Origin of the sequence: Streptomyces sp. NPDC020845 (genome assembly GCF_044334165.1) — a bacterium.
Taxonomy (GTDB): Bacteria; Actinomycetota; Actinomycetes; order Streptomycetales; family Streptomycetaceae; genus Streptomyces.
This window is the reverse complement of sequence record NZ_JBIRSJ010000010.1, coordinates 114,376-225,580: the sequence shown is the minus strand read 5'-3', so window position 1 is coordinate 225,580 and position 111,205 is coordinate 114,376. Positions and strand designations below refer to the sequence as shown.

Here is a 111,205-nt window from a genome sequence, read left to right as displayed (position 1 = left end):
GGTCGGCAGCTCCCAACTCGACTTCATACGAGGCAAGGTGCAGGCGGGCGCGGCGCCGTGGAAAGGCGCGCACGACCAGATGATGGCGAGCAAGTACGGCTCGCTGTCGTACACGCCTAAGCCGCGGGCAGTGGTGGAGTGCGGCCCGTATTCCGACCCCAACTACGGCTGCACCGATGAGCGGCAGGACGCCATCGCCGCGTACACCCACGCGCTCGCCTGGTACGTCACCCGCGACGATCGCTACGCGAAGAAGGCGATCGAGATCATGGACGCCTGGTCGGCCACGATCAAAGACCACACCAACAGCAACGCACCCCTGCAGACCGGCTGGGCCGGATCCGTGTGGCCGCGCGCCGCGGAGATCATCCGCTACAGCTACACCAGCTGGCCCAACGTCAACCGCTTCGCGACGATGCTGCGCGACGTCTACCTCCCCAAGGTCATCAACGGCTCCAACAGCAACGGCAACTGGGAGCTGTCCATGATGGAGGCCGCCGTCGGCATCTCCGTCTTCCTCGACGACCGCACCAGCTACGACAAGGCGGTCGCCCGCTATCTGAACCGCACCCAGGCGTACGTCTACCTCGAATCCGACGGCGCGCTGCCCAAGACCGTGCCGGGCAGCGGCCTGGACACCAAGGACAAGATCGTCAAGTACTGGCAGGGCCAGTCCACGTTCGTGACCGGGCTGACCCAGGAGACCTGCCGGGACTTCACCCACACCGGATACGGCATCTCCGCCATCTCGCATATCGCGGAGACCTCGCGCATCCAGGGTGAGGATCTTTACCCCCAGGTCGGCGAACGTCTCCGCCAGGCGCTGGGCTTCCAGTCCAAGTACGAGCTGGGCACGGCCCCGCCCTCCTGGCTGTGCGGCGGGACGGTCAAGCGCGGCCTGGGCCCGATCACCGAGGTCGGGTTCAACGCCCTGCACAACCGCCTCGGCTACCCCATGGACAACACCCAGAAGCTCACCGAACAACAGCGCCCCGCCGGCACCAACAACCTCTTCGTGGCCTGGGAGACCCTGACCCACGCCAACAACACCAACTGAGCCGACCGCGGCCCGCCGCCCCCACAGGGCCCCTGCTCCCGGACCATCCGCAGATCCCGGGGGCGGGGGCCTTTGTCCGTGGACAAATGGCGTTGTCCACTCTTCACCACCCCCCTGACCTGCGACGTCGCCGCTGCCGTCGGGTGGCCAATTCCTCCGGTTCGCACGGTGGTCTCCACGTTCCATGACTCACCGGAGGAGACACCGTTGTCCCGTTTCCCCTTCCGCACAGTGGCGCTGCGCGGCGCGTACGGCCTGATCGGGGCCGCGCTCGCCGCCACCGCCGTGGCATCCGTCCCGGTCCAGGCCGACAGCGCCCGGGCCACCTCTCAGACGGTCACCGAAACCGGGCGTCTCGGGGGTCACGCCGCCCCGGGCGCCAAGGTGACCCGCCAGCAGATCATCCAGCGCGCCCAGGCCTGGGTGAACCGCAAGGTGCCCTACAGCGCCAACGGCACCAGCGCGCCGTTCAGCTGGTGGCCGGACGAGGCCACCGGAATGTCCTACCGGCAGGACTGCTCCGGGTATGTGTCGATGGCCTGGCAGCTCAGGAGCAGCCTGTCGACCCACTCCCTGCCCAGTGTGTCGACGGCGATCCGCATCAGCGACCTGAAGCCCGGCGACATCCTCAACTCCCCCCAGCATGTGGTGATCTTCGGCGGCTGGATCGACCAGCAGCGCGGCACCTTCAGCTACTACCAGCAGAGCAGCCGCTCCCGGCCCACCAGCAAGGACATCGGGAACCTCAGGTCCGGGCGGCTCGCCGGGCATCCGCTCAGCAGCTACACCGCCCGCCGCTACCTCCATGTCGTCGACTCCCCCACCCCGCCGACCCCGGCCCCGCCGACCCCGGAGGCCTCACGGACTCCGACGGCCCCCTCCCGTACGCCCGCCCCGACCGCCACGGCCCGGCCGCCCAAGACCGCCCCGCCCAAGACCGCCCCGTCCAAGACCGCCCCGTCCAAGACCGCCCCGCCGAAGGCCACTCCGCCCAACCGCAAGGCGGTTCCGGCCAAGCCCCGGACCGCTGCCACGACCGCCCTCGTCTCCCTCGCCGGCCACAGCCGGCTCTACGCCCTCGCCGCGGACCACAGCGCGGTGTACGAGTGGCGCGGCGGCCAGGGCGGCTGGCGGCGCATCGGCGGTCCGGCCGGGGAGATCTACGCGGGCGAGCTGGGGCTGTTCGCCACCAACCCGGACAACGGGCGGATCTACAAGTACAACGGCCGCCCCGACTCCTGGACCCGGATCGGCGGCCCCGGCGCCACCTTCGCCGTCACCAGCAACCGCCTCTACGGTCTGTCCCCCGACCACAGCGCGGTCTATCAGTGGACCGGCCGGGGCACCGCCTGGACGCGTATCGGCGGGCCCGCCGAGGACATCTACGCGGGCAAGCTCGGCCTGTTCGCCGCCGACCCCGACACCGGTGACCTCTACCGGTACGGCGCCAGGCCCGGCCGGTGGAGCCGTATCGGCGGGCCGGGAGGCTCCTTCGCGATCGCCGGGAACCGGCTGTACGGCCTGTCCCCGGATCGCGGCGCGGTCTATCAGTGGGCCGGTAGTGGCACCACCTGGAAGCGCGTCGGCGGACCGGCCGGGGAGATCTACGGGGGTGGCGCCGGGCTGTTCGCCACCAATCCCGACACCGGCCGGATCTACGCGTACGAGAACCGCCCCCAGTCCTGGACCAAGGTCGGCGGCCCCGGAACCACCTTCGCCGTCGTGGGCAACCGCCTCTACGGCCTCTCCCCGGACCGCACCGCGGTCCACCAGTGGACCGGCCACGGCACGGCCTGGGCCCGTATCGGCGCCCCCGCCGCCCGCTGACGCCCTCGTCCTCTCTTCACCGTCTCCAACTCCTTTTGGGAGGTCACATGTCTTTTCTCCCGCACCGGGGCCGCGGTCGGCCGACCGCGCTGCGGCGCATCGGCGCCTTACTGGCCGGGGCCGTCGTCGCGAGCCTGCTCACCGCGGCGCCCGCCCGCGCCGACGAATCGCCCCAACCCGTGCCCCTGACCTCGGTCGTGGCGGACGCGGACCGCGTCTACGCGCTGGCCGCCGACCACTCCGCGGTCTACGAACGACAGGGTGACGCCGCAGCCTGGAACCGGATCGGCGGCCGCACCAAGGACATCTACGTGGGCGGTGCCGGTCTGTTCGCGACCAATCCGGACACCGGGAACCTGTTCCGGTACGACGGCACACCGGACCAGTGGACCGAGATCGGCGGGCCGGGTGCCTCGTTCGCCGTCGGGGCGGACCGTGTCTACGGCATCACCCCGGACGGCGCCGCCGTGAGCGAATGGTCGCCGGACAACCGCACGTGGTCCAAGATCGGCGGCGCCGCCAAGGACATCTACGTGGGCGGTGCCGGCCTGTTCGCCACCAATCCCGACACGGGGAAGCTGTTCCGGTACGACGGCACACCGGACCAGTGGACCGAGATCGGCGGGCCGGGTGCCTCGTTCGCCGTCGGGGCGGACCGCGTCTACGGCATCACCCCGGACGGCGCCGCCGTGAACGAATGGTCGCCGGACAACCGCACGTGGATCAAGATCGGCGGCGCCGCCAAGGACATCTACGTCGGCGGTGCCGGTCTCTTCGCCACTAATCCCGACACGGGGAAGCTGTTCCGGTACGACGGCACACCGGACCAGTGGACCGAGACCGGCGGGCCGGGCGCCTCGTTCGCCGTCGGCGACCGCGGCGTCTACGGCCTGGCCCCCGACGGCAGCGGCGTCCACCGATGGAGCGGTGAGGGCACCGGCTGGACCGCGCTGGGCGCCCCGGTGAAGGCCGCGGCCGAGCCGTCCCCCGCCCAGCCGACGCCCGCGGATTCCACCGCGCCCCCGGCGCCGGAGGAGGCCGCGCCACCGGAGGAGGGCCCACCGCAGGCGGATGCCGCGAATGCCACCGGCAGTGCGTACGGGCGCGAGCTGGCCGTCACGGCCAAGGACGGCGTGTACGCCCTCGCCCCCGATCACGGCAGTGTGTGGAAGCGGGACGGGGACACCGAGTGGGTGAGGATCGGCGGGCCCGCCGAGACCATCCGGGCGGGACGTGCGGGCGTCTTCACCCTCCACCCCGACACCGGCCGCGTCCACAAGTACGACGAGGACTCGGGCCAGTGGACCGAGATCGGCGAGCCGTCAGCCGGCCTGGAGGTGACGGGCGACCACGTCTACCGCGTCGCCGCCGACCACAGCGCCGTCTACGAGTGGTCACACAAGGGAACGGCCTGGGATCGGATCGGCGGTCCCGCCAAGGACGTCTACGCGGGCGCAGCCGGGCTCTTCGCCACACGCCCGGACAACGGAAACATCTACAAGTACGACGGTGACCCCGACCAGTGGACCGAGGCTGGTGGCCCCGGCGCGGCCTTCGCCGTCAGCGACGATCACCTCTACGGCCTGACCCCCGACCGCTCCGCGGTGACCGAGTACGACGGCAAGGGCAAGCCCTGGAAGCGCATCGGTGGCCCCGCCCAGGATCTGTACGCGGCGGGCGCGGGGCTGTTCGCCACCAGCCCCGCCGACGGCCACATCTTCCAGTACGACGGCAAGGACAGGCCGTGGAAGCACGTCGGCAGCCCCGGCGCGGCCTTCGCCGCCAGTGACGATCACCTCTACGGTCTGACCCCCGACCGGTCCGCGGTCTTCCGGCGCGGCGGCGACGGGGAGTGGTCGTACGCCGGCGGGCCCGCGCAGATGCTCCAGGAGCAGCGGGACGAGGAGACGCTCCGGCAGGAGTGCGGGAGCTGTGTGGAGGAGTACCGCGAGGCCAGGACGCTGACCGAGACCGACGTCACCGACTGGCTGAAGGACAACGGCGGGAAGATCCTCCTAGATCTCCTCGGGGCCGAGGACGCCGTGGAGTGCCTGTCCATCGGCACCGAGCTGAGCGTCGACGTCGGAAAGGTCGCGAGCTGTCTGTCGACCGCGGCCAACCTCAGCGGCATCATCACCGCGATCCGCAAGTCGGGTCAGGTCGCCAAGGCCGTCACCAAGGTCAGCCGTGAGCTGCCCAAGTACACCACCAAGGTCTCGAACGCCCGGAACTCCCTCACCAAGTACCGGGAGCTGCTGGAGAAGATCAAGAAGAACCCGTTCGAGCGGCAGTACAAGCCGCAGGTGCCGGACTGCCGAGTCGACGGCAGGGGCTGGCGGAAGTACGGCGACCTCGACACCGCCAACGGGGACCGGGCGACCCCGATGGTGGCCTGCCTGGACAAGGCGTTCGTCAACGACCCGGCAAACGCGGGGACAGCGACGAAAACCAAAGAGGTCAAGCCTCCCGCCTACCAATGGGCGGTGGCGAAAACGTACGAACTCGGGAACACGTCTCACCAGTACTGGCGCAACGCCTGCCATCTGCTGGCCAAGCAACTGACCGGCGACGGCCTGGACCTCCGGAACATCTCCACGTGTTCCCGCGCCGCCAACGCGAACCCCAACACCCCCGACGACCCGGGCCTCCCGGAGCCCATGACGACCTTCGAGGACAAGGTCAAGAAGGCAATAGACGGTGACCAGATCGTCCGTTACCAGGTGACGCCGCAGTACTCCGGCCCGCGGACCGTACCCGTCTCCTACGAGATGACGGCACTGGGCATCACGGCCGACGGCAAGCCGGGGCTGGTGCTCGACGAGGTCGTGCCCAACATGATCTACAGCAACAAGTACAAGTACTACGTCAACCTGGGCCTCTTCACAGAAGACGGGAAGCCCGTACCCGTGGCGGGCGAAAAGTGACCGAACGCTCCGGGAGGAGGCGTATGGACGACAACGCGCGGACCGAATGGGCGCTGCGCCGGCTGGGCGAGCTGATGGATCCGCAAGCGGACGCGGGAGACACCGTGGACTGGACAGCGGTCGAGGAGCGTCTGGGCACCACCCTGCCCGAGGACTTCCGCCGGTTCCTGGCCCGCTACGGGGCCGGGACGATCGACGGGATGCTCATCGTGCTGAGCCCGGACCCGGAGGTGCCGGCGGTGATGCCCGTGTCACGGCTGTCGCCCCGCGTCCTGGAAGCCCCGGAGTGGCGGCAGTGGAACCCTTCCCATCTGGGTCGGCGGCACCGAGCCGAGGACATGCTCGTATGGGGGCTGACCGCGGCCGCGGACACCCTGTGCTGGCTGACCGAGGACTCGGACCCCCAGCGGTGGCCGGTCGCGGTGTGGGCCCGGCACGGTGGCGGTTGGAACCTCTACGACTGCGGCATGGCCGAGTTCCTGCTCGGCCTCTTCCACGCGGAGTTCGACGACTGCCCGATCAGTGACACCGGCCTGTGGGGCAATGCCTCGCCCCGTTTCCTCGGCGTGAGAGAGGAAGCCCGTCTCATGGCGGCCGGGGTGGACCCTTGGGACGAGTCCGGCTGATCCGGAAAGCCGACCCGGAAAGAAATCCGGAAATGAATGGAGAGAAGCGCGGCGGGCGAATGCGCCCGCCGCGCCGTCTCTGTCGGGCGCGTGACGAGGCCGCAGCGCCCGGGGCTTGACGCCCGCCGGGCCGGGAGCCTTTAGTGATCGCGACCACCCTGGAACGATCACTCGTGCAGTGATGTGCGACCACCCTTGGGGGAATTGATGCGCACTCTCATATCCGCCGGAGCCACCCTCGCCGCCGCCGGCCTCACCTTCGGTCTGATGTCCGCCCCGGCGTTCGCGGCGGCCGCCCCGACCCCATCGGCGGCACAGGCCGCCCCGCCGAAGTCGGGGAAGGACAGCATCAAGTGCAATGAGTCCAATGCGCGGGTCAACTTCTCGTGGAAGACCGGCTGGACGACCACCACGGTGTACTACAACAACCACTGCCTGGGAGGCACGCGCATCACCGCTGCCTTCGTGTTTTACAACGACGGGTCGACGCCCATGTACAAGTGCGTCACCTTCCAGGGAATGACCCAAGGAAAGTACAAATTCGGGCACATCAACGAGATCATCGACATCAACAAGGACACCAAGAAGTGCGAGAACAACTAGAAGTTCCACGAAGGTCTCGGGTTCGGTCCCGCTGTGTGAGCAGCGGGGCCCGGCTCCCCGACCTGCCGGATCAGGGGGCCCTCGGGACCCTCAGAGCATCGCGCCCCGGCTCTTGGCCGTTGGGCGCGGGCCGTGAGACCGTCCGCAGGTGATCGACGCTGCTGGGGATACGATTTCGACGCGACCCGACGACCGCACCGCGTCCGTTCTGCGCTTCGCGGTGGAACTCGTCGCCTGGGTGGCGACTCCCTGGGCGCTGCTCGGCCACTCGTGGCTGCTTGCCGCCCTGTCCGTGGTGCTCCTGATCGGTCTTCCCACGTGCTTCTCCACCCCGGGTGACAAGGCGAAGGTGATCATCGCGGTACCGGGCTGGGTCACGATCCTTCTGGTGCTTCTCCAGCTCGCCGCGGCCGTGGCTTCCTCGTGGCTGGCCTGGCCCGCGTGGGCGGCGGGCCCGGTGACCCTGATGGCCGTCATCACACTCGTCACGGAGCGCCGACGCTGGCGGTGGCTGCTCTCCGGCGCATCAGCGTGACTGGTCGGGAGCCGCGTCCCGCCTCGCCCTCACACCTCCACGGTGAACGCCCACAGGGTGATCCCCGGTACCGGCTCCCAGTCCCGCTCCGGGGCCCGTACGAAACCCAGCCGCCCGTACAGCCGGTGCGCGGCGGCCATCTTCTGCTGGCTGGAGATCACGATCCGCTCCAGGCCCAGCTCCCGCGCCCGGTCCAGACACGCCCGCACCAGCGCCTCCGCCGCCCCGCGCCGCCGCGCCTCGGGCCGTACGGCCAGCATCCGGAACTCCCCCTCGCCCGGACGCGCCAGATCCACGTAAGCCCCGCCGTACACCGCGAAGGCCACCGTGCCCAGTACCTCATCGCTCTCCGCGTCCGCCGCGACCAGCAGCTCCGCCAGCTCGGCGCGCCGTCGCGCGTCGCGCAGCTGGGCCAGATACCCGTCGCTCTCGCCGAACTCCAGCAGCCCGTCCCCGAGGTACGCCTGCGCGGTGAGCTCGCCGACCTCGTCCAGCTCCTCGTCCCGCGCCCGCCTGATCGTGATGTCCATACCGGCAGTCTCCCGCATGTCAGCTGAAGGTACGGCGGTGGGTGTGCGGGCTGACGCCGGTGGTGCCGTGGATCACTGAGCATTCCTCTTGGGTTCGTCGACGGGGCCGGTCCGCTGTTTCGACGGCTCGTCGCGCGGCGAGATCGGTGTCGCCGACGGTACGTGGGTGGATTCGGCGGGCCCGGGCCGCTGGGTGGGGCGGGGCCTGACGCGCCCGGGTGACTCCGACGGGGTGGCGGTGGCCGTCGGGGTCGGCGGCTTCGGCGTCGGGGTCGGGTGTGCGGTACGACCGCTCGTGGCCGGCGGGACGAGGGGGACCGTCGGGGGCGCGGGTGACTCGTGTGTCTCGCGTGTCACCAGGTTGAGCGGCAGCGCGACGAGAGCCGCGGCGGCGCAGGCCAGGCCGACTCCGGCCGCGGTACGGAGCAGTCGGCGGCGGGCGGCGGTGCGGCGGATGGTCTCGTATCGGCCGGGGGGCGGGCTCAGGTGGTCGGTGGTGGGGCGCAGGATCACCGTGAGGGGGTCGTCGGGTTCGTACTCCGAGCCGTCGTCAAGGCGTGTGGTCAAGGCTTCTCCTCAAGTGGGCGCGGAGCAGTTCGCGGGCTGCGTGGAGGTCGGCCTTGACGGTTCCTTCCTTGCGCCCGGTCAGTACGGACACCTCCCGGACCGGCATGTCAGCGTAGTAGTGCAGCAGGATCGGGACGCGCAGCCGTTCCGGCAGGGACTGCACGAGCAGGCGCACCGACGGGTCGGCCTGTTCGGCGTGGGGGCGGGTGGCGGCTTCCGCGGTGGCGCGGCGCAGGGCCTTGCGCTCGCGCTCCAGCTTGCGCCAGTGGTCCCGGACGAGGTTGGCCACGGTGACGTAGAGGAAGCCACGGGGTTCCTCCACGGAGGTCCAGCGGGCCCAGAGCCGGGTGAACGCCTCCGAGGCGATCTCGTGGGCCGTCTCGTCGTCGTCGACGAGCCGGCGGCACCAGCCGGCGAGGCGCGGATAGAGGGCGGCGAACAGCTCGGACGCCGCCTTGTCACGGGACCGTTTCAACACTCTCCATTGCCGTGGCGGCACGTGTCGGGAGGGATCCCGGGCCGTGGGCGTACGTTTCCGTCGGCATACGTTCCGTCGGGCGTACGCTCCATCGGCCCGGGATCCAGTGGGGGGTGGGTGCGTCAGGGGTGGCGGGTCAGGGGCTGGTGGAGCTCAGCGCGGCGAAGACGATCACGTTGTCGCGGTACGCGTCGCCGCTGCGGGGGCCGCCACATGTGATCAGCCGCAGCTCCGGCCGGTCCACGTTCCCGTAGACGTCGTCCGCCGGGAAGTCCGCCTTGGCGACCGTCCGTACGGAGCTGACGGTGAACACCGCCGTCTTGCCGTTCTCCAGGCGCGCCTCGATCCTGTCTCCCCGGTTCAGCCGCGAGAGGTGACGGAAAACCCCGTCCCCGTAGGCGCCGACCGTGACATGGCCGAGGATGACCGACGGGCCGACCTGCCCCGGGGTCGGCGAGTGCCGGTACCAACCCGCCCGGTCGTGCGCCGCGATCGGGGGCACCTGCACAGTCCCGTCCGCCGCCAACCCCAGCCGCATGACCGAGGTGTCCACCCCGATGGCCGGGATCAGCAGCCTGACCGGGACCGAACGCCCAAGGGCACGCGCCGCCTTCACGGGGTTCGAAGAAGGCGGCGGCGTGCTCCCGGAGTGTCCGCCGGTCCGTGCGTCCTGCGCGGCCTGGTTGGCCTGTTTGGCCTGGTGGCCGCCGCCGCACCCCACGAGCAGCGAGGCCATCGCCGCAGTGGCGAACGCGCGCCTGGAGACCAGGGTCATGCCCCGGTCGCCCGCCGGCGACGTACGACGAACACCGCCGCGCCACCCGCGACGAGCACGCCGGCAGCGCCGCCGCCGATCAGCCCGGCGCCGACCCCGGAATCCGAGGACTCCTCCGCCACCCCGGTGTTCGGCGCGCCCTTCGGCACCGCGCGGACCTGGGGGTCGGCCGGCTTCTGGCGCGATTCGTCGCGGGGAGTCGGGACGGCGGTGGCGGGCGCGGGGGTTTCCCGGGCCTTGGTCGGCTCCTCGCGGGGGGACGGGACGCTGGTGGCCGGGGTCTTGCTCGGGACCGGGGTCGCCTCGTCGGCGAACGCGGGCACCGTGCTCGCCAGCACGGCGGTGCACGCGAGTGCCACGGCACTGAGGACGGTTCGGCGCATGGGATCGCTCTCTCTCGTCGGTCCGCCCGGCCGGTACGTGTACGGGTACGCGGCGGGCTGAGTTACGGATCGAGCGGAGAGACGAGGGGGCGGTGGAGCGGGTTGTAAAGAGAAGGCAAAGTGTGTTTTTGGCTCACACCTTGCCGATGTGGTCGAGGTGGCCGGCCTTGGCGCTGCGTATGAGGGAGCGCAGGGCGGTGGGGGTGGTGGTGAGGATGGTGTCGGGGGCGTCGCTCTCGCGGAGCCGGATGGTGGCGTCGGCGGTGGAGGAGACGTAGAGGCAGTTGGCTCCTTGGGAGCTGTACGAGGACTTCCGCCAGCGGAGTGTGGGCATGCGTTCCCTCTCAGATGTCCTGTGAGATGCCGTGAATCAGATCGCGCGACTTCGCGGGCTCCAAGGCACAGCTTTCCATCCGCTCCAGCACGGAGCGGTACATCACCAACTTGGCCTCCGCGTCGATGAACTCGCACCCGTGATCCGTGTCCAACTGCACGGTATCGAGCTGCGGTACCGGGCCGTGAGCGTAGACGATGGGCTGCCCGGAGCCGGGGAAGGTGCCGCCCCCGAAAGGGATCACCAGGATGCTGATGTGCTCGTGTTCGCTCATCTCGACGAGGTGTACAAGCTGTTCCCGGGTCGTCTCCGGTCCGCCGAAACCCATGCGCAGGGCGGCTTCGTGGAGGATCGCGGTCAGCGGGGTCGGCCGGTCCCCGTAGAGGACCGCCTGCCGCTTGATACGGAACGAGACCCGGTGCTCCACCTCGTAGCCGGCGAGGGGCGGAATGGCCTCGCTGAAGATGGTGCGCGCGTGTTGTGTCGTCTGCAGCACGCCGGGCATATGGACCACCGACGCGATGCGCAGCGCCGTGGCGTGATGCTCCAGTTCAGCGAGGTCGAGCAAGCCGGGGACGAGTATGTCCCGGTACTCCTCCCACCAGCCTCGGGTGCGACCTCCGGTCATGCCGGCCAACACCTCGACAAGCCGCCCATCAGCGCAGGTGTAGTTGCGGGCCATGGCGCGGACGCGATCGGCGCCCACGGCGTACCGTCCGGCCTCGATATTGCTGATGCGGGACTGATTGACGCCAAGAAGTGAGGCGGCCGCAGTGGTCGACAGCCCTGCGCGCTCCCGTAGTTTGCGCAGCTCAGCGCCGAGTCGCTGCTGACGCAGTGTCGGGGTGTTGCTCGACGGCATGGTTCTTCCTCCAGGTCGGCACACAGTGTGCACCTGTCACCCACACAGGGCAACTTGGCCCTTATTTCCTCGGCCAGGTGGAATATAGGCCATCGAGCGCCGTACCGTTGGGGGTGCCAACTCCACCTCCAGACAGGAGACTTCCGTGCCGACCGTATCCCCGGAGGATCTGGAAAACCCCTGGTCGTACTCCCTCCGCCTGCCCCATGACCCACGCGCCGCAGCCATCGCCCGGACCACCCTGCGGGCCGTCCTCGCCAGGCACGACATGGGTGAACTCACCGACTCAGCCACGCTCGTGACCAGCGAAATGGTCACCAACGCCTATCGCCACACCACCGGCCCGGCGGAGATGCGCATTCGGGCCGTCGAAGAGGGCCGTCTCCGCGTCAGCATTTGGGACACCAACCCCGATATCCCACCGCCGTTCGACAAGCCACCGGCCCTCTTCGACCGCTCGGCCGCCCTCGCCGAAGCCGCTGCGAACACCCAGGCCACGTACGGGCGCGGGCTGCTCATCGTACGGATCTGCGCGGACAACTGGGGTGGCTACGTCCTCGCCGACGAGCTCTTCGGGACCAGCGGCAAGCTGCTCTGGTTCGAACTCGCGCCGACGCCCCGCGATGCCTTCGGCATCGCGGCTTGAGCGCTCCGCATCGCAGCGTTGCGCGTTGGCTGCGCTTCGCTTCGCCTGCGCCTGTGCGCCGTCTCGCGGCATTCGGCTCAGGCGGGTGTGGGTTTCGTCTCGGACCCTCCGGGTCCAAAGCGCCGGCGAGAAGGGGGAAGGGGGCGGCTGGCCCGTTGTCGCGCTTCCTCGGCCCGGTGGGTGGCTGAGCTCAAAGAGGCTCCGCTGCGCTCCGCCGCAGCTGCTGCCGCGCGGTGGCCGGGCAAGGGGACCAGCGGTGCGCTGGACCGGGGGCGCGGGAGCGCGACGGATGGGCGGGCACCGGGGGACGGGATCGCCTCTCCCCCCACCTGCTCTTAGAAAAACGTTTGATGCAGTACTTGATGCAGAGCAAGCATTTTTTTAAGAGCAGGTGGGGGGAGGGCCTGAACCGGACCGGCGCCCACCGCTTCGGGCGACCATCCGCCGTCTCCCCGCCCACCAGCCGGTGACCACCCCTTGGGCTGGACGGCGACGATGCCCCGGCGCTCCCTCTCTCCTTCCCCGCTGCTGGCCGCTGTGCGCCGAAGGCGCGAGACGATGCCCGCACGCGGCGTCCGGACCATGCCGTTCAGTGGTCGCCGGCCCGTTCGTCGCGCTCGCGCGCCCCCAGCCGAGCGCACCGCTGGGCTGACGGGCTTGGCCACTGCGCGGCAGCAGCTGCGGCGGAGCGCAGCGGAGCCTCTTTGAGCTCAGCAGCCCGCCGGGCCGAGGAATCGGGACAACGGGCCAGCCGCCCCCTTTCCCCCTTCTCGCTGGCGCTTTGGACCCGGAGGGTCCGAGACGAAACCCGCGCTCGCCCGAGCCGAATGCCGCGAGACGGTGTATAGGCGCAGGCGAAGCGAAGCGGAGCGCGCCCACTCGCAACGCGCAGCGAAGCTGCGGTCCGCGGCGCGGGCGAGTCAGCCGACCACAAACGTGGCGCCGGGTGCGGCGTAGTCGACGGGACCGGTGAAACGGGCCGAGGCCCGGGCCACCGCCTGCTGCGGGGTGAGGAAGCGGCCGACATGAGTGACGATCAACCGTCCCGCCCCGGCCGCGCGGGCGGTGTCGCCCGTGTCTTCGGGCGTGTGGTGGACCTGTTCCCCCGAGCTCGGCCGCTCCGCGCTCTCGGCCTCGCACAGCAGCACATCGCAGCCCTCGGCCAGGCTGGTGAGGCTGGGGCACGGAGCGGTGTCCCCGGAGTAGACCAGCGACCTGCCGTCGGCCTCGGCACGCAGGGCGAAGGCCGGGATGCCGTGCGCCACCGCGCGGCTGGTGAGGGTGAGCGCGCCGACGCGCACCTGGTGTCCGTCGTGCAGTTCGTCGATGGCGAAGGCGGACTCGACCGGGCTGCGCTCTGAGGTGTTGGTGAGGAAGTGTGCGAGCCGGTCGGCGATACCGGGTGGGCCGTACAGGGGGATGGGCGCGGCGAGCCGGATGTCCGCGAAGAGCGCGCCGTAGTAGGCGGTGAGCAGGTCCGCGCTGTGGTCAGCGTGCAGATGCGAGATCCAGATCGCGTCCAGTTCGCCGAGCCGGACATGACGTTGCAGCGGGGCCAGTGTCCCCGTGCCCGCGTCCACCCATATGCGGGTGTCGCCACTGGATACGAGGTAGCCGGAGCAGGGGTTGTCGACGGTGGGGTACGGCGTGGCGCAACCCAGGACGGTGAGACGCAGTTCTGTGGACATGGTTACGCCTTGTCGAGGTGGTGGCTGAACGGTTGGGCGGCTGCACGATGCAAGCCCCTCCCCCAACCCCCTTATAAAAAAATCGCTTGCTCTACATCAAACGTTTTTTTACAAGGAGGCGGGGGAGAGGACGGTCAGGTCGAGCTGGTGAAGCCGGGCCGGATCAGCGATCAGCTCGTACGCGGTGATCCGCTCGCCGACAACGGTGACCGCGAGGACGAGCCGCAGCCGGCCCCACGGCGCGACCACGATTCCCACGGCGCCGTTGACAAGCGCCGGCTCCGCGAAACGGGAGTTCCGGCCGAAGGCGGCGATCTCCTCCGCCACGGCCCGCGCACCACGGACCTCGGTCGGCCTGCCTGCGGGAAGGGCGGCGCGGTCGGCCCGCCGTATGACATCGGGGGCCAGGACCGTGAGCACCCCGTCGATGTCGCCGGCCCTCGAAGCGGCCAGGAACGCCTCCACCACACGCCGCTGCCGGACGAGCTCCACGTTGGGAAGCGCGGGAGCCCCCCGCACTTTGCCGCGCGCGCGGCTGGCGAGCTTCTTGGCGGTGGCCGGGGAGCGATCGACGATGGGCGCGATCTCGTCGAACGGCACGGCGAACATGTCGTGCAGCACAAAGGCGACCCGCTCCGCGGGGCCCAGCCTGTCCAGCACGATCAGCAGCGCGCGGCCGACCGAGTCGACCAGCAACGCCTCTTGCTCGGGGTCGCCGCTCTGATCGGGGTCAGGGCGCTCGTCGGGCAGCTGGTGGCCCGCGAGTTCTTCTCGCCGTGACTCACGGGAGCGCAGCATGTCGAGGCAGATCCGGGACACGACCGTCGTCAGCCAGCCACCCAGGTTGTCCACGTTGTCGGTGTTGCCGCGGACCAGCCGCAGCCACGCTTCCTGAACAGCGTCGTCCGCCTCGCTGAGTGAGCCGAGCATGCGGTAGGCAACCATGCGCAGACGGTCGCGATGCGTCTCGAAACTGTCGGCGAGCCCGTCCTGTGCGTGCACCGGTCACCTTTCCCCGTACCTGATCGTCAACACCGTAGAGGAGTCCGACGACATGGGAGGTCATGGCACTTGGACTTCTACGAGGCGGTTGCGAGCCGACGGGCGGTCCGCGGGTTCACGGACGAGCCCGTCCCGAGGGAGGTGCTGGAGCGTGTGCTGTCCACCGCTGCCCGGTCGCCGTCCGGGGGGAACCTCCAGCCGTGGAACGCGTATGTGCTGACCGGGGCGCCGCTGGCCGAGCTCAAAAAGCGCGTCGCCGAGCGCGTGGCCTCGGGCGATCCCGGGGACGAGCGCGAATACGCCATGTATCCGGCCGAGCTCGGGAGTCCGTACCGCGAGCGCCGGGCCGCAGCCGCCGAGCAGCGCTACGCCGCGCTCGGCGTGCCCCGGGAGGACGAGCGGGCACGCCAGAGGGCCATTGCCGCGAACTGGGACTGCTTCGGCGCACCGGCTCTTCTGCTCTGTTACATCGACCGCGACATGGGCACGGCCCAGTGGGCCGATGTCGGCATGTATCTGCAGACCATCATGCTGCTGCTCCGTGCCGAGGGGCTGCACAGCTGTGCGCAGATGGCGTGGTCGGTGTACCGCGGGACGGTCGCGGAGGTCGTGTCACCCCCGGAAGGGCTCATCCTGTTCTGCGGTGTGTCGATCGGAGCCGAGGACACCACCACGCGTTGTGCCCGAACGGACCGAGCCCCACTTGCCGAGACGGTCACCTTCCTCACCTGACAGAGCCCGGTTACCGCATGTCGTGGTCGGGGTGCGTCCGGTCGTACTCGCTTCGGGCTTCGGCGATGACGGGTCGGTGGGCCAGGGACCATTCGGCGAGAGCCCTGATCAGGTGGGTGAGGCTCGCGCCGGTTTCGGTGAGGCGGTAGTCGACCTGGGCGGGGACCGTGGGGTACACGGTGCGGAGGACGAGCCCGTCGCGCTCCAGTCTGCGCACCGTGAGGGTCAGCATGCGCTGGGAGATGCCGTCGATCGCGCGTTGCAGTTCTCGGAAGCGCCGTGGCCCGCCGGCGAGCTCGACGATGACGAGGACCGACCACTTGTCGCCGACCCGGTCCAGTACGTCCCGGATGCCGCAGTCGGGGTGGTCCTTCTGGCCGCAGGGGCTGAGTTCGGCGGGCTCAGCGGTTACACCGGTGTGCGTGAGTGACATCGAAGTGCCTTCTTGTGGCCGATTTGCGGGCGGGTCAGGATCCGATCGTAGTTACTGACGAGAACCACGAAGGAGGCTTCGGCCCCATGATCTTGGTGACCGGCGCGAACGGAAACCTCGGCTCACTCACCCTCGCGGCGCTGCGTGCCCGCGGTGTGGAGGCGATCGGCGGCAGCCGTACGCCGGGCGAAGGAGTACGGCTCCTCGACTTCGACCAGCCGTCCGGCATCGGCCTGACCGGCGTCTCGACGCTCGTGCTGGTCTCCGCGGGCTACGCGGAGGACGATCAGGTCATCCGTCGGCATGCGGCGGTGCTGGACGCCGCCGCCCGCGACGGCGTCAAGCACGTCATCTACACGAGCCTGACCGGCGCCGGCGACCACCTCGGCTTCGCGCCGGCGCATCGCGCGACGGAGCGACTGGTCAGGGGCAGTGGCTTGAGCTGGACGATCCTGCGCAACGGCCTGTACGCCGAACTCTTCGGCGCCCTCTTGATGTGGAACGGCGATGCGGTGGAGTCCGCGTTCGGTGAGGGCGCGCTGTCCGCCGTGGCGCGTGAGGACCTGGCCGACGTGGCGGCGATCGTCGCGGGCGATCCGGAGCGACACGGTGAGCGCGTCTACGACCTCGTCGGCGTGCCGATCACGGCGCCCGCTGTCGCCGATGGCCTTGGAGTGGCGCACCGCACCATCGGATTGGGCGAATACCGGCGCAGGCTCCTGGACGCCCCTGGACTGTTGCCGTTCCAGCCGCCGATGCTCTCCTCGATCGCCACCAGCATCCGCCACGGCTTCCTGGGCAACACCGGTACGGATCTTCAAGACCTGCTCGACCGCCCTTCACACGACCCACTCGCCGTTGCTGTCGCCGCCGCGGCCGCCACGCGCCCGGGTCCGAGCTGAACGGCGCGGCTCACGGCCGCGGCCCGTGACGCAGCGCGCCGTCTAATCGCGTTCGAGAGCGGTGCAGATACAGACGTTATTGCCCTCTGGATCGGCGAGCACGGTGAACGACGGGGCCTGGGAGTCGTCGACCAAGGTGCCACCTGCGGCGACGGCGGCCGCGATGCGCTCGCCCGCCACCTCGGGGGCCAGCCACAGATCCATGTGCCAGCGTTGGCGTGGGGTCGGGTGCCTGTCGGTCTGCTGAAACCACACACTGGGGACACGGTTCGTCGGGTCGAAGACCGAGTCGAACACCGTGTGGGTGGCGTCTCCTGTCAGCAACGCCGCCCAGAAGGGGCCCGCTGCCGAATCGTCAGCGGTGTCGAGGGCAAGCTCAAGCTGTGCCACCTCGCCGGGGACGGCAGTCAGGTCGAACTCGCGGGCAAGCCCGGTGATGACGCCGGCCAGTTCGAGGTCCTTGGCGGTAACCCTCCGGGCACCGGCCTCGTCGACGCTGAACAGGGTCACGTCGATGACTCCGTGCCCCAGCCTGATCTCCGGTACGTCGTAGCGGGCGGCGGCTGCCGCCCGCGCAACCGCTGCCACAAACGCGACGCCGACCACGGCGTCTGTGGCGCGGTAGCGAGCAGCGAGAGGCTGAGCGAGCTTGCGCCAGTCGTCGAGGCCGCCAGCGATCTCTGCGAGGATCTCAGCGTTGCTGATCGTATCCATGATTCTCATGCTGCCAGCCGTGGCGGCACACAGCACCGGAAACGCCATGTGCCGCCAAGCGGCTACGCCTTGTCGCCGCTGTGACAACTACGCGCGCGCCGCGACAGCAGCACCACCGCCGAGACCGCGCCCAGGACGACGACCGCGATGCCGCCGAGCAGCGCGTTGGCCATGCCGCTGTTGAACGCCTCGCGGGCCGCGTCGGCCAGCCGGGCTCCGGTCCGGCCGTCCAGTTCGGCGGCGGTGCGTAGCGCGCCGGCCAGGGAGTCGCGGGTCGCGTCCGCCGCCTCGGTCGGCAGGCCGTGGGTCGGATCGGCGACGTCGGAGCGGTAGGTGCTGTTGAAGACGCTGCCGAGGACGGCGATGCCGAGGACTCCGCCCAGTTCGCGGGTGAGGTCGTTGAGCGCGGAGGCGACGCCCTGCTTCTCGGGTGGCAGTGCGGCGACGATGGCCTCGGTGGCGGGGGTCGCGGCGAAGGCGATGCCCGCGCCGAGGAGGGTGGTGCTGGCGAGGAAGGGCCAGAGGCCGCCGCCGTCGACCGTGGCGGCCAGGACGCCGAGGCCGGCCGCGATCAGGGCCATGCCCACCCCCATCACGGCGCGCATGCCGTACCGCTTGGCGAATCCGGGGGCGACGGGGGAGAACAGGATCGCGCCGAGGGCCATGGAGACGAGGGCGAGCCCGGAGCGTATGGGGGAGTAGCCGAGGATCTGCTGCAGATACTGCAGGCCGAGGAAGAAGAAGCCGAACATGGCGATCGACTCGGCCGTGATGATGAGCGAGCCCGCCGAGACGCCCGGCAGCCGGAAGACCCGTACGTCCAGCAGCGGGTGCGCGGTCCGCAGCTCCCAGCCGACGAAGGCCGCGAGCCCGAGGGCGCCCAGGGCGAAGCCCGTGATCACCGCGCCGTCGGACCAGCCGAGCTCCGGGCCCTCCACGATGCCGAAGACCAGCGCCCCGATGCCGACCACCGACAGCAGGGCGCCCACGACATCGAGCCGCGACGGCTCCGACTGCTTCGAGGCCGGGGCGATCGCGGCGGCGACGACGAGTGCGAGGGCGGCGAGCAGGGCGTTGGTCAGGAACACCGAGCGCCAGGAGTACGCCTCCAGGAGGCCCCCGGCCAGCAGTACGGCGAGCAGGCCGGATCCGAAGCTGACGCCGGACCAGATGCCGACGGCGCGGCCGCGCTCCTCGGGCGGGAAGACATGGGTGATGATCGACAGGGTCATCGGCATGACCAAGGCCGCGCCCACGCCCGCCAGGCCGCGCAGGCCGATCACCAGGCTCACATCGTCGGTCCAGACGACGGCGCCCGAGGACAGCGCGAAGAGGCCGAGGCCCGCGAGCAGGACGCCCTTGCGGCCGTAGCGGTCGCCGAGGGCGCCGCCCAGGAGCAGCAGACCGGCGAAGGCCACACCGTACGCGTTCATGATCCATTGCAGCTCGGACTCGGTGGCCCGCAGGTCGCGGGCCATGTCGGGTACGGCCACCAGGAGCGAGGCGAGCATCCCGACCACGACGGCGAGGGCCAGGCACATCACCGTCAGGACGGCCGTCCGTTGGGCGGCGCCGGGGCGTGGCGGTGCGACTGGCGGGGCCGTGGACTGGTGCATGGCGATCACTCCGTTTAAGCGAGCGTTTCAATTGGACGTTTCAAACGATCGTTTCAAGTGGAGCATGGACCGCTTGCTTGAATCAAGCGCTCGTTTTACTTTGGTGCCGATGAATGAGCCTCAGCCCGTCCCGACCCGGGACCGTCTCCTCGACGCCGCCGAGCGGCTTTTCGGCGAGCACGGCTTCGCCGCCACCTCGCTGCGGACGGTGACGGTCGCGGCCGAGGCCAATGTGGCCGCGGTCAACTACCACTTCGGGTCCAAGGAGGGGCTGCTGCGCGCGGTCGTCGAGCGCGCCATGGCCGCGGTCAACGGCGAGCGTCTGCGTCTGTTGGAGGAGTTGCGCGCCCCCGGCGACCGGCAGCCCACCGTGGAGGAGTTGGTGGGCGCCTTCGTCACGACGGGCGCCCGGCTCGTGGCTCGCAGCGGGGAGCGCGGTGCGGCCGTCGCCAGGTTCCTGGGCCAGGTGATCTCCGAGCCCGACCCCGCGATCCGGCGCCTCTTCGCCGCGGAGGTCGGCCCGGCGGAGGGGCAGTACCTCGACGCGCTGCGGGCCGCGCTGCCTCAACTACCCGCGACGGAGGTCGCGTTCCGCTTCCGTGCCATGGTCGGACTGCTGGGCCTGTATCAGTCGAGCGCCCTCGGCGATCTCCACCCGGGCGGCGCCGCCGAGATCGTGGCGCCGGCGGGCGACGACGCCGGGCGGCTGGTCACCTTCCTGACCGCGGCCTTCCACGCGCCGCCCACCACCGACGGGCACAATGCCTCACCCGGCTGACGGCTGCACAGCCGGTCTGCACGCATACGAACGGGCCGCCCCCTCCCCCGTGGTGGGGAGGGGGCGGCCCGTCGAAAGAAGCCGAGGCGTGAAGAAGCCGAGGCGTCAGTGGCCGCCGGGCGCGCCCGCCGTGGCCGGGGGGAGCTCGGTCTGGACGCCCGGGTCGCCCGAGTCCGCCTGGTAGTCGGCGGGGGAGGTCTCGTCGATGCCGTCCGGGGCCTTGAGGGCGCGCAGGACGAAGGTGAGGACGACCACCACGGCGACGTTGAGCACAAAGGCGGTGAAGCCGATGTAGCCGATCTCGCCGATGCCGGGGATCTCGGCGACGTTGCCGAAGTGCTTCTGGGTGGCGGCCGGGGTGTCGTACGCCTTCCAGGTGCCGTAGATCATGCCGACCGCCCAGCCGCCGAGCAGCGCCCAGCGGTGGAACCAGCGAGTGAACAGGCCGCCGACCAGGGCCGGGAAGGTCTGGAGGATCCAGACGCCGCCCAGCAGCTGGAAGTTGATCGCGACCGTCTTGTCCATGCCGAGGACGAAGATCAGCGCACCGACCTTGACCAGCAGCGAGACCAGCTTGGAGACCTTGGTCTCCTGCTCGGGCGTGGCGTTGGGCCGGATGAAGTCCTTATAGATATTGCGGGTGAACAGGTTCGCCGCGGCGATGGACATGATGGCCGCCGGGACCAGGGCGCCGATGCCGATGGCGGCGAAGGCGACGCCGGTGAACCAGTCCGGGAACATGTCCTCGAACAGCTGCGGGATGGCGAGCTGGTTGTTGTCCACCTCCACGCCCGCCGCGATCGCCATGAAGCCGAGCAGCGCCAGCAGGCCCAGCATCAGGGAGTAGAGCGGCAGGATCGTGGTGTTGCGGCGGATCACCTCGCGGCTGCGGCTGGAGAGCGTCGCGGTGATCGAGTGCGGATACATGAACAGCGCGAGCGCCGAGCCGATGGCGAGCGTGGCGTAGGCCCACTGCGCCTTCTCGCCGCTGGCCAGGGCGCCGCGTGGAGCCCCGGTCTTCGGGTTGGTCCCGCCCAGCCAGTCGCCCGCCTTGGCGAAGATGTCGTCGAAGCCGCCCAGCTTGATCGGGATGTAGATGATCGCCACCGCGATGACGATGTAGATCAGCGTGTCCTTGACGAACGCGATGAGCGCGGGGGCGCGCAGACCCGAGGAGTAGGTGTACGCGGCGAGCACGCCGAAGGCGATCAGCAGCGGCAGGTCCTTGATGAACCAGTTGGTGTTCTCGCCGCCGCCGACGCCCATCACGTCCAGCACCGCCTGGATGCCGACGAGTTGGAGGGCGATGTACGGCATGGTGGCGAGGATGCCGGTGATCGCGACGGCCAGCGACAGTCCCTTTGAGCCGAAGCGGCCGCGGACGAAGTCCGAGGTGGTGACGTACCCGTGCTTATGGGATACCGACCAGAGCTTGGGCAGGAAGAGGAAGATCAGCGGGTAGACCAGGATGGTGTACGGCACGGCGAAGAAGCCGGACGCGCCCGCCGCGTAGATGGCCGCCGGGACGGCGACGAAGGTGTACGCGGTGTAGAGGTCGCCGCCGAGCAGGAACCAGGTGATCCAGGTGCCGAAGCTGCGGCCGCCCAGACCCCATTCGTCGAGGTTGTTGGCGTTCTCGGCCCGCCGCCAGCGCGCGGCCAGGAAGCCCATGACCGTGACGGCCACGAAGAAGAATATGAAGACGGCGAGTGCGACGCCGTTGACGTCCTTCATTCCGCCGCACCTCCCTTCTGCGCCTGCTCCGCCGCGCGCAGCGCCCGCTTCTCACGGCGGACCAGGATGTACGCGACCGTCGTCAGCGCGGCCGAGACGGGCACCCAGAGCATCTGGTACCAGTAGAAGAACGGGATGCCGATCAAGGTGGGCTCGATCTTGGCGTACGAGCCGACCCACAGCATCGCCACGAAGGGGGCGATCAGGCACAGGCCGGCCACGACGCGCGAGGGCGTGACGACCGGTCTCCTGCCTTGCGTACCGGATGTTCCTGACATTGGCGGCTGCTCCGTCCCGCGGCTGAGCACCTGCGTAAGCTGCGTAAGTGACTGATCATTTGCTTAATGCGCAGGAAATCTAAGCCAGAGGTCAGGCGGACGTCACTACCCGTCCGTATATCGGTATGGGAAAGATAAGGACGTCGGCCGTGGCTCGGACGGCGTGCGCCCGGCCGTTCGGGCGTGGCTGCGGCGGCGCGGGCTCAGCCGTTCGGCCGCTGGAGCCGGGCCACGAACTTGTAGCGGTCCCCGCGGTAGACCGACCGCACCCACTCCACCGGCTCGCCCGCCGCGTCCAGTGAGTGGCGCGAGAGCATCAGCATCGGCAGCCCGACGTCCGTGCCCAGCAGCCCCGCCTCGCGCGGGGTGGCCAGTGAGGTCTCGATGGTCTCCTCGGCCTCCGCGAGATGGACGTCGTACACCTCGGCCAGGGCCGTGTACAGGGAGGAGTACTTGACCAGGCTGCGGCGCAGCGCGGGGAAGCGCTTCGCCGACAGATGGGTGGTCTCGATGGCCATGGGCTCGCCGCTGGCCAGCCGCAGCCGCTCGATGCGCAGCACCCGGCCGCCGGCCGCTATGTCCAGGAGCCCGGCGAGCCGGTCGTCGGCCGTGACATAGCCGATGTCCAGGAGCTGGGAGGTGGGTTCCAGGCCCTGGGCCTTCATGTCCTCGGTGTACGAGGTCAGCTGGAGCGCCTGGGAGACCTTGGGCTTGGCCACGAAGGTGCCCTTGCCCTGGATCCGCTCGAGCCGCCCCTCGACGACCAACTCCTGGAGCGCCTGCCGCACGGTGGTCCGGGAGGTGTCGAACTCGGAGGCGAGGGTGCGCTCGGGAGGGACCGGGGTGCCGGGTGGCAGGGTCTCGGTGATCTCCAGCAAGTGCCGCTTGAGGCGGTAGTACTTGGGCACGCGCGCGGTGCGGGTCCCGCCGGAGCTGTTCCCGGTGCTGGTCCCGGTGTTGTTCCCGGCGCTGCTGCCGGAGCCGTGGGCGGAGCGGGTGCCGCCCTCGGTTGTGGCTGTCGTGGCTGTGGTGGCTGTCGTCCCCGTTGCGGCCGCCGCCGTTGCCCCCTCGGTCTCCATCGCGCGCCTTTCCGACCCCTGGTCTGCTGCCGTCACCGGCTCCTCCGTTTTCAGCGGCTCACATCGTGGCACGGCCTCGGCCGTAAGCGGCTGCTCAGCCCGTATGTCGTCAGGTGTCGGTCCGGTAACGGAGCCGATGGCGGCTCTTGGACACCCTTGACACCCCCAAAGGTCTAGGCCAAGCTGCGGGCACTGGTCTAAACCATTAAACCTGTCTTCCGGTCCTTTGGGGAGTGTGCTGTGAAGCGTGGGCTGATAGCGGCGACGGGTGTCGCGGCAATGCTGGTGACCGTCGCGGCCTGCGGGTCCGGCGATGACGACGAGAAGACCGGAGCGGACGGCTTCAAGGGCGAGACGCTCACCGTATGGGCGATGGACGGGTCCACCCCCGACGGCTGGACGAAAGACGTCAAGGCGGCGTTCGAGAAGAAGACGGGTGCCAAGCTGAAGCTGGAGGTCCAGCAGTGGAACGGCATTCAGCAGAAGGTGACCACCGCGCTCTCCGAGTCCGATCCGCCGGACGTGATCGAGATCGGCAATACCCAGACCCCGGCGTACGCCCAGACCGGCGGCCTCGCCGAGCTGACCGACTTGAAGGAGTCGGTCGGCGCTGACTGGGCCGACTCCCTCAACAAGTCCGCGGTCTACGACGGCAAGCAGTACGCCGCCCCGTGGTACGCGGCCAACCGCGTGGTGCTCTACAACAAGAAGATCTGGGCGGAGGCCGGGATCAAGGACACCCCCAAGACCCGGACCGAGTTCTTCCAGGATCTCAACGCGATCCAGAAGAAGACGGACGCCGAGCCGATCTATCTGCCGGGCCAGAACTGGTACTTCTTCGACGGGCTGACCATCGGCACCGGTGCCGACCTCGTCAAGAAGGAAGGCGACAAGTGGGTCTCCAACCTCGCCGACCCCAAGGTCGCCAAGGCCATGGACATCTACAAGCAGTACCAGTCCTTCAGCAAGGCCCCCAAGGACAAGGACGAGGCCACCCCGCAGCAGGCCGAGGTCTTCGCCAAGGGCAAGACGGGCGCCTTCATCGGGATGGGCTGGGAGGCGGCGACCGCGATCAAGGCCAACCCGAAGATCGAGAAGGACATCGGCTACTTCACCATCCCGGGGGAGACCGCCGACAAGCCGGAGGGCGTCTTCCTCGGCGGCTCCAACCTCGCGGTCGCGGCGGGCAGCAAGAAGCAGGAACTCGCCAAGGAGTTTCTGAAGATCGCGCTGTCGGACACCTATGAGGGGCAGCTGGCCAAGGAAGGCGGCGTGATCCCCAACAAGGAGTCGCTGCAGTCCCAGCTCAAGGGCAACGCCGCGGCCGAGGCGGCGGCACCCGCCGTCGCGGGCGGCGGCACCACCCCGCTGATCCCCGAGTGGGCCCCGGTGGAGAACGCCCCGAACCCGATCAAGGCCTATATGACCGCCGTGCTGAAGGGTAAGTCCCCGACGGACGCGGCCAGGTCGGTCGAGGACGAGATGAACAAGCGCCTCAGCCAGGAGCAGTAACGGCGATGGCTGTAGCGACCACACGCACCACACGCAAGGACCCCGGCCGCCCCGCGGCGGCCGGGGTCCCCGGGCGCGGGGCGCCGCCGGGCCGTACGGGTACGGGCCGCGGGACGCCCCCGGGGCGCGGCCGGCTCATCGGCACCGCGCCCTATCTGTTGCTTCTGCCCGCGCTGGCCGCCACCGTGGTGCTGCTGGGCTGGCCGCTGGTGAAGAACGGCATGCTGTCGTTCCAGAACCTCAATATGCGGCAGCTGATCCAGCACCTCACCGAATGGAACGGCGTCGACAACTACCGCGAGGCGCTGACCAGCGAGGACTTCTGGCGGGTCACGGCCAGATCGGTGGTCTTCACCTCCGTCAACGTCGTGCTGATCATGGTGCTGGGGACGCTGATCGGGCTGCTGCTCGCCCGGCTCGGGACGAAGATGCGGCTGCTGCTGTCGACCGGTCTCGTACTGGCCTGGGCCATGCCGCCGATCGCGGCGACCACCGTCTACCAGTGGTTGTTCGCCGCCCGCTTCGGGGTGGTCAACTGGGTGCTGGACAAGCTCGGCTGGCACTCGATGGCCGACTACAACTGGACTGGCAGCCAGTTCTCGACCTTCTTCGTCATCACCGTCCTCATCGTCTGGCAGTCGATCCCCTTCGTGGCGATCAACCTCTACGCGGCGACCACGACGATCCCCAAGGAGCTGTACGAGGCGGCTGCGCTGGACGGCGCCGGGGCCTGGCGCTCCTTCACCTCGGTGACCCTGCCCTTCCTCAAGCCGTTCCTCCTTGCGACGGTCTTCCTGGAGGTGATCTGGGTCTTCAAGGCGTTCCCGCAGGTCTTCGCGATCAACGAGGGCGGCCCCGACCGGCTCACCGAAACCCTTCCCGTCTACGCGTTCATCGAGGGCGTGGGCAATCAGCACTACGGCATGGGCGCGGCGATCTCGCTGCTGACCATCGTGATCCTGCTGGCCCTGACCTCCTACTACCTTCGGATCGTGCTCAAACAAGAGAAGGATGAGGGGGGCGAGCTGTGAAACGCTCGGCGGCAGGGCGGCTGTGGCCCAATGCGGCGGCGATCGTCCTCTTTGTGGCCTTCGTGTTCCCCGTCTACTGGATGTTCAGCACGGCCCTCAAGCCGACCTCGGACATCATCTCCGAGGACCCGGTGTGGTTCCCGGCCAACGCCACCTTCGAGCACTTCAAGACGGCGACGAACGCCGAGAACTTCTGGACCCTGGTGCGGAACTCCCTGACCGTCACCGTCTCGGCGGTGGCGCTCTCCCTGGTGCTCGCGCTCCTCGCGTCCTTCGCCCTCGCCCGGATGCGCTTCAAGGGCCGCCGCGGCTTCCTGGTGACGTTCATGATCGCCCAGATGGCGCCCTGGGAGGTCATGGTGATCGCGATCTACATGATCATCCGCGATGGCGAGATGCTGAACAGCCTGGTCCCGCTGACCCTCTTCTACATGGTCATGGTGCTGCCCTTCACCATCCTCACCCTGCGCTCCTATGTCGCCGCCGTGCCCAAGGAGCTGGAGGAGTCCGCGATGGTCGACGGCTGCACCCGGCCGCAGGCGTTCATCCGGGTGATCTTCCCACTGCTGGCGCCCGGACTGATGGCCACCTCGCTGTTCGGCTTCATCACGGCCTGGAACGAGTTCCCGCTCGTACTCATCCTGAACAAGGATCCCGAGGCCCAGACGCTGCCGCTGTGGCTGTCCAAGTTCCAGACGAACTTCGGCGACGACTGGGGCGCCACCATGGCGGCCGCCTCGCTGTTCGCCATTCCCATCCTGCTTCTCTTCCTGTTCCTGCAACGCAAGGCGGTCGGTGGTCTCACTTCCGGCGCTGTGAAGGGATGATCTTTCTCCATGACGACCCTCGCACGCGGCTTGGACACCCTCACCAGGGACGCCCTGGCGGTTCTGCAACCCGGCTTCACCGGCACCACCGCGCCCGACTGGGTGCTGCGGCGGCTCGGTGAAGGACTCGGCTCCGTCGGCATCTTCGGCCGCAACATCAACTCGTCCGAGCAACTCGCCGCCCTCACCGCCCAGCTGCGGGCCGAGCGCGAAGACCTGCTCGTCGCCATCGACGAAGAGGGCGGCGACGTCACCCGGCTGGAGGTGCGGACCGGCTCCTCCTTCCCCGGCAACCTGGCGCTGGGCGCCGTCGACGACACCGCCCTGACCCAGGCCGTGGCCCGCGAGATGGGCCGCCGGCTCGCCGCCTGCGGGGTCAACCTCGACTGGGCGCCGTCCGCCGACGTCAACTCCAACCCCGACAACCCGGTCATCGGCGTACGCGCCTTCGGCGCCGACCCGCAGCTCGTGGCCCGCCACACCGCCGCGTACATCCGGGGCCTCCAGGGCGCCGGGGTCGCCGCCTGCACCAAGCACTTCCCCGGGCACGGCGACACCGCCGTCGACTCCCACCACGCCATGCCGCGCATCGACGCCGACCTCGACACCCTCACCGCCCGCGAACTGATCCCCTTCCGGGCCGCCGTGGCCGCCGGCACCAAGGCCGTGATGAGCGCCCACATCCTGGTGCCCGCGCTCGACCCCGGCCTGCCCGCCACCCTCAGCCCGGCCGCGCTGCACGGCCTGCTGCGCGCCCCCGTCAGCGAGGGCGGCCTCGGCTTCGAAGGGCTCATCGTCACCGACGGCATGGAGATGCAGGCCATCTCCGCCGCGTACGGCATCGAGCGCGGCAGCGTGCTCGCCATCGCCGCGGGCGCCGACGCGATCTGCGTCGGCGGCGGACTCAGCGACGAGGACACCGTGGTACGGCTGCGCGACGCGCTGGTGGCCGCGGTACGGGCCGGGGAGCTGCCCGAGGCGCGGCTCGCCGACGCCGCGGCCCGGGTGCGCGCCCTCGGCGACTGGGCGCGACAGGCCGGAGGGCCGGGCGCGGCGGAGGGGATCGCGCCCGCCCCCGACGCGGGGCTGCGCGCCGCCCGCCGGGCGCTGCGCGTCACCCCGGGCGACCAGCCGTACGAGCCGCCCACCGGGCCCGCGTTCGTCGCCGCCTTCACCCCCATGGCCAATATCGCCGTCGGCGACGAGACCCCCTGGGGCGTCGCCGCCGAACTGGCCCGGCTGCTGCCCGGCACTGGCACTGCCACCTATGGCCAGCGTGACATCGAGGGTATGGCCGACGGTGTGCCCGCCTTGATCGCAAATGTACTCGGGAAGGCGGCTGACCGTAGGATCGTCGCAGTGGTACGCGATGTCCACCGCCACCCCTGGATGGCCGATGCCCTGGACACCCTGCTCGCCGCCCGGCCGGACACGGTCGTCGTCGAGATGGGCGTGCCCCAGGCGCCGCCGACCGGGGCGCTGCACATCGCGACTCACGGCGCCGCCCGGGTCTGTGGGCTGGCCGCCGCGGAGGTCATCACCGGCGGCGTGGCCGGGGGATGACGCCACCACCCGGCTCGGCCCGCACCGCGGGCACAGCACAGCACAGCCAACTGGAGGCACCCAGCATGTCCGCCACGACTCCGGCCCAGCACAGCGACCAGCCGGGCCGGATCATGTCCGGGGAGATGGCCGAGCAGCCCGCGGTGCTGCGCCGGATCCTCGACGAGGGCGCGCCCCGCATCCGCGAGATCGCCGAACACATCGCCGCGCGCAACCCGCGCTTCGTGCTCCTCACCGCGCGGGGCACATCCGACAACGCGGCGCTGTACGCGAAGTATCTGATCGAGGTCCTGCTGGGCAAGCCGTGCGGCCTCACCTCCATGTCCACCACCACCGCGTACGGCGCCGAGCAGGACCTGACCGACGTACTGGTGATCACGGTCAGCCAGTCCGGCGGCTCTCCGGACCTGGTCGCCTCCACCGAGGCCGCCCGCGAGGCGGGCGCGATCACCCTCGCGGTCACCAACAACCCCGACTCCCCGCTGGCCGCCGTCTCCGAGTTTCACATCGACGTCCTGGCCGGCCCGGAGAACGCGCTCCCCGCGACCAAGACCTACACCGCCGAACTGCTCGCCCTCTACCTCTTCGTCGAGGGCCTGCGCGGCGGCGACGGCGCGGCCGCCAAGGTCCTCCCCGAGCTGGCCCAGCAGATCCTGGACCGCAAGGACGAGGTCAAGCAGCTCGCCGGCCGCTACCGCTTCGCCGAGCGCATGGTCATCACCTCCCGCGGCTACGGCTACCCCACGGCCAAGGAGGCCGCGCTGAAGCTGATGGAGACCAGCTACATCCCGGCGCTGTCCTACTCGGGCGCCGATCTGCTGCACGGCCCGCTCGCCATGGTCGACAACATCTCGCCGGTGATCGCCATCGTCACCGACGGCAAGGGCGGCCAGGCGCTCCAGCCGGTCCTGGAGCGGCTGCGCGGCCGCGGCGCGGACCTGGTCGTCATCGGCCCCCAGGCCGAGGTCGACCGGGCCTCGGCGGGCTTCGCACTGCCCACGGAGGGAGTGGCCGAGGAGGTCCAGCCGATCCTGGAGATCCTGCCGCTCCAGCTGCTCGCTTACGAAGTGACCATCGCCCGAGGCCAGGACCCCGATGCGCCCCGGGCCCTGGCGAAGGTGACGGAGACCAGGTGAGCGATGGTGCCGGTCGGAGGCCGGCCGGCTGGCCGAAGCTTGGGAGGCCCCCCGGGGCCGAGCAATGCGAGGGCGGCCATCAGAACTTGGTCGCGCCCCGGGCACTGGCGAAGGTGACCGAGACCCGCTGAGGCTCTGAGGCCGCCACATACGAGCCGCCACCCCCCACCGGCTCCCGCGCTTCCCCGCGAAGCGCGGGAGCCTTGCGTTGGGGGAGTGGGGGAGGGATGTCGGCCGGAGGCCGACCAGCCGCCCGAAGCCTGGGAGGCCCCTGGGGCAGAGCAGTGCGAGGGCGGCGAAAAAGGGGAGGCACCCGCGGGCCGCGGCGCCAGGGCGGGACCCTCAACCCACCCGGCACCGCAGCCCGGAGTTGCATCGGCCGCAGTCGGCCGACTTGAGGCCCCCGGAGCGGTCAGGGCAGAGCACCCCGTGTGCCTCGATCCACCCTCCTGTGCGGGGAGGGCGGAAGATCGCAGTGCGCCCTATTCTGGACTAGACCACTCTCGCCTGTCCACGGCTCTGCGCGGAAAGGCTGAATCCCACGTCCGGGTAGGCTCACAACGTGCCCTCCATGAACGACCTCGTACGCCAGCACACCGCACTCAGCGACTCCGACCTCGAGTGGCTTCACCTGCTGGTATCGGAGTGGCAGCTGCTCTCCGACCTCTCCTTCGCCGATCTCGTCCTCTGGGTCCCCACCCGCGACGGCACCCGCTACGTATCGGTGGCCCAGATGCGTCCCAACACCGGGCCCACCTCCTACCAGGACGACATGGTCGGCCACCTCGCCCCGCGCGGCCGCCGCCCGATGCTCGACGCCGCCCTCGACGAGGGCCGTATCGTCCGGGAGGGCGACCCCGAGTGGCGGGAGGAAGTCCCGGTCCGGGTCGAGTCCATCCCGGTCCGCCGCGAGGGCCGGGTGCTCGGGGTGATCGCCCGTAACACCAATCTGCTGACCGTACGGACGCCCAGCCGGCTCGAGCTCACCTACCTCCAGAGCGCGTCCGACCTCGCCCAGATGATCGCCGCAGGATCGTTTCCCTTCCCCGAGCAGCAGGTCGACATGGACGCCTCGCCCCGCGCGGGCGACGGGCTGATCCGGCTCGACGCGGACGGCGTCGTCCAGTACGCCAGCCCCAACGCCCTGTCCGCCTACCACCGCCTCGGCCTGGCCGCCGACCTGGTCGGCCACCACCTCGGCCAGACCACCGCCGAACTCGCCCCCGTACGCGGGCCGGTGGACGAGGCGCTGGTCAAGCTGGCGAGCGGCTGGGCGCCGCGCGAGTTCGAGGTGGAGGGCAACGAAGGGGTGATCCAGTTGCGAGCCATCCCGCTCAAGCCCAAGGGCACCCACATCGGTTCGCTCGTCCTGCTTCGGGACGTCACCGAGCTGCGGCGCCGCGAGCGCGAGTTGATCACCAAGGACGCCACCATCCGGGAGATCCACCACCGGGTGAAGAACAACCTCCAGACCGTGGCGGCCCTGCTGCGCCTCCAGGCCCGCCGGATGGACTCCGACCAGGGGAGGGACGCGCTCAACGAGGCGGTACGCAGGGTCGGCTCGATCGCGATCGTGCACGAGACGCTGTCCCAGAACCTGGACGAGCAGGTCGAGTTCGACGAGATCGCCGACCGGGTCCTGGCCATGGTGGCCGAGATATCCCCGGGCAAGGTCACCGGCCATCGCACCGGCCGCTTCGGCATCCTCGAGGCCGAGGTGGCCACCCCGCTGTCCATGGTGCTGACCGAGGTGCTGCAGAACGCGCTGGAACACGGCTTCGGGCCGGGGGAGCAGGGCACGGTCGAGGTGACGGCGGTGCGCTCCGCCCCCGATGGGGAGGGGCGGCTGCTGGTCACCGTCGAGGACGACGGGCGCGGGCTGCCCGAGGGGTTCGACCCGCAGCGGGCGGGCAACCTCGGCCTGCAGATCGTACGCACGCTGGTGGAGGGGGAGCTGGGCGGGACGTTCGACATGGTGCCCGCGCCCGAGCGCGGCACCCGAGTCGTCCTGGACATCCCGGTACGGGTGGAGAAGCACTGATCCGGTGACCGGGTGCTGATTCCCGGGTGAGGTCGCGTAAGACGGCGTGAGACCTTGAGCACACCCACTCGCATAGTGAGCATGCCGCTCACATGGTGAGCACAGCACTGAGCCCCGGACCGGGAGTGGTCCGGGGCTCAAAGCTCACGTTGCTGTGCGCATCGGGGTTACTGCGCGCTGCGGCTCGGGGGCCACGGGGTGTGGGCGTCAGGCGCTGGCGTTGCGTGCCCGGTTGCGAGCGGCACGGCGCTTCATCGCGCGGCGCTCGTCCTCGCTGAGTCCACCCCAGACGCCGGAGTCCTGGCCGGACTCAAGCGCCCACTGCAGGCACTGCTCCATGACGGGGCAGCGGCGGCAGACGGCCTTGGCTTCCTCGATCTGCAGCAGCGCAGGACCGGTGTTGCCGATGGGGAAGAACAGCTCGGGGTCTTCCTCGCGGCAAACGGCGTTGTGACGCCAGTCCATGGCTGCTCCATCTCCTCGTGTTGCTTGCGGATTGCTTGTGAATGTGAACGCTTTCACGAACCCCTCGACAAGGGTAGGGACGTCAACCAGTTGGGGCTGGTGCGGTCCCGTGGACTGAGGAAGGGGATTCGGACTCTCAAGGGGGCCTTCTGGAGGCCGTCCCGATCGCCAAGAAGAGATTCGCAAACCTCGGCGGCGGATACAACCCCTTCCGGAAAGTTTTTTTTGATTCCTTGGTGTCGGCTCTGTCACAGCCCTACTTCCGGGGGGTGGAAGCCAGGCTAAACGTTCGACTGGAAGGACTTTTTGCGGTCTCACTCACACAATCACACGCAGTGCACGGCGTACGCCTGTGAACGTCACGCTCGTACGCAGTCCCAGGTGGTCACCGTCCATCTGAAACGGCAGTGGCGCCTGCGATTGCAAGGTGAAGTCCGTCAGGTCGTGCAGGGAGGTCGCGTGCTTGCCGCGGGGCCCTCGATCGGGGCTGGAGGTCAGCAGCTGGGTCGCGTAGCGGGTGGCCGCCGAGGTGGACAGTTTGGAGAGTCCAAGCACGTCAAGGGCGGTGTCGAAGGATGCGCGCGGCGTGGCGTAGATCGGGCGGTTGCCCAGGAAGGTCCAGGGGACGGTGTTGCAGATGATGGCCAGCACCAGTCGTTCGATGGGGTCCTCGTCCGGCCGCTGGAGGGTTATGGTCCCCTCCCGGCGGTGCGGATCGCCGAGGAACTGACGCATCACCTGGCGTATGTAAAGCGCATGGGTCGAGCGCTTGCCGCGCTCGCGCTGTTGTTCGACCCGGCCGATCACGCCCGCGTCGAAGCCGAAGCCCGCGCAGAAGGTGAACCAGCGGGCCGGCACAGACTCGTCCGGGGTGCCCGGGGTGCCCCCCGCGAGCCCGAGGCCCACGGTGCGCTCGGTGCCGTCCCGCAGCGCGTCCAGCAGGGCGCCGGTGGCCTCCACGACGTCGTTGGGCAGGCCGAGGGCGCGGGCGAAGACATTGGTGGAGCCGCCGGGCACGACGGCCAGGCGGGGCAGTCCGTCCGGATCGGGGCCGTGGTGCAGCAGCCCGTTGACCACCTCGTTGACCGTGCCGTCACCGCCGAGGGCGACGACCAGCTCGTGTGTGCCCCCCTCCGCGGCCTGCCGGGCCAGGTCGCGGGCGTGCCCCCGGTACTCCGTGGTCGCCACGTCCAGCTTCAGATCGCTGGCGAGCGCGTGGATCAGGACGTCGCGGGTGCGGGCACTGGTGGTGGTTGCTGCCGGATTGACCACGATGAGCGCGCGCATGCTCAGCAGCCTACCCACTAAGGGTGAATCGGCCGCAATCGCGGCCTGGCCCCGGCCCGGGCGGGCGGCGGCTACGCTGCTGGGGTGAGCAGTAAGAAGTCCGCCTCCGCCAAGAAGGCCAGGGCCGCGAAGACGGCGAAGCCGACTCCGACGGCTCCCAAGGCTCCTCGGGAGACTCCTGGGGCGACGACGGCCAAGCCGACCGCCCAGGCCAAGGGGACCGGGGAGACCAAGGCTCCCAAGGCCGTCCCCGCCGACGAGGCCCCGTCCGGCCCGCGCCCGACCCGGATCACGGCCGCCGCCATGCTGGCCGCCGCCGAGGCCGTGGTGCTGGTGGGCCTGGGGGTGTACGTACTGGTCATGGGGCTGACCGGGGATCCGGACAGCCCTCAGCAGGCCGAAATGCTCGGCGTGACCGTGCTGGCGCTGGCCGCGCTGCCGCTGGCCGCGGCGCGCGGGCTGTGGCAGCGCCGGCGGTGGAGCCGCGGGCCCGCGATGATCACTCAGCTGATGGCGCTGCCCGTGGCCTGGACGCTGGTGCAGAACGGCGGCGGGCTGATCGCCGTCGGGGTGGCCACCGCCGTCGCGGCGTTCGCCGTCCTGGCGCTGCTGATCAACCCGACGGCGACGGAGGCCCTGGGCATCGGCCCGCGCGACGCCTGACCCCTGCTCTCACCCCGCTGCTCTCACTCCTCCACCAGCAACCGCTCCCGCAGCTGTGCGAGGGTGCGGGCCAGCAGCCGTGAGACATGCATCTGGGAGATGCCGACCTCCTGCGCGATCTGCGACTGGGTCATATTGCCGAAGAAGCGCAGCAGCAGGATCTTCTTCTCGCGCGGCGGCAGATCCTCCAGCAGCGGCTTCAACGACTCGCGGTACTCGACGCCCTCCAGCGCCTCGTCCTCCGCGCCGAGCGTGTCCGCGACCGCCGGGGACTCGTCGTCCGTGTCCGGCACGTCCAGGGACAGCGTGCTGTACGCGTTGGCCGACTCCAGGCCCTCCAGCACCTCCTCCTCGGAGATGCTCAGATGCTCGGCCAGCTCATGGACCGTGGGGGCGCGGCCGTGCCGCTGGGAGAGCTCGGCGGTGGCCGTGGTCAGCGAGAGCCGCAGCTCCTGCAGCCGACGCGGCACCCGCACCGCCCAGCCCTTGTCGCGGAAGTGCCGCTTGATCTCGCCGACGACCGTGGGGGTCGCATACGTCGAGAACTCCACACCGCGGTCCGGGTCGAACCGGTCCACGGACTTGATCAATCCGATGGTGGCGACCTGGGTGAGGTCGTCCAGCGGCTCGCCGCGGTTGCGGAAACGCCGCGCCAGGTGCTCCACCAGCGGCAGATGCATCCGCACGAGGTTGTTGCGCAGCTCGGCGCGGGCCGTGGAGCCCTCCGGAAGGCTGCGCAGCTCGACGAACATCGCCCGCGCTCCGCTGCGATCATGCGGATCGGGCTGCTCGCGCCGCTCGTGGTGATGCTGATCCATGTGGTCCGCCCGCTCTGGTCGATCTCCTGCCGCCTCCGGGTCCGCGGGATGCGGCTGGGCCGGCGGGTGCGGGATGGCCGGGGTACGCACTCCCCGCGATGATGCGGTGCTCACGGAGCCCCCCTTTCCTTCACGGCTGTCCGGGGCCGGCGCCGCGCTCCTTGTACAGGCTGATACTGACCGTGCGGTCTTCGGCGACGGTCGAGTCGACCTTGCCGGCGAGCGCGGAGAGCACTGTCCAGGCGAAGGTGTCGCGCTCGGGGGCGCGCCCGTCGGTGGTCGGAGCCGAGACGGTCACCTGAAGTGCGTCGTCGATCAGGCGGAAGACGCAGCTCAGCACACTGCCGGGCACGGCTTGCTGGAGCAGGATCGCGCACGCCTCGTCGACGGCGATGCGCAGATCCTCGATCTCGTCGAGGGTGAAGTCCAAGCGGGCTGCCAGGCCGGCCGTGGCCGTCCGCAGCACCGACAGGTAGGCACCCTCAGCGGGCAGCCGGACTTCTACGAAGTCCTGGGTCCCGGGCTCGCCTGCGATCTGGGACACCCTCACCTCCAAGGTGACACAAGCTGATTGAGCTGAGCTGATTGGAGCGCCGGTCGTGAGCCCTTATGGTGGAGGGGGTACGGACCGACGCGGCACGTGGTTCGGCTGCGACGCTATCGCGATCTGCGGCTCGGTGTCGCCCGGACGAAGCACGGCCCCCGTCATGGGTGAACGCCGACCCGAAGGTCCTCGATATCACTCAGTGTAAGCACATGAGTACGCACAGTGGCTAGAGGTCTGCGGTCTCAATTCGAAAGAGATGTCGCCTCGTTGAAGGAACCGCTGGTGACAGGCTCCTTTCCGGCCCTCTCCCCGCTGAAGGCATCGCTGTTCGGATCATGAGTAAGGCTAGCGGGCCGCACCTGCGATGCGGCAGTCATTAGAGGATCATGTGGTCCACGTAGCACCAGCGCCAGCTCTCGCCGGGCTCGAAGCTGCGCATCACGGGGTGTCCGGTCTCCTTGTAGTGCTCGGTGGCGTGCTGGAACGGCGATGAGTCGCAGCAGCCCACATGCCCGCAGGACAGACACAGCCGCAACTGCACCGGGTGGCTCTCCACGGCCAGGCACTCCCGGCAGGTGTCGTATCTCGGCTCCGGCTCGGGCACCGGCAGCTCGGGAACATGCGGACACTCGTTCATGATTGCCAGACTAGCCCGACGAACACTGCGACCATCGGGACGGGCTGGTTCATGGATGTATTTCCACTGTTGGTGCTGGTCGCGGGCAGCGCGGCCGTCGCGGGCGCGGCCCGCCGCACACCGGTGCCCGCTCCCCTGCTGTTGGTCGCCGTCGGACTCATCGCCTCGTACGTGCCCGGGGTGCCCGAGTACACGCTCGACCCGCATATCGTGCTGCCCCTCGTGCTGCCGCCCCTGCTGCACACGGCGGCGCTCGAAAGTTCGTACCTGGACCTGCGCGCCAACATCCGTCCCGTCGCCCTGCTGTCCATCGGATATGTGCTCTTCGCGACCCTCGTGGTCGGCTGGCTCGCCTATCTGCTGGTGCCGGACCTGCCGCTGACCGCCGCGCTCGTCCTGGGCGCGGTCATCGCCCCGCCGGACGCGGTGGCGGCGACGGCCATCGCCCGGCGCGTCGGCCTGCCCTCCCGCCTGACCACCGTCCTCCAGGGCGAGTCCCTGGTCAACGACGCCACGGCCATCACCGCCTACAAGGTGGCGCTGGCCGCGGCGGTCGGCGAGGGGGCCACCTGGACAGGGGGTCTGCGGGAATTCGCCCTCGCGGCCGTCGGCGGCGTCGGGGTCGGTCTGATCCTGATGGTGCCGCTGCACTGGCTGCGCACCCATCTGCGCGATCCGCTGCTGCAGAACACCCTCTCGCTGCTCATCCCCTTCGTCGCGTACCTGGCGGCCGAACAGGTCCATGCCTCGGGCGTGCTCGCGGTCGTCGTGGTCGCCCTCTACCTCGGGCACCACTCCTGGCAGGTGGACTTCGCCACCAGGCTCCAGGAGTCGGCGGTGTGGAAGATGATCGCCTTCGTGTTGGAGTCCGCCGTGTTCGCCCTGATCGGGCTGCAGCTGCCGGTGGTGCTGCGGGGCCTGGGCGAGTACGGGGCCGGCGAGGCGGGCTGGTACGCGGCCACGCTCTTCCTCGCGGTCGTGTGCGTACGCTTCCTCTGGGTCTTCCCCGCGACCTTCCTGCCCCGGGCGCTGTCCCGCCGGATCCGCGAGCGGGAGCCGGAGACCGACTGGACCTCGCCGGTCATCGTCGGCTGGGCCGGGATGCGCGGGGTGGTCTCGCTGGCCATCGCCTTCTCGATCCCGCTGACCGGGCACGGTGGAATCCCCTTCCCGGCTCGTAACCTCATCCTCTTTCTGACCTTTACGACCGTCATCGGCACCCTCGTCATCCAAGGGCTCACCCTGCCCGCGCTGATCCGGCTGCTGCCGGTGCCCGGCCGTGACGTGCAGGCCGAGACCTTGGCGGAGGCGCAGGCGCAGAACGAGGCGTCCCGGGCCGCCGAGCGCCGCCTCGACGAACTCCTCGCCGATGAGCGCAACGCCCTGCCCCAGCCGCTCGCCGACCGGCTCCGCGCGGTGCTGGAGCGGCGCCGCAACGCGGTGTGGGAGCGGCTGGGGGCGGTGAACGAGGTGACGGGGGAGTCGGCCGACGACACCTACCGCCGACTGGCCCGCGAGGTGATCGGCGCCGAGCGCGCGGTGTTCGTGGAACTCCGCGACGCCCGGCGGATCGACGACGAGATGCTGCGGACGCTGCTGCGCAGGCTGGACCTGGAGGAGGCGGCGGCCTACCGGGAGGAGAACGCGGACGGCTAGGGCCTGTCGTCAAAGGGGGCGTCCGGCCGCGAGCGGCGTCTGGTGCGGTGCATCGCAAGGCGGAGCGTCGCCCTCGTACTGGGCGTACTCGGGCGATGCGACAACGCAGCGAGGTGCCGCCCGCCGCGGTAGCGGCTGATGTCACTGCGGCGTCGGGAGCAGGGCGCCCCCTTTGACGACAGGCCCTGGGGCCTGTCGCCTCAGCCGGTCACTTCAGCCGGTCGCGGATGCGCGCCCGCATCGAGGCCATGGTGAAGCCGCGCGGGTCCGTCTTGCCCGGCTGCCATTCGAGATGGCCGATCACCGAGCGCTCGGTCCAGCCGTGATAGCGGCAGATCGCCGCCGCGGCCCGCTCGATCGCCTCCAGTTGGGCCTCCGGCCAGGGGTCCTTTCCGTCGCCGAGGTTTTCGCATTCGAAGCCGTAGAAACAGCGATTGCCGTCCGTGTTCGCCTCGTTGTCCGGAGGCAGGGCCTTCTCGGCGATCACCGCCCGCAGCACCTCGTCGTCGCCGAGCCCCGCGTGGTTGGCGCGGCCGTAGCCGACCAGGTGCACCTCGCCGTCCTTGGCGATCACGCCATGGCACAGCGGACCGGGCAGCGCCTCGAAGCCGTCCCGGCAGATCCGTACGGTCAGGTCGGTGCCCGAGGTGACCGTGTGGTGGATCATGACACCGTGCACCTCGCCCCAGGGCCCCTTGTGGTTTCTGTTGTGGTGCCGCCAGTCCCCGACCTGCACCACACGCAGGCCCTCTCGCTGCAGAGCCGCCAAAAAGTCCCCCGCGGACATGGGTGAGGCCATGGCCGCCTCCGTTCGCATCGTGCAGGGCCGCCCAATGCGGCCCGACTGTCACCCCCTGCATACCCACGAGAACACTCGGTGATGAATCCCTGATGCAGCGATGTGGGGCACTCCGGTTATGGTGCGTTCCGATCCGCTCGACGATGCGCAGGAAGAAGCACGCCACCATGGACTACCAGGCACTTTTGGAGGAGGTCGCGACCCACGTCGCACCACATATCGGCCAGGGCGAGGTGGCCCAGTACATCCCCGCGCTGGCCTCGGTGGACCCACGCCGGTTCGGTATCGCCGTCGCGGACGTGGACGGCACGGTGACCGGGGTCGGCGACTGGGAGGTCCCCTTCTCCGTACAGAGCATCTCCAAGGCGTTCAGCCTCGCGCTCGTCCTCGAACAGGACGGCGAGCGGATCTGGCGGCGGGTCGGCCGGGAGCCGTCCGGCAACCCCTTCAACTCCCTGGTGCAGCTGGAGTACGAGAACGGCATCCCGCGCAATCCGTTCATCAACGCCGGCGCCCTGGTCGTCACCGACCGGCTGCAGACCCTGACCGGCGACGCCAGCACGACCATGCTGGAGTTCCTGCGCGCCGAGAGCGGCAACCCCGACCTCGCCTTCGACCAGGCCGTCGCGGCCTCCGAGTCCGAGCACGGCGACCGCAATGCCGCGCTCGCGCACTTCATGGCGAGCTACGGCAACCTCGACAACCCCGTCACCACCGTCCTGGAGCACTACTTCTGGCAGTGCTCGATCGAGATGAGCTGTCGCGACCTGGCCGTCGCGGGCGGCTTCCTGGCCCGGCACGGGCTGCGCGCGGACGGCTCCCGGCTGCTGTCGCCGCGCCAGGCGAAGCGGATCAACGCGGTCATGCTCACCTGCGGTACGTACGACGCGGCGGGCGACTTCGCCTACCGCGTCGGTCTGCCCGGCAAGAGCGGCGTCGGCGGCGGCATCGTCGCGGTGATACCCGGCCGGTGCACGCTGTGCGTCTGGAGCCCGGGGCTCGACGCACGGGGCAACTCGGTGGCCGGGATGGCGGCGCTCGACCACTTCACGACGCTGACCGGCTGGTCGGTGTTCTAAGCGTGGCCGGGCGCGGTGGTGCCCGCTGGCCAACGGCCGCGGCGGGCGGGACCATGGAGAGAGCAGGAGGTGTACGCATGCAGCACGAGATGCGCGCCGAATACGAGGAAGGCAGCTCCGGGCGGGTGGCCGCCGCGCCGGTCAAGATCTGGCACATGGTCCGCGCCAACGGCACGACCGCGATGTGCGGGCGCGAGCTGGACCCGGACGCCGAGACGCAGTCGGCGGAGGTCTGGGCCACGGACGACTCAGTGCCCTTCTGTCATTCCTGTGGCGCGATGTATCTGCGCGAGGTTCCCTGACGAGGTGCTGTACCAGGAGCTGTACCAGGAGTGGGGATCCAGGCCGCTGGGCGGCCGGGCGGTGGTGTGGTCCCGTACCGCCGGGGCCGGGCCGCAGCGGGTGCTGCCGGACGGCTGCACCGATTTGATCTGGAGCTGCGGCGATCCGGCGGCCTCGGGCACCTCGGACGGGGTGCTGTTCGTGGCCGGCCCCGACACCCGGGCCCATCTCGCCCAGGGCTCGCCGGGCGCCCGCTGGGTCGGACTGCGGTTCGCCCCCGGCACCGGCCCCGATGTGCTCGGCGTGCCCGCGTACGAACTGCGGGACCAGCGGGTGCCGTTGGCGGCGCTGTGGCCGGACGCCGAGGTGCGGCGGCTCACCGAGCGGCTGGCGGAGGAGGCGGCCCGCGGCGATACGGGCGCGGATGGCGCGAGCCCGTACGGCACGGTCCCGTACGGCGCCGAGCCAGGCGCTGAGGGCCCGGATGGCGCGGCCCTCGGCGGTACGGGCCCTCGCGGGGTCAGCCGCCTCCTGGAGGCCGTCGCGCTGGACCGGCTGCACCGTGCGGAGCGGCCCGATCCGGCGGTCGGGGCGGTCGTCGCGGGGCTCTCCGGCGGCCGGTCCGTCGCCGAGGTCGCCGCGGCGGTGGGCCTCGGGGAGCGGCAGCTGCACCGGCGGTCGCTCGCGGCGTTCGGCTACGGCCCCAAGACGCTGGCCCGGGTCCTGCGGCTGAACCGCGCGCTGGACGCGGCCCGGGCGGGAACGGCCTTCGCCGAGGTCGCGGCCGTCACCGGATACGCCGACCAGGCCCATCTCGCACGCGAGGTCAGGGCGCTGACCGGGGCGCCGCTGGGCCGGCTCCTTCGGTAGTGGCGCCCGGTCAGCTGGACAGGGTCAGCTGGACAGGGTCAGCCGGGCAGGGGCGCGAACAGGTCGACGCCGTTGCCGTCCGGGTCGAGGACGGTGGCGTACCGGTGCCCCCAGAACGCGTCCCACGGCTGCTTGTAGCCGCGCACACCCGACTGGACGAGCTCGGCGTACGTCTTGTCCACATCCGCCGGGCTGTCGCACGCGAAGGCCAGGCCGATACGGCTGGACCCGCCCGACGACGGCGTCCAGTCGGGGTCGAAGGAGCGGACCGTCTCGATGGGGTCCCACATCAGGCGCAGCCCGCCGGGCAGGGTCGCCTCGACATGCGGCTGGTTGTCGGCGTCGGCGGGAATGCTGAGACCGAGGCGTCGATAGAAGGCGAGAGATGCGGCCAGGTCGGTCACGACCAGGCCGATCGCGTCGAATCGTGCTGTCATGGCGGCAGCGTAGGCACGCGGGAGGCCGCCGGTCTTGAACGAATCGGACACGGCCTGGCGGCGTGTCCTATGGGCAGCGGATGACCTGACCCGCGTACGACAGATTGCCGCCGAAGCCGAAGAGCAGCACCGGCGCGCCCGGAGCGATCTCCCGCCGCTCGACCAGCTTGGACAGCGCGAGCGGCACGCTGGCCGCCGAGGTGTTGCCGGAGTCGACGACATCGCGCGCGATGACCGCGTTCGTGGCGCCGAGCTTGCGCGCGACCGGCTCGATGATCCGCAGGTTCGCCTGGTGCAGCACCACCCCGGCCAGCTCCTCGGGGGTGATTCCGGCCCGTGCGCACACCTCGCGCGCGATGGGCGGCAGTTGGGTGGTGGCCCAGCGGTAGACGGCCTGGCCCTCCTGCGAGAAGCGGGGCGGAGAGCCCTCGATACGTACGGCGTGGCCCATCTCGGGCACCGAGCCCCAGACCACCGGACCGATCCCCGGGACGCCGTCCCCGTCCGCCTCCTGTGCCCGGTCATCGGCCACCACGACCGCCGCGCCGGCGCCGTCGCCGAGCAGCACGCAGCTGGAGCGGTCGGTCCAGTCGGCCGCCTCGGTGAACTTGTCGGCGCCGATGACCAGGGCGGCGGAGGCCGCCCCGGCCCGGATGGTGTGATCGGCGGTGGCCAGGGCGTGGGTGAAGCCCGCGCAGACCACATTGATGTCCAAGGTGGCGGGGGAGCCGAGGCCCAGCCGGGCGGCGACGCGAGCCGCCATATTGGGGCTGCGGTCGATCGCCGTGGACGTGGCGACGACCACGAGGTCGATGTCGGCGAGTGCGAGCCCGCTCGCGGCGAGGGCCTTGCTGGCCGCCGCGGCGGCCATCTCGTCCACTGTCTCGTCCGCCCGGGCGATGTGCCGGGTGCGGATCCCGACCCGGGTGCGGATCCATTCGTCGCTGGTGTCGACGATGGCGGCCAGATCGTCGTTGGTGAGCACCCTCGCGGGCTGGTAGTGGCCGACGGCGGCTATGCGTGAACCCGTCATCTCTGCCCCTTCGCGCGGGTGTCGTCCATCCGGCCGCCGCCCGGATATGCGGGGTGGGCGGCGCCCGGTCGGGCTGTGCAGGCCAGTCTTGTGGGGCGCACGGGCCCCGCGCGCGCCGTTATGTACCAACATTGCGCCTCGAGATCTGGAGCTTTCCACCTTTCCAGCCAAGGAACCGGATCCCTCGTTGCCACCGTCTGAGGACATGTCCGCCGGTCAGGCGGGTACGGGCACGGTGAATATCACGGTGATGCGCGGTACGGCCGAGCCGGAGCCGCGGGCGGGGGAGTGCGGAGTGCGGTACGTCGGGGGACGGATGTCGCGGCCGGGGTGGCAGCGGACCTGGCTGGTGGTGCTGGCGCTGGTGTCGATCCAGCTCGGATCGCTGGTGTGGCCGGCGTACGCCTGTGGCTGCGGCGGGCTGGTGCCCGGCCGGAACACCACCGTGGCGGTGGCGCGGGAGACATCGGTGGTGCGCTGGGACGGCCACACCGAGGAGATCGTCATGAGCCTGACGGTGGGCGGCGACGCCCACGAGGCGGCTTGGATCATGCCCGTGCCGCACCGGGCGACGGTCCGGCTCGGGGACCGCGCGCTGTTCGACGAGGTGGGCGAGGTCACCGCGCCGGTGCACCGGACGCGCCACTACTTCTGGCCGAGGACGGGCGACTGGCCCTTCGACGACCGAAAGATCAGGTACGTCGACGGGGCCGGCGCCGGGGCGGGCGTCCCGTCGAGCGCGCCCCCGCGCGTGGGCGTCGTCGGCCGTGAACGGCTCGGTCCGTTCGACGTCGCCCGGCTCACCGCGACCGACCCGGACGCGCTGCGCGACTGGCTGGAGAAGCACGGCTTCCAGCTGCCGGACCGGCTGGCGGACGGGCTCAAGCCGTACGTACGCGCCAAGTGGGAGTACGTGGCGGTGCGCCTGGCGCCCGCGGCGGTCGCCGACCGGGGCGACGGGGCCAAGGACGGGGCCAAGGACGGGGCCAAGGACGTGCTGGGCGGGACGCTCGACCCGCTGCGGCTCACCTTCGAATCGAACCGTCTGATCTATCCCATGCGGCTGTCGCGGCTGGCGAAGACGCCGCAGAACCTCGAGCTGTACGTCCTGGCGCCGCACCGCATGGAGCCGCGCGGCGACATCGGGGGCGGGGCGCCGCGGGTGACCTACGCCGGGTGGTTCACCCCGGGGCAGGCGCCGCTGGGGGACCTGGCGGAGCTGGCGGGGAAGCGGATGTTCCTGACGAGCTTCCAGCAGTCGTTTCCGCGGCCGGAACTCATCTACGGGGACCATGAGTTCCGGCGCGCGGAGAAGGACGACACCTATCAACGCGTCACATACGACCACAAGCTGCTGACCATCGGGGGCGTCCCCGCGTGGCTGCTGACCGTGGGCGGCGGCCTGCTGGCCGTGCTGGCCGGCGCGCTGACGCTGCTGATGGCGGCCAGGCGGCGCAGGCGGGCGGATCGGTTCTGGGGGCCGGGAGGCCCGCCCGGGCCGGGGGACTCGCCGGGGTATCCGCAGCACCTGTCGCCGGGTCAGGACAGCTTGCCGTCGTAGTCCGGAAGCTTGCAGGTCCGCGGGGTGCGGGGTGTTGTCCGGGCAGGCCGCGGGGGTTCTAGGGGCAGGCAGCGGGGTGTTGTTCATGAGCCCACCGCAAATACGCCAACGACACTTGCCCGCCCGTTCGTTGACTGGTGGGCGGATAGATGGGTATGTCATGTACTGACGGGGTCGCGCCTCCATCACCCCAAGGGGGCTTTCATGTTTGACGATCGGCCCGCATTCGGTGTTCGTGTGCGTGTGCTCGGCGGCGTCACGGTGGCTGAGATCTCCGGTGAGCTGGACATCTTCGCCGCGGCGAGGATGTCCGCCCGGCTCGATTCCCTCGCCCGCGAGGCCCGTCCGAACCTGGTCCTGGACCTGCGGATGGTGACCTTCCTGGACTGTGCCGGGGTGTCCCTGCTGTGCCGCCTGCGCAATCGCGCGCTGGAGCGCGGCGGACGGCTGCGGCTGGTGATCGTCGACCCGCGGTTCACCCGGCTGCTGCGCATGGTCCGGCTCGAGGACGCCTTCGAGGTCGTGGATGACCTGGCCCTGGCGGTCGCGCGGTCGGGGGAGGTGAGCGCCGGAGGGAGCAATGGCGTCATCGCCTGAACCGTCGCCAAGCATCGTCCGACCAAGTGTCAATAGTAAGAACAGAAATTCACTCGTACGAGCGCATTTACTCTGGGAAATATGGGGTGCCTACCTCCGTAACCGGCGGTCACCCCTCTACGCTCGCGGCACGTCACCCAGGACCCGGTGGTATCCGCCCCGATGCAGACTGTGCCCGCTTCCGGGAGCCTATCGATGGTGAAAGGGGGCAGTGTGCCGTTCCGAGGTGATTTCGCGATGACGCAGCAAGGCGCTCCCCGCCAGGAGGCGCCTCCGCCTGCCGCGATCACCCCCGAGCGCTTCCGCGCGGACCGGAGCGCGGCGCCCCGCGCCTGCGCGTACGGCGTCGGCGGATACACGGTCGTGGAGCTCCACGGCGAGATCGACATCGTCGGCCGGGAATCCGTCGGCCTGGAGCTGGACCGGGCCACCTCCCCGCCCGCGCCCGCCGTCGTCATCGACCTGACCCCGACGTGCTTCTTCGACTGCTCGGGGGTGGAGCTGCTGTGCCGTGCCTACCGCAGGGTGCGGGACCGCGGTGGCCGGCTGCGGGTGGTCTGCGACAGCCCGCTGATCCTGCGCACGCTGCGGGTGGGCGGGCTGCTGGACGTGGTGTGCCCGGTGCCGACGCTGGCGGACGCGTTACGGGAGGACTGACCGGGGCGGAATGGGGCTGCGGCCGACCGGGGCAGGGGTCGGGGCCGGGACTGAGGCTCCCGGGTCCAGACCGCTCGCGCCCGCCGCTCAGGCCCGCCGCTTCCGCCCGGAGCCGACGCGGTGGCCCGGCCGCCAGCGGCTGAGGGCGCGGTGGTGACGCAGAGGGCGTTGCCCGGGCGGGGTGTCGCCGTAGCGGAGGGCGGAGACCCGACTGCCGTGCTGGGCGTTGAGCCGGTGGATCACCACCACGCCCACGGCGATCAGCGCGGCGATCACGGCCACGGTGACGACGGTCTCCATGGTGCTCACTCCCCGCGGCCGGACCCCAGCCCCAGGGGAATCCGGCCGGTATGTGCGAAATGCTCTCGGTGCCTTTACCGTACTCCCGGCGGACACCGGACCGCACCCGGCGTGAAGCGGGTGCCGGGTGCGGTGCGAGGTGCTGGTGATGGTGGCCCTATCGGGCGCTTACCTCGAGCGTCTTGGTGAGGCCGGCCAGGCCGTTCGCCCACAGTTGGTTCACCCTGCTGATCTCGGCCGCGTTGGGCTGTGAGTTCTTGCAGGATGTGCCCGGCCCGCCGCCCGACATCAGCTCGCTGCACGGACCGGAGTAGTGGTCCGGCAGTCCGAGCACATGCCCGGTCTCGTGCGCGGTGACACGGGTGGAGTCGTACTGCTGGTTCTGCGCGTAGTCCAGGAAGATGTAGCCGCTGCCATGGCCGTCCGTGCTCGCGTACGAGCCGGCGGGGTCGTTGCCCTCGCGGTACTCGAAGTCGGCGTTGCTGCCCTCCTGGAGCTTCACATTGCTGACCGAGGAGTTCCAGATCTGGGTGGAGCGGGCTATCACGGACTTGAAGCTCGGGGCCCTGCTCGTGCTGTAGGTGACGGTGACGGCCTGCGTGCCGGGCACCACGCCCCGCTTGGCCAGCACCGACTTGATCACGGCCTTGAGGAAGGCGTCGGTGTCGCCGCGGCTCTCGCCGCTCGCGACGTACGCGGACTTGGCGGTGTGGCTGACGGCGCCGCTGTCGGGTGTGGCGGCGGAGGCGGGTACGGCGGACAGGGTCGAGGCCAGGCCGAGGCCCAGGGTGGTCACGAGCGCAGACGTGGAGAATCTCATGTGGGGGGCTCCTCATCGTCCGTCAGGCCGCGGCCGGCCGCCGTGGTGTGGGAGGCGGGCCGAGGCCGTGGGATGAACGCTTGGTGCCCCGAAGTCTTGGTGAGATCTGGCGCTACGCGGAGATATCAACAGGCGATAGCACCATCACATCACCCCGGCGTGCCGCCATGTTTCCGGCTGTCTCCCCGACGCGATCGACCGTCAATTGGCTGCCCGGGATGTGGTGTTCGTGTGGGTTGAGTGTCTGGTGTGACGTCCTGACGCCCCGTTATGCTCGCGCCGTGGAGCTCGAGGTCAGGCACCTTCGCGCACTGTGCGCCATCGCCGACACCGGCAGCTTACGGAAGGCCGCACGGCAGCTGGGCATGAGCCAGCCCTCGTTGACGACTCAGCTCAGGCGCATCGAGAACGCCATCGGCGGTTCGCTGTTCTCGCGCGAGCTCACCGGCAGCCGGCCGACCCCGCTCGGACGCTCCGTGCTGTGCCGGGCCCGGCCCATCGTGGCCGAAATGAACGCCCTGGTCGCCGAGGCCAAACAGGAGGCCGGCCGGGCCACCGGCGCCCGGCTGCGCGTCGGCAGCACGGGCAGCCAGGCCGTGGCGGGATGGCTGCGCCGACTCCGCGCCCGCTTTCCCGACGCGGACACCACGATCCACATCGACGTCTGGGCCGACTCTTTGCTGCGGATGGTCGCCGAGAACCAACTGGACGTCGCTTTCGTCCACGAGGCCGAGGACGCCCCGCTGCGGGCCCCCGACGGCGTAAGGCGACGCGTCCTCGTCGCCCGGGAGCCGCAGTTCGTCGCCCTCCCCACCACCCACCCGGCCGCCGCCCGCCCCCTCGTCACCCTCGCCGACCTCGCCGCCGACCAGTGGATGGTCGACCCCGCCCTGGACGGTCAGGAAGCCACCCTCCGCCGCGTCTTCGCCGCGGCGGGCCGAAGACCCCGCGTCGTCTACGGCGATTACCCCACCGCCGCCGACCTGGTCGCCTCCGGCGAACTCATCACCCTCTGCCGCCCCACCGCCACCCCCCGCCCCGGCCTCACCATCCGCCCCCTCCGCGACGACCCCCTCACCCTCCGCCTGTCCCTGGCCTCCCGCGCCACCGACCCGCCCACCGCGGACGCGCTCTTCCACGACCTCAGGGACTCCTATCTGGAGGCGGCCTGGGCGAGCGCGGCGTACCGACAGTGGCTGCTGCGCAACGACAACCCCCTGCTGCGCACCCGCGACGGCATGCTCCCCGTCCCGCCCCCGGCCCGTGAGGCATCGGCATAAGGCGGTCACGACGCGGCCGCGCCCGGCAGGAGCCCGGACACCACCGCGCGTACGACGTCCCTGGTGTCCATGGCGGGGACGCCGAGGGTGAGGCGGTCGAAGGCTACGCCGGTCAGCAGGGAGGCCAGGGCGTCGATGTGCTCGTCGGTCGCCTCCGGGTGGACGGCACGGACCTGGGCGGCGCGAGTGCGTAGGGTCACGGCGCGCAGTTCACGCATGACGGCGGCCAGTTCCGGGCTGCGGGCGGCTTCCAGGGAGAGCTCGAAGCGGGCCAGGTAGCGGTTGCGGGCCGCGCCCGCCCCGACGTCGACCGCGGTGGCCAGAGCTTCGACGAGATCCGCGCGGTCGGACGAGGCGGACGTCGATGCCGCTGCCTCGGCGGCGAGTTGGTGGTCCAGGATGCGGTGGGCGATGGCCTCGTAAAGGGCGGCTCTGGTCCGGAAGTAGTTCGAGGTGGTGCCGACCGGCACGCCGGCAGCGGCGTCGATCGCGCGATGGGTCACGGCGGCGAGGCCGGCGTCGTCGATGAGCCGCATGGCGGTGTCGGCGAGGAGTTCCCGGCGATTGCTCTTCTTCGGCATGCCTTGACACTACTACATTGCAGTACTACAAATGAGTACTACGACGTAGTGATGCGCCTGTGGCGGAAGGAGAGATCCGATGGCGAAGCGCGACATCGACCACCGTGAAACCCAGGTCCTCGTGGTGGGCGCCGGCCCGACCGGCCTGACCCTGGCCCTCGAACTCGCCCGCCGCGGCGTCGACCACGTACTCATCGACGCCGCCGAGACCCCCGCGACCGGATCGCGCGGAAAGGGACTCCAGCCGCGCAGCCTGGAGGTGCTGGACGACCTCGGCGTCGTCGACGAGGTTCTGGCGTACGGGGCCGTCGGCACGCCGCTGCGGCTGCATGAGGGGCGTGAACTCACCGCTGAGCTGGCCACCGCCACCTCGACGGGACCGCGGCCGGGCGTCCCGTACCCCAACCTGGTGCTGCTGCCCGAGTGGCGGGTCGAGCGGGTACTGCGCGACCGGCTCGCGGAGTTCGGCGGTGCGGTGCTGTACGGCGCCGGGCTGGAGGGCTTCGAGCAGGGCGCCCGCGGCGTCACCGCCACGCTCGCGGGCGGTACGACGGTCAAGGCCCGCTACGCGGTCGGCTGCGACGGCGGCCGCAGCACAGTGCGCCGCCTGCTCGGCGCGAAGCTGGACGGGCACACGCACGACGACCAGTACTTCCTCGTCGGCGATGTGAAGATCGACGGGCTGGCGCGCGACGCCTCCAGCGCCTGGTTCGGCCAAGGCGGCACATACCTGGCCGTGGCGCCGCTGCCGCACGCCGGCAACGCCTGGCAGTACCAGGCCAACGTGGTACCCGAAGCGGACGGTTCGGTCCCCGAGCCGACCCTTGAGATCTTCCGCGAGCTGTTCCGGGAGCGCTCCGGTCGGACGGACGTGACCCTGACGGAGGCGAGCTGGCTGTCGCGTTACCGCTTCAACGCCCGCATGGTCTCCGACTACCGGCACGGCCGGGTCTTCCTCGCCGGCGACGCCGCGCATGTGCACTCCCCGGCCGGCGGCCAGGGCATGAACACCGGCATCCAGGACGCGTACAACCTGGGCTGGAAGCTGGCCGCCGTCCTCGCCGGCGCGCCCGAGACGCTGCTCGACAGTTACGGCGCCGAGCGCGTGCCCGTCGCCGCCAAGGTGCTGGCCGACAGCTCGCGCGGCTTCGAGTCGGTGTTCGCCCTGAAGGGCGCCCGCCGCCTCGTACGCGACCACATGCTCTTTCCCCTGATCAAGCACCCCGCCGTCATGAACCGCCTGCTGGCCAGGACCGACCAACTCGGCATCGCCTACCCCGACTCCCCCCTCACCGCGGCAGGCACCACCCGCCGCGGCCCCAAGGCGGGCGAGCGCGCGCCCGACGCCCGCGGCACCGCCGCCGACGGCGCGCCGCTGCGGCTGTACGACGTCACCCGGGGCCCGCACTGGACGATTCTCGGCTTCGGCACGGAGACCACCTCGGCGCTGCGCGCGCTCGGGGGCCCGCGGGTGCGCGCCGTGCGGGCGGTCGGCCGCCGGGCCCGGCAGGTGCACCCGAGCGGCGACCAGGGGCACTTCCCGCGGACTCTTTCCGGCGACGAGGCCGCGCGCCTCTACCGGGCCCGCCGGGGCGAGCTGGTACTGATCCGCCCCGACGGCTACATCGCCCTGCGCACCAACAGCGCCCAGGCGGTGACCGCCTACCTGAGCCGCGTCCTTCCGCCCGAGGCCGAGACGGCAGCTGCCCGGCGGCCGGCCGCCTGAGGGGAGCCCGTGCACAGGCTCCCCGTAACTCCGCGTCGCCCGTCGGGCCTTCCATCACCGTCATGTCATCCCCCGTCCGTCCGCTGCCGGCGTTACGGGTTACGGGATGCCCGGACGCGCGGGCGAAAGCCTTGCCCGACCCTGGCCGAAACCTTGCGACGCAGCCCCACCGCCACTACTCGGGCGACGGCAGCGCCTGCTCCGCCCAGATCGTCTTCCCGGTGGCCGAGTGCCGGCTGCCCCAGCGCAGGCTCAGCTGCGCGACCAGCAGCAGCCCGCGCCCGCCCTCGTCGAAGACGCGGGCGCGGCGCAGATGCGGGGCGGTGTTGCTGCCGTCGGAGACCTCGCAGATCAGGGTGTGGTCGTAGATGAGGCGCAGCTGGATGGGCGCGGTGGCGTGCCGCATGGCGTTGGTGACCAGCTCGCTGACGACCAGTTCGGTGGTGAAGACGGCCTCCTCGAGACCCCAGGCCATCAGCTGGTCCGTCACGTCCCGGCGGGCCCGGGCCACGAGGGCCGGGTCGTCGGGCACGTCCCAGGTCGCCACGCGCGACGCGTCCAGGCCGCGGGTGCGGGCCAGAAGGAGGGCGACGTCGTCGGGGGCGCCCTGCTCGGGGAGCAGTGTGCGCAGCACGCTGTCACATCCGGCCTCCAGGGAGGGGGAGAGGCCGGCCAGCGCGCCGGTGAGAGCGGTGAGCCCTTCGTCGAGGTCACGGCCCCGGCCGCCGATCAGGCCATCGGTGTAGAGGGCGAGCACCGCACCCTCGGGCATCTCGAACTCGACCGCCTCGAAGGGCAGCCCGCCGACGCCCAGCGGCGGCCCGGCCGGCACCTGTACGGGGCTCACCGTACCGTCGGGGGCCACCAGGACCGGCGGCGGATGGCCCGCGCGGGCGAGCGCGCAGCGGCGGGCGACCGGGTCGTACACCGCGTACAGGCAGGTGGCCCCGACATCCCCGGCGGGTGTCATGTCCTCGGCGGGCGTGACGTCCCCGGTGAGCGTGGACACGGCACCCTCGGCGGACAGGTGGATGACGAGGTCGTCGAGGTGGGTGAGCAGTTCATCGGGCGGCAGGTCGACGTCGGCCAGGGTGCGGACCGCCGTACGCAGCCGGCCCATGGTGGCCGAGGCATGGATGCCGTGGCCGACCACATCACCGACGACCAGCGCGACCCGCGCCCCGGACAGCGGGATCACATCGAACCAGTCGCCGCCCACCCCGGCGTACGGCCCCGCGGGCTGGTAGCGGAAGGCGATGTCGAGCGCCGTGGGCCTGGGCAGCGTCTGGGGCAGCAGGCTGCGCTGCAGCGCCAGGGCGGTGTCGCGCTCCCGGGTGAAGCGGCGCGCGTTGTCCAGGCAGACGGCGGCCCGGGTGGTGATCTCCTCCGCGAGCAGCACATCGTCATGGGTGAACGGATCGGGCCGGGTGTGCCGGGAGAAGGTGGCCACTCCGAGGGTGACGCCGCGGGCCCGGATGGGCACCGACATCATCGAGTGGAGGCCGTAGGTGCGCAGCATGGCGGCGAGGGCGGGGCTCTCGGCCGTCCAGCGCCTGAAGACGGGGTCGGTCACGCGATGGATGCTGGGCCGGCCCACCGCCAGGGACGTGGCCTGTGGGGAGAACTCCGGATAGGTGCCCACCTGCCCCAGCTTGATCACGGCCTCCGGGGCGCCGGGGAAGACGGACTGACGGGCGACCCGGCGCAGCACCACCGGGCCGGCGAGCGGGCCGGGCGGCGGCTCGACGAACGCCTCGTCCTGGTCCAGCCGCTCCAGCAGATCGACGCTGACGAAGTCGGCCAGTCCTGTGACGCCCACGTCGGCCAGCTCCTGCGCGGTCCGGGTGACGTCGAGCGTGGTGCCGATGCGCACACTGGACTCGCTGAGCAGCAGCAGCCGCTGCCGGGCGAGGTACTGCTCGGTGATGTCGTGGGCGGCCAGACAGATGCCACGCACCTCGCCGTCCGGCGCCTTGACCGGGGCGAGGCGGGCGGACCAGGCGTGTGCGTAGGCCTCGGCGGCGACGCGGCGGAACGTCTCCACATCGCGCCGCTCCCCGGTGCGCAGCACCTCGACCATGTGCCGTTCGAGCTCTTCGCTCTCCAGCATCCCGCCGATCTCCGAGATCCGCAGGCCGCGGATCTCGTTCTCGGGCAGGCCGATGACCTCGGCCATCTGATCGTTGATCCTGCGCAGCCGCAGCATCCTGTCGTAGATCGCCACCGCGCAGGGAGACTGCTGCGAGGCCAGCGCCAGCAGGGCCTCGTCCTTCGCCTCCTCCTCGGCGGCCCCGGTCTCTCCGACCTCTCCAGCCTCCCCGGCCTCGGGGTCCGGGAGCGGGGAGACCAGCAGCCAGTCGCCCGGCCCGTCGGCGGTCGGCTCGCCGCGGTGGGCCAGCAGCCGGACCCGTACGGGGCGGCCGTCGCGGTGGCGCAGGGTCAGCGTTCCGCTCCAGCGGGGGAGGGCCGCGACGGCCCGTACGTCGGCGGGGGAGACCTCCTCGGCGAGCAGGGCGGCGGCCCGCCGCCCCACCACCTCCGAGGGAAGGTGGCCGAGCAGCCGCCGGGCGCCCTCGTTCCAGCTGGTCACGATGGCGTCAGCACTGATCGTGGCCCTGGCCGTGGTCGCCTCGTCGAACGGGTTGTCCCGCCGGCCGCCGAGCTCGTCGCCGGGTCCGTCGCCAAAGGGAAGGGAGGTCTTGTGGCCCGTCATCGTCGATCTGTCCCACCTTCAGCACGCCTGGCCCCGGCCTCCGAGGGGAGAGGTCACCAGGGCGCGCAGATCCAGCGTCGTGCAGATCCGTCCCCACATCAACCGGGGCGACCCCCTCGTCAGGACGCGGCGTACGCGCCTCCGTCAGGGCCTGTACGCCGCGTCCAGGACGGCCGCGACGCGGTCGAGCGCGGAGGGCGGCGGGGTGTACGGCAACCGCAGGTACTGGGTGAGGGTGCGGTCGGCCGCGAAGCCCGGGCCGGGGGACACCTCCACCCCCAGCGCACGGGCCCGCTCCGCCACCGCGTCAGCCCGCGCGCCGGCCAGCCGCAGCCACAGGGCGAGCCCTCCGGGCGGGACGGTGAAGCTCCAGCGGTCGTCCCCGGCCAGCAGCCCGGCCAAGTGGTCGCGCTGCCGCCGCAGCTCCGCCCGGCGCCGCAGCAGTACGGGCGTCGGGTCGCCCAGCAGCTCGGCGGCCACGAGCTGCTGCATCGGCGACGCGGCCAGCGGCGGGCACAGCGGGTCGCGGCACAGCTCGCCGATCAGGCCGGCCGGCCCCCGGATCCAGCCGATGCGCAGACCGCCCCATACGGTCTTGGCGGCCGAGCCGATCAGCAGGGCGCGCCGGATGCGGGGCGGCGGCGCCGCGCTCTCGGCGCCCTCGCGCAGGTCGAGGTCGCGCATCGTCTCGTCCGCCACGACCGTGACCCGGTGGCGTGCGGCCGACTCGGCGACGGCCCGCCGGGTACGGGGGGTCATGAGCGCGCCGGTCGGGTTCTGGAAGTCGGGCACCAGGTAGGCCAGTCCGCCGCGCGCCGCGCGGAAGGCGTCGTCGAGCTGGTCGAGGTCCCAGCCGTCGCCGGTGACCCGGCAGCCGGTCAGGCGCGCTCCGGCCCCGCGCAGCAAGGAAAGGGCGCCGAAATAGGTGGGGATCTCGACGGCCGCGACGCGCGGGCGCAGATGCGCGACGAGCAGCGCCAGGGAGGCGCGGGCGCCCGAGGTGACCAGGATCTGCTCGGGACGGGTGGGCAGCCCCTCGTCCGTGTGACGCCGGGCGATCAGCGACCGCAGCTCGGGCACCCCCGGCCCCGGCTCCCCGTCCTGGACCAGCACGGGGTCCGCCCGCTCGGCGGCTCGGAGCATGGCCGCCTGATAGGCCGCGCGGGGCGCGGCCGGCACGGCCTGGCGCAGGTCCATGGCGCCGGCCTCCCCGGTCGCGGAGAGGGGCGCGATGCGCGCGGCGGCCGCGGGAGGCAGCCGTACGGTGCTGGCGCTGCCGTGCCGGGTATGGACCCACCCGCCGTCCCGCAGCGTCGTCAGCGCCGCGGTCAGGGTGCCGCGGCTGACGCCGAGCCCGGCGGCCAAGCGGCGTTCGGCGGGCAGCCTGCCGCCGTGCGCAGCCGGCCGTCCAGCACGGCCTCCCGTACGGCCTCGGCCAGCGCGGCGACCAGCGGGGTGCCGGGCCTGCGCCACTCGCCCACCACTCTGACCAGCTGCTCGGCGCTGCTACGGACATCGGTCATACGGACGTCGCCCACTGGTCCAGTTTTCCACGATTGGACCGAGCTTCCCGATCTCCCCCTGCCTAGGGTCGGCCCGAGCCCCATCGAGCCCTTATCGAGATGGAGAACGGAGCCGATATGCACCCTCGACTCGCCCATGATCTGGCCGATCTGCCCGACGCCCTGGAGGCCACCCGGCTGCTCGCCACAGGTGTGCTCGACGGGCTGGAGGAGCGGCCGGTCGTCCCCTCCGTACGGCCGCCCGAGCCCGTACCGCTGCCAGCGGAGGGGGCCGGACTGCGGGCCGCGCTGGCGGAGTTCGCCGAACGCTGGGAGCCGGCCTTCGGAGCGAGCCCCGGGCCGCGCTACCTCGGGTTCGTCACCGGCGGCACCACACCGGCCGCGCTGGCCGGGGACTGGCTGACCGCGGCCCTGGACCAGAACTCCAACTCGTCGCTGGACGGCACCGGGCAGCACTTGGAGCGTCAGACGGTCGGCTGGCTGCGTGAGCTGTTCGGCCTCGGCGCGGCCCACGAGGGCGCGTTCGTCAGCGGCGCCACGATGTCCAACACGGTCGGCCTGGCGATCGCCCGCGAGTGGCTGGGGGAACGCAGGGGCGTCTCGGTCGCCGAGGCCGGGGCGGCGGCCCTGGGGCCGGTGCGTGTGCTGTCCGGCAGCCCGCACTCCAGCGTCGCCAAGGCCCTGTCCATGCTCGGCATGGGCCGTGGCGCGCTGGCCGAGGTGGCGACCCTGCCCGGACGGGAGGCGGTCGACCCGGCCGCGTTGGAGGAGGCGCTGGCGCGGGCCGACGGCCCGTGCGTGGTCGTCGCGAACGCGGGCACGGTCAACACCGTCGACTTCGACGACCTGCGCGCCGTCGCCGCCCTGAAGGACCGCCACGACTTCTGGCTCCACGTGGACGCCGCCTTCGGCGCCTTCGCCGCGCTCTCCCCACGCCACGCCCACCTGGTGGCCGGCCTGGACGCGGCCGACTCGGTCTGCGTGGACCTGCACAAGTGGCTGAACGTGCCGTACGACAGCGCCGTCCAGTTCACCCGCCGCCGCGATCTGCAGGCCCGAGTCTTCCAGAACGCGGCCGCCTACCTCGGCCCGCTCGGCGCGACCCCCGACCTGGTCCACCTCACCCCCGAGAACTCCCGTCGCCTGCGCGCCCTCGCCGCCTGGTTCACGCTGCGGGCCTACGGCCGGGACGGGCACCGCGACATCGTCGAGCGCTGCACGGACTGCGCCCACGCCCTGGGCGAGGCCGTCGACGCCACCCCGGGGCTACGGCTCCTCGCGCCCGTCCGGCTGAACGTCGTCTGCTTCACCCTGGCCGAGGACCCGACCCCCGAACGGCTCGCCGCCTTCGCCGAGTCGCTGGCCGACGAGGTCTTCCTCACCCCGACCGTCTACGCGGGCGCCCCCGCGCTGCGCGCGGCCTTCAGCAACTGGCGCACCACCGGGGCCGATGTGCGCCGCATCGCCCGGCGCCTCGCGGAGGCGACCCGAGGTGCGGGCGCATGTTGACAGCGGGTGACCGCCTGGCTGTAATGGGGCGCGGTGCCACGTGGCGTCGACCAAAGAGCAGTGGGCCGGTCGGCAGCTGGGTGAGCACCATCACGAAGGGGCCACGCCATGAGTTCGTACTCCGTGCCTCGCATCTGACCCGAGAGCCATCGCGCGTCGGGCCCCGTCCGTCATTTCTGTTCGTCGGCTGAACACATCCACGTCCATCTCCGGATCTTCAGATCTCGGGACTTGCGGACGAGGGCTGCGCGCCTCCACACCCTTTCCTGCCTTTTTGGCCTTTTCCGGAGAGTCGACACCGCATGCCCAAGTCCTTCAACCAGCAGATCATCGAGGAGTTCCGAGCAAACGGAGGAAAGGTCGGTGGCCCCTTCGAAGGCGGCGACCTCCTCCTGCTCACCACCACCGGAGCGAAGTCGGGGCAGCCCCACACCGTTCCGCTCGGCTACGTCCGCGACGGCGAGCGGCACCTCGTCGTCGCGTCCAACCTCGGCGGGCCCCGCCACCCCGCCTGGTACCACAACCTCCTCGCCCACCCCGTGGTGCGGGTGGAGGTCGGGACCGAGGCGTACGAGGCGATCGCGGTCCCCGCCGAGGGGGCGCGGCGCGACGAGCTCTTCGAGCGGGTGGTGCGGGTGGCGCCCGGATACGGCGACTACCAGAGCCGCACCGCCCGCACACTGCCGGTCGTGGTGCTGGAGCGCCCCGACCATGGAGCGGGGGAGACGCCCGGCGAGGTCAGGACCCTCGCCGACAAGTTCCTGGAGATCCACACCTGGCTGCGCGGCCAGCTGCGCCACATACGCGACGAGGCCGACGCCCACCTCGCCGCCCGGGCCGCCCACCAGGGCCCGGGCGAACCCCCGCCACCCGGGCTCGGCCTGCAGATCCGCCAGCACTGCCTGGCCTTCTGCGAGGGGCTGACGCATCACCACACCGGCGAGGACGACCATGTCTTCCCCGCCCTCGCGACCCACCACCCCCAGCTCCGCGAACCCCTCGAACACCTCCGCGACCAGCACCGCACGCTCGGCCGCCTCAAGGAGCGGCTGCTCGCCCTGCTCGCCGACATCGCCACCGCCGACCCCGTACGCTTCCGGGCCGAGCTGGACCGGATCAGCGAGGAGCTGACCCGGCACCTCGACGACGAGGAGAAGTGGCTGCTCCCCGCCCTGGCGCAGATTCCCTTCCCACCGACCCCGCCCACCCAGCAGGCCGATTGACGGTCGGCAGCTCGCCCCACGAGACACCGGGGAAGCGGCCCAGGATCGAGTCGTAGGCCAAAAGACGGGCCACCAACCGGTCGAGTCGCATCAACGTCTCTCTCACCAGCCGTTGAGGGAGACCCCCGGGTCGCCGACGAGGTAACGGTGAAGGGCGCTGGCGGTGGTCTCCACGAATTCCTGGGGGACCGCGTCGGCGTCGACCCAGCAGACCTGGGCATGCTTGCGTGGCTCGCGGTTCTCGGGCTCGCCGGTCCATTCGTGGGCGGCGAAGACGACGGTGAGGAAGCCGTTGGGGGCCTCCACGCCCCAGGCGCCGTGGATGATGTGGGCGACCTTCAGGGCCTCCGGTTTCACGGTCAGGCCCGTCTCCTCAAACAGCTCACGGACGGCGGTCTCGGTGATGGGTTCGCCTGGCTCGCTCTTGCCCACGGGAAGGTCCCACATGCCCTGGGCGAACTTGGCGTTCTGGCTGCGCTGGAGGAGGACGACGCGGTTGGTGGCCTTGTCGTGGACGATGACGGCGGCGACCAGCAGGGTCATGGATCCGAGGGCGGGCGGCAGGGCTTTGGGCTGGTCGTCGGTTGTCCGCTGAGCCACGGCGGGTGTCCCTTCGTCGGCCGGATGGTGGCAGCTTAGGCCAGCGCTTCGCGTGCGCGACGGGCGAGTTCGGCGGCTCCGGGCACTTTGCGGCGCTGGTAGATCGCGAGGGTGGAGCGCAGCGATGTGATGGCCTTGCGGGTGCGGTCGGAAGTCATCCCCTCCATCAGGGTCAGGGACTGGGACCAGGCGGCGACGGCCTCATCGGCTCGGGCCTGGGCGGCGAGGCTGTCGCCAAGGTCCGCGTGGGTGAGGGCATGGACACGCTTGTACTTCTTCGGATCTCAGCGCACCAGGGCATCGCGGTGCTGCTGCTCGGTGCCGATGTGATCGGCGAGGTCGGTCAGGGTGCGAGCCGTGTGGCTGGTGACGAGGCTGGCGGCGGGGCCGCTTACGCGGGAGTAGCTGGGCTGAGGGCCGTCGTCCCGTAACAGGGCGTCTTCGGCGGCGAGCAGGGCGCGGGCCGCTGTGGGTTTCTCGTCGATTGCGGCGAAGGCGCGGGCGTGGATGATGTGGAGCAGCGCCTCGGTCTGGCCGTCCACGTGGCCAAGGCCGCGGCTGAGGGCCCCTTGTCCAGCCGAGAGTGCATCACTGAATCCGTCCCTGCTCGCGAAGCCCAGCAGCCGGAAGAACCGTCACAGCTGAGGGGTCACACGCGAGTGATTTCGATGGCGAGGGCGCCGAGCGCTTCCTTCTCGGGCAAGTAGATGGCACGGATATTGGTGAGCTGCTGTTCGCGGGTGGCGGTCGGGTTGACGTTGGCCGGCCCCTCGCCGTCGAGCAGGGATTCGAAGTCGGGGTACTCGGTGACTCGCTTGACCTTTACGTCGCAGGTTTCCTCGGTGCCCTTGATACGGAAGCGGACGATGTCGCCCGCTGTCAGGTTGGCGAGGTGCGGGTACTTCACCCGCACCTCGATGGTCTTGGTGCCCGCGGCGACGAGGTCGAAGTACTGGCGGTAGAGGTTGAGCTCGCGCACGCGGGCGGTCGTGTCGGTCATGGGGCGGGAACGCTCCTGGTGGCTGGTGCGGTCATCATGCGGCCGATCTCGGTGGCCGAGTACGCGCGGAAGAAGTGCCGGGGGTCGGACAACAAGGTATCGGTCATGGCGAGCAGTTGCTCGGCATGGTCCGTGATGGTGCCGGGCCACTGCCGGGTGTCGAGCATCCAGTCGGCGGCACCCTCGGGTAACGGTGCATGGCCTTCGCGGATCAGCGACTTGGACAGTTTGGCGCCGGTGTCGGTGACGATCTGTGGGCAGAACAGGCGGGCGGGGAGTTGGGCGCGGGTAAGGCCGACTGCCTGGAGGGCCTCGTCGACCAGCTGGGAGCCGAAGACCCAGTCGCCGCCTTTGACCATGACGTGCAGGGTGCCTTGGGGGCCGGACAGGGCGAGTTCCTTGACCATGTTGCGGTACAGCGTGGCCAGGTCCAGGTAGGCGCCCCCGTCAGGGGTGATGGCGGCCCGGTAGGGAACGCCGATACCTGGCGAAGGTCTTCGGCCTCGATGTCGCGGTGCTCGACCAGGCCGTGGCGTTCAGCAAGAGCCGCCGGGACGTCGACGGTGCGACGGGGAGGCCGCTGGAGCCGTGCGCATGGCCGCAGGCGCACCCATGCCCTGTGGTGAGCGCGGTGTCGGCGGATGCGGTGGTGTCCGCCGACTTCGCCCGGTTCGTCGCGCAGCGCAACGCCGACGAATTCGTCGTCGAGCAGCTGGAGGCCGACGTTGCCCAGCTTGCCCGCGCCTACGTCAGCCACCCGCTTCTGGAGTTGTACGTTGAGATCAAGCGGCTGCGGAACGGGGCGTTCGAGCTGCTGCGCGGCCGCCAGCGCCCCCAACAGACCGCCGACCTGTACGTTGCGGCCTCACGGCTGTGCGGACTGTCCGCGCATGTCTGTCTGGACCTGGGCGACTACGACTCCGCGGCCACGCACGTCCGCACGGCCCGGGCGTGCGCCGAGTCGGCCGGCCACGAGGGGATGCTGGCCTGGGTACGGGCCGTGGAGTCCCTGATCGCCTACTGGACAGGGCGGTACGAGCAGGCGGCTCGGCTGGCGCAGGCAGGTCGACAGCACCGGGCGGGCGGCAGCATCAGGGCTCGGTTGGCGAGCCTGGAGGCGCGGGCCCTGGCCATAGTCGGAGACCGGGCGGGCGCGGTGGCGGCCTTGGTGGACGCCGAGCGCTCCCGTGAGGCGATGGCTGGCCACGACGAGGTGCCGGGGGTCTTCGCCTTCCCGGCTGCCAAGCAGTGCGCCTACGCCGGAACCACCCACCTGGCGGTCGGCGGACGTGACCACGTCCAGCAGGCCATCACCAGCGCGGACACCGCGATCCGGCTCTACCGCGGCGCGGAGCTCGCCGACCAGTCCGTCGGCGACCTGTTCGCCGCCCATGTCGACCTCGCCCGCGGCCACCTGCTCCTGGGCGACCTGGATGGCACCGAGGCGATGCTCGGCTTCGTCCTCGATTCCCCGCCGGAGCGCATGTCGGCCAGCATCGTGCGGCGGCTCAGCGCGCTCGGCCGGGAGCTGGGTGGGCCGCAGTACGGTGGAGCCGCACAGGCGGCACAACTGCGCGCACGACTCCAGCACACGGCCGTCCTCGCGGCCTCACCCGCCGCCCACTCACCGGAGCTGCCGACGTGACCGACCTGCCCGCCGCACACGACGCCGCTGTCACCGACCGGGGCCGCCTCGCCGGAAGGGCCTACAAGAGCGACCGAGACCTTGCCGCGCGCCAGTCGCTCTATCAGTGGCAGACGCCCCGCTACGACCTGCCCGGCATCGTCGCCCAGCATCTGAGCGGTGTGCGCGGGCGTGTGGTCGATGTCGGCTGCGGCAACGGCAAGTTCGTCCGGCGGCTCCGGCAGGACCGGCCGGACCTGGTCGTGCTGGGCTTGGACATCGCCCCGGGAATCCTCGCCGGTGTCCCCGGTCCGGTCGCCGTAGCGGATGCCACCCGCCTGCCGCTGGCATCGGCGAGCATGGACGCGGCCTTGGCGCTGCACATGCTTTACCACGTCCCGGACATCGCCGAGGCGGTCAAGGAGCTGTCCCGTGTTGTGAGCCGTGACGGGCTGGTGGTCGCCTCGACCAACAGCGACCGCGACAAGGCCGAACTCAACGACTTGTGGCAGCGGGCCGCCGGCGACGTCCTCGGCACTGAGCGAGGCCCTGCGCGTATCTCGCTCAGCGCCCGCTTCTCCCTGGAGAAGGCACCCGCCTTCCTAGGCGAAGAGTTCGGCCGTATTGAGACGATCGAGCTGCCCGGCAGGGTCACTGTCCGTGCCCCCGAGCCGGTAGTGGCGCACATGGCCTCGTACCAGGCATGGGCGGACCAGCACGATGTGCCGTTCCAGGCGACCGTCGAGCGTGCTCGCACCATCCTGGTCGAGCACATCGCCCGGCATGGGGCCTTCGAGATCACCTGCCTCGGCGGCATCCTCGTTTGCCACCGCTGACAGCATGAGAGAGCAGCACGGCACGGCCATGCGGCGACTGAGCACGGCCGTGCTCAGCACACCTACGATCGGCGCAAGGAGAGCCGATGAATCACAGCACGTACAGGACGCGACGGGCCCGGCAGATTGCCGGTGAGGCGGTGGAGTACGACCACGTCGACGCGCGGTTGGCCGGCGATCTCGGGCAGGCGGTCTACGACCGTCGGATCGAGCTCGGACTGTCCCAGGCCGAGCGGGCCGGGATGACGCAGCCTCAGGTCTCCCGGATGGAGGGCGGCGACACCGTGCCCACGCTGCCGCTGCTGCGGCGCCTGGCGAAGGCCCTGGACGGCTCGTTGAACGTCGCTGTCGACGAGGGTGACTCCCGCGTCACCTTCACCCCGCACGCCGCGTGACCCCGACGCGCACCCGGACCGTCAGGGACGCCGTGGGCGGCGTCCTGCGGACCGGGTGCGGACAGGTAGACCAGGCGACCAAAGAAATCGCAGGTCAAGTGGCATGATCGAAGATCAGGCCTTCTTGGTCTCCCAGAAGATCTTGTCGATCTGGGCGATGTAGTCCAGAGCCTTCTGGCCCGTCGCCGGGTCCGTGGAGGCCTTGGCGGCGCTGAGGGCCTTGAGGGCGTCGTTGACCAGCTGGTGCAGTTCCGGGTACTTCTCGAAGTGCGGCGGCTTGAAGTAGTCGCTCCACAGCACCGAGACGTGGTGCTTGGCGAGCTCCGCGCGCTGCTCCTTGATGACAGTGGCGCGAGCCCGGAAGTGCGGGTCCTCGTTGGCCTGGTACTTCTCCTGGACGGCCTTGACGGACTCGGCCTCGATACGGGCCTGGGCCGGGTCGTACACGCCGCAGGGCAGGTCGCAGTGGGCGCTGACCTTGACCTTCGGGGCGAACAGGCGGGAGAGCATACTGCTGTCCTTCCTAAGTGATCGTCTTCTCAGGTGCGAGATTACTCCGTGGGGGAAGGCTTTTCTCGGGTGCCCCGGGGGGCTTAGGTCAAAAGTCCAGTGGCAGCCTGAGATGCCTGGGATGCTGAATGTGTACGTGACCGGAGGTGCCGTGATGCGAGAGCAGCTGCACGATCGCGGGCAGGAGCAGGACCGCGAGCGCGGTGGGCTGCTGCGGATCGGGCTCGCCGAGGTGTACAACCCGTCGATGGTGCCGACGCTGAACCCCGGTGACCGGTTGGTCGTCCGGTACGGCGCGGCCGTCCGCGCGGGCGATGTGGTGGTGCTGCGGCATCCGTTCCGCCAGGACCTGCTGATCGTCAAGCGCGCGGTGGAGCGGCGCGACGGCGGCTGGTGGGTCATGGGGGACAACCCGTACGTGGAGAACGACAGCCGGGAGTTCGGCGTGGTGCCGGACGATCTGGTGGTGGCCCGGGCCTGGCTGCGGGTGCGGCCGCGGCCGGCCGCGGGGTCGGGTCAGCGGTCGCTGACCGGGATGCTGTCGTGGGCGCTGTCCGCGGTGCGGCCGGTGCGGGCGCTACGCCCACCAGGGTCTGCGCGGTCGTTGTTGGGCTGGCGCGGGGCGCTGTCGGAGCGCTCGGCGTCGAGGCGCTTGCGGGCGCGGTAGGCGGCGACGTTGGCGCGGGTGGCGCAGCGGTCCGAGCAGTAGCGCCGGGATCGATTTGTCGATGTGTCGAGATAGGCGTTGCGACAGGGCGTGGCCTCGCAGATGCCGAGGCGGTCGACGCCCAGCTCGGTGAGGTGGAAGGCGAGCCCCATGGAGGCGGTCGCGGCATAGCCGGCGCCCGCGTTGGCCGCGTAGTCGGCGATGTGCATATGCCAGTCGGGGCGGCCGTCCTCGTCCCGGTTCTCATGCCCGGAGATCTGCGGACTGACCGGGAACTCGATCAGCAGCGCGTTCAGCAGGTCCACGGCCAGCACCTCGTCCCCGTTCGCCGCCGCCTCGAAGACGGCGCGCAGCCGGGCGCGTACTGATCTCAGCCGGGTGACATCGGCGTCGGTGGCGCGCCGCGCCGCCTGCTGGCTCACCCCGAAGAGCTCGCGTACGGCCTCGACCGAGGTGAGGGTGTCGGTGCCGCGGGCGGGCTCCTCGCTGTTGACCAGGCGCACGGCGAGATCCGAGTAATAAGCCAGTTCCACTTGTGGTCCTTACGGGGGCGGGGCTAAGGTCGGTAATGGCTGATCTAGGTACGAGGGTATTACGACCGAGAGACGGGGAGAGCGTTCGATGGTGGACACCGTCGCCGCGCCGAACTGGCGGACATGGCAGCAGAGCTGGGATCGACAGCAGGAGTGGTACCTCCCCGACCGCGAGGAGCGGTTCCGGGTGATGCTGGACGCGGTGGAGGCGCTGGTCGGCCCGGAGCCCAGAATCCTGGACCTGGCCTGCGGTACGGGCAGCATCACCGACCGGGCGGTGCGCAGATTCCCCCGTGCGACCAGCACGGGCGTGGATCTGGACCCGGCGCTGCTGACCATCGCGCGCGGCCATTTCGCGGCGGACCACCGGGCCCGGTTCATCACGGCGGATCTGCGCGACCCGAAGTGGACGGATGAGCTGCCGCACCGCTCGTACGACGCCGTACTCACCGCCACCGCGCTGCACTGGCTGGACAGCGATGCGCTGCGGGTGCTGTACGGGCAGCTGGCCGGGGTGGTGCGGGACGGTGGGGTGTTCCTCAACGCCGACCATATGCCGGGGGAGGGCACGCCGCGGATCGACGCCGGGGTGCGCGCGTTCGAGGACGCCCGGCGGGAGCGGGCCAGGGCCGAGGGCGTGCAGGACTGGGCGGCGTGGTGGCAGGCGGCGGCCGGGGATCCGGTGCTCGGCGCGTCCGTCGCCGAGCGGTTCAAGATCTTCGGCAACCCGGCCGACGGGCCCGACCACGCGAGCGGTGTGGCCGAGGCGTTCCAGCCCGTCGGCTGGCATGCGGACACGCTGCGCGAGGTGGGGTTCGGCGAGGCGCGGGCCGTGTGGTGCTCCCCGTCGGATGCGATGGTGCTCGCGCTGAAGTAGTTCAAGGAGCTCAAGCGAGTGCGGGCGGTACGGGCCGGATTCGGCCCGTACCGCCCGTTGTGTGCCTCTGTGTGCCTCGAGCAGCGCTACAGGACCTTCGACAGGAACGACTTCGTCCGCTCGTGCTGTGGGTTGGTGAGCACTTCGCGTGGATGCCCGGACTCGACGACCACCCCGTCGTCCATGAACACGACGGAGTCCCCGACCTCGCGGGCGAAGCCCATCTCATGGGTCACCACGACCATGGTCATACCGTCCTCGGCCAGCCCGCGCATCACGTCCAGCACATCGCCGACCAGCTCGGGGTCGAGCGCCGAGGTGGGCTCGTCGAAGAGCATCAGCTTGGGCTCCATGGCCAGCGCCCGGGCGATGGCCACGCGCTGCTGCTGGCCGCCGGAGAGCTGCGAGGGGTAGTTGCCCGCCTTGTCGGAGAGCCCCACCCGGTCCAGCAGCTTCAGCGCGCGCTCCCGCGCGACCGCCTTGGCCTCGCGCTTGACCTGGACCGGCGCCTCCATGACGTTCTCCACCGCCGTCATATGCGGGAAGAGGTTGAAGCGCTGGAAGACCATGCCGATGTCCCGGCGCTTCTCGGCGACCTCGCGGTCCCTGAGCTCGTAGAGCTTGTCGCCCTTCTGCTGGTAGCCGACCAGTTCGCCGTCCACGTACAGCCGCCCGGAGTTGATCTTCTCCAGGTGGTTGATACAGCGCAGGAAGGTGGACTTCCCGGAGCCGGACGGGCCGATCAGACAGAACACCTCGCGGGGCGCGACCTCCAGGTCGATGCCCTTGAGGACCTGTACGGCGCCGAAGGACTTGTGCACGCCCTCGGCCTTCACCATGGCGGTCATGACGTGCCCACACCTCCTGCGGAGCGGTTGGAGAAGGAGAACAGATTGACCCGGATGCGCTGCAGTGGGGTCATGGGCAGGCTCCGGCTCGAGCCGCGGGCGTAGTACCGCTCCAGGTAGAACTGGCCCACGCTCAGGACGGAGGTGAGGATGAGATACCAGGCGGCGGCCAGGAAGAGCATCTCCGCGGGGGCGCCGGAGGTCTGGCCGATCTCCTGCGCGGCCTGCAGCAGGTCGAAGTACTGCACCGCGATGACCAGTGACGTGGTCTTGAGCATGTTGATGAACTCGTTGCCGGTCGGCGGCACGATCACCCGCATCGCCTGCGGCAGCACGATCCGGCGCAGCGTCTTGGCGTGGCTCATGCCCAGCGCGTGGGCCGCCTCGGTCTGGCCCTCGTCGACCGCCTGGATGCCCGCGCGGCAGATCTCCGCCATGTACGCGGCCTCGTTCAGGCCGAGTCCGAGCAGTGCGGCCAGGAACGGGGTCATGAAGTCCGACCACTCGTCCTGGTAGATCGGACCGAGGTTGATGTAGTCGAAGATCAGCCCCAGGTTGAACCAGAGCAGCAGCTGCACATAGACCGGGGTGCCGCGGAAGAACCAGATGTAGCCCCAGGCGATGGCGGCGGTCACCGGGTTCTTGGACAGCCGCATCACCGCGAGGATGACGCCGAGGACCACGCCCAGTGCCATGGCGGCGATCGTGATCCAGACGGTCTTGCCGACGCCCTTGAGGATCTCGTCGTTGAAGAAGTAATCCGGGATGGCGCCCCAGTTCACCTTCCCTTGGGAGAAGGCGTACACAATCGACGCCAGGAGGGCGATGACGACGACCGCGGCGACCCAGCGCCCGTAGTGGCGCACCGGGATGGCCTTGATGGTCTCCGGTGCGCGGGGTGGCGGGGAGTCCTTCGGGCCCACCTTGTCGATCTCAACAGTCACGGAAAGAGCCTTTCAGTGGGAGCGCGTGAGCGAGGGGAGGCCGGGTCACTTGCCGCCGTTGACGATGGCCTTGAGGACCGCGCCATCCTGGACGCCCCACTTGGCGATGATCTTGTCGTATTCGCCGTTCGCGATGATGAAGGCAAGGGCCTGGCGGAGCGCGTCGCGCAGCTCGGGGTTCCCCTTGGCGACGGCGATGCCGTACGGAGCCGCCTCCACCTGCTCGCCGACGAGCTGGAAGTCATTCCCGCCGCCCGAGGTCTTCACGGCGTAGGCCGCGACCGGGAAGTCGCTGGCCCCGGCGTCGCCCCCGCCGCCACGCAGCCGGGTCTGGGCCTCGGTGTCGTTGCCGAAGGCCTCGATCGCGATCTTGCCCTTCTTCTTCTCCTGGCAGGTCTTGGACTGGGCCTTCGCCAGGTCGTGCGAGACGGTGGCGCGCTGGACGACGATCTTCTTGCCGCACAGGTCGTCCCAGGTCTTGATCCCCTGGTCGTCGCCCTTCCTGGTGTAGATCGACACACCGGCGGTGAAGTAGTCGACGAAGTCGACGCCCTCGCCGACCTTCTCGCCGGTGTCGGGGTTGACGCCCTCCTGACGGCCCTTGTTGTCGGTCATGGCCGACATGGCGATGTCGTACCGCTTGGCGCGCAGGCCGGTCAGCAGGGTGTCGAACCCGGCGGTGTTGAACTGGAACTTCACGCCGAGCACCTTGCCCATCGCGGCGGCGAGGTCCGGGTCCAGGCCGATGACCTGGCCGTCCTTCTTGAACTCCACCGGCGGGTAGTTGGTGTCCGAGCCGACCTTGATCACGCCCGCGCTCTGGATCTTCTTCGGCAGCAGGTTGAAGAGCGGCGCCGTGGTGGCCCCTCTGGTGGTGGTCGTCTTGTCCCTCTGGTCGCCACAGCCCGTCAGGAGCAGGGCGCCGGTGACCGCGATCGCGCCGGCGACGGCCGCCTTGGACTTCATGCCGGTCCGTCGGCTGCGTCGGCGCGTGATGCTGGCGGTCATGCTCGTTCCTCCTGCGGGGTGAGAGGGTCTCCGAATGAGCCGGAACACGTTTGTGGGTGTCGCGACCCTGTGTGATTGGGGCATCTTGCCACCGGACTGGCTCGATCAGACGTCCAGCCATGTCAAAATCGGATAACGGGCGACCCCCGTGGTGCACAGGCGCGGAAACGCCGGGCCGCAGGATCGCGGCCAATGAGCGGAACGAGACGTTCATCACGTTTCATCACTTAGGGAAACGTCTCGAGTGTTGGACGTTCGAGAGTGATTCAATCGCTTTTGCGGGTAACGCGAGGTAATCGAACGCCACACACCGGCCGCGGCAGGAAATCGCTCGTCCCCGGAAGGGCCTTCCGGTAGAACGGGCGGTTACCCCCCTCACCCGGGGCTCAGGGCGCGTGTGCGGCGCGCCCGGCGTTCGTATCTGGCCCCAGGCGGCGGATATCTGCCCAGTGGGACCCGGACGCGGTGCCCGCCCGCTCCCCAACCAGGGGCGGCTACCCTCACTAGAAATACGACAAAGGGGTCAAATAGTGGCAGCGGAGATCGCGAATCCTCGCAGCGACAGCACGAGCGGAAGCGCCGGAGACGCGGAGGGTGTCGCGGACGGCGAGCCCTTCGATCCGGCTTTCGCGCTCCACCGGGGCGGCAAGATGGCCATCGAGGCGACGGTGCCGGTGCGGAACAAGGACGACCTGTCCCTCGCCTACACGCCGGGCGTCGCGAAGGTCTGCAGCGCCATCGCCGAAAATCCCGAGCTGGTGCATGAGTACACCTGGAAGTCCCAGGTCGTCGCCGTCGTCACGGACGGCAGCGCGGTGCTCGGGCTCGGCGACATCGGCCCGGAGGCCTCCCTGCCGGTGATGGAGGGCAAGGCCATCCTCTTCAAGCAGTTCGGCGGCGTCGACGCGGTGCCGATCGCCCTCGACTGCCGGGAGGTGGACGAGATCGTGGAGACCGTCGCCCGGTTCGCCCCCTCCTTCGGCGGCGTGAACCTGGAGGACATCTCCGCCCCGCGCTGCTTCGAGATCGAGCGCAAGCTCCAGGAGCGCGTCGACATCCCGATCTTCCACGACGACCAGCACGGCACCGCCGTCGTCACCCTCGCCGCGCTGCGCAACGCGGCCAAGCTGGCCGACCGCTCCCTCGGCCAGCTGCGCGCCGTGATCTCCGGCGCCGGCGCCGCCGGGGTCGCCATCGCCAGGATCCTGGTCGAGGCGGGGATCGGCGATGTCGCGGTCTGCGACCGCAAGGGCATCGTGTCCGCCGACCGCGAGGACCTGACCGATGTCAAGCGGGAGCTGGCCGGCTTCACCAACAAGGCCGGGCTGACCGGCCCCATGGAGGCCGCGCTGGACGGCGCCGACGTCTTCATCGGGGTCAGCGGCGGTACGGTCCCCGAGCAGTCGGTCGCGAAGATGGCGCCCGGCTGCTTCATCTTCGCGATGGCCAACCCCACTCCGGAGATCCACCCGGACATCGCCCACAAGTACGCCGCCGTGGTCGCCACCGGCCGCAGCGACTACCCGAATCAGATCAACAACGTGCTGGCCTTCCCGGGCATCTTCGCCGGCGCGCTCCAGGTCCGGGCCTCCCGGATCACCGAGGGCATGAAGCTCGCCGCCGCCGAGGCGCTGGCCGCCGTGGTGGCCGACGAACTGAGCGCCGAAAAGGTCATCCCCTCGCCGTTCGACGACCGGGTCGCCCCGGCCGTCACCGCGGCCGTCGCGGCGGCGGCCCGCGCGGAGGGCGTGGCGCGCCGCTGACGCGCTGCGCTGTCGGTCTGTATACGGTCGGGCCGCCACCTCCACGTGAGGCGGCGGCCCGACCGTCGTACGGGCCCCCGGCGCGGGGCGCCGGGCGGCCCCCGGCGGGCCTGGTCGCCCGGCGCACAAGCGCGGGGCCGCCGTGGCCGGACTCGACGGCCGCGCCACCGCGCGTGGCCGCGCGGCGCGTGTCACACCGTGGCGTGGTTCCGCCGGTCGGCTGCCGCGCCTATGGTCGGGATCATGTTCGCTGCCTACGCCGCACGTATCGACCGCGACCAGCCGCTCAACGGCCTCGAACTGGGCGAGCGCCCCGGGCCCGAGGCGCGCCCCGGATGGTCGACCGTCACCGTCAAGGCCGCCTCGCTCAACCACCACGACCTGTGGTCGCTGCGCGGCGTGGGCCTCGGTGAGGAGTCCTTGCCGATGATCCTGGGCTGTGACGCGGCCGGGATCGACGAGGACGGCAACGAGGTCGTCGTCCACTCGGTCATCGGCCAGAGCGGGCACGGCGTCGGCCCCCGCGAGCCCCGTTCCATCCTCACCGAGCGCTACCAGGGCACCTTCGCGGAGAAGGTCGCCGTCCCCACCTGGAATCTGCTGCCCAAGCCCAAGGAGCTCTCCTTCGAGGAGGCCGCCTGCCTGCCGACGGCCTGGCTGACCGCCTACCGCATGCTCTTCACCAACGCGGGCGTGCGCCCCGGCGACAGCGTCCTCGTCCAGGGCGCGGGCGGCGGCGTGGCCACCGCGGCGATCGTGCTGGGCGCGGCGGCCGGGCTGCGGGTGCTGGCCACCAGCCGCGACGAGGCCAAGCGCAAGCGCGCGGTCGACCTGGGCGCCGAGGGCGCGTACGAGCCGGGGGAGCGGCTGCCGCGGCGCGTGGACGCGGTGATCGAGACGGTGGGCGCGGCCACCTGGTCGCACTCCATCAAGTCCCTCAAGCCCGGCGGCACCCTCGTCATCTCGGGCGCGACCAGTGGGCCCAGCCCCAAGTCCGCGGAGCTCAACCGGATCTTCTTCCTGGAGCTGAAGGTCGTCGGCTCCACGATGGGCAGCAAGGAGGAACTGGAGGACCTGCTGAGCTTCTGCGCGGCGCGCGGGGTGCGGCCGGTCATCGACTCGGTGCTGCCGCTGGACCGGGCCCGCGAGGGATTCGAGAAGATGGCGGGCGGGGACCTCTTCGGCAAGGTCGTGCTGACGGTCTGAGGCCGCTTTCAGGGTTGTACGGCTTTACGGCCGTACGAAGCTTCGCTCGAAGCGGTAGCGCTTGATCGTGCTGCCCCTGAAACCCGGGAACTGACGGATCCGCTCCCACTGAGGGGTCACCGAGCCGACGCCCGGGGCGGCTGACGCGATGGCCGCGTCGTACGCCTCCTCGCTGGTCCACTGGGCGTAGTTGAGCGCCCGGGTGCGGTCGTTGGCCAGATGGCGGGCGCCGTCGACGACCAGGTGGAAGTCGGCGGAGATGAGGTCGGGGCTCGGGTCGGGGTCCGTCTCCAGGGCCTCGATGACCAGGTCGATCCACTGACGCCGCAGGTCCGGGTCGTCGAAGTCGAGCTCGATGACGGCGATGCACCCGGGCACCCGCGGATCGTTCTCCGTTCGGGTGTCGAAGCCGCGGTAGCGGCGGTAGTTGGCGATGCCGTTGCGCCTGATCCCCGGAACGGCGGCGTCGATCTGGTCGACCCGCTCCTGGCGCTGGGTGCGGACGAACGCGTGGTACGCCTCCTCGCTCGTCCATTGGGCGTGGTGGAACAGCGTGTCGCCGTCCGTTCCCACGTAGAGGTTCTGCGACAGCAGCTCCGGGCTCGGCCAGGGGCGGGAGTCCCAGCTGGCGGCGATGGCGTCCGCCGTCGCCCGCTGCCGCTCGGGCGTGCCGACGCTCCAGGTGGAGAACAGGGCGGCGCCGACGTCGGGGCGCGCGAGGTCGGGGAGGGGGTTGGGGGCGCCGGGCATGGGGGCTCCTTCAGGTTCGCGGACGGGGCTGACGGGGGCTGCTTCGCCTCCGTCAGCCCCCGCCCGCGATCCTGATACCTCAACTGCGGTTGAGGTCAAGGGTGTTCGCCAGGCCTACGTGACCTGGACGCCGCCCTCACCCTGTTCGCGCTCCGTCCCGCCGTGTTCGCTAGGCGTACGCGACCTGGACCGAGGCGATGCCCAGCGTGCTCTGGGCGGGCAGCATGCCCGCCTCGAACACCGCCGCGAGCAGCGGATGCACCAGCTCCGCCAAGCGCTCGGCCCGCTCGGCGCCCAGGGCGCGCCAAGGCGCCGCGGCCAGCTCGTCCGTCTGCCGCTCGATCGCGTCGCGGCCCTGACGGCCGCGCTCGGTGGCGTTCCCGTCCGCGTCGAGCCAGCCGCGCCCGGCCAGCCGGCCGGCCGCGGCGCTCCACTCCTCCGCGGTCCAGCCGCGGCCGTCGAAGTTCTCCTTCGGGGCGGCGCCGACCCCCGCGAAGGACACCAGCGCCTCGCACGGGTCGAGACCGGCGGTGAGCAGCGCGGCCAGGTGGCCGTCACCGCGGTGCTCCCGCAGCACGGTGATGGCCTGCCACAGGGCCAGATGCGGCTCGTCGGACCAGCCGAGGTCGCGGTTGGCGGCGGCGAGGGGGCGGGCGGCCAGGGGCGCGGCCCCGGCCGCCTCCTTGGCCAGGGCCGCGGCCTCGGCGATGTCCTGCCCGCCGACCCGGTCGCCGAGCAGCGCGCGGAATGTACGGTCGACCGCGCGCAGCCGCGCCGCCACCACCGCCTCGGGGGCGGCCGTCGACCAGACGGCGGGGACGTACTCGGCTATCGTGCGCGGGCTGAAGCTGTAGAAGGTGGCCGTCACCAGCTCGGGGCCGACCATGCCCAGCGGGGCGGCCCGCCACGCGAAGTAGCTGGGCCAGCGGGACTCGACGTCGTAGCCGAGCGCCGCGGCCTCCTCGTACGCCTGCGGGGCGAAGTAGAGGCTGGCGTGCACCGGTTCCAGCTGGTGCCACATGCGGCGGGCGAGGGCTTGGTACTGCGTCACTTTTACCTCTTCGGATGAGACTCGGACGAGAACCTGGCGAGGCGGCGGAAGCGGGGGGAAGCCGAGGGCGAAGGATAGCCAGCGCATGGGGAGGGCGGGGGCCTATTCCTTCGCCTGCCCCCGCAGCAGCGCCGTGATCTGCGCCGCGGTCGCCGCGAGCCGCCGCCGGGCCTCGGCCGCGTGGGCGGCGCTCACGCCGTGGTCGCGGGCCGTGTCGCGGATGTCGTCGCGGAAGCGGTCCAGGAGCCGGTCCAGGTCGCGGGCGGGGTCGCCGGACGGGGTGAAGTCCCGGGCCCACTCCGGCTCGTGCCCCGCCGCCTCCGGCCTGTGCTCGGCCGCCTCCGGCCTGTGCTCGGCCGCCGCCTTGGGCGCGTCCGCGCGCTCGACGACGTACTCCGGCTCGGCGTGCTCCGCGGCCCCCGCGCCCTGCCGTGAGATACGCCCTATGCCGCGCGACACCTCGGCCAGCCCCTCGCGTACGGCGCTCTGCCAGTCGCCCGTCCTCAGGTGTTCCTGCGTCTGCTCCTGCAGCCGCCGGGCCATCCGCTGGACCTCCTCGCGCGCCAGGTCCTGGGCGTCCTTCGCCTGCTGCCGGGCGCGCTGGGCGTCCTGCCGGGCGCGGCGGCTCTCCTCCTTGGCCCGGCGGGCCTGCTCCTTCCACTCGTCCTTGGCGCGCCGCATCTCCTCCTTCGCCAGCCGCCACGCCTCCTTGTCCCCCCACGGGCCCTCCCACGACCCGCGCTTCCCGCCCTTCCCGCCCTTCGTGTCGGAGGTGTTGCCTGAGGTACGGGCCTGCTGCGCCGCCTCCCGCATCTCGCGCCGCAGATCGCTGGCGGAGCCGCGTACGTCCTCGCGGATCTCGGCGGCGAGCTCGGCGACGGACTCGCGGATCTCGACCTCCAGGTCGGCCAGCTCGCCGCCGCGGTCGGCCAGTTCGGCACGGCCGGCGTCGGTGATGGAGTAGACCTTGCGGCCGCCCTCCGTGGTGTGGGTGACCAGGCCCTCGGCCTCCAGCTTGGCCAGGCGGGGGTACACGGTGCCGGCAGAGGGCGCGTACAGGCCCTGGAAGCGCTCCTCCAGCAGGCGGATGACCTCGTAGCCGTGGCGCGGTGCCTCGTCGAGCAGCTTGAGGAGGTAGAGCCGCAGCCGGCCGTGGGCGAATACGGGGGCCATCAGAGGACCTTTCCTTCGGGGCGGTCAGGGCCTTGCGCCGGGCCGGGTGACGGGGGCGTCGGCGAGTCCGTGGCGGCGTCGGCGGGCGAGTCCGTGGGCGTGTCGGCGGGGGCGTCCTCTTCGGTGGGCGGGCGGCGCAGCAGCGCTATCGCGCCCGTGACGGTGGTGGCCTTGAGCCGGCCGCTGCCCGCGCCGAGTCGGCCGGACACGCGCTTGGCCCCCCACTGGCCGGTGACCCGCAGATCCTCGAAGGCATTGGAGACCGCTCCGCTCGTGGTGTGCGCCTCGACCTCGGCGTCGCCGGGGTGCGGCAGCCGGATCGCGATCTCGCCGGACACGGTGTTGAGGGCGATGTCCGCGCCGCCCGAGGTGGTCGTGGCGGCGAGGTCGAGCACGATGTCGCCGCTGACGGTGTCCGCGTGGACGGACTGGCCCGAGCCCTCGATGACGGTCAGGTCGCCGTTGACGGAGTTGAAGCGCAGCCGCCCGGTGACGGCCTGGGCTTCGACCCGCCCCGAGACGGTGTCGGCGTGGACCGGGCCGGTCAGCCCGAGCAGGGTGATGTCGCCGGTGACGCCGTGCACATCGGTGCGGCCGGTGAGCCCGGAGACGACGGCTCCGGCGCCGACGGCCCCGACCGAGGCGCTGGTGTCGGTGGGCACGGCGAGGGTGAGATGGACCGTACGGTTCCAGCCCTTGTGGTCGAGCCACTTGAGCCAGCCCTTCCACGGCACGTCGTCGTATCCGACCCTCAGCGCGCCGTCCTCGTGGGTGACGGTCAGCGGCGGGCCGTCGATCTCCGTGAGCTCCAGGCGGGCGGGGCCGGTGTCGGTCCCGACGACGTTGACGGTGCCGCCCACGACGCGCACCTGGAGGGTGGACACGAGGTCGTCGAAGGTGAGCTTCTGTGGTTCGGTCAACGACCACTTGGACTGGCCTGACATCCCTGGCCTCCCCTGGCTGGGCGCTGGCGGGACCCCTGACCGGACCCCGCGGCAGACGCAACGCAACATATCGCGTCTTCTACTAGACACGATATATCGCGGATCTGGGGAGTCAAGCGGCGACCCCAGGCGTGCCGGGGTGGCTGATTCGGTGCGGGCGGTCATCGGCCGGGATTCGCTAGAGCGCCGCTAGAGCCTGACTGGAGAGTCATGGAGTGCGAATGTTCGAGGCTGTTACCTTCAGGGCCTCGGAATCGGGGGGGAAGGGTCAAATGGGTCATGTCAGGACAGTCCTTGAAATACTCAACGCCCGAAGACGTCCAGGAACTGCGTTCCGTGACCCAGCTGCTGGTCAGGGCGGCGGTGGAGTACCCCTATTCGGGGGTAGGTTACTTGCCCGACGGCGCGGAGGGCGAATCCATACGCCAGCCCTATACGCCCTATTCTGAACTTCTCGATTCCGCACTCCGATTGCTCACCGGTCTGCGGTCCCGTGGGTTGAGGGCCGGCGACAAGGTCGCGCTGCTGCTGGATGACCAGCGGGAATTCCTCTCCGTTTTCTGGGCCTGTCTGCTGGGCGGGTTCGTCCCCTGCCCCATGGCGCCGGTGCCGGGCGACCCCGCCCGCTGGGCCGCGCAGCTCGCCCATGTCGACCGGCTGCTCGACCGTCCGCTGCTGGTCACCACCGAGGCGACGCACGCCGAGCTGCCCGATGTACCGGGACTCGACGTGGCGCCGGTGGAAGGGCTCGGCGGCGGTGAACCCGCGCCGGACATCCACCGGGCCGCGCCGGAAGACCTCGCCCTGCTGGTGCTGACTTCCGGCTCCACCGGAAATTCCAAAGCCGTGATGCTCTCCCATGGAAACCTTCTGGCATCCATGGCGGGGAAGTCGGACAAGCAGCGGCTCACCGCCGCCGACACCACGTTCAACTGGATTTCCTACGACCATGTCGCGGCGCTTCTGGAAGCGCATCTGCTGCCGCTTTACGTGGGCGCGAACCAATTGCACGCCCCGGCCTCCGTCATTCTCGAGGAGCCGCAGCGGTTCCTGCGCATCATCTCCCGTCACAAGGTGACGATGACCTTCACCCCGAATTTCCTCCTCGGCCCGCTTAATTCCGCGGCCCATGAATTCGCGGAGGAGGCGGTGCCGGGCGGGGAGGGCGGGGAAGGCGGGGAGCGGCTTGATCTGAGCGCGCTGCGCCACATCGTGAGCGGCGGCGAGGCCAATGTCGTCGCCACCGGTGAGGCGTTTCTCGCCAACTACGCTCCGTACGGCCTGCGGCGGTCCGCGCTGTGGCCCGCCTTCGGCATGACCGAGACCTGCGCCGGCAGCATCTACAACCGAGACTTCCCGGACGTCGACGCGGGCCAGGAGTTCGCCAACCTCGGCACGCCCGTCAAGGCGCTGACCATCCGGGTGGCCGACGACGAGCATCGCGCGCTGCCCGCGGGCGAAGTGGGGGAGTTGCAGCTCAGCGGCCCGATGATCACGACGGGCTACTACAACAACGAGGAGGCCACCCGCGAGGCCTTCACCCCCGACGGCTGGTTCCGCAGCGGCGATCTGGGCCGTATCGACGACGGCCGGCTCACCCTGGTCGGGCGCAGCAAGGACAGCATCATCGTCAATGGCGTCAACTACTTCAGCCATGAGATGGAGGCGGCGCTCGAGCAGCTGGACGGCGTGGCCGGCGGCTATGTCGCGGCCTTCCCGACCCGGCGGCCGGGCAGCGACACCGAGCAGCTGGTGATCGCGGTCAGCCCCGAGGTGGCCGGCCCCGAGGTGGTCGGCCCCGAGGTGGCGGAGGGCGACGAGGCGGGCCTGTACCGGCTGCTCACCGCTGTGCGTTCCACCGTGGTGATGCACTGGGGGTTCCGGCCCTCCCTCATCCTGCCGCTGCCCAAGGAGGCGTTCCCCAAGACCAGCCTGGGCAAGACGCTGCGCCAGCGGATGCGCACCCGCCTGGAGTCCGGCGGCTTCGACGACGTCATCGCGCGCGTCGCCGAGCTGACCACCCGCAGGCTCGGCGGGTACACCGCGCCGGAGGGCGAGACCGAGCGGGTGCTCGCCGAAATCTATGCCGAGATGTTCGACATGGCCCCGGACGAGGTCAGCGTCACCGCGAGCTTCTTCGACCTCGGCGGGACCTCGCTGGACATCCTGCGGCTGCGCCGCCAGGTGGGCCGCCGGCTCGGCGTCGTGGATCTGCCGATCATCACCGTGCTCACCGCCCCCTCGGTGCGCGCCCTCGCGGCCCGGCTCGGCGAGGGCGGCTCGGCGGCGGCCGTGGCGTACGACCCGGTGGTGCCGCTGCAGGCCGCGGGCGACAAGACGCCGCTGTTCTGTGTGCACCCGGGCGTCGGCGAGGTCCTGGTCTTCGTCAACCTCGCCAAGTACTTCGTCGGCGACCGGCCCTTCTACGCCCTGCGCGCCCGGGGGTTCAACGAGGGCGAGCGGCCCTTCGCGAGCTTCGAGGAGATGGTCACCACGTATGTCGAGGCCATCCGCGCCACCCAGCCCCACGGCCCGTACGCCGTCGCCGGCTACTCGTACGGCGGCGCCGTGGCCTTCGAGATCGCCAAGGAGCTGGAGGCGCAGGGCGAGCGCGTCGACTTCGTCGGGAGCTTCAACCTCCCGCCGCATATCAAGTCCCGCATGGATGAGCTGGACTTCATCGAGACCGCGGCCAATCTCGCGTTCTTCCTCGACCTGATCAACAAGAAGCAGTCCCTCGACCTCCCCGGGCAGCTGCGCGGGCTGCCCAAGGAGGAGCAACTGGCGCACTTCCTCACGATCGCCCCACAGGGCCGGCTGGCCGAGCTCGATCTGGACCTGGACAAGTTCACGGCCTGGGCCGAGCTGGCCAACGGGCTCACCGACCTCGGCCGCAGCTACACGCCCACCGGCACCACCCGTTCGATGACGGTCTTCTACGCCATCCCGCTGCGCGGCACCAAGGAGGACTGGCTCAACAACGAGCTGCGCAGGTGGGACGAGCACACCACCGAGGCCAACCGCTATATCGACGTGCCCGGCGAGCACTACACCCTGATGGGGCCCCAGCACGTCGCGACCTTCCAGGCCATCCTGCGCAGGGAGCTCGACCGCGCGCTGGGCGACGGCGGGTAACGAGCGACGGCGAGTAGCGAGCGACGCCGAGTAGCGAGCTACGCCGAGTAACGAGCGGCGGCGGGTAACGAGCGCGCGAGTAGCGCCGGCAAGAGGAGAAGAGCACGTTGAAAGGCAAGAAAATCCTGGTCACGGGCGGCAGCGGGCAGGTCGGCCGCCCGGTGGCCGAGGCGCTGGCCGAGCACAACGAGGTCTGGTGCCTGGGCCGGTTCGCCACCCCGGGCGTCGAGGAGGAGCTGAGAGCCCGCGGGATCAGGACGTACCACTGGGACATGAACGACCTCGGCGGCGCCGCGTACGACGGGCTCCCCGACGACTTCACCCACGTCATCCACTCGGCGGTGCGGCGCGGCGAGGACGGTGACTTCAACGCCGCGATCGAGGTCAACTCCGTCGCCTGCGGCCGGCTGATGACCCACTGCCGCGGCGCGGAGGCGTTCTTGTACGTCTCGACCGGCGCGCTCTACAAGCGGCAGACCCTGGACCACCCGTACGCCGAGGACGACCCGGTCGACGGCGTCGCCGACTGGCTGCCCGCCTACCCCGTGGGCAAGATCGCCGCCGAGGGCGCCGTACGGGCCTTCGCGAGCGTGCTGAACCTGCCGACCACCATCGCCCGGCTCAACATCGCGTACGGGCCCGGGGGCTACGGCGGGGTGCCGATGCTCTACTTCAAGCGGATGCTGGCCGGTGAGCCGATACCGGTGCCGCTGGAGGGCCAGAACTGGTGCTCGCTGCTGCACACCGACGACCTGGTCAGCCAGGTGCCCAAGCTGTGGGCCGCCGCGTCCGTGCCCGCCACGCTGGTCAACTGGGGCGGTGACGAGCCGGTGGGCATGACGGACTGCGTGCGCTACCTCGAAGAGCTCACCGGCGTCGAGGCCAAGCTGGTGCCCAGCGAGGTCACCCGGGAGACCTACCAGTTCGATCCCGCGCGGCGGCTGGAGCTCACCGGCCCCTGCCGGGTGCCGTGGCGCGAGGGCGTACGGCAGACCCTCGAGGCGCTGTACCCCGACCACGTCAAGCCGCGCCCGGACGCTTCCGCCGCCTGAACCGAGCAGACACCGAGGAGATGCGAACAACCGTGGCGTCAGAGAACATCGAGGCCATCCGGGCGTGCTACGCGGGCTTCCGCGACCGGGACGTCGAGGGGATCCTCTCGGGGATGCACCCGGACGTGGAGTGGGTCCACCCGGACGGGATGGCCAAGTACGGCCTCGGCGGCACCAAGCTGGGCCATGCCGGGATCAAGGAATTCCTGGCCCATGTCCCGACGGTGCTCGGCGGGATGAGGCTCAGCCCTCAGGAGTTCATCGAGCAGGGGGACCGGGTCATCGTCCTGGGCACCCGCGAGGTGACCTCGCGTACCGGCACCACCGCGACCTTGAACTTCGTCCACTCCTGGACGATGCGGGACGGCAGGGCGACGAGGATGGAGGACATCTTCGACACCGTCGCGTTCCATGAGCTGATCGAGAGCTGAGTTCCAAGAAGTTCCGAGAATCGGAAGGACGACCGCCTGTGTCCCGCCGTCTGGGCACAGGCGGTCCGTATCTGGAGCGGCCCGGTCAGACGGTCGTGACGACCTCGTCGTACTCCAGGCGCGGCAGCCGGCCCATCCAGGCGTCGGGCCCCGGCATGCCGATGTTGACGACGCACACCGCCCGGTGCCGGCCGTCCTCGAAGAACTCCTTGGACACGGCCTCATGGTCGAAGCCGATCATCGGCCCGGCGGCAAGCCCGGCCGCGCGCACGCCCAGGATGAAGTAGCCCACCTGCAGCGCGGCGTTGAACCGTGCGGAGGCCTCGCGGAAGTTCGGCTCCGCGAAGACGTCCTGCGGGTTCTCCATGAACGGCACCAGCTTGGGCAGCTCCTCGTGGAAGTCCAGGTCAGCCGCGAGGACCGCGACCAGCGGCGCCTTCCCCGTCTTCTCCTGGTTGCGCCCCGTCATATGGGACACGAGGCGGGCGCGGGCCTCCTCGGAGCGCACCAGGACCACGCGCAGCGGCTGCTGGTTCATCGAGGTGGGGGCGAACTTGACCAGTTCGTAGATGGCGCGGACCTGTTCGTCCGTGACCGGCTCGTCGGTGAACGTGTTGGCCGTACGGGCCTCCAGGAACAGCTGGTTCTGCGCCTCGGGCGCCAGGGTGAGGGGGCGCAGGGCGTCGCTGTTCTCCGGTGCGCTCATGGAGCTCTCTCCTCGTGGGGCGTGGGCCGTAATTATTTGGACTGGACCGACTAGTCCAGTGAAGTGATGGAAGGCTAGACTCGCAAGTCCATTGGTGGCAAGTGCGCATCGGCGTCGGTGAGTCAGGAGGACGGAGCCTTGCGGACGGACAGCGCGCCGCGGCCACGCGGCGCCGTGGGCCGGCCGGCGGGCCCTCAGCCCGCCAAGCGGCAGGCCATATTGGAGGCGGCCGTCGCCGTCTTTCTGCGCGAGGGATACACCCGGGCGAGCGTGGACGTCATAGCCGACGAGGCCCATGTGTCCAAGCAGACCGTCTACAACCACTTCGGGGACAAGCAGCGGCTGTTCCTCGCGGCCGTCGAGGGCGAACGGGAGCGGGTGGCCGCCCGCTTCACCCCCGATCTCACCCCTGAACTCGCCGGCGAACCGCAAATCGAGGGCGAACCCGGAGGTGACGGCGAACCCGGAGGCGAGGGCGCGGCGGACGCCGAGACGGCCCTGGTCTCCTTCGGCCACCGGGTGCTCCAGGTGCTGCTCGACGAGCGCGCCTCCGCGCTGCGCCGTCTGGTCATCTCCGAGGTGGCCCGCCATCCCTCGCTCCGCCCGGCCTGCGCGGACGGCGAGCCCCAGCAGCTCGTGACGTACCTCGTCGACCTGCTCACCCGCCGCACCGAGCGCGGCGAGCTGAGCGTCGACGACCCGGCCACCGTCGCCCGCCAGTTCGTCGCCCTGCTCGTCCAGCAGGGCCTGCACCAGTCGATGTACGGCACCCGCCCGCTGCCCGGGCACGAAGCCGCGGCCATCTGCGAGAGGGCCGCCGACCTGTTCGTACGCGCGTACCGCAGGTGATGTGTGAGGAGGTGGCTCCACCCATGCATGTGAGCGTCCTCGGACCGCTGACGCTGCGCCACGGCGACCAGTCGGCGGTGCCCAGCGCGATGAAGCCGCGCAAGGTCCTGTCCCTGCTGCTGCTCAACGACGGCCGGATGGTGCCCGTACAGTCCCTGATGACCGAGCTGTGGGGCGAGCGGCCGCCGCGCACCGGGCTGACCACGCTCCAGACGTACGTCCTGCACCTGCGCAAGCTGCTCGCCCAGGCGCTCGGCGTCCCGTCGGCCGCGGTCGCCCGGGACGTGCTGCAGACCAGGCCCGGCGGCTACGCCCTGGCGCTGCGCTACGGCCAGCTCGACGTCCACCGCTACCGCGACCGCGTCGCCGAGGGCGAACACGCGCTGGAGGCAGGCGACGAGCGGGCCGCCGATACGGCCTTCCGGCGGGCCCTGTCGGTCTGGCAGGGCCCGGCCCTGGTCGACGTCGCGCCGCACGGACGCCCCCTGCAGGCCGAGGTCGCCCGGCTCGAACAGTCCCGGCTCACGGTCACCGAGCGCAGCATCGAGACCCGGCTGCGGCTCGGCGGCCACCAGGAGGCGCTGAGCGATCTGGCCTCGCTCGTCGTCGAGCACCGCTTCCACGAGGGCATGCACGGTCACTACATGCTCGCCCTCCACCGCTCCGGTCAGCGCACCCGCGCCCTCGCGGTCTATCAGCGGCTGCGCCTGGCCATGACGGAGGAGCTGGGGATCGAGCCGTCGGCGAAGCTGCAGCGCCTCCAGCAGGCGGTGCTGGCCTCCGACCCCCGGCTGGACTACGAGGCGGGGGCGCCGGGGCGGGGCCCGGTGGTGGCGTAACAGGTGGAGTTGTTGCCGAGGTGATGTGGTGAGCGGCGAGCCGATCCCCGTGCTGTGGCTGTGCGGCCCGCCGGGGGTGGGGAAGACCGAGGTCGGCTGGGAGATCTACACCGAGCTCGGGCGGGCCGGTGTCGCGGCCGGTTATGTGGACGTCGACCAGCTGGGCATCTGCTATCCCGAACCGGCTTCGGACCCGGGCCGCCATCTGATGCAGGCGCGGAACGTCGGTGCGGTGGTGGCCGGTTACCGGGCGGCGGGCGCGCGGTGTGTCGTCGTGTCCGGTGTCGTCGACACCGCTCGTGGCGTGCACGCCGACCGGATCCCGGGCGCCGCGCTGACCGTATGCCGGCTGCGCGTCGGCCAGGACGAGCTGGGGCGGCGGCTGCTGGGGCGTACGGGGTCGACCGTGGCCATGGCGGACGCGCTGCGGGACGCCGAGGCCATGGACGCGAGCGACATCGGCGATGTGTGCGTGGACACCAGCGGGCTGTCGGTGACCGAGGTGGCGCGGCGGGTACGGGAGCGCACCGGCGGATGGCCGGTCCCGGCCGCCCCCGCCACCGCCTTTGAACGGCCGTCCCAGGCACCCACGCCCGCCGAGGGTTCGGTCCTGTGGCTGTGCGGGGCGACGGGCGTCGGGAAGTCGACGGTCGGCTTCATGCTCTTTCAAAGGGCCCTGGCCGCCGGACATATGGCCGCCTTCCTCGACCTCGAACAGATCGGCTGCTGCGCCCCCGCCCCGGCCGACGACCCCGGCAACCACCGGCTGAAGGCCCGTAATCTGGCCGCCGTATGGCAGGCGTACCGCGCGGCAGGGGCGCGGTGCCTGACGGTCGTCGGCCAGGCCGAGAACGAGTCCGCGATCAGGACGTACGCCGATGCGCTGGCCCCGGCCACCGTGACGGTCTGCCGACTCCACGCGGGGCGCGAGGAGCTGGTGCGGCGGATCCTGAGCCGCGGGCAGGGTGGCAGCTGGGCGCAGCCCGGCGATCCGCTGAAGGGGCGGCCCACCGCGCGGCTGCTCCAGGCCGCCGACGCGGCGGCGGCCGACGCCGAGGCGCTGGACCGCGCCGCCCTGGGGGACCTGTGCGTCGCCACCGACGGGCACACCGTCGAGGAGGTCGCCGACGCGGTGGCCGACGCGGTCGCTGCCGCCGCCGACCGCCTCAGATCGTCCTCAAGCTTTTGAGCTTTGAACAAGGTATGTACGCGGCGCTGCTAGCTTCGTAGGGTGCAATCGCCGAATATGGCGTTCCACTTGATGACTGGTCACGGGGGAATCATGCCGTTCATCCCGCTTGCTCCATACCCGCAAGACACGCCGTTCCCGTCTCGCGCCTCGGAAATCCGCTGAGAAGAACCGCTGAAAGGGAACTCGTGCTCACGTACCACCAGGTCATGACCATCGACCTGTCGCTCCTCGAGTCGGCCGCCACCAAATGGGACGAGGCCGCCAAGAAGTTCGAAGCGGTCCAGAAGATCTACGACAGCAAGGTCAAATCGGTCGGGCTCGACGGGACCTGGAACGGCGTGTCCCATCTGGTCGCGCGCCCCAATATGCAACTGACCGACGAGCAGTTCACCGCGGCGCCCAAGGAGGCCCGCGCCGTCGCGTCGATCCTGCGGGACGCGCACAGCCAGTTCGTCGAGCTGCGCGGGAAGGTGAAGTCGGCGGTCGCGGACGCGGTGAAGGCCGGTATGAAGGTCTCGGACGCCGGTATCGCGAGCTATGACTACTCGAAGGCCAGCGCCTCCGATGCCAATGCCGCGCACCACGACCCCGGGATGCGCGACGTCGAGCGGACGTGGACCCGGCATATCGAGGCCGCGGTCAAGGCGGTCGACGACGCCGACCGGGGGGTGAAGCTCGCCCTCAAGGCGGCCGTGGCGGATCCCGATCTCGTCGACGGCGCGGTCAATGGGTTCAATGGCGCGGCGGAAGGCGATATCGAGAAGGTCGAGGCCAAGGAGGCCAAGGACCTCGCGACCAAGCTCAACTCCGGCGATGAGCTCGACAAAACGGAGATGGCCGAGTTCCAGCGGCTGTTCCGGGACAACCGGCACGACAAGGCGTTCAGCCAGACGTTCCTGGACAGTATGGGCCCCAAGGCCACCATCGAACTGAACAACAAGTTCAACAGCCTCGCCAAGGGCGACGACAAGAAGGACTTCACCGCCCTCCAGGAAGGCGTGGCCACTTCCCTGGCCACCGCCACCAAGTCGCCCTCCGACCCCTTCTACAAGAAGTGGCAGGAGGGGCTGCGCAAGGTCGGCACCGAGAATTTCGGGCGTCCGGGGGAGAGCCTTTACGGTTACCAGTCGTTCCTCAACCTCATGACGCACGGCAAGGGCTACGGGAAGAAGTTCCTGGTCGACATCGGAAACGATCTCATCACCCTGGAGAAGAAGGACGGGACGGACAAGTGGCAGAAGGGCGAGGGCCACAGCCTCAAATCCACCGATCCGCTCGATGATCTGCTCGGCATCATGGGCAAGCAGCCCGACGTCGCCAAGGCATTCCTCGATCCGGGTGCGCACGGCGAGAACGACCGCTTGAAGTATCTGCTGCAGGACCGCAACTGGCCCAAGATAGTGATGCAGACCCCGGACGGCGACATCTACTACCGGGACGACCCCGACAGCCGTACGGGCCTGGGGCCCGCGCTCGAAGCCGCGGCCACCGGAAACGTCCCCGGCACGGATCATGTCCTCGGGTATCACACCGACGCCGAGGCCCGCGTCATGCACGACACCCTCACGCTCCTGGACGACGGCCGTAAGGGGGCCGGTCTGCACCCGAACCTGCGGGACAACATGGGCCGCATGCTCGTCGACTACACCCCCGAAACCCACGAGATCCTGACCCGTACGGGCCCGTACGCGGACAAGGACGGGGTGTGGAACGACGGCACGAGCAACCCCAAGGACGCCCATATGTCCGTCCCCAGGGAGACCCTGACGCGCATCATGCGCGGGGTGGCGGAGGACGGTAAGGCGTTCGGCGAGATGTACGACGCCGAGCGCTTCTACTCCGCCGGGACCCTGACCAAGGCGGACTTCGGCAGCCCCAACGAACGCGCCGCGGCCATCGAAGGGGCGTCCTCCGTCTTCGGTTTCTACGACGGAATCAGCTCCGATATCGCCCGCGACAAGAAGGACGACGCCGTCTCCTGGGCCAACCACGCCCAGACGTCCGAATTCGTCGTCACCGGCGGTATGCAGGCCGCCGCCAGTGCCGGTGCCTCGCTCGCCGGCAAGGGCCCGGCCACCGGATTCGTCACGGACGCCGTCTACCGCATTCTCTACGCGGGCGTCTACGACTGGAAGGAAGACCAGATCGCCCAGGCGGGGCAGGCGGCGGCGCAGGAGACGGAGTATCACTTCACCACCGGTCAGAAGCAGGTGAACCATCTCGTCGCGGGCTGGGCCAAGGAGAACGGCTACGGCCTCGACAGCGGGCTGTCGCGGCACCTCGTCGGCTCCGGGCAGGAGCGTTACGACAGCGCGCGGACCGAGGCGCTCATCTATCTGGACTGATCAGCCGGGGGCTGTCCGGGCGGCGGCTGGGCCGGGAGCCCGGCCGGTCCGGCCCCGGGCCCGGCCCCGGGCCCGGCCCCAACCCCGGTTTCGGCGCGCTCCCATGGCAGTCGGTCGAGGGCCAGGTCGACCAGGCGCTCCAGAGCGGCGCGGTCGGCGCCGTACGCGGCCTGGACGGCCATGCCCTCGGTGAGGGCGAGAACGTACCGCGCGGCGTCCTTCGGGTCGACGCCGGCGGGGAGGTCGCCGGACAGCCGGGCCCGTTCGAAGCGCTCGGTCAGCATGAGCTCGCCCGCTTGGCGCCGAGTGCACACATCGGCCTTCACCTCGCTCGCGGCGTCCCCGGTGACGAGCGCGCCGTGGACGAGCAGGCATCCGGCCGGGGTGGCCGCCCCGGTCATGGCCCGGGCCGCGCTCCTGAGCCACCGGCTGACGACCTCGCGGACGGTGTCGGCCTCCAGGGCCTTGGGGCCGTACGAGAAGACCGTGCCGGCGTAAGTGTCGAGCACCCGCTTGAACAGGTCCGCCTTGGAGCCGAAGGCGGCGTAGATGCTGCCCGCCTTGAGGCCGGTGGCGGCGGACAGGTCCGCCATCGTGGTGCCTTCGTAGCCCTTGGCCCAGAAGACGGCGACCGCCGCTGACAGCGCGTCGTCGATATCGAACTCGCGGGGCCGCCCCTTCGCCATGGCGGTGACCCTCCTCACTTTTTAAACGCCCGTTCAAGATATCAGTTGCGCAGTGCCCATGCGCCTGACATCTTGAACGGACATTCAAGAAATACCTCAGGGAGTGATTCCGATGGCACAGGCGGCGCGGAGGCTGAGCGGCAAGGTGGCGATCGTCACCGGCGGTTCGCGGGGGATCGGTGCGGGCGTCGCGCGCCGGCTCGCGGAGGAGGGCGCCACGGTCGCGGTGACCTACGTCGCCGCGGCGGATCGGGCGGAGGCCCTGGTCAAGTCGCTGATCGCGGACGGCGGTCAGGCGATGGCGGTGCGGGTGGACGTCGCGGACCGCGCGGCGCTGCGGTCCGCCATCGCCGAGGTCGTCGAGAAGTTCGGGCGGCTGGACATCCTGGTCAACAACGCCGGGGTCGGCGTCATGCGGCCGATCGAGGAGCTGACCGACGCCGACTACGACCTTGTCACCGCCGTGAATCTGCGCGCCGTCTTCACCGCCACTCAGGAGGCGCTGCGCCACATCGGCGACGGCGGCCGCGTCATCATGATCGGCAGCGTCAACGCCGAACGCGTCCCCTTCGCCGGCGGCAGCCTCTACGCGCTGACCAAGGCCGGGGTGGCGGGCTTCACCCGCGGGCTGGCCCGCGACGTCGCCGCCCGCGGGATCACCGTCAACAACGTCCAGCCCGGTCCGGTGGACACCGACATGAACCCGGCCGACGGGCCGTGGGCGGAGTCCGCTCTCCCGCACCTCGCGGTGGGCCGGTACGGCACGGCCGACGAGGTGGCCGGCCTCGTCGCCTATCTGGCGGGGCCGGACGCCGGTTACGTCACGGGCGCCACGATCAACGTCGACGGCGGCTATACGGCCTGATCGGCTACCCGACTACTCATCTTCGTCCTCGTCGTCGAGCCGGGCGAGCCAGGTCGCAAGCCGCTCCACCGGGACCTCGAAGTCCGGGTTCAGGTCCACGAATGTGCGCAGCTGCTCGGCGAGCCACTCGAAGGTGATCTCCTCCTCGCCGCGCCGCTTCTCCAGTTCCTCGATGCCGCGGTCGGTGAAGTACAAGGGGTCGCTCCGGATCGGGTTGAGGGGCGTACGGGCCCAGGATAGAGCGGCCCGGGCCTGGTTCCGGCGAATACTACGCATCGCGTAGTACGCAGTGCGTAGTATGGGCGTTGGGCGCGAAGCGCGCCCTGTTCGCCGGAGACGAGGAGCCTCATGCGCACCAATGACGCCCAGATGCTGGTGCTCTGCACCCTGGCCGATGGACCCCTGCACGGCTACGCCATCAACGCGGCCATTGAGAAGCTGTCGGGCGAACGCCTCGGCCCCGGCAGCCTCTACGGAGCCCTGACGCGCCTGGAGGACAAGGAGCTGATCGAGCCCCTGGCCGGGGAGGGCCGCCAGCGCCCGGTGCGGCTGACGGCCAAGGGGCGCGAGGTGCTGGAGCGGGAGTTGCGGTCCATGGCCGAGGTCACGGACCGGATGTTCGAGGCGGCGGTGCCCGACCGGATCGGCTATCTCGACCGGCTGGCCGGGACCGACGTCGGCCGCTCGTACAAGCAGCTCGTGCTTGACGCGCTGGACATCCGCCCCGGCCACACCGCGCTCGACATGGGCTGCGGCCCCGGCACCGATCTGGCCGCCCTCGCCGAGGCGGTCACCCCGTCCGGGGCGGTGATCGGCATCGACACCGACCCGGAGATGGTGGACCGGGCGCGCGGACGTACGGCGGACCGCCCCGCCGTGGACGTACGGCTCGGCGACGCCCACGACCTCCCCCTCGCGGACGCGAGCGTCGACCGCGCCCGCACCGACCGGACCCTCCAGCACGTCACGGACCCGGCCCAGGTCCTCGCCGAGGCGCGGCGCGTGCTGCGGCCGGGCGGGCGGCTGGTGATGGCCGAGCCCGACTGGGACTCGCTGGCCGTCGACCACCCCGACCCCGAGATCTCCCGCGCGTACACCCGCCACATCACCGACCGGATCGTCCGCAACGCCGTGATCGGCCGCCAGCTGCCCCGGCTCGCAACGGAGGCCGGTTTCGCGGTGCCGACGGTCGTCCCGGTCACCTCCGTCTTCCGCGACGTACGGTCGGCCGACCGGATCCTCGGCTTCCAGCGCAACGCGGAGCGTGCGGCGGCGGCCGGGTACTTCAGTGAGGAGGCGGCGCGGCGTTTTCTCGACCACCTTGCCGAGGGGCCGTTCTTCGCGGCGGTGACGCTGTACGTGGTGGTGGCGGAGGTGGGGGAGGGTCCTTCGGCTGAGGCTTCGGCGTAGTGGATCCTGGGGGCAGTATGGATCCTGGGCGCGGTATATGACAGATTGCGTCATATACCGCAGGGATTCTTGAAGCCATGAAATCCGACCGACTGCTCTCGATCATGCTGCTGTTGCAGACCCACGGACAGCTGCCCGCCGGCGCGCTGGCCGAGCGCATGGAGGTGTCGGTCCGCACGATCATGCGGGACGTCGAGGCGCTGTCGGCGGCCGGTGTGCCCGTCTACACCACGCGCGGGCCGCAGGGCGGCATCGCCCTGCTGCCCGGCTTCCGCACGGACGTCACCGGGCTGACCGCTGACGAGGCCCGCGCCCTGTTCGTACTGCTGGCCGGCCGCGCCCACGCCGATCTGGGCCTGGGGCAGGCGATCGGGTCCGCGCTGCGCAAGATCATGGCCGCCCTGCCCGCCCCGCACCGGCCGGACGCGGACCTGACCAGCCGCCGCATCCTGATCGACCCCGCCCGCTGGCGCGGCCGCCCCTCGCGCCCGGGAGCCGACCTGGCCGTACTCCAGCAGGCCGTGTTCACCGACCGGCGTCTGCGGCTGCGCTACCGGCACGGCCGCGACAGCCGCGTCCGCTCGTACACCCTCGATCCTTACGGGCTGGTCAGCAAGGCCGACGTCTGGTACCTCGTCGCCGACCACCGCGGCGAGCCCCAGCTCTTCCGTGCCGACCGCACCGTATCCGCCACCGTCCTCGACCAGCCCGCCCAGCGGCGCGACGGCCTGGAGCTGACCGACGTATGGAACACCCTCCGCCGCCGCATCGACGACATCCCCGCCCCCGTCTCCGTCACGGTCGGCGTCCGGCGGGAGATCCTGGCCAGATTCCTGCGCATCCACGAAGCCGATCTGGCCCCAGCCCCTGACGCCCTGCGGCCCGCCGCGGAAGCGGACAGCGGCGATCCGGAACGGCAGTTGGCTGAACCGGAGCGGCAGTTGGACGACCCGGAACGACAGTTGGTCGAGCTGCGCTTCCGGTCGCTCGGCGCCGCCGAGGCGCTGCTGATGTTCGGCGCCGACGCGGAAGTCCTCGCCCCCGACGAACTCCGCCAGGCCCTGGCCCGTAAGGCGGCCGAGGCGGCCGCTCTGTACGCGCGGCAGCAGTGATTCAGAGATCCGGAATGTCGTCCAGCCGGCTCAGAAACCGTCCGGGCCACGAATACAGCGCGCCGCTGAGGGAGAGATTGCGCGTGTAGACGCCCTCCAGCAGGATCGCCAGCCCGATGTCCAACCCGTCGAAGCCCCCCTGCCCCGCACCCGAGATGGTGCCCGGATACCGCCACGCCGAGCGCGACATCGTGACGACGGCTCCCTCACGCCGCAGCTCGTGCCGGAGCTTGCTGCCGAGCGCCTGATAGCGGTACGAGCGCTCGGCGACCGCGATCCGCAGCGCCCGCCCGCGCGCGGTCACCGCCAGGTGGCGACGGGTCAGTTTGCCCGTCCACGCGTCGGCGGTCAGGGTCATCATGGCCATGCGCGGCAGGTCGCGGAACTCGATACCGGTGAAGGACATGGGAGGTATGCCGTGTCCTGACACCCAGGCGGTGACGGTTTCCCGGAGCAGGTCCTCCTCCGCCGGACACACCAGCTCGACCGGCCCATAACCGGGCACGGTTCCGGCCCAGGTGTGGGTGGGCCGCCTCCTCAGGCGGCCCTGAGCCGGGCCGCTGTGGTTGAGTTCGAACCGGACTGTCGGCCGGCCCGTGTGCTGGCCCGTGGGCTGGCCGGTGTGCTGGCCGGTGTTCATGCGCGCCCCCTCGACAACTGCGCTGGTCAGACTACCCGCCGTACCCTCGTACCCTCATGCGGCAGAGTGCGCAACGGACTGCGCTCGACGAACCTGCCGACGCGACGGGAGAGGGCACGAGAGGGCACACCCATGGCAACCACCGCACCTGACCTGCGACCGGACCGCGCGCAAGACCGTATCGCCGCCACGATGACGTCCTTACAGGCCGACTTGGCCCGCTCCGAGTCCAAAGCCAGCCTGCTCCTCGCCCTGGCCGGAGCCGCGCTCGTGGCGCTGGGCTCCATGGCGCCCGACCTCCACCCGACCGTTCCGGCCGTCGTGACCGGCGCCCTCGGCACCGCCGCGCTGCTGGCCACGACCGTGATCCTGCTGATCGCGGTGCGCCCGCATGTCGGGGGCAACGACTGGACCAGCTGGGCCGCATTGAGCGACGACCAACTGAGCGAGCGGCTGGCCTCCGGCTTCGAGGTGGAACATGTTCGGTTCATGGCCGAGCTGGCCACGCGGAAGTTCCGTCTGATCCGGGTCGCGGTCGACTGTCTGCTCGCCGGGCTCGGGCTGTTGGCTCTCGCGGCGGTCCTCGTCGCAGCGGCGTGAGCACGTGGTCGCCCGCGAGGGGCCCAGGGTGGCCATGAGCGAGTCAGGGCCGGAGGTGTTCGAGGGTGAACTCCGGCAGGGCGTACGAACCGGCCTGGGGCGAGGCGGGGTCGGCCGGGCGGTCCGAGCCGGGGATGTCGTCGGCGTGGCGTTCCGCGTCGTCGACGGGGACGTAGTCCAGCACCGCCGGGTCGGGGAGCTCCCAGAAGCGGCGGGTGTTGCCGGAGACCGCGTACACCGTGGCGAAACGCGTGGACGCCGGGGCGGTCAGCGCGGCCCGGACGAAGCCGATGGCATCGCGCGGGCTCAGCCAGGTCGCCAGATGCCGGGGCTCGGTGGGCGCATCCTCGAAACTGCCGATACGCAGGCACACCACGGACAGCCCGAACTTGTCGGCGTACAACTGCCCAAGAGCCTCGACGGCCACCTTGCTCACCCCGTACAGCCCGTCGGGGCGGGCCGGCTCCCGCGGCCCGGTGAGATGCCCGGCCGGGTAGAAGCCCGTCGCGCGGTTGCTGCTCGCCAGCACCACCCGCTCGATCCCGGTGCGCCGCGCCGCTTCCAGGACGTGGTGTGTGCCGAGCACATTGGCTTCGAGCAGAGCCGGAAGCGGCGCCTCATCCGCCACACCGCCGAGATGAAGCACCCGGTCGGTCCCCGCGAGCGCCGCCTCCACGGCAGCCGCGTCCCGCAGATCGACGGTGTGCACCTCCTCGTTCCCGGCCTCCGGCCGAAGCGGCACCCGGTCGAGCAGAACCAGCCGCTCCGCCTCGCCCCGCAGCGCCTCCCGCACCACGGACCCGATGTTCCCCGCAGCCCCCGTGACCGCTACCGTCCCCAGGCTCACTACGCCTCCTTCCGGACGGCGGCGCGAGCGGCTTCGCGGCGCTGCCGCTTGCCCAGCGGCGCCTGGGACAGATCCTCGGCGCCGGACCTGAGGTTCTTGTAGCCGTAGCCGCGCTCCGCCAGCCACGCCTTCGCCGCCTCCTCGGCGCGCTCGGTCGCGTCCAGGATGTCCTCCTCGGCCTGCCCCGAGTCCTGGAAGCGGAAGGTGAAGGCGGGCCGAGCCGTGATGTCGTAGCTGAGATGCCCCTCCGGGGTGAACCCCGCGCGCAGCACATCATGCTCGGCGGCGCGGGCCAGAAGTTCGGACCGCTGGTCATTGCTCAATCCGTCGAACACGCCGCGGACGGTGATACGGAACGTACGAGTGGCCATCCCGCGAGCCTATGCAGCGGGATCGGTGTGGCTCCACCGAGTTTTCGCGGCGGAGGATGGGCCGATGACGATCGGGATTATCGGGATCGAGGACATGGCGGCGCGGCTGGTGGAGGTCCCGGGCGTGGTCGGGGTCATGCTCGGCGGAAGCCGGGCCCGGGGCGAGCATGCGCCGGACTCGGACTGGGACCTGGGCGTGTACTACCGGGGCCCGCTGGATGTGGAACGGCTGCGGGGGCTGGCGGCCGAGGTGACCGGCGGGCCGGTGGAGGTCGCGGGACCGGGTGGATGGGGGCCGTGGGTGAACGGCGGGGCGTGGCTGGACGTGGACGGACAGGCCGTGGACTGGATCCTGCGGGACGTGGAGCGCGTGCGGACGGTGTGGGAGGACTGTCGCGCCGGGCGGTACGAGGTGGGGACGCAGGTCGGGCATCCGCTGGGGTTCTGGTCGCCTTGCTATGTGGGCGAGGTTGCCCTGGGGCGGGTGCTGGCCGATCCGGGCGGGGAGCTGGGCGAGCTGCGGGCCGAGTTGCGGGCCGAGGCTGGGCGTTATCCGGAGCCGCTGCGGGACGCGCTGACGGCGGGGGCGGTGTGGGAGGCGGGTTTCCTGGTGTCCAACGCCGCCAAGTCGGCCCGGCGCGGTGACGTGCTGCACGTCTCGCTGTGCTTGTCGCGGGCAGTTGGGCTGCTCGTCCAGGCCCTGTTCGCCCATCACCGCCGCTGGTGTCTCAACGAGAAGGGGGCGATGGCGGCGGTGGCGGGGATGCCGGACACGCCTGCCGGGTTCGTGGGGCGGGCGGCAGCGTTGCTGGGGGATTTGGGCGGCGGGGCGGGGGAGTTGGGGGCGCGGGTGGCCCGGGCGGGAGCGCTGGTGGATGAGGTGCGGGTGGTGGTGGGCGGGTAGCGGACGTTGCCCCAGGGCAGGCCGTATGCCTGCCGGCAACCCCTTCTAGTCAAGTTTGACTAGAAGGGGTCCGCGGCCTACCGTCTGGCGCATGGTCGAGAAGATGATCCCCATCCTCCCCTGCCCGTCGATCCCCGAACTGGTGGAGTTCTACGAGCGCCTCGGCTTCGTCGTGGACCACCTGCAGACCCGCCCCAACCCGTATGCGGCACTCAGCTACGGCGACGACATCGAGCTGCAGTTCTTCGGCAACAAGTCGGTTGTCCCGGCCGAGTCCTGGTCCACCTGCTACATCGCCACCAACCGGGTCGATGAGCTGTACGAGACCTTCCGGGCCCGGCTCAAGACCACCCTCGGCCGCATCCCGACCCGTGGCATCCCGCGCATCGGGCAGCTGAAGGACACCTCGTACGGCATGAGGCAGTTCCTGATGACCGACCCCGGCGGCAACTGCATCCGCATCGGCCAGCCCACCGGCGCCTCCCTCGATCACGCCCCCGCACCGAAGGAGCCCTTCGCCCGCGCGGTGCACAACGCCTGGCTGATCGGCATCTCCAAGGAGGACCCCGCCCAAGCCGCCCGCATCCTCGATCGCGCCCTCGCGAAAGAGACCCCGTCCGGCCCCGCCGAGCACTACCGCGCCCTGATCCTGCGCGCCGACCTCGCATCCCAACTCGACGACCCCGCCACGGCCCGTACCCATCTCGCCGATGCCGCCGCCCTCACGCTCACCGAAACGGAGCGGACGGAACTGGCGGACGAGCTCTCTCGCGCGGCGGACCTCGCGGCCGACCTGGGGAAGGTCTAACGCCGAGGCGCCAGGGGCGACGGAAGAGGGAAGGGCGACGGAAAAGGGAAGGCGGGTTCCAGCGGGCCACTGGCAGGATGTCCGCGTTCAACACTCGATGCGAAAGGACCCGACGACGTGGCTCGTGCCATCACGCTGATCCGCTCCGCTTCCTTGTCCGACGTCGCCGAGTACGCCTATGCGGCCACGGCGCCCGCCGAGTCCCGCCTGATCTTCCTTGCCGGGGCGTGTCCACTGAACGACGACGGCTCGACGGCAGCGATCGGGGACTACGCGGGTCAGGCGTTGAAGGCCGTCGAGAACATGCAGGCCGCTCTCGCGGCCTCCGGCGCGTCACTCCAGGACGTCATCAGCACAAGGGTCCTCGTCGCATCGGCCCGGCAGGAGGATCTGGTGGCCGCCTGGGAGGTGGTCCGGGACTCGTTCGCCGACCATGACGTCCCCAGCACTTTGATGGGTGTCACCGTGCTCGGCTATAAGGACCAGCTCGTCGAGATCGAGGCCGTCGCCGCGGTGCTCGATTCTTGAGGGGGCCGATTCACGGCTGAGGCACTGTGGCCGCGGCTTGCCGAGGGGCAAGAAGCCAGCTATTCCTCGCCAGAGAAACGCCCCCACGCGGACTGGCGGGTCATCCCCAGCGTCTCCCCGATGCGCGCCCAGGTCACTCCCAGCGCACGCGCCTTGAGCACCCATTGAGCGAGGTTTCGCTCGACCTGCGCCCCCGCAGCCGCGATCAGCGGCAGACTCGCCAGCACCGCCTCGGGGCTCGTCACCTGGTCCCACGGGGCGAGTTGCGGTCCGCCCTCCGCGGGCTTCCCCTCGATCACCGTCGAGCAGAGAGCCACGCACTCGTCACAGATAAACACGCCCGGTCCGGGCACGAGCGTCCCGACCTCGGTGTTCCGCTTCTGACAGAACGAGCACGCCGCGATCACGGACTCTTTTGCCGCGGGCGACATCCGATCACCTTCCCCTCCGTGTCAGGTACTTCCTGACGGCGTCAGGCGTGACCTTGCAGCGTCAGGAAGTGCCTGACAACCGGAGTCGTGCAAACCTGCGTGGGCTCGCCGGAATCGGCCTTTGGGCACACGCCCTGGTGCGCCACCCCCTCCGGCCAATCCCGGGTCTACCAGGACGGCCGCGACCAGAACCTGCGCGGCGAGCAGGTCGCTGCGCGGCGCGTCGAACTCTCGCGCGCTGCCGGATCGGGTCCCCGCGTGCCCGCCTTTGACCTCCGGAACTGGGCCTACCGTCCCTGTCGTTGGTGAGTTCAGGCGGGGTAGGCCGTCGGTACTCGGGCGCGCGCCACGGCTCGGTGCCCAGCGGCGGTACGCATGAGTTTGCGGTGGATATGAGACGGCGACACGCCGACGCCACGGCGTGTCCGTGTCCTGTATCCACCGCAAATCCGCTTACGGTTCGCGTGACTCGGGGGCAGATGAATGGGGATGGCGGTTTGCCGCCCTCAGGCGTTTCTTTGGGAGCGTCGATATTGTTCCAAGAGGTCCTTGGCGAACAGCGTCCAGGGATGAGCCGGACCGAGTACCCTGGTCCGGCCTTCTACAAGTTCCTCCGCGTGCTCGAGCGCCTCTGTGAATTGGCCGAGTGCGCCCAGAATCATGCTTAGCGTTGATCTGGCGTTCAATGCGATTGGGTAATCAGAGCCAAAGCGTTGTACGTACTTCGCAAAGGCCGAGCGGACGTATGGTAGCGCCTCAGTGTTTCGCTCGCCGTGATGGAGCGCGCACGCATAGTCGAGCTCCGCGCCCAGCGTGATGGTGTGGTCTTCTCCTAGCTCGCGACGGCAATCCGTGACCACGGTCGAACCTGCGGTGGCCTCGGTCGGCTGTGTGGTTTGATCCAGCAGGGATGACCGTGCAAGAAGTGTCAACGGATGTACAGGTCCGTATAGTTGGGCGTACCCCTCTGCTGCGCGCCGAATCAGCGCGATGCCATCCGCTTCACGGTCAAGGTTGATCACGGGACTGGCGAGCTTCAAGCAAGTTCCGTGAGTTTCCGATGCCTCTGGACCCAGCGCCCGTTCGCAGTCTTCCAGTAGGTTGAGGTACAGGGCCTCGGACTCCTCGAATCGGCCAAGTCGAAAAAGAGCCCGCGCCACGCGCTGACGCAACCTGATAACCAACACATGGTCTTTGCCCAGCCGGGGATTCACCAGCTCCACAGCTTCACTGCTCAACGTGAGTGCTGAGGCATAGTCGCCAGCCCTGTGGACAGCAGTGACGAGCCGAAGAGCGCACTCCGCCGCAGCTTCCACCGTCGATTGGCTGGGTGCCCAATTCGCTGTTCTCCGCAGTAGCGCGATCACATGCGGCGCAAGCAGGTTCACCCGGGGTTCCTGCGCGCCTCGGTCAGGCACCTCAGGCAAGACAGCGAGAAGCAGGCGGGCGGCCGCGGCCGTGAGTTGCTCGCGCTGGTCAGCAGGCGTGGTTCGGGCCACGCTGTCGAGGAGTACGCCGTGGGTGCGTAGGCAGCGCATCTCCCCAGGTACGAGCTCGGTAAGGGAGTGATCAAGGAGTCCGCGCAGCGCTGATTCCACGCGGAATGCCGGGAGCGTCGGTTCGAGCTCGGCCCCGGAGAGAACCGACAGCGGCAACGGATCACTGGACCAGCAAGCGAGGAGGCTCAGCAGGCGGCCCGCTTCGGGCAGGCCTTGGGTGGCGAGAGCATCGAGGGAGAGCTGCCAGGTGTGGCTGAGCAGGTGACGCGAGTCACCGCCGACGGCTGCGGCGCCCTGGTCGATGAGCTCGATGGGATCGGTGGGGCTGAGACCGGAGCCGCCGCCGTCCAACTGGCGACTGTAGTCCACGAGAGTCCATGGGTCGATCACCTGGTGGGCAAGGAATCCGCCGGCCAGGGTGAGTGCCAGGGGCAGCCGTCCGAGGCGGTCGGCGACCTCAGCGGCGTCTTCGACCGATCCGGCATGTGGCGCAAGGTCGCGGAGAACGAGAGCGGCATCCTCGCGCGGAAGTACGCCGAATTGCAGGAGCTCGGCACCAGGCCACCAGTGAGCTGCTGCTTGTCGGGTCGTGACGACGACAGTGCCGGTGGGACTGGTGCGCAGCCAGCCGCCGTCGCGGAGGATGGCCGGGGTATCGGCATTGTCGAGGACCAGTAGCCAGGGCTCGTCGGAGTGGTCGAGGTAGTGCCACACGAGGTCGGCGGCCGGGCGCAGTCCGCTGCGTGCGCCCATCAGTTCGCCATCGGTGGCTCCGCGGTCCGCTGCGACGGCGAGCATGCCGGAGCGTAGGGAGGCGGGGTCGGATGCGTTGACCCACAGCCCGAGTCGACCGGCCTCGCCGGTGGCGTGGTGGAAGAGCGCATAGGCAACCGCGGTCTTGCCGCATCCGCCGAGGCCGTGGAGGACGTAGACGCGGTTGCCGACGCCGGGTTCAACGGCGGCCCGCAGCCGGTCCATCTCCCCGACTCGGTCGCGAAGCACTGCGGGAGCACGGCCGACCGCCGGGCGGCGTACGGAGTCGGGCCCCGACCACTCGGGGGCGTGATGGTGGTGCTCGGTGATGTGCTGGTCACCGGAGGCTTGGTAGACGCGACCTTGGCCATCGGCCCAGGCGTCATTGCGGCCGCTCATCGTGGGCCGAAGTTCTGGTCGCGGCCGGCCTGGTAGACCCGGGCCTGACCTGCGGCGGTGGCATGCTGAGTCACCGATGGGACTTCGAGCGTGTGCGGCGCGAGTTCGTTCAACAGCGTCCGCAACGCCTCCATCTCCTCGGGATGGGCCGCGAGCAGCCGCCGGACGCGCCCCTGCCACTCTGCGCCCAGCTCTTCGCGGGAGTCGAGGTCGCCGTCGGCCTGCGCGGCGAGCAGGTCGCTGCGCGTCGCTTCGAGCTCGGCGGAAATTGCGTCGGACCGGTCCGGCTGAGCACGACGCCACAACGAGGCGAAGCCTTCTCTGACGCTTTGCCACGCCTCGGTTGTCAACATGGTGACCAGGGTCGTCCCTGCCGTACCCGCCAGCGCGACCATCTCCGGATCCACGAACTCGCCCCTCCAACCAGCCGCTGTTCCGTCGTCCCAGCCTAGCCAGCGAGCCGGGCAAATGCAGCGGAGCTGGGGCTGTCGAGGGGATCAGTAGTCGCGCAAGGCGTCGACCAGGGTGCGCGCTTGAGGTGCGCCGCGCCGCAGGAGCAGCGCTGCGGTGGTGTGCAGCTCGTTCCAGGCATGGGGGCGGCTGACAGTCGTGGCGTCGGCGATGAAATCGAGAGCGGCGTGTGTGGCTTCCTCGAAGTGACCGGCTGCGGCGAGGGCATGGGCAAGATAGGCGCGGTACCGGGATCGGTCGCGCCGATATTGTGCGGGGAGGGCGCTGATCCCAGTACGCAGAAAATCGGCGGCGGCATTCCAGCGACGCAGGTGCATCTCGGCCATGCCGCGTTGCAGCGTGAACCAGTTCTCCCCGTAAAAGTACATCCACGGTGGCTCGTTCTCGGGCTCTTCGGCGGCACGGTTGATGAGGTGCTGTGCCTTGTCGAGCAAGTGGTGGGCGGTGTCCGCGTCGCCGCTTAGTGCTTGGCCACGGGCCTCCATCTGGACAGCCATGCCCTGCATGCCGAGAGATGTTCCGTTGTAGGCCCTCCCTGCGGCCTGGGCCAGTCCGATGCAACGGCGAGCGTTGCCCTCCGACCAGGCGAGGTGAGACTTCATGCTGAGGGCTGTAGCCGCCATGTTGTGGTCGAGGGCTTCTAACGCCCAGTCGGAGGAGCGGTCGTACCAAGCGAGGGCCGCCGGTGCGTTGCCTTGGTCCTCTGCCATCCAAGCGAGGAATTGGGCGTGTTCCGAAGCGAGGCGCACCACACGGGTCGCCAACTCGCCGGACGCGCCGACGTACAGATCTGTCACGGTTCCCAACTGCCGACGCACGACGCCAATGAGTGGCCTCGACCCGAGCGTGTCCTCTGCCTGGCGATACTCGGCGAGAAGGCGTTCGAGCCAGTCCAATGTCGCGTGGTCGACGCGTGTTGGAGATGCCACGGTTTTGGTCAGCCGGTCAAGCAGATCAGGATCGGGAGCAAGGCTGTCGGACCTGAGCGAGGGGACGGGCGTCGGAGTCGGTCGCACACCGCCGGTGAAGAGCTCGACTGGGATGCTCAACCCCTCGATGATGCGCTGCCGGACCTCTGTCGAAGTGACGCAGCGCCGTCCGCGTTCGATCTCGGAGATATCTGACTGCGCCAGTCCTACGAGCGCGCCGAGTTGGGTCTGGCTGGTGCCCGTCAGCTGTCGCCACACCCGGAAGACCTGCTGCCAGTTCTCGTCGCCGGCTGCGGCGGCCAGCCGGGGGTGCGTCCACAAGTTCGATGCGGGTTCTGGTGCCGACTTGTTCACCATGGTTTCGACTATAGGGCGGTGCTATAGGGAACTGGGCTGGTCGGCGACGGCTACCCCTCGAAAAGGTGGATCTGACGCAAGACAGCCCGAACCAGTCCGGAGCCGCCATCTCATGTCCGCGATGACGATCAAGGTGTACAAGGTCAATCCCGAGACGGGGAAGCGGACGAGTGTCTGCTCGTGGTCGTGCCCGCCGATGGCCTACGGCGATCCCTTCAGCCTGTCGTCCGTCTGGCCGCTATGCGAGTGCCCGCGCTGCCGACATCGGGACCGGGGAGGCGCCTGGAGCCGTGCGTTGGAATCGACGAAAGGAAGGAAAGCTGATGGGTAGCCATGGAAAGCCACCAGCCCCGAACCCCCAGCCGAAGGAGCCGTCGCCGAGTGACAGCGACAGTCAGCACCCGGATGTGTCGAAGCCGGGTGGCGGGACGCACCGCAAATGACCCTCGATGAACTGCGCGTTCAGGCCGCCGAGATCATCGGCGGCCTGGACGGGTTTCCCGCGCCCTGGATGCGCGAGACCTTCCTCAAGGTGCCGCGCCATGCGTTCGTGCCCAACACCGTATGGGTTTGGTGGGAGGACGCTTACCGACCGCTTCGCGCCGCCGACGAGCCGGACACGTGGGCCGCGTTGGTGTACGACCCGCTGCACCCCTTGGTCACACAGGTGGACGACGGGCAGGTCGTCGGCGGAGACGCGGACGCGCGAGGAGCCCTGCCCACCAGCTCGATCAGCGCCCCGAACGCGGTGTTCACCATGCTCGCCGCCGCCGATGTGCGCCCCGGTCTGAAGGTGCTCGAAATCGGCACCGGCACCGGCTACAACGCCGCGATGCTCTGCGAGCGGGCCGGGGAGGCGAACGTCGTGTCGGTCGAGGTGGACGCCGGGCTGGCGGAGGGGGCCGTTCGACGGCTGGCCGCAGCCGGGTATCTGCCGCGCGTGGTGGCGGGCGACGGGGAGCGCGGCTGGGCGGATGGGGCGCCGTACGACCGGGTGTTGTGCACGGCGTCGCTGCACCGCGTTCCGTTCGCGTGGGTGGAGCAGACCCGGGCCGGTGGCCTGATCGTCACGCCGTGGAAGACGACGCTGCAGCCTCATGGGATGGCCTGCTTGCGGGTGTCGGAGGACGGTCGTTCCGCGAGCGGACACTTCGGGCGCCCGATGTCGTTCATGGATCTGCGGGGTCAGCGGCGGCCGGAGTTCCCGCTGAAGGGCGTGTACACCGCCGAGTCCTGGGAGGAGAGCCGCGACAGCCGTACCGATCTCGACCTGTCGTTCATGGACGACAACTTTCACGCTCGCTTCGCGTTGGGTCTCCGGCTGCCCGGTGTGTATGCCGATCGGGACGGTGACGCGTGGTGGTTCGCCACAGCCGACTCGTGGGCGTATGTGTGCGATGGCAGTGCCCAACAGTGGGGCCCGCGTGACCTGTTCGCGGAGGTGGAGGGCGCGTATCGGTGGTGGCGGGCGGCCGGGGATCCGGAGTTGTACGAGTTCGGGCTCACGGTGACCGCTGACCAGCAGGTGGCATGGCACATGGACCCGGATCGTGGCCATCAGTGGGAGCTGCCCCTCTGAAGTGGCGGTGGCCCGACCAGGACACGGACACGCCGACGCCACGGCGTGTCCGTGTCTCGTATCCAGGGCTCAGGCGGCGTGGAACTCCCCGCGCTTGACGGCCTGCACGAACGAGGTCCAGGTTGCGGACTCGAAGACCAGGGCCGGGCCCTCGGGGTTCTTGCTGTCGCGGAGCGGGACTATCCCGGGTATGCCGTCGACGACCTCAACGCATGAGCCTCCCTGGGTGGCGCTGTAGCTGGACTTGCGCCACACAGCCGTGCTCAGGTCGGGGGTGGTTGGCATGAGTCGCAGACCTCCATGGCGGCTTGGATCAGCCCCGTCGAATCTTTGGGCGACGGTCGTACGCCCGTGCGAATGGTAGGTCTGCTGGTACCCATCGCGTAATAGATGTGCGACGGAAGCATCCAACAGTGAGGCCCGCGCGACGGCCGGGGAGCTGCCACCGCCCGCCAAATTGACCCATGGAATCGACGCCTGAATGAACCATCCGATGGGTCTTTCGGCGACCTAGCTTTGTTGGTGTCAAGGGGACAACCGCCACAAGCAGCTAGGAGCCACCGTGAACATCAACAGCACCACCACCGCCCCCGTCCTCGTCCGCGCCGAGCAGGCCGAGACGCTTCAGGACGGCGCCACCAGCCTGATCACGCTGCTCGCCGACGCGGGCGTGACCGGCGGGGCGCTCACCGCCAACAAGGCGACCTTCGAGAAGGGGTCACCCGGGGCTCCGGCGCACTTTCACACCAAGGCCACCGAGATGTTCTTCGTGCTCGACGGCACGATGCGGATCCTGGTCGGCGACGAGGTGCACACCCTCGGCAAGGGTGACTTCCTGACGGTGCCGCCGACCGTCCCGCACGCGTTCGCGCCGGCGGCGGACAGCACCGCGGAGCTGCTGGTGGTGTTCACGCCGGGGCTGCACCGCTTTGACTACTACCGGCTGCTGGAGCGCGTGTACCGGGGCGAGGCAAGCGTGCAAGAGATTCGCGAGAGCTCCGAGACGTACGACAACCACTACTTCGAGAGCCCCGTGTGGCAGGCCGAGCTCGCCGGGCGCCGTACGACGCACTGAGCCAGGGCCGGGAGACACGGCCCCACCACCCCTTCACCACACCCCCGTCCACACACGCCGAAAGCAGGCTTTGCCATGCCCTCCACCAGTACCCCCGTGCCGTCGCCGCCCCGGCGGCTCGGCCTCACCCTCGCTCTGCTGGCGTTCGCCCAGCTGATCATCTCGATCGACTACAACATCGTGTACGTCGCCCTCCCCGAGATCGGCTCCGGCCTCGGCTTCTCGGCCGCCGACCTCCAGTGGGTGATCAGCGCGTACGCCGTCGCCTTCGGCGGTTTTCTGCTGCTGGGCGGCCGGGCGAGCGATCTGTTCGGGCCGCGCCGGATGTTCGCGCTGGGGCTTGGGCTTTACGCGGTCGCCTCGCTGCTCGGCGGGTTGGCCGGGACGCCGGCGCTGCTTGTCGCGGCCCGTGCCGTACAGGGGGTCGGCGGGGCGTTTCTGTTCCCCGCCACGCTGACGCTCGTCTCGACGAGTTTCCCTGAAGGGCGGGAGCGCAACCGGGCGTTCGCGGTGTGGGGAACGGCGGGTGGCAGTGGCATGATCCTCGGGTCGCTGCTGGGTGGTGTGCTCACCGACGCGTTCGGCTGGGCGTCGGTGTTCTTCGTGAACGTGCCGCTCGCGGGGCTCGCCGCCGGGCTGACGTACGTACTGATCGCCCCGGACGCCCCGCGCGCCGGTGGCCGTTCGTTCGACATCGCCGGGGCGCTGACCTCCACGGTCGCGGTCGCCGCCGTCGTGTTCGCGCTGGTGCAGGGGCCCGAGTCGGGCTGGACCTCGCCGGCCGTGCTGGGTTCGGCGGCTGCCGGCGCGGTGCTGCTGGCGGTGTTCGTGGCGGTGGAGTCGCGCAGCGCGGATCCACTGTTGCCGCCGCGCCTGTTCGCCAACCGCAATCTGAGTGTCGGGACCGTGGTCACCTTCTTGTACATGGGGACGTTCGGCACGCTGATGTACTTCCTGACCGGCTACTTCCAGGGCGTGCACGGCTACGACGCGCTGGCCGCCGGGCTGGCGTGCCTGGTCCCCATGGTCGCGATCGCGGTCGGCTCGCAGACCGCCGGCCGCCTGGCGACGCGGTACGGCATTCGCGCGGTGCTGATCGCGGGGCTGGCGGTCGGTGCGGTGGGCACGGTGGTGGTCGGGGCCTCGATGGCCGTCGACGCCTCGTACCTGGCACTGGTCCCCGGGCTGGTGGTCATGGGTCTTGGCCAGGGCGCGGGCTACACCTTGATGTTCGGGGCCGCCGCCCTCGGGGTGGCGCCCCAGGAGCAGGGCGTCGCATCGGGTGTCGCCTCGACCAGCCAGCAGGTCGGCGGCGCGGTGGGGCTCGCCCTGCTGGTCGCGGTCGCCAATGCGGGCCTCGACGGGCAGCGCGGCGAGGCGCTGCGCGTGGCCACCACGGATGGGCTGCGTACAGCGGTCTTCGTCGCGGCGGCGGGGATCGTGGTCACTGCTCTGGTCGCGCTGGGGCTGCGTCGGCCCGCGCCGGAGCGGGTGGCCGAGCGTGCCACGGGAGTCGTCGACCCCCGGCCTGTCGCCCATGTCTGATGTGGTGACGGTTGTTGACACGGCGGCGGCGCCCGCCACCCACACCGGGTGGCGGGCACCGCCGCCGTCGCCTACAGGTGCGGGCGGGCGACACCTTCGATCCGCCCCCACCCGGGTGGGTCGGCTCCGGCGTCGCGGCGTCAGCGGGTCCGTCAGGCATGGGCACGGCTGAAGACGTGGCGGGCCGAGCACGGGCTAACTCCGCAGCTGAGCTGTGAACAGCGGCTCCAGGGCGTTCAGCATGAGCGTCTTGGCGCGTTCGCCTCCGCCCGCGACCCTGCCGGCCATCGCCAGCGACACGCATCCGTGCAGGAAGGCCCAGACGGTGTCGACCGCCCCGCCGGGGTCGGCCAGCTCTGCGTCCCTCGCTTCCGCGATGCTCTGCAGGGCGATGCGGAACGTCCGAAAGGCTGTCTTGGCTTCGAGGGGGGTTTCGGCGGTCCCGAACGGCACCCCGTCCATGCCGTTCATCGCCTGGTAGAGCTCGGGCGAGGCGAACGCGAATGTCCAGTACGCCTCGGCCATCGCGGCCAGCCGCTCCTGTGCCGGGGCCTGTGCGGCCACCTTCAGCTGGTCGGTGAGCTCGGCGAAGCCGACCATCATCAGCTCGATGAGCAGCGACTCCTTGCTGGAGAAGTACTGGTAGAGGATCGGCGCGGTGTATTCGAGCTGGTTGGCGATGCGGCGGATCGTGACCGCGTTCCAGCCCTCTTCGGCTGCGATGCCCCTGGCCGCTTCCAACAGCCGCGTGCGCATCTGCTGACGCTCCCGTTCGCGCCGCTTCCGGCTGGCGCTCTGCTCGGGCTGCGCGGGCTTGGCTCTGGTCGTCACCTTCGTCCTTCCCATTGACGCTCTTCCCGTTGACGCCCCATCCTATCGTCGTTCTAATATCTAACAATGGTAGATCTCGGAACGTCGTTAAGGAGTGAAGCGTGATCGTCGTCTTCGGCGGTACCGGCAAGATCGGCCGCCAGATCGTGGCTCAGCTACGCAACGAAAAGCACGCGGTGCGCGTGGCCACCCGCGATCCCTCCTCGGCGAGGTTCGCCGGGGACGTCGAGGTCGTCGCGGCCGACCTGCGCGACCGGCACTCGCTCGTGCGGGCCGTCACCGGCGCCAGGGCGATCGTCTGCACCGCTCAGGGAGGTGGCGGAAAGGGAGCGAACGGCCCCCAGGGAATTGAGGGCGCGGGCATCCCGAGCCTCATCGCCGTTGCGCAGAACAGCGCGATCGAGCACTTCGTGTACTTCTCGACCGCAAGCGCCCGCGCCGACAGCCCGGTCGAGTTCTTCCGCCTCAAGTACGACGTCGAGCGCACGCTGCGCGCCAGCGGGCTGCCGTTCTCGATCCTGCGGCCCACCCACCTGATGGACACCTGGGTGGAAATGCTCGCAGAGCCGATCACCAAGAAGGGGAAGGCCTTGGTGCTCGGCTCGGGCGCCAACGCGGTGTCGTGGGTGGCCGGCACGGACGTCGCCCGGGTGGCGGCGGCGCTTGCGGTACGCCCGGGTGAAGGCTGGTCCGCCGACCTCGGCGGCCCCGAGGCGCTGACGCTCACCCAGGTCAACGAGCTCATCGCGGCTTCACTGAGTACGCGAATCAGGAGCGAGAACAAGATGCCGCTCGGCATGCTGCGGACGATGAGCATGCTGATGAAGCCGTTCAACCAGGTCCTTGCCCGGCAGATGCAGATGGGCGTGGTGCTCGACACGCAGCCTCAGGTCGTCGACTCCAGCGCGGTCTGGGCCCGATACGGCCGGCCGCTGTCGCTGTCGGCCTGGCTGGAGCGCAACCGGCCGGGCGTCAAGGAAGGCGCCTGATGCACACCTCCGAATCGGGACGCTCTCCATATCACCGCCGTTCGGGCCGTCTGAGCGCCGTGCACAACCAGCGCCAGCGCAGTGGCGACGGAAGGCGATTCTGGAGTAGGGATCGTGGTCGCTCCCGGCCCGTCGCCCATGTCTGACGTGGGGACGGCCACTTCCCCGGCAAGAACCAAAGGACCAGGGCCACCGCCTTCCGCCGCCACCGCCTGTCGTATCCTCGCCGGGAACGTCGCGGCCGGGCCGGTGAGCTGAGCATTTCCGCAGCTAGGGGAGGGCGGCCGCTCCCATCAGAAAGTCTTTATGGGGGGATTGGGAGTCCAGATGTCCTACCCGCCGCCTGTCACCCCGGGCAGTCCGAATCCGAATCCGTACCCTCATCCTCACCCGTATCCTCAGCAGCCGCCGATGCCGCCCACACCACCACCGGGCGCCGCCTTCCCATCACCGGGCGCAGCCGTGCCGCCCCCTGGCATAGCCGTCCCGCCTCCCGGACAGGCGCCCTGGCCGCCGCAGCCCCCGCCGAGCGGGGGTTCCGGAGGTGGTGGCGGCCGGAAGGTGCTGGGTTCGGTGCTCGCTGCCGTCGGAGCGCTGCTGCTCATCGGCGGCGGCGCGCTCACCGCGCACGCGTACAGCAACGCCCAGCAGGAGCTGCCGAATTACGAGTACGGCAACGTGCTGTGGCGCGACGAACCGGTGGACAAGGTGTTCCCGGCGACGCTCGGCGGCCGTGGTGGCTACAACGGCGGGCTCTACGACCGTAAGCAAGCGCTGTGGAACCGCGTCGGGATATCACCGGAGACCGACTGCGACAAGGGCCTCACGCGCGAAACCCTGAAGGCCGCCAAGGACAATGGCTGCAAGGCGGTCCTGCGCGCCACATATGTCGACTCCACCGGGAACATGGTCGCGACGGTCGCGCTCGTGGTGCTGCCCGAGGGCCCGGCCGAGGGCGGGCCGAAGGAGAAGGTCGTCGCGGTCTACGAGGACAAGCGTGACACCGAGGGCGCGGTCGCCCCGTACGCGGTGCCCGGCACCCTGGCCGCCAAGTGGAAGGACCGCAACGGCGCCTACGTCACCGCGGCGTACGGCGAGAACCTGCCGTACGTCCTGGGTGCCAGCATCGGCTCCGTGGACGGCTACGTCGCGGGTGTTCTGCCCGGTGAGTGGGGCGATTACGGCGGCAACGACACCGACCACGAGTCCTGGCACGCCAACGCCGAAGACCTCGTCGGTCTCTTCCGCGCCCATGTCGATCGCCTGCAGATGGGAGACCCGCGGTGAGCACCCGGTCCACCCGATCCACCCGGTCCATACGCAACGCCGCCGTCAGCGGTGCCGCCCTGACGGTCCTCATAGGCGCGGCTCTCTCCTGGGGCGCCGTCCCCGCCGCGGCCGCCGAGAACGCCCCGGTCGGCTGGGAGTCGGCGGCCCTCGGCCTGCCGGCCGCTCACCGGGTCACCCAGGGTGAGGGCGTGACCGTGGCGGTGCTGGACAGCGGCATCAACCCCGACCACCCGGCGCTCAAAGGCCGGGTGACCAAAATCGGCCCCGATTTCTACAACTCCGACGGCCTCAAGTCCGGTGACGCCGGGTACGGCGAGCACGGGACCGCCATGGTCTCGGACGTCCTCAAGGTCGCGCCCAAGGCCAAGATCATCACGGCTCGGGTGATCAACGACAGCGATGAAGTGAAGTTCGAGCGTCTGAAGGACGGCGTCACTCCGCTCGCCAAGGGCATCGATTTCGCGGTGGAGAACAACGCCGACGTGATCTCGTTGTCCCTCGGCGGAGGCCTGTTCGGCGACCTGGACGGCACCGAAGTGTCAGCCATAGCCCGCGCTGTGCAGAAAGGCGTCACCGTACTGGCCAGCGCGGGCAACAGCGGAGACGAGCTCAACGACGGCAACTTCCCCGCGGGATACGCGGAAGTGATCTCCGTCGCCGCGACCAAGCCCGGCGGACAGCGCGCCGACTTCTCCACGGTGCGTACCCACAACACCATCGCCGCCCCCGGCGTCGACATCAACAGCGCCGACAAGGACGGCGGCTACCGCCAGGTCAACGGCACCTCCCCGGCGGCGGCGCTCGCCGCCGGTGTCACCGCGCTGGTGCTGGCGAAGAACCCGGACCTGACCCCGGCCCAGACCCGCGCGATCCTGATGCGCACGGCCGACCGTCCGGCAGGCGGGCACAACGCGTTCGTCGGTGCTGGTCAGATCAACGCCGCGGCCGCGGTGCGCGCGGCGGCGAACCCGCCGAAGGTCGACACCGCGCCGAAGCCGTACAAGGGAAGCGCCAAGCACTTCGCGTCGCCCACCGGCACCAGCAGGATCTCCCATCCACCGATGGAGACGGAGATGCTCGCGATCGGCCTCGGTGCGGCCGGCGGTGGCGTGCTGCTGGTGACGTGGGGCCTGCTGCTGTTCCGCAAGAGCAGGAGACAACGAGCCGCGGCCTGAGGCGGCGCGGGCGTGGGAAGCGAGGGCTCCGGCAGGAACGCGGCCTGCTGAGTGGCAGGAGGAGGGGGCACCCGCACCCAGAAGCGCCCCGAAGGAGGACGTCATGTTCCGCCACTCGATACGCACGCTTGTGATCGGCCTCTGCACGTTGACAGCGGCCGCGCCGGCTGCCACGCCCGTGGCCCTGGCGATGGAGGTCGGTCACCGGCAGGGCACGCACCCTGCCGCCCGGGCCGTGCACCCGCGGACTCTCTCCGACCTGGCCACCGCCATGAAGGGGGAGGCGTTCGCCTACGCCTCCTACAGCCTCTTCGCCGTCGAAGCCGACCGCCAGGCATACCCGGCCGTCGGCAAGCTCTTCCGCGGCACGGCGCGGACCGAGCTGAACGAGCACCTGCGCCAGGCCGCCACCCTGGCCGGAACGGTCGGATCGAACGCGGCCAACCTGCGCCAGGCCATCAACGGCGAGACCTACGAGCACCAGGTCATGTACCGCGGCTTCGCGGCTCAGGCCCGCACGGACGGTGACCTGGCGGCTGCCAAGCTGTTCACCGAGATCGCCGCGGACGAAGGCCGCCACCGCGGCGCCTACCGCACCGCGCTCACGGTCGTGACCACCGGCCGCGGCACCATCCCGGCGCCGCCGAAAGCCGACATGGTACCGGTGCCCGCGGGGCCGCCGAAGGTGAAGGCCGACCGGACGAAGGCCAACCTCGACACCGCGATGCACGGTGAGGCACTCGCCCATGCCAAGTACAGGCTGTTCGCCGCCCGTGCGCGGCAGACCGGCAACATCGCGCTGGCCCGACTGTTCGAGGGCACCGCCCGCGTCGAGCTGCATGAGCACTTCGCCGGCGAGGCGGTCCTGGCCGGTCTGGTCCGCACCACGAAGACGAACCTGCGCAAGGCCGTCACCGGAGAGCGCAACGAAGCCACCGTCCTCTACCCGGGCTTCGCCAAGCGGGCCACCGCGGTCGGCGACACCGCCGCCGCGCGCTACTTCCGCGACACCGCCGCCGACGAAGCCAAGCACGCGGCGGCCTTCCAGCAGGCACTCAACCGGCTGCACTGACCGCCTCGGCCGCACCCGGAGACCGGCCGCACATCACGCGAGGCGGTCCGGCGGCCGACGCCTCGCACAGGCCGGCCGGACCGCCCCTGACGCGGCTGTTGCCGCGTTACCGCCCGGGGCCGGACCGGCTTGTCGAGAAACGGCCCTGCCAGGCGGCCCTCGCACCCGAGTCACCGATCCGGTACACCTGGATGACCGCGCCGACGGCCACGACCAGGGCGATCACCAGCGCCACGACACGCACCGGCAGGGCAGAGGCCACCCGGGCCACCGTGGACGCCCCGCCCACGGTGGGGCTGTCGCCCTCCCCCCTGCGCCCCTCCCCCCTGCGCCCCTCCCCCCTGCGCCCCTCCCCGCTGCGCTCTCGGTCTCGGCGAAGGCCGAAGTGGCCGAGCAGCCATACGACGACCGTCAGCACGAGCAGGGCGATCGCCCATGGAGTGAGACTGGGGCCCATTTCGGCGTGCTCCTCCAGTAGCGACGTCTCCCGCACTCGGTCTTCCAGCCACTCGCCGGATTCGGTGGTCAGCACGACCAGAACAAGAGTGACCACCCCCATGATCGGAAGCACCAGGCTGAGCCTGCGTGCCGCCGCAGGCCACAGCGCACAGATCACGAGAGCCAATGCCGTCAGCGGGACCAGCACCGCTGCGCCGTGAACGAAGAGCGGATGGCCGGGAAGGCCGTTGATCAGCCCGACATTCACGGGATCTCCTCCGGCAGGCGCGCACAAGGCGCGTTCGGTCACATATCTATTGCTTCGGGCATTGTGTGGCAGATGTGTCGAGGTGCGGAGGGCGTGCGCGCGTATGGAGCAGTGCCCAGGGGCGATGAGCTCGGCTGAACGGTCGGTTGTCGCCGGCGCTTCGGGTCATGGGGCCAAGGAGAAGTAGCTCTCCTCTTCCTGGGAGAAATGCAGTCGCAGGACGGTGTGCAGTCCGTAGAGACAGGAGCGCAGATCGTCGAGTTGTCCGGCGTCCAGGCCGCCGCGGGCGTGGGCCAGGTGCAGGTGCGTGGCGATACGCCGGGAAAGACGCTCGATCTCGGTATGGGCACGGCTCATGGTGGCGGTGGTCTCGGGACCGCCGAGCATGGGAGCGAGCGCGGGATAGAGCTGGTGCTCCTCGGCGTACTCGTGCGGCAGGAGCCGTTCGGTCAAAAGCCGGTGCGTCTCCTCGACGGCGGCGAGTGCCTTCGGGCCGGGGCTGTCGGAGAGGCGGTCGGCGGCGGCGCGTACCGCCTCGAGGACGTCCTGCAGGTCGTCGTGTTCGGCCGCGAAGCGGTGGATGAGCGCTTCGGCGGCCGGGGTGAGAGCTGGTCGCGCCGCCTGGTCGACGCGCAGGGCCCGCAGGGCGTTGAGGATGACCGCGACGTCGATGCCCTCCTGGAGCAGGGCGCCGGCGGCGGGCGGGAGCAGACCGGCGGCGGCCGCGGCCATGGCGGCGAGCGACATCAGCATGCCGCCCAGCGCGCTCTGCACGGCGATGCGCCGGGCGCGTTCGGCGATGGCGACGGCATCGGCGAGGCGGTCCACGCGGTCGGTGGTCAGGACGATGTCGGCGGCTTCGGAGGAGGCGGTGGAGCCACGGGCGCCCATGGCCACCCCGATGTCCGCCGCGGCGAGCGCGGGGGCGTCGTTGACGCCGTCGCCGACCATGACGGTGACGGCGCGGTCGCGTTCGGCGCGGACCGCGGCGACCTTGTCCGCGGGGCCGAGCTCGGCCCGTACGCCGTCGAGACCGAGGACGGCGGCGACCTCGTGCGCGGGCTCGGCCCGGTCACCCGTGAGCATTATGATCCGCTCGATGCCCGCCGTCCGCAGGTGGCGCAGGGTTCTGGGGGCGTCGGAGCGTATCGGATCGCGCAGGAGGACGGCGCCGGCCACGTGCCCGTCGACGGTCAGCCAGGCGACGGCCGCACCGTCGAGCAGTGCGCGGTTGTCCACGCCTCTGGCCCAGGACGGCGCAGTACCCGCGGTGTCGATCCGGCCGATGGACGCCCGATGCCCGTCCACGGTGCCCGAGGCGCCCCGGCCGGGGTCCTCGGTGACGTCCGCCGCCACGGGCAGCTCCAGTCCGCGTTCCCGGGCGGCGTCGACGATGGCATGGGCCAGCACATGCGGGGAGTACTGGTCGACTGAAGCCGCCAGGCGCAGCACCTGCGCCGGCTTCCACCCCGGTGCGGCAGCGACGTCAAGGACACGAGGACGGCCGCCGGTGAGGGTGCCGGTCTTGTCCAGCAGCACGGTGCGGGCTCGGCCGAGGTTCTCCAGCGCGCCGCCACCGCGGATCACCACACCCAGGCGTGAGGCGCGGGACAGGCCGGAGACGATCGCGACCGGCGCGGCCAGCAGCAGCGGGCACGGGGTGGCGACCACCAGGACCGCCACCGCCCGTACCGCGGAGCCGCTCAGCAGCCAGGCCAGCCCGGCCACCGCCAGGGACAGCGGCAGGAACCAGGCCGCGTACCGGTCGGCCAGGCGAACCACGGGAGCGGACTCCGCACCGGCCTGCCGAGCCAGCCTCACGATCTCGGCATAAGCGCTGTCCTGCTCAGTGGCGGTGGCCCTCAGATTGAAGGCGCCGCCCGCGTTGACCACCCCGCTGCGTACGGCTTCGTCCCTCGGCCGCTCGATGTGCAGGGCCTCCCCGGTGAGCACCGACTCGTCCAACACGGCGATGGCGCTCTCCACGCGGCCGTCGACCGGGACCACTTCCCCTGGGCCCACCACGAGCAGATCACCGACTTCCACCTCGGCAAGCGGCACCGTGCGCGCCCCGGCGTCGGTGAGGCGTCGGGCCGTGCGCGGCGCGCGTTCCACAAGGGCCCGGACATCGTGGGAGGCGCGCAGTTGAGCTGCGGCTTCGAGAGTGCGGCCGGTGGCCAGCATCAGCGCGATCAGCGCGCCGGCCAGGTACTCGTGCACGGCCAGGGTGCCGCCGAGGGCCAGAACCGCGATCAGGTCCACGCCCGCGCGACCGCGCCGCAACGCGGCCACGACCCACCCCACCGCCGGGACAATGGCGGACACGGTCCCCAGGCCCCACAACAGGTCCGCGAGGCTGCCGGCACCGACGGCCCAGGCCACACCGCCGGCCGTCAGAGCAGCTGCCGTGACGGCGAGGAGGGACGGCTCCAGACGCGCGGAGACGGCGGCTGCCGAACGGCGAACCGGCCCTGCGGCGGCGAAGTAGTTCATGGGCGCACCTCTGCTCCCATCCTCGGCCTGAGCCCGGTCCATCACATCTCGGCGCCGGCCCGGAAGCCGGAAGGCCCGGCCCCGCATCGCGCGGGAACCGGGCCTTCCGTACAGCTACGGCTGACAGCCTCAGGGCAGGTCAGATCTCGAGGACCTCGTTGACCAGCGCCTGCTGCTCCGCCTGGTGCCGCTTGTTCGACCCCACCGCCGGAGAGGAGGAGTGCGGCCGGGACACCCGGACGAGCCGCTCGGAGGCCGGCAGGTCAGCGCCCACCGAGAGCTCCAGGTGGTCGATCAGGTTGAGCGCGACGAACGGCCACGCGCCCTGGTTCGCCGGCTCCTCCTGCGCCCAGACGAACTTCTGGACGCCGGAGTACTTGGCGATCTCGGCCTGCAGCTCGGCGCCCGGCAGCGGGTACAGCCGCTCCAGCCGGATGATGGCCGTGTCCGTCAGCCCGCGCTTGTCCCGCTCGGCGGCCAGGTCGTAGTAGACCTTGCCGGAGGTGAAGACGACCTTGCGGACCGCGGCCGGGTCGACCGTCTCGTCCCCGATGACCGGGCGGAAGGAGCCGTTCAGGAACTCCTCGGTCTTGGAGGCCGCCGCCTTCAGACGCAGCATCGACTTCGGGGTGAAGACGACCAGCGGCTTGTGGTGCGGGTTGTGGACCTGCCAGCGCAGCAGGTGGAAGTAGTTCGACGGCAGCGTCGGCGCGGCGACCGTCATGTTGTTCTGCCCGCACAGCTGGAGGAAGCGCTCGATACGGGCCGAGGAGTGGTCCGGGCCCTGGCCCTCGTAGCCGTGCGGGAGGAGCAGCGTGACGCCGGAGGTCTGGCCCCACTTCTGCTCGGCCGAGCTGATGAACTCGTCGACGATCGTCTGCGCGCCGTTGACGAAGTCACCGAACTGGGCCTCCCACATGACCAGCGCGTCCGGCCGGGCCAGCGAGTAGCCGTACTCGAAGCCCATCGCCGCGTACTCGCTGAGCAGCGAGTCGTAGACGTTGTAGCGGGCCTGCTCGTCGGTGAGGTAGAGCAGCGGGGTGTAGTCCTCGCCGGTCTCCCGGTCCACCAGCACCGCGTGGCGCTGGCCGAAGGTGCCGCGGCGGGAGTCCTGGCCGGCCAGCCGGACGGGGGTGCCCTCCATCAGCAGCGAGCCGATGGCCAGGGTCTCGCCCATGCCCCAGTCGATCGTGTCGTCCTCGATCATCGCCGCGCGCCGCTGGAGCTGCGGGTACAGCCGCGGGTGGACGGTGATCCGGTCGGGGATGTTGACCTGGGACTCGGCG

General features: G+C 70.5%; 111 protein-coding genes and 3 pseudogenes (2 of these 114 running past the window's edge). 56 read left to right on the top strand and 58 right to left on the bottom strand.

Annotated features, from left to right (window positions below; translation table 11 throughout):
- From ACH4U7_RS27085 to ACH4U7_RS27060, 6 genes are all read left to right on the top strand, one after another.
- A protein-coding gene (locus tag ACH4U7_RS27085; protein WP_398530433.1) for an alginate lyase family protein crosses the window boundary here: on the top strand, positions 1–1,057 show its 3' portion. Its footprint begins 179 nt before the window's first position; only the last 1,057 of its 1,236 coding nucleotides appear in the window; its start codon lies beyond the left edge, outside the window; it ends in the stop codon at positions 1,055–1,057.
- A 207-nt stretch (positions 1,058–1,264) separates the two neighbouring features.
- A complete protein-coding gene (locus ACH4U7_RS27080) occupies positions 1,265–2,884 on the top strand; it encodes a hypothetical protein (protein ID WP_398530432.1) in 1,620 nt (539 codons plus the stop codon).
- A gap of 47 nt (positions 2,885–2,931) precedes the next feature.
- Entirely contained in the window at positions 2,932–5,808 is a 2,877-nt protein-coding gene (locus ACH4U7_RS27075; RefSeq protein ID WP_398530431.1) for a tectonin domain-containing protein, read from the top strand.
- A 23-nt stretch (positions 5,809–5,831) separates the two neighbouring features.
- Positions 5,832–6,434 (top strand): SMI1/KNR4 family protein, encoded by a 603-nt coding sequence (locus tag ACH4U7_RS27070; protein ID WP_398530430.1) that lies wholly within the window; start codon positions 5,832–5,834, stop codon positions 6,432–6,434.
- 207 nt (positions 6,435–6,641) lie between these two features.
- Positions 6,642–7,037 carry a hypothetical protein gene (locus ACH4U7_RS27065; RefSeq protein WP_398530429.1) on the top strand — a complete coding sequence of 132 codons (396 nt, stop codon included), beginning with the start codon at positions 6,642–6,644 and terminating at the stop codon, positions 7,035–7,037.
- 148 nt (positions 7,038–7,185) lie between these two features.
- On the top strand, positions 7,186–7,572 hold the full coding sequence (locus ACH4U7_RS27060) for a hypothetical protein (RefSeq protein WP_398530428.1): 387 nt from the start codon (positions 7,186–7,188) through the stop codon (positions 7,570–7,572).
- 29 nt (positions 7,573–7,601) lie between these two features.
- Here ACH4U7_RS27060 and ACH4U7_RS27055 read toward each other — a convergent pair whose 3' ends face one another.
- The 7 genes from ACH4U7_RS27055 to ACH4U7_RS27025 all read right to left on the bottom strand — a co-directional run bounded on the left by ACH4U7_RS27055 (position 7,602) and on the right by ACH4U7_RS27025 (position 11,501).
- Positions 7,602–8,102 carry a GNAT family N-acetyltransferase gene (locus ACH4U7_RS27055; RefSeq protein WP_398530661.1) on the bottom strand — a complete coding sequence of 167 codons (501 nt, stop codon included), beginning with the start codon at positions 8,100–8,102 and terminating at the stop codon, positions 7,602–7,604.
- Between the two features lie 72 nt (positions 8,103–8,174).
- Entirely contained in the window at positions 8,175–8,669 is a 495-nt protein-coding gene (locus tag ACH4U7_RS27050) for a hypothetical protein (protein ID WP_398530427.1), read from the bottom strand.
- The gene (locus ACH4U7_RS27045; RefSeq protein WP_398530426.1) at positions 8,653–9,144 is read right to left on the bottom strand and encodes an RNA polymerase sigma factor; all 492 of its coding nucleotides are present in this window, start codon (positions 9,142–9,144) and stop codon (positions 8,653–8,655) included. Before ACH4U7_RS27045 ends, ACH4U7_RS27050 begins: the two co-directional genes overlap by 17 nt.
- Positions 9,145–9,283: 139 nt before the next feature.
- Positions 9,284–9,922 (bottom strand): class F sortase, encoded by a 639-nt coding sequence (locus ACH4U7_RS27040; RefSeq protein ID WP_398530425.1) that lies wholly within the window; start codon positions 9,920–9,922, stop codon positions 9,284–9,286.
- Complete coding sequence (locus ACH4U7_RS27035) at positions 9,919–10,305, bottom strand: sortase-dependent protein (RefSeq protein ID WP_398530424.1); 387 nt, start codon at positions 10,303–10,305, stop codon at positions 9,919–9,921. The genes ACH4U7_RS27040 and ACH4U7_RS27035 overlap by 4 nt, the downstream gene beginning before the upstream one ends.
- A gap of 133 nt (positions 10,306–10,438) precedes the next feature.
- Positions 10,439–10,639, bottom strand: a complete 201-nt coding sequence (locus ACH4U7_RS27030; protein ID WP_398530423.1) for a DUF397 domain-containing protein — start codon at positions 10,637–10,639, stop codon at positions 10,439–10,441.
- 10 nt (positions 10,640–10,649) lie between these two features.
- Positions 10,650–11,501, bottom strand: a complete 852-nt coding sequence (locus ACH4U7_RS27025) for a helix-turn-helix domain-containing protein (protein WP_398530422.1) — start codon at positions 11,499–11,501, stop codon at positions 10,650–10,652.
- 145 nt (positions 11,502–11,646) lie between these two features.
- On the opposite strand from ACH4U7_RS27025, the gene ACH4U7_RS27020 reads away from it, so the two are divergent.
- Positions 11,647–12,147, top strand: coding sequence for an ATP-binding protein (locus tag ACH4U7_RS27020; protein WP_398530421.1), 501 nt, complete (start codon positions 11,647–11,649; stop codon positions 12,145–12,147).
- Positions 12,148–13,067: 920 nt separating this feature from the next.
- Here ACH4U7_RS27020 and ACH4U7_RS27015 read toward each other — a convergent pair.
- Both ACH4U7_RS27015 and ACH4U7_RS27010 read right to left on the bottom strand, forming a co-directional pair.
- Positions 13,068–13,835: an MBL fold metallo-hydrolase gene (locus ACH4U7_RS27015; RefSeq protein ID WP_398530420.1), complete on the bottom strand. Its 768-nt coding sequence runs from the start codon at positions 13,833–13,835 to the stop codon at positions 13,068–13,070.
- A 108-nt stretch (positions 13,836–13,943) separates the two neighbouring features.
- Positions 13,944–14,837: a sigma-70 family RNA polymerase sigma factor gene (locus ACH4U7_RS27010; protein ID WP_398530419.1), complete on the bottom strand. Its 894-nt coding sequence runs from the start codon at positions 14,835–14,837 to the stop codon at positions 13,944–13,946.
- Positions 14,838–14,906: 69 nt separating this feature from the next.
- Here ACH4U7_RS27010 and ACH4U7_RS27005 point away from each other — a divergent pair, with 69 nt between their 5' ends.
- Positions 14,907–15,569, top strand: coding sequence for a nitroreductase (locus ACH4U7_RS27005; protein WP_398530418.1), 663 nt, complete (start codon positions 14,907–14,909; stop codon positions 15,567–15,569).
- A gap of 10 nt (positions 15,570–15,579) precedes the next feature.
- Here ACH4U7_RS27005 and ACH4U7_RS27000 read toward each other — a convergent pair whose 3' ends face one another.
- Entirely contained in the window at positions 15,580–16,002 is a 423-nt protein-coding gene (locus tag ACH4U7_RS27000) for a winged helix-turn-helix transcriptional regulator (RefSeq protein WP_398530417.1), read from the bottom strand.
- An 86-nt stretch (positions 16,003–16,088) separates the two neighbouring features.
- Here ACH4U7_RS27000 and ACH4U7_RS26995 point away from each other — a divergent pair, with 86 nt between their 5' ends.
- The gene (locus ACH4U7_RS26995) at positions 16,089–16,904 is read left to right on the top strand and encodes an NAD(P)H-binding protein (RefSeq protein WP_398530416.1); all 816 of its coding nucleotides are present in this window, start codon (positions 16,089–16,091) and stop codon (positions 16,902–16,904) included.
- A 42-nt stretch (positions 16,905–16,946) separates the two neighbouring features.
- Here ACH4U7_RS26995 and ACH4U7_RS26990 read toward each other — a convergent pair whose 3' ends face one another.
- Together ACH4U7_RS26990 and ACH4U7_RS26985 are read right to left on the bottom strand one after the other, a co-directional pair.
- A complete protein-coding gene (locus ACH4U7_RS26990; protein WP_398530415.1) occupies positions 16,947–17,618 on the bottom strand; it encodes a VOC family protein in 672 nt (223 codons plus the stop codon).
- 62 nt (positions 17,619–17,680) lie between these two features.
- Positions 17,681–19,234 (bottom strand): DHA2 family efflux MFS transporter permease subunit, encoded by a 1,554-nt coding sequence (locus ACH4U7_RS26985; protein ID WP_398530414.1) that lies wholly within the window; start codon positions 19,232–19,234, stop codon positions 17,681–17,683.
- A gap of 109 nt (positions 19,235–19,343) precedes the next feature.
- On the opposite strand from ACH4U7_RS26985, the gene ACH4U7_RS26980 reads away from it, so the two are divergent.
- Complete coding sequence (locus ACH4U7_RS26980) at positions 19,344–20,012, top strand: TetR/AcrR family transcriptional regulator (RefSeq protein ID WP_398530413.1); 669 nt, start codon at positions 19,344–19,346, stop codon at positions 20,010–20,012.
- 105 nt (positions 20,013–20,117) lie between these two features.
- Here the strand turns inward: ACH4U7_RS26980 and mctP are convergent, their stop codons facing one another.
- The 3 genes from mctP to ACH4U7_RS26965 form a co-directional block, all read right to left on the bottom strand.
- Positions 20,118–21,746 (bottom strand): monocarboxylate uptake permease MctP, encoded by a 1,629-nt coding sequence (mctP, locus tag ACH4U7_RS26975; RefSeq protein WP_398530412.1) that lies wholly within the window; start codon positions 21,744–21,746, stop codon positions 20,118–20,120.
- Entirely contained in the window at positions 21,743–22,024 is a 282-nt protein-coding gene (locus tag ACH4U7_RS26970; RefSeq protein WP_398530411.1) for a DUF3311 domain-containing protein, read from the bottom strand. The genes mctP and ACH4U7_RS26970 overlap by 4 nt, the downstream gene beginning before the upstream one ends.
- A 203-nt stretch (positions 22,025–22,227) precedes the next feature.
- A complete protein-coding gene (locus ACH4U7_RS26965) occupies positions 22,228–23,103 on the bottom strand; it encodes a GntR family transcriptional regulator (RefSeq protein ID WP_398530660.1) in 876 nt (291 codons plus the stop codon).
- A 240-nt stretch (positions 23,104–23,343) separates the two neighbouring features.
- Here ACH4U7_RS26965 and ACH4U7_RS26960 point away from each other — a divergent pair, with 240 nt between their 5' ends.
- The 6 genes from ACH4U7_RS26960 (at position 23,344) to ACH4U7_RS26935 (ending at position 31,213) form a co-directional block, all read left to right on the top strand.
- The gene (locus ACH4U7_RS26960) at positions 23,344–24,615 is read left to right on the top strand and encodes an extracellular solute-binding protein (RefSeq protein ID WP_398530410.1); all 1,272 of its coding nucleotides are present in this window, start codon (positions 23,344–23,346) and stop codon (positions 24,613–24,615) included.
- A 5-nt stretch (positions 24,616–24,620) separates the two neighbouring features.
- Complete coding sequence (locus ACH4U7_RS26955; RefSeq protein WP_398530409.1) at positions 24,621–25,646, top strand: carbohydrate ABC transporter permease; 1,026 nt, start codon at positions 24,621–24,623, stop codon at positions 25,644–25,646.
- Complete coding sequence (locus ACH4U7_RS26950; protein ID WP_398530408.1) at positions 25,643–26,473, top strand: carbohydrate ABC transporter permease; 831 nt, start codon at positions 25,643–25,645, stop codon at positions 26,471–26,473. The genes ACH4U7_RS26955 and ACH4U7_RS26950 overlap by 4 nt, the downstream gene beginning before the upstream one ends.
- A 9-nt stretch (positions 26,474–26,482) precedes the next feature.
- On the top strand, positions 26,483–28,036 hold the full coding sequence (locus ACH4U7_RS26945; RefSeq protein WP_398530407.1) for a glycoside hydrolase family 3 protein: 1,554 nt from the start codon (positions 26,483–26,485) through the stop codon (positions 28,034–28,036).
- A 65-nt stretch (positions 28,037–28,101) separates the two neighbouring features.
- Positions 28,102–29,172 carry an SIS domain-containing protein gene (locus tag ACH4U7_RS26940; protein ID WP_398530406.1) on the top strand — a complete coding sequence of 357 codons (1,071 nt, stop codon included), beginning with the start codon at positions 28,102–28,104 and terminating at the stop codon, positions 29,170–29,172.
- A 571-nt stretch (positions 29,173–29,743) separates the two neighbouring features.
- Positions 29,744–31,213 (top strand): sensor histidine kinase, encoded by a 1,470-nt coding sequence (locus ACH4U7_RS26935; RefSeq protein WP_398530405.1) that lies wholly within the window; start codon positions 29,744–29,746, stop codon positions 31,211–31,213.
- Between the two features lie 207 nt (positions 31,214–31,420).
- Here the strand turns inward: ACH4U7_RS26935 and ACH4U7_RS26930 are convergent, their stop codons facing one another.
- Together ACH4U7_RS26930 and ACH4U7_RS26925 are read right to left on the bottom strand one after the other, a co-directional pair.
- Entirely contained in the window at positions 31,421–31,678 is a 258-nt protein-coding gene (locus ACH4U7_RS26930; protein WP_003953983.1) for a WhiB family transcriptional regulator, read from the bottom strand.
- Positions 31,679–31,996: 318 nt separating this feature from the next.
- Positions 31,997–32,965 carry a diacylglycerol/lipid kinase family protein gene (locus ACH4U7_RS26925; protein ID WP_398530404.1) on the bottom strand — a complete coding sequence of 323 codons (969 nt, stop codon included), beginning with the start codon at positions 32,963–32,965 and terminating at the stop codon, positions 31,997–31,999.
- Positions 32,966–33,049: 84 nt separating this feature from the next.
- Here ACH4U7_RS26925 and ACH4U7_RS26920 point away from each other — a divergent pair, with 84 nt between their 5' ends.
- Positions 33,050–33,628 carry a hypothetical protein gene (locus ACH4U7_RS26920; protein ID WP_398530403.1) on the top strand — a complete coding sequence of 193 codons (579 nt, stop codon included), beginning with the start codon at positions 33,050–33,052 and terminating at the stop codon, positions 33,626–33,628.
- A 23-nt stretch (positions 33,629–33,651) separates the two neighbouring features.
- Here the strand turns inward: ACH4U7_RS26920 and ACH4U7_RS26915 are convergent, their stop codons facing one another.
- From ACH4U7_RS26915 to ACH4U7_RS26905, 3 genes are all read right to left on the bottom strand, one after another.
- Positions 33,652–34,536, bottom strand: a complete 885-nt coding sequence (locus tag ACH4U7_RS26915; RefSeq protein WP_398530659.1) for an RNA polymerase sigma factor SigF — start codon at positions 34,534–34,536, stop codon at positions 33,652–33,654.
- A gap of 40 nt (positions 34,537–34,576) precedes the next feature.
- A complete protein-coding gene (locus ACH4U7_RS26910) occupies positions 34,577–34,990 on the bottom strand; it encodes an anti-sigma regulatory factor (protein ID WP_089511125.1) in 414 nt (137 codons plus the stop codon).
- 379 nt (positions 34,991–35,369) lie between these two features.
- A complete protein-coding gene (locus ACH4U7_RS26905; RefSeq protein ID WP_398530402.1) occupies positions 35,370–35,630 on the bottom strand; it encodes a UBP-type zinc finger domain-containing protein in 261 nt (86 codons plus the stop codon).
- 51 nt (positions 35,631–35,681) lie between these two features.
- Here ACH4U7_RS26905 and ACH4U7_RS26900 point away from each other — a divergent pair, with 51 nt between their 5' ends.
- Positions 35,682–37,286, top strand: a complete 1,605-nt coding sequence (locus ACH4U7_RS26900) for a Na+/H+ antiporter (RefSeq protein WP_398530401.1) — start codon at positions 35,682–35,684, stop codon at positions 37,284–37,286.
- Between the two features lie 208 nt (positions 37,287–37,494).
- On the opposite strand, the gene ACH4U7_RS26895 is transcribed toward ACH4U7_RS26900, so the two are convergent.
- Positions 37,495–38,085 (bottom strand): N-acetylmuramoyl-L-alanine amidase, encoded by a 591-nt coding sequence (locus ACH4U7_RS26895; protein WP_398530400.1) that lies wholly within the window; start codon positions 38,083–38,085, stop codon positions 37,495–37,497.
- 167 nt (positions 38,086–38,252) lie between these two features.
- On the opposite strand from ACH4U7_RS26895, the gene ACH4U7_RS26890 reads away from it, so the two are divergent.
- The 3 genes from ACH4U7_RS26890 (at position 38,253) to ACH4U7_RS26880 (ending at position 40,316) form a co-directional block, all read left to right on the top strand.
- The gene (locus ACH4U7_RS26890; RefSeq protein ID WP_398530658.1) at positions 38,253–39,164 is read left to right on the top strand and encodes a glutaminase; all 912 of its coding nucleotides are present in this window, start codon (positions 38,253–38,255) and stop codon (positions 39,162–39,164) included.
- Positions 39,165–39,241: 77 nt separating this feature from the next.
- Positions 39,242–39,466 carry a hypothetical protein gene (locus ACH4U7_RS26885; RefSeq protein ID WP_014176545.1) on the top strand — a complete coding sequence of 75 codons (225 nt, stop codon included), beginning with the start codon at positions 39,242–39,244 and terminating at the stop codon, positions 39,464–39,466.
- A gap of 4 nt (positions 39,467–39,470) precedes the next feature.
- The gene (locus tag ACH4U7_RS26880; protein ID WP_398530399.1) at positions 39,471–40,316 is read left to right on the top strand and encodes a DUF6597 domain-containing transcriptional factor; all 846 of its coding nucleotides are present in this window, start codon (positions 39,471–39,473) and stop codon (positions 40,314–40,316) included.
- Between the two features lie 38 nt (positions 40,317–40,354).
- Here the strand turns inward: ACH4U7_RS26880 and ACH4U7_RS26875 are convergent, their stop codons facing one another.
- The 3 genes from ACH4U7_RS26875 to ACH4U7_RS26865 form a co-directional block, all read right to left on the bottom strand.
- On the bottom strand, positions 40,355–40,753 hold the full coding sequence (locus ACH4U7_RS26875) for a VOC family protein (RefSeq protein ID WP_398530398.1): 399 nt from the start codon (positions 40,751–40,753) through the stop codon (positions 40,355–40,357).
- A 67-nt stretch (positions 40,754–40,820) separates the two neighbouring features.
- On the bottom strand, positions 40,821–41,786 hold the full coding sequence (locus ACH4U7_RS26870; RefSeq protein WP_398530397.1) for a beta-ketoacyl-ACP synthase III: 966 nt from the start codon (positions 41,784–41,786) through the stop codon (positions 40,821–40,823).
- Positions 41,787–42,002: 216 nt separating this feature from the next.
- The gene (locus ACH4U7_RS26865; protein ID WP_398530676.1) at positions 42,003–42,293 is read right to left on the bottom strand and encodes a hypothetical protein; all 291 of its coding nucleotides are present in this window, start codon (positions 42,291–42,293) and stop codon (positions 42,003–42,005) included.
- On the opposite strand from ACH4U7_RS26865, the gene ACH4U7_RS26860 reads away from it, so the two are divergent.
- From ACH4U7_RS26860 to ACH4U7_RS26850, 3 genes are all read left to right on the top strand, one after another.
- A complete protein-coding gene (locus ACH4U7_RS26860) occupies positions 42,175–43,347 on the top strand; it encodes a DUF2330 domain-containing protein (RefSeq protein ID WP_398530657.1) in 1,173 nt (390 codons plus the stop codon). The genes ACH4U7_RS26865 and ACH4U7_RS26860 overlap by 119 nt on opposite strands.
- Positions 43,348–43,551: 204 nt before the next feature.
- A complete protein-coding gene (locus ACH4U7_RS26855; RefSeq protein WP_398530396.1) occupies positions 43,552–43,944 on the top strand; it encodes an STAS domain-containing protein in 393 nt (130 codons plus the stop codon).
- A gap of 237 nt (positions 43,945–44,181) precedes the next feature.
- A complete protein-coding gene (locus ACH4U7_RS26850; RefSeq protein WP_089511132.1) occupies positions 44,182–44,601 on the top strand; it encodes an anti-sigma factor antagonist in 420 nt (139 codons plus the stop codon).
- 87 nt (positions 44,602–44,688) lie between these two features.
- On the opposite strand, the gene ACH4U7_RS26845 is transcribed toward ACH4U7_RS26850, so the two are convergent.
- Together ACH4U7_RS26845 and snpA are read right to left on the bottom strand one after the other, a co-directional pair.
- Positions 44,689–44,901, bottom strand: a complete 213-nt coding sequence (locus ACH4U7_RS26845) for a hypothetical protein (RefSeq protein WP_398530395.1) — start codon at positions 44,899–44,901, stop codon at positions 44,689–44,691.
- A gap of 157 nt (positions 44,902–45,058) precedes the next feature.
- Positions 45,059–45,721 carry a snapalysin gene (gene snpA / locus ACH4U7_RS26840; RefSeq protein WP_398530394.1) on the bottom strand — a complete coding sequence of 221 codons (663 nt, stop codon included), beginning with the start codon at positions 45,719–45,721 and terminating at the stop codon, positions 45,059–45,061.
- Between the two features lie 281 nt (positions 45,722–46,002).
- Here snpA and ACH4U7_RS26835 point away from each other — a divergent pair, with 281 nt between their 5' ends.
- The gene (locus tag ACH4U7_RS26835) at positions 46,003–47,001 is read left to right on the top strand and encodes a LysR substrate-binding domain-containing protein (protein WP_398530393.1); all 999 of its coding nucleotides are present in this window, start codon (positions 46,003–46,005) and stop codon (positions 46,999–47,001) included.
- Positions 47,002–47,006: 5 nt separating this feature from the next.
- Here the strand turns inward: ACH4U7_RS26835 and ACH4U7_RS26830 are convergent, their stop codons facing one another.
- Complete coding sequence (locus tag ACH4U7_RS26830; protein ID WP_398530392.1) at positions 47,007–47,582, bottom strand: TetR/AcrR family transcriptional regulator; 576 nt, start codon at positions 47,580–47,582, stop codon at positions 47,007–47,009.
- A 79-nt stretch (positions 47,583–47,661) separates the two neighbouring features.
- On the opposite strand from ACH4U7_RS26830, the gene ACH4U7_RS26825 reads away from it, so the two are divergent.
- Entirely contained in the window at positions 47,662–49,308 is a 1,647-nt protein-coding gene (locus ACH4U7_RS26825) for an FAD-dependent oxidoreductase (protein WP_398530391.1), read from the top strand.
- Positions 49,309–49,483: 175 nt separating this feature from the next.
- Here ACH4U7_RS26825 and ACH4U7_RS26820 read toward each other — a convergent pair whose 3' ends face one another.
- The 3 genes from ACH4U7_RS26820 to ACH4U7_RS26810 form a co-directional block, all read right to left on the bottom strand.
- Complete coding sequence (locus ACH4U7_RS26820) at positions 49,484–52,021, bottom strand: SpoIIE family protein phosphatase (protein WP_398530390.1); 2,538 nt, start codon at positions 52,019–52,021, stop codon at positions 49,484–49,486.
- 144 nt (positions 52,022–52,165) lie between these two features.
- On the bottom strand, positions 52,166–53,386 hold the full coding sequence (locus tag ACH4U7_RS26815; RefSeq protein WP_398530389.1) for a PLP-dependent aminotransferase family protein: 1,221 nt from the start codon (positions 53,384–53,386) through the stop codon (positions 52,166–52,168).
- Positions 53,350–53,544 (bottom strand): hypothetical protein, encoded by a 195-nt coding sequence (locus ACH4U7_RS26810; RefSeq protein WP_398530388.1) that lies wholly within the window; start codon positions 53,542–53,544, stop codon positions 53,350–53,352. The genes ACH4U7_RS26815 and ACH4U7_RS26810 overlap by 37 nt, the downstream gene beginning before the upstream one ends.
- Positions 53,545–53,661: 117 nt before the next feature.
- Between ACH4U7_RS26810 and ACH4U7_RS26805 the strand changes: the two genes are divergently transcribed.
- Both ACH4U7_RS26805 and ACH4U7_RS26800 read left to right on the top strand, forming a co-directional pair.
- Complete coding sequence (locus ACH4U7_RS26805; protein ID WP_398530387.1) at positions 53,662–55,053, top strand: pyridoxal phosphate-dependent decarboxylase family protein; 1,392 nt, start codon at positions 53,662–53,664, stop codon at positions 55,051–55,053.
- A gap of 302 nt (positions 55,054–55,355) precedes the next feature.
- On the top strand, positions 55,356–56,276 hold the full coding sequence (locus ACH4U7_RS26800) for a nitroreductase/quinone reductase family protein (RefSeq protein ID WP_398530386.1): 921 nt from the start codon (positions 55,356–55,358) through the stop codon (positions 56,274–56,276).
- A gap of 102 nt (positions 56,277–56,378) precedes the next feature.
- Here the strand turns inward: ACH4U7_RS26800 and ACH4U7_RS26795 are convergent, their stop codons facing one another.
- The 4 genes and pseudogenes from ACH4U7_RS26795 to ACH4U7_RS26780 all read right to left on the bottom strand — a co-directional run.
- Entirely contained in the window at positions 56,379–56,876 is a 498-nt protein-coding gene (locus ACH4U7_RS26795) for an NUDIX domain-containing protein (RefSeq protein WP_385624855.1), read from the bottom strand.
- A 35-nt stretch (positions 56,877–56,911) separates the two neighbouring features.
- A pseudogene (locus tag ACH4U7_RS26790) lies at positions 56,912–57,448 on the bottom strand (tetratricopeptide repeat protein); the annotation flags it as partial.
- Between the two features lie 77 nt (positions 57,449–57,525).
- On the bottom strand, positions 57,526–57,876 hold the full coding sequence (locus ACH4U7_RS26785) for an ASCH domain-containing protein (RefSeq protein WP_398530385.1): 351 nt from the start codon (positions 57,874–57,876) through the stop codon (positions 57,526–57,528).
- Positions 57,873–58,349 (bottom strand): annotated as a pseudogene (locus ACH4U7_RS26780) (hypothetical protein); the annotation flags it as partial. The gene ACH4U7_RS26785 and the pseudogene ACH4U7_RS26780, both read right to left, overlap by 4 nt.
- A 41-nt stretch (positions 58,350–58,390) precedes the next feature.
- Here ACH4U7_RS26780 and ACH4U7_RS26775 point away from each other — a divergent pair.
- The 3 genes from ACH4U7_RS26775 to ACH4U7_RS26765 all read left to right on the top strand — a co-directional run bounded on the left by ACH4U7_RS26775 (position 58,391) and on the right by ACH4U7_RS26765 (position 60,731).
- The gene (locus ACH4U7_RS26775) at positions 58,391–59,521 is read left to right on the top strand and encodes an XRE family transcriptional regulator (protein ID WP_398530384.1); all 1,131 of its coding nucleotides are present in this window, start codon (positions 58,391–58,393) and stop codon (positions 59,519–59,521) included.
- On the top strand, positions 59,518–60,336 hold the full coding sequence (locus ACH4U7_RS26770) for a class I SAM-dependent methyltransferase (RefSeq protein ID WP_398530383.1): 819 nt from the start codon (positions 59,518–59,520) through the stop codon (positions 60,334–60,336). Before ACH4U7_RS26775 ends, ACH4U7_RS26770 begins: the two co-directional genes overlap by 4 nt.
- A gap of 86 nt (positions 60,337–60,422) precedes the next feature.
- On the top strand, positions 60,423–60,731 hold the full coding sequence (locus tag ACH4U7_RS26765) for a helix-turn-helix domain-containing protein (protein ID WP_398530382.1): 309 nt from the start codon (positions 60,423–60,425) through the stop codon (positions 60,729–60,731).
- Between the two features lie 114 nt (positions 60,732–60,845).
- Here the strand turns inward: ACH4U7_RS26765 and sodN are convergent, their stop codons facing one another.
- Entirely contained in the window at positions 60,846–61,241 is a 396-nt protein-coding gene (gene sodN, locus ACH4U7_RS26760; protein WP_089511141.1) for a superoxide dismutase, Ni, read from the bottom strand.
- Between the two features lie 112 nt (positions 61,242–61,353).
- On the opposite strand from sodN, the pseudogene sodX reads away from it, so the two are divergent.
- Positions 61,354–61,704, top strand: a pseudogene (sodX, locus tag ACH4U7_RS26755) (nickel-type superoxide dismutase maturation protease); the annotation flags it as partial.
- A 53-nt stretch (positions 61,705–61,757) separates the two neighbouring features.
- On the opposite strand, the gene ACH4U7_RS26750 reads toward sodX, so the two are convergent.
- Positions 61,758–62,441: a CGNR zinc finger domain-containing protein gene (locus ACH4U7_RS26750; RefSeq protein WP_398530381.1), complete on the bottom strand. Its 684-nt coding sequence runs from the start codon at positions 62,439–62,441 to the stop codon at positions 61,758–61,760.
- 88 nt (positions 62,442–62,529) lie between these two features.
- On the opposite strand from ACH4U7_RS26750, the gene ACH4U7_RS26745 reads away from it, so the two are divergent.
- Positions 62,530–63,318, top strand: a complete 789-nt coding sequence (locus ACH4U7_RS26745; protein ID WP_398530380.1) for a class I SAM-dependent methyltransferase — start codon at positions 62,530–62,532, stop codon at positions 63,316–63,318.
- An 86-nt stretch (positions 63,319–63,404) separates the two neighbouring features.
- Here ACH4U7_RS26745 and ACH4U7_RS26740 read toward each other — a convergent pair whose 3' ends face one another.
- The 3 genes from ACH4U7_RS26740 to ACH4U7_RS26730 are packed head-to-tail and all read right to left on the bottom strand — an operon-like array spanning position 63,405 to position 66,118.
- The gene (locus ACH4U7_RS26740) at positions 63,405–64,157 is read right to left on the bottom strand and encodes an amino acid ABC transporter ATP-binding protein (protein WP_398530656.1); all 753 of its coding nucleotides are present in this window, start codon (positions 64,155–64,157) and stop codon (positions 63,405–63,407) included.
- A gap of 5 nt (positions 64,158–64,162) precedes the next feature.
- Positions 64,163–65,110: an amino acid ABC transporter permease gene (locus ACH4U7_RS26735; RefSeq protein ID WP_398530379.1), complete on the bottom strand. Its 948-nt coding sequence runs from the start codon at positions 65,108–65,110 to the stop codon at positions 64,163–64,165.
- A 45-nt stretch (positions 65,111–65,155) separates the two neighbouring features.
- Positions 65,156–66,118: an ABC transporter substrate-binding protein gene (locus ACH4U7_RS26730; RefSeq protein WP_398530378.1), complete on the bottom strand. Its 963-nt coding sequence runs from the start codon at positions 66,116–66,118 to the stop codon at positions 65,156–65,158.
- A 530-nt stretch (positions 66,119–66,648) separates the two neighbouring features.
- Between ACH4U7_RS26730 and ACH4U7_RS26725 the strand changes: the two genes are divergently transcribed.
- Both ACH4U7_RS26725 and ACH4U7_RS26720 read left to right on the top strand, forming a co-directional pair.
- Positions 66,649–67,881 (top strand): NADP-dependent malic enzyme, encoded by a 1,233-nt coding sequence (locus ACH4U7_RS26725; RefSeq protein WP_398530377.1) that lies wholly within the window; start codon positions 66,649–66,651, stop codon positions 67,879–67,881.
- A gap of 243 nt (positions 67,882–68,124) precedes the next feature.
- Positions 68,125–69,087: a zinc-binding dehydrogenase gene (locus ACH4U7_RS26720; RefSeq protein WP_398530376.1), complete on the top strand. Its 963-nt coding sequence runs from the start codon at positions 68,125–68,127 to the stop codon at positions 69,085–69,087.
- A gap of 24 nt (positions 69,088–69,111) precedes the next feature.
- On the opposite strand, the gene ACH4U7_RS26715 is transcribed toward ACH4U7_RS26720, so the two are convergent.
- The 4 genes from ACH4U7_RS26715 to ACH4U7_RS26700 all read right to left on the bottom strand — a co-directional run bounded on the left by ACH4U7_RS26715 (position 69,112) and on the right by ACH4U7_RS26700 (position 73,005).
- On the bottom strand, positions 69,112–69,837 hold the full coding sequence (locus ACH4U7_RS26715) for an antibiotic biosynthesis monooxygenase (protein WP_398530375.1): 726 nt from the start codon (positions 69,835–69,837) through the stop codon (positions 69,112–69,114).
- A 169-nt stretch (positions 69,838–70,006) separates the two neighbouring features.
- Positions 70,007–70,888: a hypothetical protein gene (locus tag ACH4U7_RS26710; RefSeq protein ID WP_398530374.1), complete on the bottom strand. Its 882-nt coding sequence runs from the start codon at positions 70,886–70,888 to the stop codon at positions 70,007–70,009.
- A 102-nt stretch (positions 70,889–70,990) separates the two neighbouring features.
- Positions 70,991–72,061 carry a helix-turn-helix transcriptional regulator gene (locus tag ACH4U7_RS26705; protein ID WP_398530373.1) on the bottom strand — a complete coding sequence of 357 codons (1,071 nt, stop codon included), beginning with the start codon at positions 72,059–72,061 and terminating at the stop codon, positions 70,991–70,993.
- A complete protein-coding gene (locus ACH4U7_RS26700) occupies positions 72,061–73,005 on the bottom strand; it encodes a DUF4097 family beta strand repeat-containing protein (protein ID WP_398530372.1) in 945 nt (314 codons plus the stop codon). The genes ACH4U7_RS26705 and ACH4U7_RS26700 overlap by 1 nt, the downstream gene beginning before the upstream one ends.
- Before the next feature lie 279 nt (positions 73,006–73,284).
- On the opposite strand from ACH4U7_RS26700, the gene ACH4U7_RS26695 reads away from it, so the two are divergent.
- The 3 genes from ACH4U7_RS26695 to ACH4U7_RS26685 all read left to right on the top strand — a co-directional run bounded on the left by ACH4U7_RS26695 (position 73,285) and on the right by ACH4U7_RS26685 (position 77,623).
- Positions 73,285–76,140, top strand: coding sequence for an AMP-binding protein (locus ACH4U7_RS26695; protein WP_398530371.1), 2,856 nt, complete (start codon positions 73,285–73,287; stop codon positions 76,138–76,140).
- Between the two features lie 107 nt (positions 76,141–76,247).
- Positions 76,248–77,192: an NAD-dependent epimerase/dehydratase family protein gene (locus ACH4U7_RS26690; RefSeq protein ID WP_398530370.1), complete on the top strand. Its 945-nt coding sequence runs from the start codon at positions 76,248–76,250 to the stop codon at positions 77,190–77,192.
- A 32-nt stretch (positions 77,193–77,224) separates the two neighbouring features.
- On the top strand, positions 77,225–77,623 hold the full coding sequence (locus ACH4U7_RS26685) for a nuclear transport factor 2 family protein (protein WP_398530369.1): 399 nt from the start codon (positions 77,225–77,227) through the stop codon (positions 77,621–77,623).
- An 85-nt stretch (positions 77,624–77,708) separates the two neighbouring features.
- On the opposite strand, the gene ACH4U7_RS26680 is transcribed toward ACH4U7_RS26685, so the two are convergent.
- Positions 77,709–78,329 (bottom strand): malonic semialdehyde reductase, encoded by a 621-nt coding sequence (locus ACH4U7_RS26680; protein ID WP_398530368.1) that lies wholly within the window; start codon positions 78,327–78,329, stop codon positions 77,709–77,711.
- A gap of 138 nt (positions 78,330–78,467) precedes the next feature.
- Between ACH4U7_RS26680 and ACH4U7_RS26675 the strand changes: the two genes are divergently transcribed.
- The 4 genes from ACH4U7_RS26675 (at position 78,468) to ACH4U7_RS26660 (ending at position 83,554) form a co-directional block, all read left to right on the top strand.
- Positions 78,468–79,178, top strand: coding sequence for a TetR/AcrR family transcriptional regulator (locus ACH4U7_RS26675; RefSeq protein WP_398530367.1), 711 nt, complete (start codon positions 78,468–78,470; stop codon positions 79,176–79,178).
- Positions 79,179–79,201: 23 nt separating this feature from the next.
- Positions 79,202–80,017, top strand: coding sequence for an AfsR/SARP family transcriptional regulator (locus tag ACH4U7_RS26670; RefSeq protein WP_089511154.1), 816 nt, complete (start codon positions 79,202–79,204; stop codon positions 80,015–80,017).
- 28 nt (positions 80,018–80,045) lie between these two features.
- Complete coding sequence (locus ACH4U7_RS26665) at positions 80,046–81,206, top strand: hypothetical protein (RefSeq protein ID WP_398530366.1); 1,161 nt, start codon at positions 80,046–80,048, stop codon at positions 81,204–81,206.
- Positions 81,207–81,415: 209 nt separating this feature from the next.
- Positions 81,416–83,554, top strand: coding sequence for a hypothetical protein (locus ACH4U7_RS26660; protein ID WP_398530365.1), 2,139 nt, complete (start codon positions 81,416–81,418; stop codon positions 83,552–83,554).
- Here the strand turns inward: ACH4U7_RS26660 and ACH4U7_RS26655 are convergent.
- On the bottom strand, positions 83,542–84,240 hold the full coding sequence (locus ACH4U7_RS26655; protein WP_398530364.1) for a TetR/AcrR family transcriptional regulator: 699 nt from the start codon (positions 84,238–84,240) through the stop codon (positions 83,542–83,544). The two genes, ACH4U7_RS26660 and ACH4U7_RS26655, sit on opposite strands and share 13 nt — an antisense overlap.
- A 112-nt stretch (positions 84,241–84,352) precedes the next feature.
- Between ACH4U7_RS26655 and ACH4U7_RS26650 the strand changes: the two genes are divergently transcribed.
- On the top strand, positions 84,353–85,105 hold the full coding sequence (locus ACH4U7_RS26650) for a 3-oxoacyl-ACP reductase family protein (RefSeq protein WP_398530363.1): 753 nt from the start codon (positions 84,353–84,355) through the stop codon (positions 85,103–85,105).
- A gap of 12 nt (positions 85,106–85,117) precedes the next feature.
- Here ACH4U7_RS26650 and ACH4U7_RS26645 read toward each other — a convergent pair whose 3' ends face one another.
- Entirely contained in the window at positions 85,118–85,300 is a 183-nt protein-coding gene (locus ACH4U7_RS26645; RefSeq protein ID WP_014176503.1) for a DUF6104 family protein, read from the bottom strand.
- Between the two features lie 153 nt (positions 85,301–85,453).
- Here ACH4U7_RS26645 and ACH4U7_RS26640 point away from each other — a divergent pair, with 153 nt between their 5' ends.
- Positions 85,454–86,515 (top strand): methyltransferase domain-containing protein, encoded by a 1,062-nt coding sequence (locus tag ACH4U7_RS26640; RefSeq protein WP_398530362.1) that lies wholly within the window; start codon positions 85,454–85,456, stop codon positions 86,513–86,515.
- Between the two features lie 77 nt (positions 86,516–86,592).
- A complete protein-coding gene (locus tag ACH4U7_RS26635; RefSeq protein ID WP_398530361.1) occupies positions 86,593–87,627 on the top strand; it encodes a helix-turn-helix transcriptional regulator in 1,035 nt (344 codons plus the stop codon).
- Between the two features lies 1 nt (position 87,628).
- Here ACH4U7_RS26635 and ACH4U7_RS26630 read toward each other — a convergent pair whose 3' ends face one another.
- Positions 87,629–88,267: a hypothetical protein gene (locus tag ACH4U7_RS26630; RefSeq protein WP_398530360.1), complete on the bottom strand. Its 639-nt coding sequence runs from the start codon at positions 88,265–88,267 to the stop codon at positions 87,629–87,631.
- A gap of 192 nt (positions 88,268–88,459) precedes the next feature.
- Here ACH4U7_RS26630 and ACH4U7_RS26625 point away from each other — a divergent pair, with 192 nt between their 5' ends.
- Entirely contained in the window at positions 88,460–88,867 is a 408-nt protein-coding gene (locus tag ACH4U7_RS26625) for a Pycsar system effector family protein (RefSeq protein WP_398530359.1), read from the top strand.
- Positions 88,868–88,910: 43 nt separating this feature from the next.
- Here the strand turns inward: ACH4U7_RS26625 and ACH4U7_RS26620 are convergent, their stop codons facing one another.
- Positions 88,911–89,714 carry an NAD-dependent epimerase/dehydratase family protein gene (locus tag ACH4U7_RS26620; RefSeq protein ID WP_398530358.1) on the bottom strand — a complete coding sequence of 268 codons (804 nt, stop codon included), beginning with the start codon at positions 89,712–89,714 and terminating at the stop codon, positions 88,911–88,913.
- Positions 89,714–90,085, bottom strand: coding sequence for a DUF6204 family protein (locus ACH4U7_RS26615; RefSeq protein WP_398530357.1), 372 nt, complete (start codon positions 90,083–90,085; stop codon positions 89,714–89,716). Before ACH4U7_RS26615 ends, ACH4U7_RS26620 begins: the two co-directional genes overlap by 1 nt.
- Positions 90,086–90,149: 64 nt before the next feature.
- Here ACH4U7_RS26615 and ACH4U7_RS26610 point away from each other — a divergent pair, with 64 nt between their 5' ends.
- From ACH4U7_RS26610 to ACH4U7_RS26600, 3 genes are all read left to right on the top strand, one after another.
- Positions 90,150–90,989, top strand: a complete 840-nt coding sequence (locus ACH4U7_RS26610) for a nucleotidyltransferase domain-containing protein (RefSeq protein WP_398530356.1) — start codon at positions 90,150–90,152, stop codon at positions 90,987–90,989.
- Positions 90,990–91,080: 91 nt separating this feature from the next.
- Complete coding sequence (locus tag ACH4U7_RS26605; RefSeq protein WP_398530355.1) at positions 91,081–91,797, top strand: VOC family protein; 717 nt, start codon at positions 91,081–91,083, stop codon at positions 91,795–91,797.
- 117 nt (positions 91,798–91,914) lie between these two features.
- Positions 91,915–92,325: a RidA family protein gene (locus tag ACH4U7_RS26600; protein WP_398530354.1), complete on the top strand. Its 411-nt coding sequence runs from the start codon at positions 91,915–91,917 to the stop codon at positions 92,323–92,325.
- Between the two features lie 59 nt (positions 92,326–92,384).
- Here ACH4U7_RS26600 and ACH4U7_RS26595 read toward each other — a convergent pair whose 3' ends face one another.
- The 4 genes from ACH4U7_RS26595 to ACH4U7_RS26580 form a co-directional block, all read right to left on the bottom strand.
- On the bottom strand, positions 92,385–92,756 hold the full coding sequence (locus ACH4U7_RS26595) for a ClpX C4-type zinc finger protein (protein WP_398530353.1): 372 nt from the start codon (positions 92,754–92,756) through the stop codon (positions 92,385–92,387).
- A 506-nt stretch (positions 92,757–93,262) separates the two neighbouring features.
- Complete coding sequence (locus ACH4U7_RS26590) at positions 93,263–95,407, bottom strand: tetratricopeptide repeat protein (RefSeq protein ID WP_398530352.1); 2,145 nt, start codon at positions 95,405–95,407, stop codon at positions 93,263–93,265.
- Complete coding sequence (locus ACH4U7_RS26585; RefSeq protein ID WP_398530351.1) at positions 95,404–95,814, bottom strand: hypothetical protein; 411 nt, start codon at positions 95,812–95,814, stop codon at positions 95,404–95,406. Before ACH4U7_RS26585 ends, ACH4U7_RS26590 begins: the two co-directional genes overlap by 4 nt.
- Before the next feature lie 90 nt (positions 95,815–95,904).
- Complete coding sequence (locus ACH4U7_RS26580; RefSeq protein ID WP_398530350.1) at positions 95,905–97,164, bottom strand: helix-turn-helix domain-containing protein; 1,260 nt, start codon at positions 97,162–97,164, stop codon at positions 95,905–95,907.
- Positions 97,165–97,603: 439 nt separating this feature from the next.
- Here ACH4U7_RS26580 and ACH4U7_RS26575 point away from each other — a divergent pair, with 439 nt between their 5' ends.
- On the top strand, positions 97,604–98,743 hold the full coding sequence (locus ACH4U7_RS26575) for a methyltransferase domain-containing protein (RefSeq protein ID WP_398530349.1): 1,140 nt from the start codon (positions 97,604–97,606) through the stop codon (positions 98,741–98,743).
- 69 nt (positions 98,744–98,812) lie between these two features.
- Here the strand turns inward: ACH4U7_RS26575 and ACH4U7_RS26570 are convergent, their stop codons facing one another.
- The gene (locus tag ACH4U7_RS26570; RefSeq protein WP_398530348.1) at positions 98,813–99,028 is read right to left on the bottom strand and encodes a DUF397 domain-containing protein; all 216 of its coding nucleotides are present in this window, start codon (positions 99,026–99,028) and stop codon (positions 98,813–98,815) included.
- Between the two features lie 283 nt (positions 99,029–99,311).
- On the opposite strand from ACH4U7_RS26570, the gene ACH4U7_RS26565 reads away from it, so the two are divergent.
- Both ACH4U7_RS26565 and ACH4U7_RS26560 read left to right on the top strand, forming a co-directional pair.
- Positions 99,312–99,818: a cupin domain-containing protein gene (locus ACH4U7_RS26565; protein ID WP_398530655.1), complete on the top strand. Its 507-nt coding sequence runs from the start codon at positions 99,312–99,314 to the stop codon at positions 99,816–99,818.
- Positions 99,819–99,893: 75 nt separating this feature from the next.
- Positions 99,894–101,363, top strand: a complete 1,470-nt coding sequence (locus tag ACH4U7_RS26560; RefSeq protein WP_398530347.1) for an MFS transporter — start codon at positions 99,894–99,896, stop codon at positions 101,361–101,363.
- Positions 101,364–101,558: 195 nt separating this feature from the next.
- On the opposite strand, the gene ACH4U7_RS26555 is transcribed toward ACH4U7_RS26560, so the two are convergent.
- Positions 101,559–102,194 (bottom strand): TetR/AcrR family transcriptional regulator, encoded by a 636-nt coding sequence (locus ACH4U7_RS26555; protein WP_398530346.1) that lies wholly within the window; start codon positions 102,192–102,194, stop codon positions 101,559–101,561.
- Positions 102,195–102,295: 101 nt separating this feature from the next.
- Here ACH4U7_RS26555 and ACH4U7_RS26550 point away from each other — a divergent pair, with 101 nt between their 5' ends.
- The 4 genes from ACH4U7_RS26550 to ACH4U7_RS26535 all read left to right on the top strand — a co-directional run bounded on the left by ACH4U7_RS26550 (position 102,296) and on the right by ACH4U7_RS26535 (position 106,720).
- Complete coding sequence (locus tag ACH4U7_RS26550; protein WP_398530345.1) at positions 102,296–103,183, top strand: SDR family oxidoreductase; 888 nt, start codon at positions 102,296–102,298, stop codon at positions 103,181–103,183.
- A gap of 573 nt (positions 103,184–103,756) precedes the next feature.
- Complete coding sequence (locus tag ACH4U7_RS26545; RefSeq protein ID WP_398530344.1) at positions 103,757–104,470, top strand: hypothetical protein; 714 nt, start codon at positions 103,757–103,759, stop codon at positions 104,468–104,470.
- Positions 104,467–105,648: a S8 family peptidase gene (locus ACH4U7_RS26540; protein WP_398530343.1), complete on the top strand. Its 1,182-nt coding sequence runs from the start codon at positions 104,467–104,469 to the stop codon at positions 105,646–105,648. Before ACH4U7_RS26545 ends, ACH4U7_RS26540 begins: the two co-directional genes overlap by 4 nt.
- 103 nt (positions 105,649–105,751) lie before the next feature.
- Positions 105,752–106,720 (top strand): ferritin family protein, encoded by a 969-nt coding sequence (locus ACH4U7_RS26535; RefSeq protein ID WP_398530342.1) that lies wholly within the window; start codon positions 105,752–105,754, stop codon positions 106,718–106,720.
- A 106-nt stretch (positions 106,721–106,826) separates the two neighbouring features.
- Here the strand turns inward: ACH4U7_RS26535 and ACH4U7_RS26530 are convergent, their stop codons facing one another.
- The 3 genes from ACH4U7_RS26530 to ACH4U7_RS26520 all read right to left on the bottom strand — a co-directional run.
- Positions 106,827–107,426 (bottom strand): hypothetical protein, encoded by a 600-nt coding sequence (locus ACH4U7_RS26530; RefSeq protein ID WP_398530341.1) that lies wholly within the window; start codon positions 107,424–107,426, stop codon positions 106,827–106,829.
- 165 nt (positions 107,427–107,591) lie between these two features.
- Positions 107,592–109,919: a heavy metal translocating P-type ATPase gene (locus ACH4U7_RS26525; protein ID WP_398530340.1), complete on the bottom strand. Its 2,328-nt coding sequence runs from the start codon at positions 109,917–109,919 to the stop codon at positions 107,592–107,594.
- Between the two features lie 139 nt (positions 109,920–110,058).
- Positions 110,059–111,205, bottom strand: partial view of a multifunctional oxoglutarate decarboxylase/oxoglutarate dehydrogenase thiamine pyrophosphate-binding subunit/dihydrolipoyllysine-residue succinyltransferase subunit gene (locus tag ACH4U7_RS26520; RefSeq protein WP_398530339.1) — the 3' end only. It continues 2,705 nt past the right edge of the window; 1,147 of the gene's 3,852 nt are visible here — the last part of the coding sequence; its start codon lies beyond the right edge, outside the window; the stop codon is at positions 110,059–110,061.

Coding starts and splice junctions, on each gene's coding strand:
- ACH4U7_RS27030 (WP_398530423.1), bottom strand. CDS start 10,639: ATGCCCACACTCCGCTGGCGGAAGTCCTCGTACAGCTCCCAAGGAGCC.
- ACH4U7_RS26765 (WP_398530382.1), top strand. CDS start 60,423: ATGAATCACAGCACGTACAGGACGCGACGGGCCCGGCAGATTGCCGGT.
- ACH4U7_RS26560 (WP_398530347.1), top strand. CDS start 99,894: ATGCCCTCCACCAGTACCCCCGTGCCGTCGCCGCCCCGGCGGCTCGGC.
- ACH4U7_RS26575 (WP_398530349.1), top strand. CDS start 97,604: ATGACCCTCGATGAACTGCGCGTTCAGGCCGCCGAGATCATCGGCGGC.
- ACH4U7_RS26895 (WP_398530400.1), bottom strand. CDS start 38,085: ATGGCCTCACCCATGTCCGCGGGGGACTTTTTGGCGGCTCTGCAGCGA.
- ACH4U7_RS26875 (WP_398530398.1), bottom strand. CDS start 40,753: ATGACAGCACGATTCGACGCGATCGGCCTGGTCGTGACCGACCTGGCC.
- ACH4U7_RS26825 (WP_398530391.1), top strand. CDS start 47,662: ATGGCGAAGCGCGACATCGACCACCGTGAAACCCAGGTCCTCGTGGTG.
- ACH4U7_RS26640 (WP_398530362.1), top strand. CDS start 85,454: ATGCGCACCAATGACGCCCAGATGCTGGTGCTCTGCACCCTGGCCGAT.
- ACH4U7_RS26740 (WP_398530656.1), bottom strand. CDS start 64,157: ATGGTGAAGGCCGAGGGCGTGCACAAGTCCTTCGGCGCCGTACAGGTC.
- ACH4U7_RS26870 (WP_398530397.1), bottom strand. CDS start 41,786: ATGACGGGTTCACGCATAGCCGCCGTCGGCCACTACCAGCCCGCGAGG.
- ACH4U7_RS26630 (WP_398530360.1), bottom strand. CDS start 88,267: ATGAACACCGGCCAGCACACCGGCCAGCCCACGGGCCAGCACACGGGC.
- ACH4U7_RS26615 (WP_398530357.1), bottom strand. CDS start 90,085: ATGGCCACTCGTACGTTCCGTATCACCGTCCGCGGCGTGTTCGACGGA.
- ACH4U7_RS26885 (WP_014176545.1), top strand. CDS start 39,242: ATGCAGCACGAGATGCGCGCCGAATACGAGGAAGGCAGCTCCGGGCGG.
- ACH4U7_RS26955 (WP_398530409.1), top strand. CDS start 24,621: ATGGCTGTAGCGACCACACGCACCACACGCAAGGACCCCGGCCGCCCC.
- ACH4U7_RS26800 (WP_398530386.1), top strand. CDS start 55,356: ATGCCCAAGTCCTTCAACCAGCAGATCATCGAGGAGTTCCGAGCAAAC.
- ACH4U7_RS26535 (WP_398530342.1), top strand. CDS start 105,752: ATGTTCCGCCACTCGATACGCACGCTTGTGATCGGCCTCTGCACGTTG.
- ACH4U7_RS26925 (WP_398530404.1), bottom strand. CDS start 32,965: ATGCGCGCGCTCATCGTGGTCAATCCGGCAGCAACCACCACCAGTGCC.
- ACH4U7_RS26785 (WP_398530385.1), bottom strand. CDS start 57,876: ATGACCGACACGACCGCCCGCGTGCGCGAGCTCAACCTCTACCGCCAG.
- ACH4U7_RS26680 (WP_398530368.1), bottom strand. CDS start 78,329: ATGAGCGCACCGGAGAACAGCGACGCCCTGCGCCCCCTCACCCTGGCG.
- sodN (WP_089511141.1), bottom strand. CDS start 61,241: ATGCTCTCCCGCCTGTTCGCCCCGAAGGTCAAGGTCAGCGCCCACTGC.
- ACH4U7_RS26805 (WP_398530387.1), top strand. CDS start 53,662: ATGCACCCTCGACTCGCCCATGATCTGGCCGATCTGCCCGACGCCCTG.
- ACH4U7_RS27025 (WP_398530422.1), bottom strand. CDS start 11,501: ATGCCGTCGAGCAACACCCCGACACTGCGTCAGCAGCGACTCGGCGCT.
- ACH4U7_RS27070 (WP_398530430.1), top strand. CDS start 5,832: ATGGACGACAACGCGCGGACCGAATGGGCGCTGCGCCGGCTGGGCGAG.
- snpA (WP_398530394.1), bottom strand. CDS start 45,721: ATGAGATTCTCCACGTCTGCGCTCGTGACCACCCTGGGCCTCGGCCTG.
- ACH4U7_RS26730 (WP_398530378.1), bottom strand. CDS start 66,118: ATGACCGCCAGCATCACGCGCCGACGCAGCCGACGGACCGGCATGAAG.
- ACH4U7_RS26590 (WP_398530352.1), bottom strand. CDS start 95,407: ATGAGCGGCCGCAATGACGCCTGGGCCGATGGCCAAGGTCGCGTCTAC.
- ACH4U7_RS26580 (WP_398530350.1), bottom strand. CDS start 97,164: ATGGTGAACAAGTCGGCACCAGAACCCGCATCGAACTTGTGGACGCAC.
- ACH4U7_RS26820 (WP_398530390.1), bottom strand. CDS start 52,021: ATGACGGGCCACAAGACCTCCCTTCCCTTTGGCGACGGACCCGGCGAC.
- ACH4U7_RS26525 (WP_398530340.1), bottom strand. CDS start 109,919: ATGAACTACTTCGCCGCCGCAGGGCCGGTTCGCCGTTCGGCAGCCGCC.
- ACH4U7_RS26625 (WP_398530359.1), top strand. CDS start 88,460: ATGACGTCCTTACAGGCCGACTTGGCCCGCTCCGAGTCCAAAGCCAGC.
- mctP (WP_398530412.1), bottom strand. CDS start 21,746: ATGAAGGACGTCAACGGCGTCGCACTCGCCGTCTTCATATTCTTCTTC.
- ACH4U7_RS26660 (WP_398530365.1), top strand. CDS start 81,416: ATGACCATCGACCTGTCGCTCCTCGAGTCGGCCGCCACCAAATGGGAC.
- ACH4U7_RS26595 (WP_398530353.1), bottom strand. CDS start 92,756: ATGTCGCCCGCGGCAAAAGAGTCCGTGATCGCGGCGTGCTCGTTCTGT.
- ACH4U7_RS27035 (WP_398530424.1), bottom strand. CDS start 10,305: ATGCGCCGAACCGTCCTCAGTGCCGTGGCACTCGCGTGCACCGCCGTG.
- ACH4U7_RS27000 (WP_398530417.1), bottom strand. CDS start 16,002: ATGTCACTCACGCACACCGGTGTAACCGCTGAGCCCGCCGAACTCAGC.
- ACH4U7_RS26985 (WP_398530414.1), bottom strand. CDS start 19,234: ATGCACCAGTCCACGGCCCCGCCAGTCGCACCGCCACGCCCCGGCGCC.
- ACH4U7_RS27055 (WP_398530661.1), bottom strand. CDS start 8,102: ATGGACATCACGATCAGGCGGGCGCGGGACGAGGAGCTGGACGAGGTC.
- ACH4U7_RS26850 (WP_089511132.1), top strand. CDS start 44,182: ATGACGCAGCAAGGCGCTCCCCGCCAGGAGGCGCCTCCGCCTGCCGCG.
- ACH4U7_RS26890 (WP_398530658.1), top strand. CDS start 38,253: ATGGACTACCAGGCACTTTTGGAGGAGGTCGCGACCCACGTCGCACCA.
- ACH4U7_RS26720 (WP_398530376.1), top strand. CDS start 68,125: ATGTTCGCTGCCTACGCCGCACGTATCGACCGCGACCAGCCGCTCAAC.
- ACH4U7_RS26610 (WP_398530356.1), top strand. CDS start 90,150: ATGACGATCGGGATTATCGGGATCGAGGACATGGCGGCGCGGCTGGTG.
- ACH4U7_RS26965 (WP_398530660.1), bottom strand. CDS start 23,103: ATGGAGACCGAGGGGGCAACGGCGGCGGCCGCAACGGGGACGACAGCC.
- ACH4U7_RS26845 (WP_398530395.1), bottom strand. CDS start 44,901: ATGGAGACCGTCGTCACCGTGGCCGTGATCGCCGCGCTGATCGCCGTG.
- ACH4U7_RS26650 (WP_398530363.1), top strand. CDS start 84,353: ATGGCACAGGCGGCGCGGAGGCTGAGCGGCAAGGTGGCGATCGTCACC.
- ACH4U7_RS26995 (WP_398530416.1), top strand. CDS start 16,089: ATGATCTTGGTGACCGGCGCGAACGGAAACCTCGGCTCACTCACCCTC.
- ACH4U7_RS27075 (WP_398530431.1), top strand. CDS start 2,932: ATGTCTTTTCTCCCGCACCGGGGCCGCGGTCGGCCGACCGCGCTGCGG.
- ACH4U7_RS26810 (WP_398530388.1), bottom strand. CDS start 53,544: ATGACCGATGTCCGTAGCAGCGCCGAGCAGCTGGTCAGAGTGGTGGGC.
- ACH4U7_RS27040 (WP_398530425.1), bottom strand. CDS start 9,922: ATGACCCTGGTCTCCAGGCGCGCGTTCGCCACTGCGGCGATGGCCTCG.
- ACH4U7_RS26670 (WP_089511154.1), top strand. CDS start 79,202: ATGCATGTGAGCGTCCTCGGACCGCTGACGCTGCGCCACGGCGACCAG.
- ACH4U7_RS26705 (WP_398530373.1), bottom strand. CDS start 72,061: ATGGCCCCCGTATTCGCCCACGGCCGGCTGCGGCTCTACCTCCTCAAG.
- ACH4U7_RS27065 (WP_398530429.1), top strand. CDS start 6,642: ATGCGCACTCTCATATCCGCCGGAGCCACCCTCGCCGCCGCCGGCCTC.
- ACH4U7_RS26930 (WP_003953983.1), bottom strand. CDS start 31,678: ATGGACTGGCGTCACAACGCCGTTTGCCGCGAGGAAGACCCCGAGCTG.
- ACH4U7_RS26945 (WP_398530407.1), top strand. CDS start 26,483: ATGACGACCCTCGCACGCGGCTTGGACACCCTCACCAGGGACGCCCTG.
- ACH4U7_RS26745 (WP_398530380.1), top strand. CDS start 62,530: ATGGTGGACACCGTCGCCGCGCCGAACTGGCGGACATGGCAGCAGAGC.
- ACH4U7_RS26655 (WP_398530364.1), bottom strand. CDS start 84,240: ATGGCGAAGGGGCGGCCCCGCGAGTTCGATATCGACGACGCGCTGTCA.
- ACH4U7_RS26935 (WP_398530405.1), top strand. CDS start 29,744: ATGAACGACCTCGTACGCCAGCACACCGCACTCAGCGACTCCGACCTC.
- ACH4U7_RS26990 (WP_398530415.1), bottom strand. CDS start 17,618: ATGGATACGATCAGCAACGCTGAGATCCTCGCAGAGATCGCTGGCGGC.
- ACH4U7_RS26715 (WP_398530375.1), bottom strand. CDS start 69,837: ATGCCCGGCGCCCCCAACCCCCTCCCCGACCTCGCGCGCCCCGACGTC.
- ACH4U7_RS26830 (WP_398530392.1), bottom strand. CDS start 47,582: ATGCCGAAGAAGAGCAATCGCCGGGAACTCCTCGCCGACACCGCCATG.
- ACH4U7_RS26605 (WP_398530355.1), top strand. CDS start 91,081: ATGGTCGAGAAGATGATCCCCATCCTCCCCTGCCCGTCGATCCCCGAA.
- ACH4U7_RS27015 (WP_398530420.1), bottom strand. CDS start 13,835: ATGTCCACAGAACTGCGTCTCACCGTCCTGGGTTGCGCCACGCCGTAC.
- ACH4U7_RS26865 (WP_398530676.1), bottom strand. CDS start 42,293: ATGACGATCTCCTCGGTGTGGCCGTCCCAGCGCACCACCGATGTCTCC.
- ACH4U7_RS26905 (WP_398530402.1), bottom strand. CDS start 35,630: ATGAACGAGTGTCCGCATGTTCCCGAGCTGCCGGTGCCCGAGCCGGAG.
- ACH4U7_RS26570 (WP_398530348.1), bottom strand. CDS start 99,028: ATGCCAACCACCCCCGACCTGAGCACGGCTGTGTGGCGCAAGTCCAGC.
- ACH4U7_RS26700 (WP_398530372.1), bottom strand. CDS start 73,005: ATGTCAGGCCAGTCCAAGTGGTCGTTGACCGAACCACAGAAGCTCACC.
- ACH4U7_RS26695 (WP_398530371.1), top strand. CDS start 73,285: ATGTCAGGACAGTCCTTGAAATACTCAACGCCCGAAGACGTCCAGGAA.
- ACH4U7_RS26855 (WP_398530396.1), top strand. CDS start 43,552: ATGTTTGACGATCGGCCCGCATTCGGTGTTCGTGTGCGTGTGCTCGGC.
- ACH4U7_RS26635 (WP_398530361.1), top strand. CDS start 86,593: ATGAAATCCGACCGACTGCTCTCGATCATGCTGCTGTTGCAGACCCAC.
- ACH4U7_RS26940 (WP_398530406.1), top strand. CDS start 28,102: ATGTCCGCCACGACTCCGGCCCAGCACAGCGACCAGCCGGGCCGGATC.
- ACH4U7_RS26980 (WP_398530413.1), top strand. CDS start 19,344: ATGAATGAGCCTCAGCCCGTCCCGACCCGGGACCGTCTCCTCGACGCC.
- ACH4U7_RS26900 (WP_398530401.1), top strand. CDS start 35,682: ATGGATGTATTTCCACTGTTGGTGCTGGTCGCGGGCAGCGCGGCCGTC.
- ACH4U7_RS26970 (WP_398530411.1), bottom strand. CDS start 22,024: ATGTCAGGAACATCCGGTACGCAAGGCAGGAGACCGGTCGTCACGCCC.